The sequence below is a fragment of the Micromonospora sp. LZ37 genome (genome assembly GCF_059359015.1).
In genome coordinates this window covers 342,690-456,587 of the sequence record NZ_JCADBL010000002.1, presented here as the reverse complement: position 1 = coordinate 456,587, position 113,898 = coordinate 342,690, and the positions used below count along the sequence as shown (strand labels likewise).

Genomic DNA, 113,898 nt, shown 5'->3' with positions numbered 1-113,898 from the left:
TCCCAGTGCAGGGTGTGCAGGGCGGGGGGAGCGTCGGGGCCCATCGCGGCCATGGTGGCCAGGCCGACGGCCTCCACGTGGTCGTGCACCAGGTCGATGTCGTCGCGGGCGTGCAGCCGCCGGACCACCCCGTTGAGGTGGGCCTGGGAGATCCCGCAGACCTGGTTGTACGGGCGTTGCAGCGCGTGGAACTGCCCGTCGGGGAAGACGGAGACCTTCTCGTCCACCGCGAGGGTGCTGGAGTCGACCGAGGCGAGCACCACCCGCACGCCGAGGCGGCGCAGCTCCGGCACCAGGGTGGCGATGACGTTCTCGATGCCCCCGTAGCCGGGGGGCGGTACGGACAGCCACGGGCCGGCGTTCATCAGGACGGTGAGACTCATGGCGCTGGTTTCCTTCCCTCGGCGGGGCCCCCGTCGACCGCCCGCGCTCGGCCACCGACCGGCCCGGCAGGCCGGCCGTACCGCACCGGTCGGTCCGACCGGCGCCTCACGCCGCGACCCGCCGGCGCGGCACCCGGTGGCGCAGCTGCGCCAGCGGCGGGCGCTCCTGCACCGAGACGTCGTTGACCACGATCTCCCGGTCCAGGTTGGGCAGCGAATCGGAGCCGCCCCGGCGGAACTGGGTCAGCAGGGCGGCGGGCAGCGCGTTCGGGCTGGCCCAGCCGCGTCGCTGCAACCGTGACCAGGCGGTGTGCATGATCTGCGCCGACATCCGGCCCAGCGCGGCGGTGTCCTGGTGGCGGTGCTTGCGCTCACCCAGGTCCACCTGCGCCAGGGCGTCCAGCCCGACCAGCTCCAGCAGGTCGATCAGCATCGCCGTCTCGACCCCGTAGCCGGAGACGAACGGCACCTGCTCCAGCACCTCCCGACGCCCGGCGTACTCGCCGGCGAGGGGCTGCACGAAGCCGGCCAGCTCCGGCCAGAAGAGGTTCAGCAGCGGCCGCGCCATCAGCTCCGTCACCCGGCCACCGCCGTCGGCCTCGACGCTGGTCGCGCCGACCAGCGGCCGGTGGTAGAAGCCCTTGACGAAGTCGACCGACGGGTCGGTCAACAGCGGGCCGATCAGCCCGGTCACGAAGTGTGGCCGGAACTCCCGCAGGTCGGCGTCGATGAAGGCGACCACGTCGCCCTCGGCGGCGGCGAGCCCGGCCCAGAGCGCGTCGCCCTTCCCGGTGAGCTGGGGCAGCCCTCGGGTCATCTCGTCCTGGCTGACCACCTCCGCGCCCGCGGCCCGGGCCACTCGCGCGGTGCGGTCGCTCGACCGGGAGTCGACCACGATGAGCTCGTCGACCAGGGCGACCCGGTCCATCAGATGTTCCCGGATCGTCGACACGATGGCGCCGACGGTGGTCTCCTCGTTGCGGGCGGGCAGGACGACGCTCACCCTGCTGTCACCCTTGGCCCGCATCAGCCGACGTGCCGGCCAGTCCTCGGCGGACGTGGTCCGATACGTGGCCCATGCCTCCACGACGGGTGAGACGATCGATTCTGTATCCCGCACTGGCACACCCCCAGATCGTGGCGGAAAAAGCGAAGTTGGTTTTCCCATCTCCGCCCGCGCGCTAACCGGATCATGCCTAACAGCTTGATCACGGAGGTCACACGGAGTGGTTCCGTAGAGGTGAACGTCTGATTGCGGGCCCCACGGGTTTCGGCTTCGTCCGCTGCGGGGAGTGCTTTCCCCGCTGGTCGTGAAAGAGCGTCGAGAGGGTCTGTGGAATGCGCACGTGCCGGGTGGGACTGGTAGGGGCCGGTGGGGTGGCTCAGCGCCATGCCCGCGTGTTGAGCGGTTTCGAGGATGTGGAGCTGCTCGGGGTGACCGATGTGGCCCGGGACGCGGCGGCCGAGCTGGCCGGTGCGTACGGCGGCCGCGCCTTCGTAGACGTGGGGGAGTTGCTGGCCGCCGGGCCGGACGCGGTGTACGTCTGTGTGCCGCCGTTCGCGCACGGCCCGGTCGAGGAGGCGGTGATCGCCGCCGGGGTGCCGATGTTCGTCGAGAAGCCGGTGGCGGTCGACCTGGACACCGCCGAGCGGATCGCCGCGCTCGTCGAGGAGAAGCGGTTGCTCACCGCCGTCGGGCACCACTGGCGCTACCTGCACGTGGTGGACCAGGCCCGGCAGCTGCTCGCCGACCGTCCGGTCCGGATGGTCAACGGCGCCTGGCTGGACAAGGTCCCGCCGGTGGACTGGTGGGCGGTGCGCGAGCGCTCCGGAGGTCCGGTCGTCGAGCAGGCCGCGCACGTGCTGGACCTGGTCCGCGCGCTGGTCGGCGAGGCGGTCGAGGTGACCGCGTACGGCGACGGCAGCCCGCCGCCGGTCGACGGCGCCGACATCGACTCGGTGACCGCGGCGACGCTGCGCTTCGCCGGCGGTGCGGTCGGCACCCTCGCCGCGGCGTGCGTGCTCGGCTGGAAGCACCGGGCGGGGGTGGAGATCCTCGCCGACGGGCTGGCGCTGTCGCTGGCCGAGGACGGCCTGGTCATCCGCGACGCCGACGGGGAGCGCCGGTTGGAGTCCGACCCGGACGGTGCCCGGGTGGCCGTCGACCGGGCCTTCATCGACGCGGTGACCGGCGTCGGCGACGACGTGCGGGTGCCGTACGCCGAGGCGCTGCGCACCCAGCGGCTGGCCCTGGCGGTCGCCGAGTCGGCCCGCACCGGGCGCAGCGTGACCCTGCCGACCGGGCCGGCCGCCGCGCCGCTGCCCGAGGTGGGGGTGAGCGTCGATGCGTGACAAGGTCGTGGTGGTCAGCGCGCCCGGGCGGGTCGAGCTGGTCGAGCAGGACGCCGCCGAGCTGCGCGAGGGCACCTTCCGGGTCCAGACGCTCTTCAGCGGGGTCTCCGCCGGCACCGAGCTGAGCTTCGTCAAGGGCACCAACCCGTACCTCAACGTGACCTGGAACCCGGACCTGGGACTCTTCCAGCCCGGCGAGGCGAGCACGCCGTACCCGGTCACCCGGCTCGGCTACATGCAGGTGGGGCGGGTGGTGGAGAGCCGCACCCCGGCGATCGCCGTGGGCACGGTCGGGGCCATGACGTACGGCCACCGCAGCGGGCACGTCGCCGATCCGGTCGCCGAGCGCTTCGTCCCGCTGCCGGACGACCTCGACCCGATGCTCGGCGTCTACGTCGCGCACATGGGTCCGATCTGCGCCAACGGGCTGCTGCACGCCGCCGCGGACCTGTGCGGCACCGACGTGCGTTCGCTCGGCGACGGGGTGCGCGGCCGACGGGTCGCGGTGGTCGGCAGCGGAGTGGTCGCCCTGCTCACCGCCCTGTTCGCCAAGCGGCACGGCGCCGCCTCCGTGGTGGTGCTCGACCCGACCCCGGCGCGGCGGCAGGTCGCCGAGGCGCTCGGCCTGGAGACCCTGGACCCCGAGGCCGACGACCCGGCCGTGGTGCTGAAGACCCGCTGGAACCACGCCGCGGGCGACCGGGGCGCCGACGTGGTCTTCCAGTGCCGCGGCCAGGCCTGGGCGATGCAGCTGGCGCTGCGCCTGCTGCGCCCCCAGGGCGTCGTGATCGACCTGGCCTTCTACCAGGACGGCGCGGACGCGGTCCGGTTCGGCGAGGAGTTCCACCACAACGGGCTCAGCCTGCGCTGCGCCCAGATCGGCCGGGTGCCGCGCGGGCTCGCCCCGACCTGGGACCGGGAGCGGCTCTCCGCCGAGACCATCGAACTGCTGCGGCAGTACGGGGACCTGATCCGCAAGCACCTGGTCTCGGCGGTGGTGCCGTTCGAGGAGGCGCCGGCGCTGCTGACCGACCTGGCCCAGCGCCGCCGGCAGGAGCTCCAGGTGGTGCTGACCGGCTGAGCCGGCCGGCGCGGGTCGGCGGCCGGGCGGCCGGCGGCTGGGCGGGGGCGGCTACCGTTTCGCCCATGACCACCGCAGCCGCCCGCGGGCCGGAGCCCGGCGTCGTCGATCCGGACCCGGGCGCCGCCGCGCCGGGGACGCCCGCGCCCGGGGCGGGTCCCGCCCGCCCGGCCGGCCTCGCCGCCCTGCTGCCCTACCTGCGCGCCCACCGCGGCACCCTCGCCGTGGTGGGCGCGTTGTCGCTGGCCGGCGCCGGGGCCTCGCTGACCCAACCGCTGCTCACCCGCGCGGTCCTCGACGGCCTCACCACCGACCGGCCGGTCACCGGCCTGGTGTCGGTGCTGGTCGCCCTGGTGGTGCTCGGGGCCGCCCTCGGCGGGCTGCGGGACTACCTGCTGCAACGGACCGCCGAGGGGGTCGTCCTGGGCACCCGGCGGCGGCTCGCGGCGCACCTGCTGCGGCTGCCCGTCGCCGAGTACGACCGCCGCCGCACCGGCGACCTGCTCTCCCGGGTCGGCTCCGACACCACCCTGCTGCGGGCGGTGGTCACCTCCGGCCTCTTCGAGACCGTCACCGGGGCGGTGATGGTGGTCGGCGCCGCCACCGCGATGGCCCTGCTCGACCCGGTGCTGTTCGGGGTCACCCTGCTCGGGGTCGCCGCGGGCGTCGGCTTCGCGGTCACCGTGGCCCGCCGGGTGCGCCGGCTCTCCCGCGCCGCCCAGGAACGGGTCGGCGAGATGACCTCCGCCGTGGAGCGGTCCATCTCCGGGGCCCGGACCATCCGGGCCGCCCGCGCGGAGCGCCGCGAGGCCGCCGTCGTCTCCGCCAGCGCCGAGTCGGCGTACGCGGCCGGGCTGCGGGTGGCCCGGGTGCAGGCGGTCGTCGGCCCGGTCAGCGCGGTCACCATCCAGGGCGCGTTCCTGCTGGTCCTGGGCCTGGGCGGCGCGCGGGTGGCCGCCGGGGCGATCAGCGTCGGCGACCTGGTGGCCTTCGTGATGTTCCTGTTCTTCCTGGTCCTGCCGCTCGGGCAGGCGGTGCACGCCTACACCCAGCTCCAGACCGGGCTCGGCGCCCTGCAACGGATCGAGGAGGTGCTCGACGTACCCGTGGAGGGCGCCGACGACCGGGCGGCGGGCCCGGCGGCGGCGCTCCCGCCCGCCGGTCGTCCCGCCCGGATCGAGTTCGACCGGGTCGGGTTCGGCTACCCGGGTGGCCCGCCGGTGCTGCACGAGGTCAGCTTCACCGTGCCGGCCGGCACCCGCACCGCGCTGGTCGGCCCCTCCGGCGCCGGCAAGTCGACCCTGCTCGCGTTGGTCGAGCGCTTCTACGAGGTGACCGCGGGCGCGGTGCGCCTGGACGGCGTCGACCTGCGGGACCTGCCCCGCGAGGCGCTGCGGGCCCGGCTCGGCTACGTCGAGCAGGAGGCCCCGGTGCTGGCCGGCACGCTGCGCGAGAACCTGCTCATCGGCGCGCCGGAGGCCACCGACGCCGCCCTGCTCACCGCCCTGGACCAGGTCAACCTCGGCCACCTCGCCGAGCGGACCGCGGACGGGCTGGACGTGCAGGTGGGCGAGGGTGGGGTGCTGCTCTCCGGGGGCGAGCGGCAGCGGCTGGCCATCGCCCGGGCGCTGCTGGCCGGCCCGCCGGTGCTGCTGCTCGACGAGCCCACCAGCAACCTCGACGCGCGCAACGAGGCGGCCCTGCGCCGGGCCATCGACGCGGTGGCGGTACGGCGGACCCTGGTGATCGTCGCCCACCGGCTCGCCACGGTCGTCGACGCCGACCAGATCGTGGTGCTCGAAGGCGGCCGGGTCGTCGCCGTCGGCAGCCACCACGAATTGACCGGGACCAGTCCGCTCTACCGTGAGCTGGCCGCCCACCAGCTGCTGGTGAGCTGACCGCCGCGACCCCGCCGAGCTGCCCGTACGCGGGACCGGCCAGACATCCGGGACGCCCCGGACGAGCCGGGCAGCGATTGCCGGCCCGGTTCGCGTACCGTTGCCGCTCATGGGTGTGTCGCAACGGTTGAAGAGCAGGTTCCGGCGGTTCCTCCAGCGCCCGGGGACGACGGTCGACCTGGCCCCGCTGGAGAAGCTGCTGCCGCGGATCGCCGCGCGCGAGGAGGAGCTGTCCGCGCTCGACGACGCGGAGCTCACCGAGGCCGCCGGCGCCGCCTCGGAGTACGTCGAGATCTGCGCGATCGGTCGGGAGGCCGCCCGTCGCGGGCTGGACCAGCGACCGTACGACGTCCAGCTGCTCGGCGCGATGTCGCTGCTCTCCGGCAAGGTCGCCGAGATGGCCACCGGTGAGGGCAAGACCCTCACCGCGGCCGTCGCCGCGTACGGGCACGTCCGGTTGGGCAACGGCCCGGTGCACGTGCTCACCGTCAACGACTACCTGGCCCGCCGGGACGCCGAGTGGATGACGCCGGTCTACCGGCTGCTCGGGCTCACCGTCGGCTGGGTCAACGAGGCCTCCACCCCGCAGGAGCGGCGCGCCGCGTACGCCTGCGACGTCACCTACGTCTCGGTCAGCGAGGCCGGCTTCGACTTCCTCCGCGACCAGCTCGTCACCGACCTCGCCGACCGGGTCCAGCCGCCGCTGAAGACCGCGATCGTGGACGAGGCGGACTCCATCCTGATCGACGAGGCCCGGGTGCCGATGGTCCTCGCGGGCGCGGTCGCCGGCGAGCAGGACCCGGTGCACGCGGCCGCCGCGCTGGTGCGCGGCCTACGCCGGGGCCGGCACTACACGGTCGCCGAGGACGGTCGCAGCGTGGCGTTCACCGCCGCCGGCCTGGCCACCGTCGAGGCGAAGCTCGGCGGCATCGACCTGTACGACACCGAGCACGTCGGGCAGCTCTCGGCGGTCAACGTGGCGCTGCACGCCCACGCCCTGCTGCACCGCGACGTCGACTACATCGTCCGGGACGGCTCGGTCGAGCTGATCGACGAGATGCGCGGCCGGGTGGCCCAGCGCCGGCGCTGGCCGGACGGCCTCCAGGCGGCCGTGGAGGCGAAGGAGGGCGTGGACGCCACCGCGGAGGGCGAGGTGCTGGGCACCATCGCCGTGCAGGCGTACGTCGCGCTCTACCCGACGGTCTGCGGGATGACCGCGACCGCGGTGCTCGTCGGCGACCAGCTGCGGGAGTTCTTCGACCTCGAGGTGGCGGTGATCCCGCCGAACACCCCCTGCGTCCGGGAGGACGAGCCGGACCGGATCTACGCGACCCGGGCGGAGAAGGAGGAGGCGCTGATCGACGAGATCAGGCGCTGCCACGCCGCCGGCCGGCCGGTGCTGGTCGGCACCCTGGACGTCAAGGAGTCCGAGGGGCTGGCCGCCGGCCTGCACGCCGCCGGGGTGCCCTGCGTGGTGCTCAACGCCAAGAACGACGACGAGGAGGCGGCGATCATCGCCGAGGCCGGCGCGTACGGCGCGGTCACCGTCTCCACCCAGATGGCCGGCCGGGGCGTGGACATCCGGCTCGGCGGCAGCGACCAGGCCGACCGGGAGCGGGTCGCCGAGCTGGGCGGTCTGTACGTCATCGGCAGCGGCCGGCACGACAGCCGCCGGGTCGACGACCAGCTGCGGGGCCGGGCCGGCCGGCAGGGCGACCCGGGTGGGTCGGTCTTCCTGGTCAGCCTGGAGGACGACCTGGTGGTCCGGCACGCCGGCGACGCCATCCCGGCCTCGCCGCGGATGAACGCCGACGGCCTGGTCACCGACGAGCAGGTGGACTACGCGGTGGAGCACGCGCAGCGGGTCGCCGAGGGGGTCAACCACGAGATCCACCGCAACACCTGGCGGTACAGCGTGGTGATCGAGCAGCAGCGCAAGGCCCTCGCCGAGCGCCGGGAGCGGCTGCTCACCACCGACGTCGCCGCCCTGATGCTGCTGGACCGGGTGCCGGAGAAGGCCGGCGAGATGGACGAGGACCTGCTGGCCCGGGTGGCCCGGTCGATCGCCCTCTACCACCTGGACCGGCTCTGGGCCGAGCACCTGGCCGAGCTGTCGGAGGTCCGCGAGGGCGTGCACCTGCGGGCGCTGGGCCGCCTCGACCCGCTGGACGAGTTCCACCGGGCCGCGGTGCCGGCGTTCAACAACCTGATCCCCGAGATCGAGACGCGGACCATCGCGACGTTCGAGGAGACGGAGTTCGACGCCGACTGGGAGCCGGACGCCGCGAAGCTGGTCCGGCCGACCGCCACCTGGACGTACCTGGTGCACGACAACCCGTTCGGCTCGGAGCTGGACCGGCTGATCGCCTCGGTCGGCCGGCGGCTCTCCGCCGCGCGCTGAGTGTCCCCGGGGTCCCTTTCGGCGCGGACCGGCGCCGGAAGGGACCCCTTTGCGCGGTTTCGATCCTGGTTTGCGAGGGTAGTAGCCCGGGGCTCATGAGGCAGGGGGATCACAGACGATGACACAGGCGATGGCGCCGGCCGGAGGCACCGGTCGGCGGGCGGGGGCCGTGGCCCGGTGAACCTGGACACGCGGGAGCCCATGATCGACACCCTTGGCGTACTGGAGACCGCCGGCCTGTTGCGGGAGCTGACCGCCGGCCTGATCGCGATCGACGACTTCGACGAGGCGCTGAGCCAGCTGGTCCGGATCGCCCGGGACGCCGTCCCGGAGGTGACCTGGTGCGGGTTCACGGCCCTGCGGGCCGGGGAGCCGGCCGGCGTGGCCGCCTCCGACTCCCGGCTGGCGGAGCTGGACGACCTGCGGCACGGTCCGGACTCGCCGGCGATGAGCGCCATCCGCCGCCGCGAGATGATCATCGCGCAGGATCTGGCCGCCGACGGGCGGTGGCCCGGCTGGACGGCCCGGGCCCGTGGGCTCGGGGTGCACGGGGTGATCTCCGCCCCGCTCGACGTGGACGAGCAGGTGATCGGCGCGATCAACCTGTACGCCGACTCGCCCGGGGCGCTCTCCACCCGGCACCAGCTCACCGCGATGCTCCTCGCCGAGCACGCGGGCCTGCTGCTGGCCGCGGTGCGCGACCGGGCGAAGCAGGCCGCGCAGGCCGGGGAGCTGGACGGTTCGCTGCTCGGCGAGGGGGTGGTCGGGCAGGCGATCGGTGTGATCATGACTCAGCGCGGCTGCCCGGCGCCGGAGGCCCTGGCAGTGCTCCGCAGCGCCGCGTCCTCGCTCGACATCCCGCTGCGGGAGGTGGCCGAGCGGCTGGTCCGGACGGTCTCCCGGCCCCGGGAGGGCTGAGCGCGCCGTTTCGTCCCGCTGGCGGCCGGGTAGCACCCTGGGTTCGTGAGATGTCCGATCCTGGGGAGGACCGATGGAGAGCCGGCTGCGCGTGCAGGGCAATCCGATCCAACCGATGCTGGTGACGTTCCCGTTCGGGCTCTTCGTCAGCGCGACCGTCTTCGACCTCGCCGACGTCGTCGGCGGGCCGGCCTTCCTCGGTGAGGTCGGCTACTGGACGACGGTCGCCGCGCTGGTCGCCGCGGCGCTCGCCGCCGTCGCCGGCATGGTCGACCTGTGGGACGTCCGGCCCGGCCGGGGCCGCCGCACCATGGTCACGTTCAACCTGGTCAACGCGGCCACGGCGGCGCTGTTCCTGCTGACCTGCCTGATCCGGGCGGACGCGCCGCAGCGCGGCGCCACCGTGGTGCTGCTCGTCACCGAGCTGGTTGCCCTCGCGGTCGGCGCGGTCGGGGTCCGGCTCGGCGCCCGGCTGATGCGCCAGTTCGACGCCGCGCGCCGGGAGCCGAGCGGCTTCGAGGCCGTCGACGGGGTACCGGCCGGCGCCGCCACCGTCGAGATCGTCCGCCCGCGCGCCTGACCGCGGGACCGGCCCGCCCGGAATCCGGTTGTCCGCCGGCCGCCGGGCGGCCACCCTGGCGGGATGACCGAGCAGCGCTTCGCCGACCTGGTCGCCGAGGGGGCCGCCGCGTCCGTGGCCGGCTGGGACTTCTCCTGGCTGGACGGCCGGGCCACCGAGGAACGCCCGCCGTGGGGCTATGCCCGACTGGTGGCAGCCCGGATGGCGAAGGTCTCCGCCGCGCTGGACGTCGACACCGGCGGGGGCGAGGTGCTCGCCGAGGTGCCGCAGGCGCCGCCGTTGCTGGTCGCCACCGAGGCGTGGCCACCGAACGTCGAGGTCGCCCGGCGTACGCTGCGCTGGCTCGGCGCCACCGTGGTGCGGGCCGGCACGGAGCCGGTCCTGCCGTTCCGCGACGGCTCCTTCGAGCTGGTCACCAGCCGGCACCCGGTCGTGACCTGGTGGGACGAGATCGCCCGGGTGCTGCGGCCCGGCGGGACGTACCTGTCCCAGCAGATCGGGCCGGGCACCATGCGCGAGCTCAGCGAGGCGATCCTCGGCCCGCTGCCGGCTTCGGACACCCGCCACCCCGGTCAGGCCGTCGCCGCCGCCCGGACCGCCGGCCTGACCGTGGTACGGCTCGAGGAGGCCACCCTGCGTACCGTCTTCCACGACATCGGCGCCGTGGTCTGGTTCCTGCGCAAGGTGGTCTGGACGGTGCCCGGCTTCGACGTGGACCGGTACCGGCCGCAGCTCGAACGGCTGGACGGGCGGATCCGCGCCGAGGGCGCATTCGTCGCCCACGCCCGACGCTTCCTGATCGAGGCGGTCCGACCGGCCTGACCGGCCCGGCCGCGCCGCACGGCGGGTCGGGCGGGTGCCCCGCCGGCACCGCCCGACTGGTCTCGGAGGACCGTCACGCTCCGCCACCCGCCGCGCCGCGCTCTCGCCGCTGGGTCAGCGGTGGGCGTGGGCGTGGTGGGCGGCGAGCACGTCGGCGCCGAAGTCGCTGGCCGGGCGGCGCAGCACGGTGTGCGCGTGGTTGCCGTCGTCGGTGGTGTTGTCGTACTCGATCAGCAGGTCGTCGCCCTGGACGCGGTAGTAGTGCCGGGCGCCCGGCCGGGTCGACCCGGCCCAGGCGAAGTGCAGTTCGCCGCCGGCGAGCCGGGCCGCCTGCTGGGTGGCCAGCTCGGTGGGGAGCCGGTCCAGGTAGAGAGCCACCAACTGGTCCAGCAGCGCCCGGCCGGTGGGGCGCAGCCGACCGCCGGGCACCCCCAGCGGCGTGAGCGGCGCGTCCACCGAGGGTCGGGTGGCGCTGATGATGTCCGCCGGGGCCCGGTCCGCGATGATCGCCGCGTCCCGCCCGGCCGGCCCGATCGCGTCCAGCAGCTCACGGGCCAGGTCCTCCTCCACGCCCAGCGGCCGGGAGACCGGCCGACCGGCGTGCCGTACGGTGGCCGGGTTGGCGCCGAGGAAGACCGGGGCGGGGGAGACCTCGTCGTCGACCACGGTCATGCTCACCGACAGGTGGTGGCCCTCGACGCGCCACGCCCAGCGGTCGTCGCGCGCCGGGTCGCCGAAGACCGCCACCCAGTAGTCGCTGCTGTGCCGGCCGCGCCGCCAGCCCTCCGCCCGGTCCAGCACCTCCTCCAGCGCCATCACCGTCATGGCCTGGGCGTACGCCGCGGGGCTGAGCGCGGTGGCGAGCAGCCGGTGCGCGGCCTTGCGCCCGGTGGTGTCCAGGTCGGCCAGGCAGACGCCGGGCCGGGGGCGGGGACGGTACTCCAGCCAGCGGCGGTCCTCGTCGTCGAAGGCGCGGCCGGCGGCGGCGCGGGCCGGGGCGTCGAGCGCGGCCAGCAGCGCGCCGGCCGCGGTGCGCATCCGCTCGGGTACGGGATCGTCCACCGTCCCTGTATACCGGTTGGACGCCCGGCCCGCGGCCATTGCGGTCAGCGGAAGGTCAGCAGGGCATTCCTCCGTCGCGCCGGCGCGGGCCAGGTCGAACATCCGGTGGGCGAAGGCCGGCGTCTCGGCGTCCAGGTCGTCGGCCACCCGTCCAGGCTGGTAGGCCGCCGTCGGCGCCGGACTGGTAGCTTGCCAGCCCACGACGGGAGGATCATGGACGAGGTGTACGCCGGCAACGCCGGTGTGGACGGTGCGACCAACGCCGGCTGGCTGCTCGGGCACTTCATGCCCGCCGGCGACCCGCGGCACAGCACCGAGGTCGAGGTGAAGTGGGGCGTGCACCCGCCGGGGGAGGCCCGGTCGACGTGGGCGACGGGGGAGCGGCGGACCGCGCTGCTGGTGCTGGTGAGCGGCCGGTTCCGGGTGGAGTTCCGGGACCGGACGGTGGTCCTCGGCACGCCGGGCGACTACGTGGTGTGGGGGCGCGGGGCGGACCATTCCTGGTACGCCGAACGCGAGTCGGTGGTGCTCACCGTGCGCTGGCCCTCGGTGCCGGGCTACCGGGTGGGGCCGCCGGTGCTGCGCTGACCGGTGCTCCGGTCGGTCGCCTCGGTCCCAGCATGCGGTAATGCCTACTAAACCTATAGGCTTTAGCGCCTATAGTGGTCTCCGGACGCACACCACGGGAGACCGCCATGACCGACCTGCTCGCCGTCGCCAGCCGGTACGCCGACCCGGCCGGCTGGGCCGTGCCGCTGCGCTTCGAGGCCACCGAGCGCTGGTACGCCCGGCTCGCCGTCGCCGACGACCACGAGGTGTGGGCGTTGAGCTGGCTGCCCGGGCAGGGCACCGACCTGCACGACCACGGCGGCTCGGCCGGCGCGTTCCTGGTCCTCGCCGGTGAGCTCACCGAGGAGACGGTGGCCGGTGGCCGGCTGCGCCCGTCCCGCCTCGGCGCCGGGGCCGGCCGCCGCTTCGGCCCGCGCCACGTGCACGTGGTGACCAACCGCGCCGAGCGGCCCGCCGTCAGCGTCCACGTCTACCGCCCGGCGCTGCGCCGGATGACCCGCTACGAGCTCGTCGAGGGCCGCCTGCGGGCCATGCGGGTGGCCGAGGCCGGACTCGCCTGGTGACGTCCCGACCGCCCCTGACCCGCACCACGTCCCGGCACGCCCATGGAAGGACCGCGAGGATGTCGCAGCACACCACCCGTACCGACGGCCCGCCCACGCCGCCACCGGGCTCCCGGGGCATCGACGAGCTCCTCGCCGACGCCCGGGCGCGGCTGCGGCGGCTCGACCCGGAGCAGGCGCACCTGGCGTACCGGGGCGGCGCCCTGCTGGTCGACATCCGCCCCGCCGCCCAGCGGGGCGCGCACGGCACCGTGCCGGGCGCCCTGGTGATCGAGCGCAACGTGCTGGAATGGCGGCTCGACCCGCGCTGTCCGGCCCGGCTGCCCGAGGCGGTCGACTACCACCGGCCGGTGGTGGTGATCTGCCAGGAGGGCTACACCTCCTCGCTCGCCGCCGCTGCGCTCCAGGATCTCGGCCTGCGCCGGGCCACCGACGTCGTCGGCGGCTTCGTCGCCTGGCGGATCGCCGGCCTGCCCACGCTGGGCCCGACCCCGCCGCGCCGCTCCTCGTCCACCGCGCCCCCGGTGACCGCCGGGCCGGCGCCGCACTGACCGCCGCGCTCCCGCCGGGGCGCGGACGCCACCGCCGACCCAGGAGGCTTGCATGTCCGTCGTGGCCATCTCCGCCCGCCCGCACCCGCCGGGCCGTCCCGACCGGGTGCCGCCGGCCCGGCCCCGGTCGGCGCCGACGTTGACCATCATCCTCGACCTGAGCGCCGGGCCGCTGACCCCCCGGCTGGCCCGCCTGGTCGATCTGCTCGGTGACCTGGCCGAGGCGGGGGAGGGGGTGGTCCGCCTGACCGAACCCGCCGCCGTCCGGACCCTGCCGGGCCCGCGCCCCGCGCCGGTGGCCCCGGACGACGACGACCGGGGCAGCCTGCGCATCCTCGCCGGCTCGCGGACGGTCCGGCGGGCGGGCGGGAGATCGCGCTGACCCGCATCGAGTTCGACCTGCTGGTCTTCCTGGCCGAGCACCCGCACCGGGTGTTCACCCGGCTGCAACTGCTCGCCGCCGTCTGGGGCTACCAGCACGCCGTGGCCCGGACCGTGGACGTGCACGTGCGCCGGCTGCGCGCCAAGCTCGGCGTCGACACTCCGCTGGTGACCACCGTCCACGGCGTCGGCTACCGCCTCGCCGACGAGGCCCGGCTCTGCATCGACAGACTTCGCTGACCGTCGGCGACCTGCGGTGTGCTCGCTCCCACCGGGTGGGTGCGCCCCGGCGTGTCGGCCGCCCCGTTCGGACGGGGGTACCCCCAGTAATCGGGCATCCGTGCCACTCTGCTGTAATCATGTCGCTCGTACGCAGAGCGAGGGTTCGGCTGCGATGTGTTCGTCAATTGTCACATTCATGCAACGCGGCCGCCCCTTGACCCTCGCTCAGGTGCCGGGAAGCATCGATGAAGCGGCGTCCCGGGCCGTGGGATTACCCGGACCAGCCAAGGAGGACCATGTCGGTCAGCCCCGCCTCGTCGCGCGCCGGATGGCATACGTCCCAGCCCGCAGTCCCCGGTCGTCCCCCTGGTGGCCAGCGCCGTCCGGCCAACACCGCCGCGCCCGTGCTCACCGTGACCCTCTCCATTCCGCTGGCCTGTGAGGAGTCGCTCACCCCGCCGGCCCGCCGCCTGCTCGAGGCCGCCCGCGAGATGCTGGAACGCGGTGAGGGCGTCATCGCCACCAGCGCCGTCCCCGCCGAGCGCCGCCCCGAGTCGACGCCCGCCGGCCGGTCCCCGGGCCGGTCGCTCGCCCCGACCATCCCGGCCCTGCACATCCTCGCCTCCTCCCGTTCGGTGTTACGGGACGGTGAACCGCTGCCGCTAACCCGGCTGGAGTTCGACCTGTTGCTGCACCTGGTCGCCCACCCGCGCCGGGTCTTCACCCGGCTCCAGTTGCTCAACGCGGTCTGGGGCTACGAGCACGCCGGGGTCCGCACCGTCGACGTGCACGTGCGCCGGCTGCGCGGCAAGGTCGGCGTGGACGTCCCCCTGGTCACCACGGTCTACGGAGTGGGCTACCGGCTCGCCGACGACGCCCGGGTCACCATCGACCGCGCCGGCTGACCAGACCCCGCGCCACCGCGGCGGAGACCACCGGCGGCCCGCCGGCGGTCCGGGGCACCATGGTCGGATGCGCGTCCGACCCATCTCGCCCGAACGACTCGTCGCCGAGCTGACCGAGCGCCTCCTCACCGCCGCGTCCGACCCGGCCACGGCGGTCGTCGGCGGCCCCGCACCGACCGGCGGGAGCGCGGCGCCGGCCCGGCTCCGGGTCGCCGTCGACGGCGCGCCGGCCGCCGCTCCCGAACGACTCGCCGCCGCGCTGGTCGACCCGCTGCGCACGCTCGGCCGCCCGGTGCTGCACGTGCGCGCCGAGGACTTCCTGCGCCCGGCGTCGATCCGGTTCGAGCAGGGGCGGACGAACCCGGACGCGTACTACGAGAGCTGGACCGACGAGGCCGGACTGCGCCGGGAGGTGCTCGACCCGGCCGGCCCGGCCGGCTCCGGACAGGTGCTTCCCTCCCTCTGGGACGCGGCGACCGACCGCGCCAGCCGCGCCGGGTACGTCCCGTTGCCGCCCGGCGCCGTCCTGCTCGTCAGCGGGGCGCTGCTGCTCGGCGGGGGCCTGCCCTTCGACGTCACCGTGCACCTGGCGCTCTCGCCGGCCGCGCTGGCCCGGCGCACCGACCCGCGGCAGCGGTGGACCCTGCCCGCCTTCGCCCGGTACGCCGACGAGGTAGACCCGGCCTCCTTCGCCGACGTCGTGATCCGCGCCGACGACCCCCGCCACCCGGCGCTGGTCGAGCCGGATCCGGCGGCCGGACCGGGGCCGCGAAATTCGTCGGTTTGATCCATTCGGGAGGTGGGTAATCGCCCGGCTCACAGAGCACGGGTGATCTCGCCCGTGCGGACCGTTTCCGGGCACCCGGCCACGGACAGCCGAAGTCCCACGAAAGGCAGGCAGAGATGCTCGTCCACGACACGGTCGGTACGGGCCGATCCCAGGCGGAGATCGACCAGATCCGGCTCTCGCTGCAGGCCCGCTACGACGAGCTGACCGCGGAGTACGAGCAGGCCGTCCAGCAGAGCCAGGTGCTGCGGCTGGTGGAGGTCGGCGACACCGCCGGCGACGACCAGGCCGACAGCGGCACCAAGACGGCCGAGCGGGACACCGCCCAGTCCCTGCTGCGGACGATCCTCGACCGGCGGACCCAGTTCGAGCGCGCCCTGGCCCGGCTCGAGGAGGGCACCTACGGCTTCTGCGAGGGGTGCTCCGCGCCGATCCCGGTGGAGCGGCTGGAGATCTTCCCGTCCGCCACCGCCTGCGTCACCTGCAAGCAGACCCGCGAGCGGCGAGCCGCCTGACCGGCGCCCCGCACGGTTGCCGACCCGGTCCGGGCGCGGTGGACTCTCCCCGTGGGTGACATTCTCGTGGGCACCGCGTCCTGGACCGACCGGACCCTGCTCGACTCCGGCTGGTACCCGCAGACCGCCGACACCCCGGAGAAACGGCTGGCCCACTACGCCCGCCAGTTTCCGCTGGTCGAGGTGGACGCCACCTACTACTCCCCGCCGGCCGAGCGGACCGCCCGGCTCTGGGTGGAGCGCACCCCGCCCGGATTCACCTTCAACGTCAAGGCGTTCAGCCTGCTGACCGGGCACCCGACCCGGGTCTCGGCGCTCTACAAGGAGCTGCGGCCCGACACGGAGAAGAAGAACATCTACCCCGACGACCTGCCCGCGCAGGCGTACGAGGAGGTGTGGACCCGGTTCCTCTCCGCGCTCGACCCGCTGGTGGCGGCGGGGAAGCTCGGCGCGCTGCTGTTCCAGTTCCCGCCCTGGTTCACCATCAAGCGGGAGAACAAGCAGTACCTGCTGGAGGTGGAGCGCCGCTGCCGGCCGCTGCGGCCGGTCTTCGAATTCCGGCACGCCTCCTGGTTCGACGGCGCCAACGCCGACGAGACCCTGGCCTTCCTGCGCGAGCACCGGCTCGCGTACGTCTGCGTGGACATGCCGCAGGGACACCGCTCCTCCGTACCCCCGGTGCTGGCTGCCACGGCGGACCTGGCCGTGGTGCGCTTCCACGGTCACAGCGACAAGTGGACCAGCAAGGACATCCACGAGAAGTTCGGCTACCGCTACTCCGACCGGGAGCTGCGGGACTGGGCGCCCAGGCTGCGCGAGCTGGCCGACTCCGCCGAGCGGACCCACGTGCTGATGAACAACTGCTACCGGGACTACGCCCAGACCAACGCCGCCACCCTGACCGGCCTGCTCGACGCCTGACCGGCTTCACCCGGGTCGGGCGAGGCCGGCTCACCCCGCCGCGACGCAGCATGGACACCGCCGGTCGCCGACGCGGCCCGGCGACGTCCGAGAAGGTACGGAGGTGACCGCTATGGCGGTTCGGGTGGTGACGGGTCCACGTCGTGGCGCCGTGCTGCACGTGGTCGGTGCGGGCGAGGACGTCCGACGACCGGCGCCGGCCCCGCGGGGCAACAGTCCGCTACGGCACTGGCGGGGTCCGTCGGGGCCGCCGCGGCGTGACGACGACCGACGGTGGGAGAGCGACACACGGGGGTGGGCAGATGGCTGAGCAGTTGGTTTCCGCGTTCGAATCCTCGCTGGACAAGACGAACCTGATCCTCAAGGACATCGAGCAGGCGTACGGCTGGCCCAAGGAGCAGCGCAACCAGTCGTACGCGGCGCTGCGCACGGTGCTGCACCTGCTGCGGGACCGGATGCCGGTCCAGGAGAGCGTGGAGTTCTCCCAACAGCTGCCGGTGCTGTTGCGCGGGATCTACTTCGACGGCTGGCAGCCGCAGGACGTCCCGATCAAGCTCAACCGGGACGACTTCCTCTACGAGGTCCGCCAGGGCTTCCCGTACGACGTGGAGGGCGGCCCCGAGCGGGTCACGCAGGTGGTGCTCGACACCCTGCGCGCGCACGTCACCCAGGGCGAGTGGGCGGACGTCAAGTCCAACATGCCCGGCGACATGCAGCGGATGATCCCCTGACCGGGTGAACGACGGCCCGTCCCGCCACCGGTGGGGCGGGCCGTCGCCGCGGCGGCCGGCGCTCAGGCCGTCCGGCTGACCGTCCGGCCCGCCCGGCGGGCCAGCCCGGCGAAGGTCACCGCGTCGACCACGGCCGCCCCACCCGGGTCGTTGTTGAAGTAGACGTACACCGGCTCGGAGTCGGTGAAGGCCGCGGAGAGCCGGCGCACCCAGGAGGCCAGCGCCGTCCGGCCGTAGCGGGGCCAGGGGCGGGCCCGCCCCTCGTGCAGCCGCAGGTAGCCGAAGTCGGTGGTCCGCCACAGCGGGGTCACCGGCCGGCCGAGCCGGTCGGCCCAGACCAGCGCGGCCCGCCGCTGCTCCAGCACCCGGCGGACCTCCGGGCTCCACCAGGACTCGTGTCGGGGCTCCACCGCCACCCGCACCTCGGCGGGGAAGAGGCGCAACGTGGCGTCCAGCGCCGCCGGGTCGGCCGGCAGGTTGGGTGGGAGCTGCACCAGCACCGGGCCGAGCCGGTCGCCGAGCGCGGTGGCGCGGCCGAGGAAGCGGGCCGCCGGCTCCGCCGGCTCGCGCAGCCGTTTGATGTGGGTCAGGTAGCGGCTCATCTTCACCGCCACGCAGAAGTCCGGCGGGGTACGGGCCCGCCAGGCGGCGAAGGTGTCCCGCTCCGGCAGCCGGTAGAAGGCGTTGTTGACCTCCACGGTGGCGAACCGGGTGGCGAAGTGCTCCAGCCAGAGCCGCTGCGGCAGCTTCGGCGGGTAGAACCGGTCCCGCCAGTCGCGGTACTGCCAGCCGGAGGTGCCGATCAGGATCATCGCGACCGCCTAGTGCAGGCCGAGCGGGAAGACCTCGAACGCGGCGCCGTACCGCACGCCGAGCCGGGTGCCCACCGGGCGGCTGATGCCCTCCAGGAACTCCTCCGGGTCGAAACTCCCGTCGCCCAGCCCCCGCAGGTACGCGTCGTGCGCGCGCAACGAGGCCAGCCCGGCGGCGAAGGTGGCCGTCACGTCCACCCCGTGCTGCGCCAGCGGCGAGGCCGCGGCCCAGACCTCGCGTACCCCGTTCCACCGCTCGACCCCGCCGGTGAGCTGCTCCGGGAAGATCCACCGATTGGCGGCGTCCCGCGCCGCGTCGAGGGTGGCCCGCCCCACGGTGATGTGGTCGGCCTGGTTGAGCGCGTACGCCCCGTCCCAGGTGTCCCGGAAGTTGGTGGTGAGCACGATGTCCGGCCGGTGCCGGCGAATCACCTCGGTGATCGCCCGCCGCAGCGGCACGCCGTACTCCAGCAGCCCGTCGGGGAGACCGAGGAAGTCCACGGTGGCCACCCCGACCACGGCGGCGGAGGCGCGCTGCTCCTCCTCACGCACCACCCGGGCCCGGTCCGGGGCCATCCCGTCGATGCCCGCCTCGCCGCTGGTCACCAGGCAGTAGACGACCTCTCTGCCCTGCCCGGTCCAGCGGGCCACGGCGGCGGCGGCGCCGAACTCCAGGTCGTCGGGGTGGGCCACCACGGCGAGCGCCCGCCGCCAGTCCTCCGGCAGCGGCGTCAGCGGCTGCGGCTGCCCCATGGCGACCTCCTGACCGTCGGACCGGGTCTCCATCCTGGCACCGCCGCCCCGTTCGTGCCGGCCGCCGGGCGGGCCGGCGTCGGGTGGGTTGACGGGACCGTCCACCACTGACACGATGCCGGGAGCGCTCCCATCGACGTCCTCGCCGACCGTCGCCGTCCCCGGCGCCCGCCACGAAGGACAGGGAACGCATGCCCATCCATCCGTACCGCCCCGGCCGCGCCCGCTCGGCGCTGCTCGCCACCGTGCTCGCCGCCGCCACCGTCCTCGCCGCCGGCGTCGCCGTCGGCCGCCCCGGCCCCGCGGCCGCCGCCACCGGCCTGAAGACCCTCGCCGCCGCCCAGGGGCGCGACGTCGGCTTCGCCCTCGCCGTCGACCGGCTCGGCGAGTCGGCGTACCGGACCGTGGCCGACAACGAGTTCAACCTGGTCGTCGCCGAGAACGCCATGAAGTGGAACTCCGTCGAACCCGTCCAGGGGCAGTTCCGCTGGACCGACTCCGACCAGGTGGCCGACTACGCCGCCAGCACCGGCAAGAAGCTGTACGGCCACACCCTGCTCTGGCACCAGGCGCTGCCCGACTGGGTGGGCGCGCTCCCCGCCGACCAGCTCCGCGCCGCCATGCGCCACCACGTCACCACGGTGGTCACCCGGTACCGGGGTCGGGTCGCCGCCTGGGACGTCGTCAACGAGGCGTTCTCCGACAACGGCGACGGCTCCCGCCGCGGCGACTCCGTCTTCCAGCGCAAGCTCGGCGACAGCTACCTCGCCGACGCGCTCACCACCGCCCGCGCCGCCGACCCCGACGTCGCGCTCTGCCTCAACGACTACGGCATCGAGGGGCGGGGCGCCAAGAGCAACGCCCTGTACGACCTGGTGAAGAGCCTGAAAGCCAGCGGCGTGCCGCTCGACTGCGTCGGCTTCCAGGCCCACCTGGTGCTCGGCCAGGTCCCCGGCGACCTCCAGACCAACCTGCAACGCTTCGCCGACCTCGGGGTCGACGTGCGGATCACCGAACTGGACGTCCGGATGCCACTGCCCGCGGACGCGACCCGGCTGGCCCAGCAGGCCGCCGACTACCGCCGGGTCTGGCAGGCCTGCCTGGCGGTGACCCGCTGCCGGGGCGTCACCACCTGGGGCCTGACCGACCGCTACTCGTGGATCCCGGAGTTCTTTCCGGGCCAGGGCGCGGCGCTGATGTTCGACGAGAACTACGCGGCCAAACCGGCCTACCGCGCCGTCGCCGAGGCGCTCGGCGCGACCACCCCGCCCGGCACGCCGGGCCCCACGCCGCCAACCGGCGGCTGCACCGTCGACTACCTGCCGAACTCGTGGAACACCGGCTTCACCGCCGAGGTCCGGGTCCGCAACGACGCCGCGACCGCGGTCAGCGGCTGGGCGGTCGGCTTCGCCCTCACCGCCGGGCAACGGGTGACCAACGGTTGGAACGCCACGGTCACCCAGACCGGGACGCAGGTCACCGCCCGCAACGCCGGCTGGAACGCCGCCATCCCCGCCGGCGGCACGGTCGGCTTCGGCTTCCAGGGCACCCACGGCGGGACCAACCCGTCGCCCGGCGCCTTCACCCTCAACGGCGTCACCTGTCGCAACGGCTGACTCCGGGCGGGCCCGGCGAACCGTCCGTGCCGCCGGGCCACGCCGTCTACGGTGTGGTTAGAGAAGATCGTGTGGGGTACCACCCGCTGCACGACGGACCCCGACCTACGGCGGGGGCGGCACACCCGAGGGAGCACCCATGGCACTCAACGACGACGACATGCAGACCACCGGCGGCGGTGGCCTGGAAGGCCCGGCCGACGGTGGCGCGACCCCGGGACACCAGGACAGCGGCGCCGACCGTGGCGCGGAGGGTCCGGCCGACGGTGGCGCGACCCCGGGTCACCAGGACGGTGGCGCCGACGGTGGCGCGGAGGGTCCGGCCGACGGTGGCGCGACTCCGGGTCACCAGGACGGTGGCGCCGACGGTGGCGCGGAGGGTCCGGCCGACGGTGGCGCGACCCCCGGCCACGCCGACGGTGGCGCCGACGGCAGCGCCTGACGGACCGAGGTGACGATCATCGACCCGCCGGGCGGCCACGGCTGCCCGGCGGTGCCGTCCGCCACCGAGGCGCTGGCCCGCTGCGTCAGCGTCGAGCCCGCCAAGTTCGCCGCCGCCTACTGGGGAAAGGCGCCACTGCTCTCCCGCGCCGACGAGCTGCCCAACCCCGCCGGCTTCACCGACCTGCTCAGCCCCGCCGACGCCGACGAGCTGCTCAGCCGGCGCGGTCTGCGTACCCCCTTCCTGCGCGTCGCCAAGGACGGCCAGCTCGTGCCGGCGGCGCGCTTCACCGGCGGTGGCGGCGCCGGCGCCGAGATCGGCGACCAGGTCCTCGACGAGAAGGTGCTGGAGCTGTACGCCTCCGGCGCCACCCTGGTGCTCCAGGGCCTGCACCGCACCTGGCCCGCCCTGGTCGACCTCGCCCGAGACCTCGGTGCCGCCCTCGGGCAACCGTTGCAGGTCAACGCCTACCTGACCCCCGCCGGCAGCCAGGGCTTCGCCACCCACTACGACACCCACGACGTCTTCGTCCTGCAGGTCGACGGCCGCAAGCACTGGCGGATCCACCCGCCGGTGCTGCCCGACCCGCTGGAGCGGCAGCCCTGGGGCGGGCGGGCCGACGAGGTCTCCGCCACCGCCCAGGGCCCGGCCGCGCTCGACGTGGTGCTCGCCCCGGGTGACGCGCTCTACCTGCCGCGCGGCTGGCTGCACAGCGCCCAGGCGCAGGAGTCCAGCTCCCTGCACCTGACCGTGGGCATCCGCGCGCTGACCCGCTACGCGCTGGTCGAGGAGCTGCTCGCCCTGGCCGCCGAGGATCCCCGGCTGCGCGCCGGGCTGCCCTTCGGCACCGACGTCGCCGACCCGGAGGCCATCGAACCCGAGCTCACCGAGACCGTCGAGGCGCTGCGCGACTGGCTGCTGCGGGCCGACCCGGCGGCCGTCGCCGCCCGGCTGCGCGCCCGCGCCTGGCCGGCCGCCCGGCCCGCGCCGATCCGGCCGCTCGCCCAGGCCGCCGCGCTCGCCGCGCTCGACGCCGACGCCCGCATCGCCCCCCGCGGCGGGCTGCGCTGGCAGCTCACCGCCACCGGCGACCGGGTCGCGCTGCGCCTGACCGACCGGACGATCACCCTCCCCGCGACCTGCGAAGCGGCACTGCGCGCCCTGCTCACCGGCGCGGTGACCCGGGTCGGCGACCTGCCCGGCCTCGACGACGACGCCGACCGGCTGGTCCTCGCCCGCCGGCTGCTCCGCGAGGCCGTCGCCGTCCCCGCCTGACGGCCGCTCTCCCGGCCGCGCCGGGGCCGGCGGGCGGTCAGCGGGTCAGCACCAGCAGCGCCACCGTGGTCGCCACCCCGGCGACCAGCACGACCGCCATCGGCCGTGGGCCGAGCAGGGCGTGCCGCCGGTCCGCCAGCCGCTTCGCCGGGGCGAGGCCGGCCACCGGGCCGAGCAGCGTGACCACCAGGGCCAGCACGGGCATCCCCACCGCCAGGTCACCGCCGTACCGCTGGCCGAACACCCGGGCGCCGGCGCCGAGGGCGTACGCGACCAGCGCGCCCGCCACCCCGCAGAGCGCCAGCAGCGGGTTCACCGCCCCCGGCAGCTCACCGCGCTGCCCGGTGCGCTCCAGCAGCTCGCGCACCCCGCGCAGCAGCGGCACCGGGTCCTCGGCCGCGCTCCGGGCCGGCCCCGGCGGGTCGCCCAGACCCCGGGTGCCCATCCGGGAGCGCAGCTCCGCCCAGAGGTGCCCCACCTCTGCGTCGACCCGCTCCAGCAGTGACCGGGCCGCCGCCACCTCCTCCTCGGCGGCCCGCAACTGCGCGGCCGCCTCGGCCACCGCGCGGCGCGCGGCGGCGCACTGCTGGTCGTGCCAGTCGCGCGCCTCGGCGCGCTGGGCGGCCACCCGACCGGTCAGCTCGGCGAGGCGGCGGACGTGGGCGGCGTAGGTGTCACTGGCGACCGGTTCGTTCATCGGGACGGACCATAAGGGATGATCACCTGTCCGGTGCGGTGCACCGCGCGGTCGAAGAAGAGCCCCCGCCACGGCCGGGGATACCAGTCCGGGCCGCCGGTACCCGGGTAGAGCGACGAGCCCAGCTCCCCGCCCTGCACGTCCAGGGCCACCCAGGCGCCGATCTGGTCGGTCCGCGACGCCGGCCCGCCCAGGTCCACCCGCATCCGGGCCACCCCGCGCCACCAGGCCAGCACATGGGTACGCCGCTCCGGCCCGTCGTGCAGGATCCGGCGCAGCTGCTCCAGCCCGCTGCGCCCGCCGGCCCGCCCCGCCAGCGCGCCCGCCGCCGCGTCCACGGCGAACAGCAGGAGGTAGTGCGGGGTGGCCGGGGTACCGGGCCGGTCCAACGCCTCGGCCGTCTCCGCCATCAGCTCCGGCACCGTCTCCTCGTCGTACCAGGCGGCGTCGTCGGCCAGGTCCTCGTAGAGGGCGCGGGCCGCCGGGTCGGCGTCCGGGTCCAGGCAGGCGATGGAGAACCGGGCGGTGCCCGGCCGGTGCTGCCGGGCCAGGGAACGGGCCGCCGCGTCGAGCACCGCGCACGCCTCGTCCACCCGGGTGCCCAGCACCGCCAGGTTGCGCCCGGGCGCCCGGGGCAGCCGCAGCGCCGCGGAACGGGACTGCACGTCGATGATCTCACCGAGCAGGGCGACCGGACCACGCTGCGGGGTGTCACCGCCGGCCGGGGTGAGCGCCCGGAAGTCCGGCGCGTCGGCCAGCCGGGGGACCGCGTCGCCGTCGAAGAGCCGGGCCGGCGCGGCGTCCTGCGGGCGCATCCGCCACAGCCGGTGTTGCAGCTCGCTCCAGGTCTCCCAGTCACTGGCCGACGGGATCCGGGCCACCTGGTTGCCCTCGGTCATCCCGGACTCGGCGTTGACCACCGCGTGGTGCCGGGGCAGCGCCTGCGCGGCGTCGTTCCGCTCGGCCAGGATGCGCAGCGCCTTGGGCAGCGCGATGCGCAGGGTGAACTGGGCGACCAGCGCCGGGCGCCCCCACAGCGCCTCGATGCCGCGCACGTCCTGCGAGGCGAGCACCAGGTGGATGCCCTGCGAGCGGCCCCGCCGGGCCAGGTCCTCCAACAGGTCGGCGGCCTCCCGGGCCACCACGTCCCGGCCGGCCAGCAGCGCCTGGAACTCGTCCACCACCGCCACGATCCGGGGCCAGTGCCCGGTCGGGTCCACCGCCCGCAGCTCGGCGAGCTTGGTGACCTCGTGCTTCTTCGCGGCGTCGGCGCGCCGGCGCAGCTCCTCGGCGAGGAAGCGCAGCAGCGCCAGCCCGAACTCCCGGTCGGTGTTGACGTTGATCCCGACCAGCCGCATGTGCGGCAGCCAGCTCGGGTCGCGCCGCCCCTTGGCGAACCGGGCGAAGGACACGCCCTCCTTGAAGTCGAGCAGGTAGAACTCCAGCTCCGTGGGGGAGTAGCGGGACGCCAGCGCGCCGATCCAGGCGAAGATCAGGTTGGTCTTCCCGGTGCCCGACGGGCCGCCGATCAGGGCGTGCGGCGGGTAGTCGCCGAGGGTGAGCAGCACCGGCCGGCCGTGCGGGCCCTCGCCGATCGGCGCGGTCAGCCCGTGCGCCGAGTCCTCCTTCCACATCTGCTCCGGCGGGGGCAGCAGGTCGGTGAAGGGCGCCGGCGGCGGGCCCGCGTTGACCCGGGAGGCGATCTCCCGGCAGGTCTCGGTGACCAGCGCGGCCGGCGGCGGCGGGTCGAGGCGTACCGGCAGGCCGGGCGGGGCGCCGACCCGGGTGTCGCCCGGCGCGGCGACGATCCGGGTGACGGTCGGGTCCTCCGCCAGCGGGATGCCCCGGATCACCAGGTGCACCCCGCAGGCGGCCCCGGTGCGGACCACCCGGTCCAGTTGGCCGCGCTCGTGCCGGGACAGCTCGTCCCCGCCGAGCAGCACCGCCACCCGCCAGGGCTCGGGCCGCCGGCCGGTCGCCGCGGCCAGCTCCCGCAGCGAGCCGTACTCGCCGGCCAGCACGGTCTCGTTGATCCGGCGGATCTGCTCCACCAGGTCGTCGAGGAGCCGGCCCAGCCCGCCGGGGCCGACGAAGGTGAGCAGCCCGGCGGTGCCCAGCGGGGCGAACCCGGCCAGCCCGCCGCCGAGGTGCTCCGGGTCGTAGCCGTACAGCCGGACCGCGCCCGGGTCGGCCCGGCCGACGCCGCGCAGCAGCAGCGCCGCCACCACCGCGTCGCAGCCGGCCCGGTCGTCGCCGGTCAGCTGCACGTGCCCGGCGTCCAGCAGCGGCACCAGCGCCGGCACCGGCTCCGCGCCCGTGATGCGCAGGGTGCCGACGCGGACCGGGCCGACCGGCTCGCCGCGGCCGGCCGGCGCCGCGTGCCAGGTGTCCCAGTCGGCGGAGGCCGCGCCGGGCGCCTCGCGCAGCGCGGCGGCGGCGGCCCGGCGGGCCAGCTCGGCGATCCGGGCCGCGTGCCGGTCGTCGATCTCGGCCAGCCGGCGGTCGCGTTCCGCGCCGACCCGTTCCGGTACGCCGGCGGCGGCCCGCCGTACCCGGGCCTGCCGCTCCCGGGCGGCGGTCAGCTCCGCCTCCGCCGTCGCCAACCGGGCGCGGGTGGCGCCGAGCGCCTCGGAGAGCATTCCCCGCACCCGCGACACCAGCTGGTTGCGCAGGTCAGCCACGGTGCCCGCCCTCGGCTCGGCCGGCCGCGCCCCGGTCGGGAGCGGATCCCGGGTCGTCGCCGCCGCGGGGCAGGTCGCGGCCCAGCCGGGCCAGCAGCACCCCGGTCACCACGCCCGCGGTGACCGCCGGATCGGCGGCGTGTGGCTGCCCGCCCTCGTCCCGGCGCGGCGGAGGCATCCGGCACACCCGGGTGAGCAGGGTGTCCAGCACCGGCGGGGGCAGCCCGGGCAGCAGGTCGCGGACCCGGCCGTCCAGCTCGCGCCGGAGCCGGCCCAGGTCGTCCGCGCGGGGCGGATGCCCGAGCAGCTCACCGGCGAGGTCGCGCAGCAGCGGCGGGGCCAGCGCGGCCAGCCCCAGGCCGACGTCGGCGTGCGCCCGGCGCAGCTCCCGGTGCAGCCGGTCCCGGTCGCCGGAGCGCACCCCGGTGACCACCCGGCGCAGCAGCTCGCGGGAGTCGGCGACCCGCTCGTCCGGCTCGTCCGGCGGCCCCTCCCGCCCGCCGGTCAGCTCCGCCACCCGCACCGACCACCACCGTTTGACCGTCGGGTCGGCGTCCCGCTCGGCCGTCGGGGCGGCTTCCGGCACGGCCTGTTCACGCGGCGCGTCGTGCCGCGGCCCGGGGGTCGCCGTCCGGGGTGGCGGCGCGCCGTCGGGGGCCAGCCCGATCGCCGCGAGGTACGCCGAAAGCTGCTCCTGCGCCACCCGCAGCGCGTGCCCGGCGGCCTCGGCGTGCTCGGTGGCGGCGGCGAGCTCGGGCACCCCCATCGGGTTGGCCGACTCCTGCCGTACCCAGCGCAGCCGTTCGGTGGCCTGGCCGAACTTCTCCAGGGCCAGGGCGAGCTGAGCGAGGGGGAGTTCCTCGGCGGCGGCGCGCACCTGCGCCCCCACGTCCTCGATGATGGACACGGCGGCCGGCTACAGCGTCGCGACGTAGAGCTGCGCCTGCTCCACCGCGACCAGGGTCGCGGCGAGGCACTCCTCGAGCTCCTGGCCGGCCTGGGTCAGCGAGGCCTGCGCGGCCTCGACGGTCTCGTGCCCGCTGCCCTCCAGCGCCCCGGCGAGGGTCTGCTGCGCCTCGGAGAGCTTCTCTCCGGCGGCCTGCACCGCGCTCTGCCCGTCACCGATCTGTTGGAGGGCGACATCGATGGCTGCCTTCAGCTCGGCGACGCTCGCCACGGTGACCTCCTGGGGGCGGGGAGATCTCCATTACAACCCATACCCTCCGGGGAGAGAACACGCCCCCTGTCGGTGTCCGTGCCCGGATGTCCGGTTACCGCCCTGACGTGCGCGAAGCCGCCCCCGCCGCCGGTCGCCCGGTCCCGTCCGGGGACCGCCCGGTCCCGTCCACGGGCCCACTCCCGTGCACCGCACCCGCCCCGCCCCCGGTGATCAAGAGGTTCGGGTCCTGGGACGGCCGTTCTCCGACGCAAACCTCTTGATTACGACGTCGTCGGGGCGGGTCAGGCGGGTCCGGTGGTGTGGGCGCGCAGCCAGGTCGGGCCCTGGACCTCGGCGCCGAGGGCCGTCACCCGGGTACGCAGTTCCCGGTCGGCGGTGACCACCAGCCGGCGCCGGTCCGGGGCGTCGCGGACCAGCGCGACGATGGTGTCGTCGCCCGAGCCCGGCGCCGCCACGGTGCGCACCTCGGGCCGGCCGGGCACGTCCCGGGCCGCCCCCTCCACCACCAGCAGCACCTCGGCCGGGCCCGGCAGCTCCGGCGGCAGCCCACGGGCGGCCAGCGGGACGAGCCGGTCGCGCAGCCGGGCGGCGGCGCCGGCCCGGTCCCGCCACCAGCCGTCCGGTCGGGAACCGACCACGTTGGCGCCGTCGACGATGAGCAGCGGTCGGGATTCCATGCCCCCAGCCTGCCACCCGGCCGCGTTTGTCGCGCCAGCCGCCGGGTAGCCACCGGCGACCGTGCCGCGCCGCAGTGTCGCCACCGGCGGCCGTGCCGCGCCCCGACTGCGGAGGACAGACATGATGGGACCCGGTGACTTCGGCTCCGACCCGTGGGACGAGTTCCTGGCCCGGTACTTCGGCCGGGGTGAGGGCGGACGCCGACCGGCCCACCGGGTCGACATCACGCGGCTGATGACCGCCGACGCCCGCGAGATGCTGGCCGACGCGGCCCGCCGGGCCGCCCAGAAGCACAGCAACGACCTCGACACCGACCACCTGCTCTGGGCGGCGTTGCAGCGCGAGCCGCTGCGCGACCTGGTACGCCGGGCCGGCGCCGACCCGGACGCCCTGGTCAACGCCCTCGGCGGGCGGGGCGACGGGGCGCCCCAGGGGGAGGTGCCGCCGAACCTGTCGCTCACCCCGGCCGCGAAGCGGGCCCTGCTCGACGCCCACCAGCTGTCCCGGGCGATGGGGGCGAACTACATCGGCCCCGAGCACATCCTGATGGCGTTGCCGCTCAACCCGGAGTCCCCGGCCGGCCGGATGCTCGCCGCCGGCCGGATCCAGCCGGAGGCGTTGCAGGCGGCCAGCGCGGAGCGCGGCCCGATGCCCGGCCCGAAGCCGGACCGCGGCACCCCCACCCTCGACCAGTACGGCCAGGACCTCACCGACCTGGCCCGGGCCGACCAGATCGACCCGGTGATCGGCCGCGCCGACGAGATCGAACAGGCGGTGGAGATCCTCTCCCGCCGGACCAAGAACAACCCGGTGCTCATCGGCGAGGCCGGCGTCGGCAAGACCGCCATCGTGGAGGGGCTGGCCGAACGGATCTGCGACGGCGACGTGCCGCAGACCCTGCTCGGCAAGCGGGTGGTGCAACTCGACCTCGCCGGCCTGGTCGCCGGCACCCGCTACCGGGGCGACTTCGAGGAACGCCTGAAGAAGGTGATCGAAGAGATCCGGGCGCACCGGGACGAGCTGATCATCTTCCTGGACGAGATCCACACCCTGGTCGGCGCCGGCGGCGCGGGCAGCGAGGGCGGCATGGACGCCTCCAACATGCTCAAACCCGCCCTGGCCCGCGGCGAGCTGCGGGTGATCGGCGCGACCACGCTCGACGAGTACCGCAAGAGCATCGAGAAGGACGCCGCGCTGGCCCGCCGGTTCCAGCCGGTGCTGGTGCCCGAGCCGAGCGTCGAGGACACCGTGACCATCCTGCGCGGGCTGCGCGACCGGTACGAGGCGCACCACCAGGTCCGCTTCACCGACGAGGCGCTGGTCGCCGCCGCCGAGCTCTCCGACCGGTACGTCACCGACCGCTTCCTGCCGGACAAGGCGATCGACCTGATCGACCAGGCCGGCGCCCGGGTCCGGCTGCGCACCCGCACCCCCGCCGCCGACGTGCGGGAGCTGGAGCAGCAGCTCGACGAGGTACGCCGGGACAAGGAGCAGGCCGTCGCCGACGAGCAGTACGAGCGCGCCTCCGCGCTGCGCGACCGGCTCGCCGAGCTGGAGGAGCAGGTCCGCCGCGCGCACGGCGACGACGGCCCGAACCAGGTGCCCTCGGTCGGCCCGCAGGAGATCGCCGAGGTGGTCTCCCGGGCCACTGGCATCCCGGTCAGCCAGCTCACCGAGGAGGAGCGCGACCGGCTGCTGCGCCTGGAGGCCCAGCTGCACGCGAAGGTGGTCGGCCAGGACGACGCGGTCACCGCGATCGCCGAGGCGGTACGCCGCTCGCGTACCGGCCTGGCCGACCCGAACCGGCCGATGGGCAGCTTCCTCTTCCTCGGCCCCACCGGCGTCGGCAAGACCGAGCTGGCCCGGGCCCTGGCCGAGGCGCTCTTCGGCGAGGCCGACCGGATGATCCGGGTGGACATGAGCGAGTTCCAGGAGCGGCACACCGTGGCCCGGCTGGTCGGGGCACCCCCCGGCTACGTCGGTTACGAGGAGGCCGGCCAGCTCACCGAGGCGGTGCGCCGCCGCCCGTACGCGGTGGTGCTGCTCGACGAGATCGAGAAGGCCCACCCGGACGTGTTCAACATCCTGCTCCAGGTGCTCGACGACGGCCGGCTCACCGACAGCCAGGGCCGGACCGTCAACTTCAAGAACACCGTACTGATCATGACGAGCAACCTCGGCTCGGAGCTGATCACCGGCAGCCAGCGCAGCGTCGGTTTCGGCGTCGGCGAACCCGGCGAGCAGCGGGAGTCCGACGAGCTGCGCGAGCGGCTGATGCGCCGGCTCCAGGAGAACTTCCGCCCGGAGTTCCTCAACCGGATCGACGAGACGATCATCTTCCGCCGGCTGGAGGCCACCCAGCTGCGCCAGATCACCGAGCTGCTGCTGGAGGAGACCCGCCGCCGGCTGCACGCCCAGGACATCCAGATCGAATTCACCACGGCCGGCGTGGACTGGCTCGCCGAGCACGGCTACCAGCCGGAGTTCGGGGCGCGCCCGTTGCGCCGGACGATCCAGCGGGAGGTGGACAACCGGCTCTCCCGGATGCTGCTGGAGAACCAGATCTCACCCGGCCAGAAGGTCACCGTCGACGCGCGGGACGGACAGCTCGCCTTCGACGTGGCCGCCGGTGAACGGGGCTACACCCCGGCCACCACGTCCCATCCCCGATGAGCCGGAGGGCGGACATGACCGAACCGGAGGAGACCGAGGAGAACGCCGAACGCAGCGAACGGATCGTCGCCCCGCCGACGGCGAACCCGGCCCGGGTGAAGGTGCCGCCGGAGGGCCTGAAGCAGCAGACCGACGACGGGGACCCGGGTTGGCCCGGGTCGCCGGAAGAGGAGGCGTGATGGTACGCGAGCAGCGAATCGACCCCGAGGTCGAGGTGATCTGGGACGACTTCCACGCCGAGGTGAACGTCCCCTCCGAGCAGCTGCGGCAGTGGCTGCTGACCCGGGGCTCCGGTGAGGAGGCGTTCGGCCCGAACCCGGACATGGACCTGCCGGAGCCGGGCCGGCAGATCCTGCGGGTGCTGAGCAAGCGCAAGGTGGACCTCACCCCGGAGGACATCGAGGTGATGCGGGAGGCGATCGACCGGATTCGGTCCCTGTCGGCGGAGAAGCCACGCCGGGGCAACGCCGACGACGAGTGGCGGCACTCCCTGCTCGATCTGGGCCACGACGTCCTCGTCGAACGCTGAGCCCGCCGCCGGAGACCACGAGGGTGCCGTCACGCAGGACCGTGACGGCACCCTCGTGGTCTCTCGGTCATCGGCCCTGGTCGGACTCCAGGCTGCCGATGGTGAGGCCGGCGGCGTCCGCGGCGGCCTCCCGGTTGGCGCGGGTCCGCTCCTCGCGGGTGACCAGGTTGACGTACTCGGCGATGTCCGCGGGATCGGGGACCTGGGGCAGGCGACGCAGGAAGGTCTCCACGTCGTGGGCGGCGGCGGTGTGCGCGGAGGCCGCCTGCCGGAGGATCTCCCGGTCGTCGGCGGCGGGGTAGAGGTCGGTCATGTCCGCCAGATACCCGGCCGGCGACGGTTCGCACCGTCACCGGCCGGGCATTACCGGCCGAGGTGGGTCAGCCGGCCACGGTGAGCCGCCACCGCTGGTTGGCCGCGCCGCCGCAGCTCCACTGGATCAGCAGCGCCCCGTCGGCGGTGGAGTTGCCGTTGACGTCGAGGCAGAGCCCGCTGTGCCGGGCCTTCAGTTCGTACACCCCGGTGGTGGTCGTCGCGACGGCCTGCCACTGCTGGCTGGTGGCCGTGCCGCAGGTCTGCTGGACCACCTGGGCCCCGCCGGCGGTCGAACCGCCGGCCACCGCCAGGCACTTGCCGCTGTGCACGGCCCGCAGCGTGACCGCGCCGCCGCCGGCGTCCACCGCCTGCCACTTCTGGTTGGCGCCGCCCGTGGCCGTCCACTGGTGCACGACGGCTCCGTCAGCGGTGGACACCCCGTTGACGTCGGCGAGCTTGCCGCTGTGCTGGGCGGTCAGCGTGTACGTCTTCCCGGCGATCCCGGTCGGGGCGGTACCCACCCCCGCCCCACCGAAGGCCATCGAGTCCAGGTCGAAGGAGTTGTTCTGGCCGGACTTGAAGACCAGGTAGAGCTTGTGCGTGCCGGCCAGCGCCGCCACGTTCACCGCCGGCTGCTGCTGGTAGCTGTCCCAGCCGCCGGTGTTCGGCACCGCCTGGGTGGCGAGCAGTTGCCCGGTCGGCGAGTCGGCCCGCAGCTCGATCGTCCCGCCCCCGTACGGCGAGGAGACGCGGAAGCTGACGGTGTTGATCCCCTGCACGCTCATCGGGTCGAACATGATCCAGTCGCCGTTGCTGATGTCGCCGATGCGCTTGCCGCTCTCCGCGCCGGCCTGGTCGATCACCCGGATCCCGGACTGGCCGGTGAAGAACTCGGCCTGCTTGTGCTTGGGTTGCAGGACCGCCTTGCCGTAGCCGGTGAGCGCGGCCACGCCGTTGGCGCCCTTGTCCTGGTAGCGGGCGTTCAGTACGTAGAACAGGTTCGCCCCGTCGGGGTGGCCGCCGAGCAGTTCGGTGTTGATCGTCCCGCTGCAGCCGGCGTAGTCGGTGGTGCCGTGCTCGTGGTCGTCGTGGCCGAGCGCCGGGTTGAGCAGGACCTTGGTGCAGTCGATCGTGCCGTCCTCCGGGTCGGTCACGGTCACCGTGTAGGCGACCTGCTGGCCGAAGTCGAGCATCCCCCCGTTGGGCGGACCGGTGATGGTCACTGTCGGGGCGGTGTTGCCCACGGTGATCGGGACGTTGGCGAAGGAGCTGCGCCCGGTGTTGTCCCGGACCGTCAGCTTGGCGGTGAAGTTGCCGTTGGTGGTGTAGGTGTGCGACGGGTTCGCCGCCGTCGAGTCGGTGCTGCCGTTGCCGTCGAAGTCCCAGGCGTAGCTGATCGTGTTGCCCGGATCCGGGTCGGCGGAGCCGGCGCTGGAGAACTGCACGGTCAGCGGGGCCTTGCCGTTGGTCGGCGTGCCGCTGGCCTTGGCCACCGGCGCCCGTCCGCCCCGCACGTAGTCGATCCGGTAGAGACCGGAGTCGTTGTTGCCGCCGCCGAAGTTGGAGCCCCACTCCAGCAGGTAGAGCGAGCCGTCGGGGCCGAACCGCAGGTCCATGGGCTTGACGAAGTTGCCGGCGGGCAGGAACGGGTTGATCTTCACCAGTGCGCCGGCGTCGTCGAAGTGGATCTCCTTGAGGTAGTTGCGGGACCACTCGTAGAAGAAGTGCACCCGGTCGTAGTAGGCGGGGAACTTCGTCGGCGACGGGTTGGCCGCGTCGTACCGGTAGATCGGGCCGCCCATCGGCGCCGACCCGCCGGAGCCCAGCTCGGGGAACTGCGCCGAGGCGCCGTAGCCGTACCAGATCTGCGGCTGCACCAGGGGCGGCAGGGTGGTCAGGCCGGTGTTGTTGGGGGAGTTGTTCACCGGTCTGGCGCAGTCGAACTTCGCGCCGACCACGCCGGTGTCCGGGTTGTACGGCGCGTACGGCTGGTTGTCGCCGTGGCAGAACGGCCAGCCGAAGTTCCCGGCCTGCTTGATGACGTTCAGCTCCACCAGGCCCTCCGGGCCCCGGTTGGTGGTGGGCCCGCCCCGGTCGGGCCCGTAGTCGGCCAGGTTGACCCAGCCGTTGACCGGGTCGACGGAGAACCGGAACGGGTTGCGGAAGCCCATCGCGTAGATCTCCGACCGGGTCTTCGCCGTGCCCGGGGCGAAGAGGTTCCCACTCGGCACGGTGTACGTGCCGTTCGACTCCGGGTGGATCCGCAGCAGTTTGCCCCGCAGGTCGTTGGTGTTGCCGGCGGAGCGGGCCGCGTCCAGGAAGCTCTTGCCCGGCCGCCAGTCCAGCGGCGCGTACCCCTGCCAGGCCGGGTCGTAGTTGGGCGGGCTGTCGTCGCCGGTGGACAGGTAGAGGTTGCCGCCCGGGCCGAAGGCCAGGTAGCCGCCGGTGTGGCCGGGCTCGGGGTGGGTCCGGTCCCGGTAGGCCGGAACGTCGAGCAGCACCTTCTCGCTGGCGAGGTCGAGGCTGTCTCCGATCATCGTGAACCGGGACAGCCGGTTGATGTCGGTCGCGCTGGCCTGCGGCGAGTAGTAGAGGTAGATCCACTTGTTGGTACCGAAGCCGGGGTCCAGAGCCATGCCGACCAGGCCGTCCTCGCCGCCGGTGTAGACCGGCAGGGTGCCGGCGGTGACGGTGGCGCCGGTGGCCGGCTTGACGATCTTCACCTGGCCGCCGCGCTGGACGTAGAAGACCCGGCCGTCGGCGGCCACGTCGACGGCCATCGGGTCGACGGTGTTCTGGTCCAGCGACACCTTCTCGAAGTTGCCCCAGACGGTGCCGCCGCAGTCCCCGGCGGCGACCCCGGCCGCCCACTGCACCCCGCCGAGGACGTGCTGGCGGAAGAACGGCTCGGTGTAGGCGCCCTTGGGGTGGCCCATCGCGGTGGTCCAGACCCGTGCGGCGCCCACTTCGCGGCACCAGGAGATCGGGTGGTCCGCACCCATCGCCCGGCTGCCCGGGTCGTACGTCCGCTCGTCGGCGGTGACCAGGACGTGCACGTCACCGCGGGGGTTGGCGTCGAAGTTGTACCACTCCTCGCTGCGCTGCCAGCGTTGCGGCAGCCCGGTCGTGGAGGGGTGCGCCCCGTCGGCGACGTGGGCGGTGCCCGGCAGCACGCCGGGGGAGTGCTCGGGCATGTGCGCGCTGGCGTTGACCAGGTCGTCCCACCAGGGGAAGGAGCCCTCGATGCCCATGTCGGTGGCGTTGTGGATGGCGGCGACGCCGCCACCGCCGGCCACGTAGTCCTGCAGGGCCTGGCGCTGGGCGTCGTTGTCCCACACCATGCCGGAGGTCTGGAACATCACCACCACGTCGAAGGTCGCCAGGTTGGCCGGGGTGAAGACGGTGGAGTTCTCCGAGTGCACCACGGTGAACCCGTGCTGGGCGGCGAGCTCGTTGAACATGGCGATGCCGTCGGGAATGGAGTCGTGCCGGTAACCGGCGGTCTCGCTGAACAGCAGCGCCCGGAACGGCGCCGCGGCGGCCGTGGCCGGGCCGGCCGGCGCGACGAACAGGGACAGCAGCAGTGCGTACAGGGCGCCCAGGATGAGGTGTCGGCGGCGCATGCCGTCTCCTTTCGGGAGATCACGGTGCCGGGTCCCGCCCGGGCGAAGGCCGGACGGAGGGCTGCGACGCGCCGCCGAATGGGGTCACCCCCGCGCTCGCCGGTGCCGCCGGCCGCACCGGCCGTCGTCACCTCCTGCTCTGCGGCCACCGTGCGCCTCAAATTGACGCTCGTCAACGCGTATTTCAGCAATTGTGAAATCGCCATAAATATGGCCGGAAATGCGGATCGGCGTGGTCGCCCGACCGGCGGGGCCGCGCCCCGGCGGTTCTCGGCCGCGCTGGTCGGTCAGCCCGTGGGCGCCGCCGACCGGCTGAGCAGTGCCTGCAGGAACGCCAGCCCGGCGGTCGCCAGCTGGTCCTGGGTGGGCGCCAACGGACGCCAGATCGCCGCCGCCGTGGCGATCGTGCGGTTCTCCGCGGTGAACGACTCGATGCAGAGCGGCCCGGCGTAGCCCACGTCGTGCAGGGCCGCCACGATGCCGGTCCAGTCCAGGTGGTCGTTGCCGGGCGCGCCCCGGTCGTTGGCGCAGACCTGGACGTGGGCCAACCGGTCGCCCGCGGTGCGGATCGCGGTGGGGATGTCGCGCTCCTCGATGTTCATGTGGAAGGTGTCCAGGGCGATGCCGGCGCCCGGCAGGCCGTCGACCACCTCCAGGGTCTGTTCGGCGGTGTTGAGCAGGCTGGTCTCGAACCGGTTCAGCGGCTCCACCGCCAGCGTGACGCCCTGCCCGGCGGCCTCCTCGGCCAGCGGTCGCAGCCTGTCGCGCAGCCGTCGTACGGTCGCCGCCCGCTCGTCGGGGTCGAGCCGCCACGTCCGGCCGACCGGGGCGTAGATCGGGCCGGCGACCACGCGGGAGCCGATCCGGGCCGCCGCCCGCACGCAGTAGCGCAGGTAGTCGCCGGTGCGCCGGACCACATCCTCGTCGTCGACGACCAGGTCGCGCTCGGGCGACATGGCCGCGCACACCGTCGCGGTCAGCCCCAGGTCGTCCAGGAGAGCCGCGGTGGTGTCCGGGTCCCAGTCGCCCGGGTTCTCGATGGGCAGTTCGATGGTGTCGAAGCCCCAGCCGCGGATCCGCGGGGCCAGCTCGGCCAGCCGGGCGTCGGTCAGCGGGGAGACCCAGATCCAGGTGTTGGCGCCGAGGCGATGCACGCCGCGCTCCTCACAGCTCGTCGGTGCGTACCCCGGCGGGACCGCCGGGGCCGGGTCGCCGGTGCGGGACCGGCCCGGCCGGTCCCGCACCCGGCGGGCTACTGGTTGCCGCCCCAGTCCTGCGGGAAGCCGGGCATCTTCTCGCAGCCGCAGAGCGCGTAGTGCAGCGGCGGCAGTTGCGGCAGCACGTACTGCCCGAGGTTGTCCTGGGTGATGGTCGGCTGGGGGAGCACCCACTCCTTCGGCACCTGCTTGCCGGCGAGGATGTCCAGGGCCGCCTGGATCGGGGTACGCCACTGGTAGGTCGGGTAGGTCGGGGCGATCGCGGTCAGCTTCTTCTCCTGCCAGAGCCGCAGGAAGTCCTGCTGGTCCTCGCCGGTGACCACCGGCGCCGGCTGGCCGGCGTCCTCGAACGCCTCGACCGCCGCGACCGAGGTGGCCCCGGCGTCCATCCAGACGCCGTCGATGCTGCCGTAGCGCTCCAGGTAGTCGTTGACGATGGTCTTCACCTTGGCCGCGTCGCCGTCGGTGAACTCGACCCCGACCACGTTCACGTCCGCCTTGTCGAAGACCACCTTCGCCGCCGACCAGCGGGTCTCCAGCACGTCCACGCCGGGCAGGATGCGCAGGGCGAGGATCCGGCCGTTCTTCTTGACCTTGTCGGTCAGGAACTCGGCGGCGGTGGCCCCGAAGGCGTACCCGCCGATCGGGTGGATGAAGGTCACCGGGCAGTCGGTGTTGACGCCCCGGTCGAAGACGATCACCGGCAGGCCGGCCCGGCACGCCTTCTCGACCGCGGGGGTGAGCGCGGCGGTGGTGTTCGGCGAGACGATCAGCGCGCTGCACCTGCGGCTCGCCAGCAGGCCGTCGATGTCGCTGATCTGCTTGTCGTCCTTGCCCTCGGCGTCCACCGCGGTCAGCGCGGCGATCTCGGGGTGCTGCTTCGCCTCGGCCTGCATGGTGGTCCAGCCGACCACCCGCCACGGGTTGTTCACCCCGGCGTTCGAGAAGCAGATGGTGTGCTTGCCGGACTTCTTGAACTTCGCGGTGTCGGTGAGCTGCGGGTTGATCGCCTGCAACCAGGGCTGGTCGGCCGGCCCGGTCGGGGGGGTCGCCCGTTGGGCGATCTGCTCGTCGTAGTCGGCCTGGACGAAGAACGACGACTGCTGCCCGGTGCCGCTGCCGGCCGGGCCCTCGTCGTCCTCCGGGGCGGTCGAGGTGCAACCGGCGGCGGCGACGAGGACGGTGACGCCACCGACGGCCAGCCGGGTCCGTATTGGAGGTCTCATGGGCTTCTCCTCACGACGGTTCTCGGGCGCGGCGTCAGCCGGACCGGCGCAGCCGGTGGGCGGCGTACGCGGCCGCGCCGATGATGATCAGGCCCTGCACCGCGTCGCGCAGCGACTTGGCCAGGCCCAGGAGGTTGAGCAGGGTGAACACCGATTGCAGGGTGAGCGCGCCGGCGAGGGCGGCGCCGACGCTGCCGCGACCCCCGCCCAGCACCGCGCCGCCGAGCACGACGGCGGCGATCGCCTGGAACTCGTAACCCACGCCGGCCTCGGCGGTGACGCCGGTGAAGCCGCCGAGCAGGATCCCCGCGACCACGGCGGCGAGACCGGAGATGACGAACGCGACCGTCCGCACCCGACGGACGTCCACCCCGGACAGGGCGGCGGCGCGCGGATTGCCGCCGGCGGCGTAGACCTGGTGGCCGAAACGGCTGTGCGACAGCAGCAGCCACAGCCCGACGCCCACGGCGGCCAGGATCAACACCGCGTACGGCAGCTGGCCCAGACCGGGCAGCTCGATGCCGAAGCGGCCGAACTGCCGGAAGTTGTCGGCCAGCGACCCGCGCGGGGCGCCGCCCGACCAGAGGAAGACCGCGCCGTTGAGCACCAGCAGCATGCCCAGCGTGGCGATGAAGGACGGCACCCGCAGCCGGGTGGTGACCAGTCCGTTGACCAGGCCGACCCCGGCGCCCGCGGCGAGCAGCAGCGGGATCAGCCACCAGGTGGCCGTCGGATCGCCGTCGGAGAGCCGGGCGGCCACCACCACCACGGCGGTGACCAGCGCGCCGACCGAGAGGTCGAACTCGCCGGCGATGATGACGAAGACCTGCCCGGCGGCGAGCACCGCCAGCGGGGCGCAACGGCGCAGGAAGGCCAGGAACGGGCCCGGTTCGACGAAGGTCGGGTTGCGCCAGGCGATCAGCACGATCACCACGGCGAGCACCAGCCAGATCGGCGGGACCGCGCGCAGCAGTCGCCGGACCCGCGCGCCGGCGCGCTCCGCGGCGGGCCCGGTCGGCGGGGCCACGGTGGCGGTCATCAGAAGCTCCCCTCGCCGCGCCGGCTGCGCGCCGCGTAGAGCGCCACCGCGCCGACGATGATCACGCCCCGGATCAGGGTCTTGAGGAAGGCGTTCACCTCGAACTCGTTGAAGACCTGGTCGATGACGGCCAGGATCAGCACCCCGGCGAGGGTGCCGGCCACGCTGCCCCGCCCGCCGGCCAGCGCGGTCCCGCCGACCACGGCCGCGGCGATCGACTCCAGGTCGTAACCGCCGTCGGGGCCGACCCAGGGCGCGCCGGAGCGCAGCCGGCTGACCAGGAACAGCCCGGTCAGCACGGCGGTCAGGCTGCACAGCACGTGCGCGGTGACGACCACCCGGTCGGTACGGACCCCGGACAGCCGAGCCGCCTCGGCGCTGCCGCCCACGGCGTAGAGGTGGTAGCCGAAGCGGGTGCGGCGCAGCAGGTACCAGGCGAGGGCGACCACCGCCAGCAGCAGGAGCACCGCGACCGGCACCGGTCCGAGCGCCTGGTAGCCCAGCCCCTGGAACTGCCGGGGCACCGCGCCGGTGAAGTTGGTGAAGAGCGCGTTGAGGATGCCGCTCATCACCAGTGAGGTGCCCAGGGTGGCGATGAACGCGTTGACCCGCAGGCCGGTGACGATCAGCCCGTTGACCAGCCCCACCACGACCCCCAGCACCAGGGTGACCGCGACGCCGAGCGCCATCCGGTCGGGGTCGCCCTGCATCACGAAGGACGCGCCGACCGCGGTGACGCTGACCATGTACGCCACCGACAGGTCCAGCGAGCCGCCGATCAGCACGATCGTCTGGCCGACCGCGACCAGCCCCAGCGCCACCGACCGGACCGCCATGTTCTGCAGGTTCTCCACCGTCATGAACTGGCCGCCGTTGAGCTCCACCAGCAGCCAGGCCACCGCGAAGACCCCGCCGAAGACCAGCCAGACCGGCGCGCTGGAGGCGGCGGCGGTGTCCAGGGGCAGGCCGGCCCGGGCGGGCCGTCGGGCCGTCGTCGAGGCGGTCACGCGGCACCGCCCGCACCGGTCGCGCCCACCGCGGCGGCGCGGCGGTCGGGCTCACCGGTGGCCAGCAGCATGATCTCCGCCTCGCTGGCCCCGGCCGGCAGTTCACCGGCGACGGTGCCCTCGCGCAGCACCACGATCCGGTCGGCCATCCCGATCACCTCGGGCAGTTCGGAGGAGATCATCAGGATCGCGGTGCCGGCGTCGGCCAGTTCCCGCATCAGCTCGTGGATGCTGGCCTTCGCGCCCACGTCGACGCCCCGGGTCGGCTCGTCGAAGATCAGCACCCGCGCGCCGGTGGCCAGCCACCGGGCGAGCACCACCTTCTGCTGGTTGCCACCGGACAGGTAGCGGACCTCCCGGGCGGTGGAGCCCCGCAGCCCCACCCGGTCGAGCAGGTCGCCGAGCCCGACCCGGCGCACCGCCCGGCGTCCCAGCGCGCGGACGGCGAGCAGGCTGTTGTCGCGTACCGACAGTTGCAGCACCAGCCCCTCGGTCTTGCGGTCCTCGGTGAGCAGGCCGACGCCGCTGCGGATGGCGTGCCGGACCGAGCGCAGCCGGCGTACCCGCCCGTCCAGCTCCACCCTGCCGCTGGCCATCCGGGTCGCGCCGAAGAGCAGGCGGGCCAGTTCGGTGCGGCCCGACCCGGCCAGCCCGGCCAGCCCCACGATCTCGCCGGCGCGCAGGTCGAGGTCGATGTCGTGCAGCGGCCCGGCGCCGGCCCCGCGCAGGGCGAGCCGGACCGGCCCGATCCGACCGGGCGCGGCCCGGGGCGGGTAGTAGTGGTCCAGCTCGCGTCCGACCATCAGGTGCACCAGCGCCCGGGTGTCCACCTCGGCGGTGCGTACGGTGGCCACCCGTCTGCCGTCCTTGAGCACGGTGATCCGGTCGGTGAGGTCGAAGATCTCCTTGAGCCGGTGGGAGATGTAGAGGACGGTCAACCCGTCGGCGCGCAGCCGGCGGATCCGCTCGAACAGGGTGTCCACCTCGTGCGGGGAGAGCGCCGCGGTCGGCTCGTCGAGCACCAGCAGCCGCGGCGCGTAGGAGAGCGCCCGGGCGATCTCCACCAGTTGCTGCTGCGCCACCGGCAGCCGGCCGACCAGGGCCCGCGGCGAGATGAGGTCGTCGGCGCGCAGCGTGGCCAGCAGCCGGGTGGCGGCCCGGTCCATCGCCGTGCGGTCCACGGTGAACCGGCGGCGGGGCTCGCGGCCGAGGAAGATGTTCTCCGCCACCGTCCGGTCGGGCAGCAGGTTGAGTTCCTGGTGCACGATGCTCACGCCGGCGGCCAGGGCCTGGCGGGGGTGGTGGAACCGGACCGGCGTGCCGTCCAGTTCGATCCGCCCGGCGTCCGGCTGGTGCACCCCGACGAGGATCTTCATCAGGGTCGACTTCCCGGCGCCGTTCTCGCCCATCACGGCGTGGATCTCGCCGGGGAGGCACTCCAGTCGCACGTCATCCAGGACCGGTACGCCGAAGAAGCTCTTGCTGATGCCGTGCATGCCGAGCAGGCTCGGCCCTCGCGCTCCGTTGTCATCCGTCATCCGCGTCACCTCGGGGGGATCGACGACCGTGACATCGAACATAGGGAGGCGTGAACGCCGTGTAAAGCAAAAGTTAGGCCCGAACGCTCAATACTTTTGCAGTTCTGACCGAAAGTACCGCTCGGTCGAGAGAAAGAAATCCGGGTTCGTCCACGCTGGACCGGCTATGTGGCCGCCGGGGCCACCCGCAACACCCGCCGCGCCGCCCCGGGGCGGGCGGCCGCAGCGTCCGGGTCAGACGCCGGTCGGTTGCCGCACCCCGAACGCCGGGTTGCGCAGCAGCCAGGCCAGATAGGCCGGGTGCGCCGCCAGCGAGTCCGTGTACGCCGCCAGCGCCGTCTCCAGCACCAGCTCGGCGACCCGGGCGGCGGCGGAGTCCGGGTGCCAGCCCAGCAGCAGCCGCCAGCGCAGCGGCGTGCCGGCCAGCCGGCGGGTGACCAGGCCCGTCACCGGGCGGAAGGTGGCCTGGCACAGCGCCACCGCCTCGCCGGCGTCGACCAGGTCCACACAGCCGCGCACGTCCGTCTCGTACACCTTGCGGGGGGTGAAGCCGGCGCGCGCGCAGGCGGCGGCGAAGCAGTCGCCGAAGCAACCGTCGCCGGGCGCGGCCACCCACTGCTCGCGGCGCAGCTCGGCCAGGCCCACCTCCTCGCGGTGGGCCATCGGGTGGGCCGCCGGCAGCAGCACCAGCACCGGGTCGACCGCCACCTCCCGCCAGCAGAGCCCGAACTCCGCCGACCCGGTGGCGTCGCCGCAGACCCCGGTGAGGGCGAAGTCGAGCCGGCCGCCGGCGACCAGCGCGCCCAGCTCGTCGGCGGACCAGGAGGCGAACGTGGTGATCTGGGCCTGCGGTTGCTCGGCGGCGAGCCGGTGCACCAGCCGGCCGAGGATCGGGCTGTTCACCCCGCCGAACCGGTAGCGGCCCAGGGTGTCGTCCGCCCCGGCCAGCCGGGCCGCCTCGTCCTGCAGGCCCTTCATCGCCGGCAGCAGCACCCGGGCGCGGGCGAGCACCAGCTCACCGAGGGCCGTCGGCCGGGCGCCCCGGCGGTCCCGTTCGAACAACGGACCGCCCAGCGTCCGCTCGATGCGCTGCAGCTGAGCGGTCAGGGCCGGCTGGGCCAACCCGAGGGTCGACGCCGCCTTGGTCACGCTCCCGGTCTCGGCGATCGCGCAGACCACCCGCAGGTGCCGCAGCTCCAGGTTCATACCGTGACGGTAGGACCACCCGCGACCCGGCGGAAGGCCCCGAACGGATCGGCGTACGACGATGTCTTGCTTCCGCTCAGTCGCGCGGCTGCCGCTTCAGGTCCGCCAGGTACGTCCGCCGGCCGGTCACCGCGTCGCGCACCTTGTCCACCACACCCACCGCCGGCTCGACGATCCGGTTCCACGGCGGGGTGGCCGGGGTGGCCGGGTGCGGCCGGGTCGGCGCCGCCTCCTCGGCGATCTCCCAACGGTTGCCCAGCCGGATCAGCTCGGCGTCGCTGGCCACCGCGCGCAGCGGGGTGATCAGCGCCGACACCGCCGCGACGTGCCGGCGTACCCGATCGGCGACCTCGGCCAGCGTCTCGTCGTCCGGACCGGTCAGCGCCTTGAGCGCGGTGAGCAGGGCGGCGTCGGTCTCGATCACCCGGTCCACCCGGTCGGTCTCCGCCGGCAGCGCGGCCCGGGCCGCGGGGAGCAGGTACTGCTCCTCGGCGGAGAGGTGCCGGGACACCGCGGCGGTGAGCACCTCCACCACCGCCCGGCGTCGCTCGGCGGGCAGGTCCGCCTCGGTGGCCTGGTCGGCGAGGCGGAGCAGTTGGTGGTGCTCGGCGTCGGCGATGTCGGCCATGCTGCGGCCGCCGGGCCGGTAGGCGTCGTCGGCGGTGGGCGGCAGCGGCGGCAGCGGGACGGTCATGGTGCCCTCCTCGACGGGCGGCCGCAGCGGGGGTCGGCGGCCGGGGACCAGGGCGGTGCGGGGACGCCAGCGCGGTACCCGTACCCGAAGATCACGAAACTCCGGCGGCGGGCGACCGGCGGGCGCACCGCGCCGGGCGGGCCGTCGCCGCGGCGCCGCCGGCTGGTAGAAAGAGGCGGTGACGAGCGACCACGCCTCCGCCCGGCCCGACCCCACCGACGAGGTCGTGGAGCTCTGCCGCGACCTGCTCCGGATCGACACCACCAACACCGGCGACAACGCCACCAGCGCCGGGGAGCGCCGCGCGGCGGAGTACGTCGGGGAGAAGCTCGCCGAGGTCGGCGTCGAGTCGCGGCTGCTGGAGTCCGCGCCCGGCCGGGCCAACCTGGTCGCCCGGATCCCCGGCGCCGACCCGGGGCGGGGCGCGCTGCTGGTGCACGGCCACCTGGACGTGGTCCCGGCCGACGCGGACGAGTGGTCGGTGCACCCGTTCTCCGGCGAGCTGCGCGACGGCTACCTCTGGGGCCGGGGCGCCATCGACATGAAGGACTTCGACGCGATGGTGCTGGCCGTGGTGCGGCACTGGCAGCGCACCGGCGTCCGCCCGCCGCGCGACATCGTGCTGGCGTACACCGCCGACGAGGAGGCCGGCAGCGACTACGGCGCGCACTTCCTCGCTCAGCGGCACCGGGAGCTCTTCGACGGCTGCACCGAGGCGATCGGCGAGGTGGGCGGCTTCTCCTACTCGATCAACGAGAGCCAGCGGCTCTACCTGATCGAGACGGCCGAGAAGGGCTTGGACTGGCTGCGGTTGCACGCCAAGGGCCGCCCCGGGCACGGCTCGTTCATCCACGACGACAACGCGGTGACCGCGCTCGCCGAGGCGGTCGCCCGGATCGGCCGGCACCGCTTCCCGATCACCGTCACCCCGACCGTGCGGGCCTTCCTGGAGGAGGTCTCCGACGTGCTCGGCGTGGAGCTGGACCCGGACGACCCGGAGACGGCGATCGCCAAGCTCGGCCCGATCGCCAACATCATCGGCGCCACCATCCGCAGCACCGCCAACCCGACCCGGCTGGCCGCCGGCTACAAGGACAACGTCATCCCCGGCCGGGCCACCGCCACCATCGACTGCCGCAGCCTGCCGGGGCAGTCGGAGATGCTGGAGCGGCAGCTGCGCGAGCTGGTCGGCCCGGACATCGAGATCGAGTACATCCAGCGCCAGCCGGCCCTGGAGACCACCTTCGACGGTGACCTGGTCGACGCGATGTCGGCGGCGCTGCGCGCGGAGGACCCGGGCGCCCGGCCGGTGCCGTACATGCTCTCCGGCGGCACCGACGCCAAGGCCTTCTCCCAGCTCGGCATCCGCTGCTTCGGCTTCGCCCCGCTGCGGCTGCCGGCCGACCTCAACTTCTCCGCCCTGTTCCACGGCATCGACGAGCGGGTGCCGGTCGACGGACTACAGTTCGGCGTGCGGGTCCTCGACCGGTTCCTGCGCGACTGCTGACGGCGCCGGCGCGGACCCACCCTCCCCATCGCGAAAGGGACTACCTCATGACCGACCAGCACGGTGAGCTGGACGCCGCCCTGGAGCGGGTGATCGACGCGGCCCGGGCCCACCTGGCTGCGGTGCGCGCCGCCCAGGGCCGGATCGACGACGACGACGTCTGGCAGGCGTACGTCGCGTTGAACAACGCCTCGTACGCCTACGACGAGCAGTTGCTGGACGCGTTCGGTGAGGTCACCCCGTGGGACGTCGAGTCGATCGACCCCGACGAGGCCGACGAGCGCTTCGGCGGGGTCGAGGACGTGGAGGCCACCGACCCGCACCCGGCCGTCATCTCGGTGCGCCAGCGCCGCGACTACCGGGTGCCCAGCGTCTCGGCGCTGATCCGGGTCGCCGAGGTGGCCCGGCGCGAGGGCACCCCGGAGGAGGACGAGCCGGCCCCGGTCGAGGGCGTCGGCGAGGCGGTGCTGGAGCTGCTGCAGAGCGGCGACGGCTCGCTGAGCGCGCTGGACGTGCCGGAGCTGGAGCCGCTGGACGGCGTGGTGATGGTCAGCGAGGTGGGCACCCCCGTCGACCTGGAGTCCTTCGACGACGACGACCCGGTCGGCCCGTTCCAGCCGGCCGCCGACGACCGCCTCGTCGGTCGGCTCGACGAGCACCCGTTCCTCGACGTCGACGCCGAGCACGACCACGCCGGGCACCAGCACTAGGCCGCGTCACCCCGGGGCCCGACCGTCCGGCCGGGCCCCGGGGCCGCCGGCTCGTTCCCGGGTACGCCGCGCGGCGTACCCGGTCGCCGTCAGTAGGACAGGCCCGGCTGCGGCTGGTTCACCCGACGGCGGCGCAGCACCACCTTGCGCGTGCCGTCCCGGAACAGCTGCACCCGGGCCAGTTCCCAGCCGGAGAACTCCGCCTGGATCGCCAGCTGCGCCGCGGCGGTCAACCGGTCGACGTTCGGCGGCAGCCGCAGCGGCGCGTATTCGTAGTCCATGGACCTATGCTGCCCAGCCCGGACGCGGCGCGCCACCCTCCGGCGGGTGACCCGTGCCGCTGTCCCCGCCGCGACCGGCGGCGTCCCGGGCGGGACGTCGGGTTTCCGCCCGGTCGGCCACAATGTTCCCCGGACGACCGCCCCCGGCGGTCGACGACGGGGAGGTGGGCCGGTGCCCGGAGCGTGGGACCAGATCAGCCGGTTGACCGCGACCGCGGCGCAGCGGGCGCGCACCGTCCGCGACCGGGCCCGCGAGCTGCGCGAGGAGTTCCGCACCAGCGACGAGCCGGAGCGGCTGCTGGTGGCGCCGCTGGTCCCCGGGCAGGAGGTCCGGTACGTCGGGCTGACCGGGATCAGGACCCACGAACTCCACCGGCTGGGCGCGCAGTTCGCCGACCGGATGGGCGACGAGTTCGCCGAGGTGATGGACCCGCGGATGCTGTTCGGCCTGCTCCAGATCGCCAACCCGGTCGCCTGGGTCGACGCGGTGATCGCCCCGGTTCGGATGGTCGCGCAGGTGCTGATGCTGCCCGCCAACGCCGCCGCCGCGGCCACCCTCGCGGCGCTGCCCGGCCCGGACGAGCCCGCGGCGGCCGGTGCCGCACCGGACCGGGCGGCCCCGTCGCGCCGGCCGTTGCCGCTCACCCCGGAGCAGGAGGCGTTCCGGGCGGCGTTCCGGCTCAGCCGCTACCGCCCGCTGGCCGACCAGCTCGCCGAGATCGCCTACCGGCGGCGGTACGTCTTCAGCGGCGAGCTGGCCAGTCTCGCCGGCAGCCTGCTGCTCTGCCTGGAGCGCTACACGGGCACCCCGCTCGCGGTCACCGACACCCACCTGCATCTGCTGCGGATGGGGATGCGCCCGGACGCGGACAAGCCGGACCACCGGCGTCCCCGGCTGCTGTGGAGCGTGGACCGGCGCCGGATCGTCCGGATCGACTGCCACTACGGCGCCACTCGGATGATCCAGTTCCCGATCACCGTCGTCTTCGACGACGGCTCCTGGATCCGGGTGCTCAACCCGGCGCACCGGGAGGACCAGAACCGGTTCGTCGCCGCGGTGCGCGGCATCCCCGGGGACCGTCGGGGATGACCGGGCCGGCCGGTCGCCGACGCGGGGCGGGTCAACCCTCCCGTTCGGGATAGCCCACCGGCACCGCCGAGACGTCCTCCAGCGCGGTGGTGATCTCCTCGGGCAGGGTCATCCGCTCCACCTGGAGCGCGCCGAGCAGCTGCCCCACCGTGCGGGCGCCCAGGATCGGCGCGGTCACCCCGGGCCGGTCCCGGATCCAGGTCAGCGCCACCTCCAGCGGCGAGACGCCCAGCCCGCCGGCGGCGATGGCCACCGCCTCGACGATGCTGGAACAGCGCGGCTCCAGGTAGGTGGCGACGAACCGTTCGAAGTGCGCGGAGGCGGCCCGGGAGTCCGCGGGCCGGCCGTGCCGGTACTTCCCGGTCAGCACCCCCCGCCCCAACGGGGACCAGGGCAGCACGCCCAGCCCGAGCGCCGCGCAGGCCGGCAGCACCTCCCGCTCCACGCCCCGCTCCAGCAGCGAGTACTCCACCTGCGCGGCGACCACCGGGGCCCGCCCCGGCCAGGCCGCCTGCCAGGCCGCCGCCCGGGCGGTCTGCCAGCCGGAGAAGTTCGACACCCCGACGTAGCGGACCCGGCCGCTGGACACCGCGTGGTCCAGCGCCGCCAGGGTCTCCTCCAGCGGGGTGTCCGGGTCGTACCCGTGCACCTGCCACAGGTCGACGTGGTCGGTGCCGAGCCGGCGCAGCGAGGCGTCCAGGGTGCGCAGCAGGTGCCCGCGCGAGCCGTCCCGGCGCCGGCCGCTGCCCGGCCGCAGCCCCGCCTTGGTGGCGATCAGCACGTCGTCGCGGGGCACCAGGGTGCCCAGCAGCGAGCCGAGCACCGACTCGGCGTCGCCGTCGCCGAAGACGTCGGCGGTGTCGACCAGGTTGCCGCCCGCGTCGAGGAAGCTCTTCAACTGGGCGGCCGCGTCGTCGGCGTCGGTGTCCCGGCCCCAGGTCATGGTGCCGAGCGCGAGCCGGGAAACCGCCAGCCCGCTTCGGCCGAGCGGTCGCTGTTGCATGGGTGAACCTTATTTCGAAACCCGCCGTCACCGACATCCTCGCTCCCGTCAAGTTCCCGTCCCCCTCCCGCCTGGGGCGACGCGGGCGGGGTGAGCCGGTGATCGGCGCCACCGCCGCCATTGCGTACCCTGATGCGACCTGTGGTGCGGATGGGGAGGATCCAGTGCGACTAGGGCTCAGTCTCGGATACCAGACGGCGTGGAGCACACCCGCCGACCACCTGGCGCTTGCCCAGGAGGCGGACCGGCTCGGCTACTCGGTGGTGTGGGCGGCGGAGGCCTACGGCTCCGACTCGCCCAGCATGCTGGCCTGGATGGCCGGGCAGACCGAACGGATCGACATCGGCGCCGCGGTGATGCAGATCCCCGCCCGCACCCCGGCGATGACCGCGATGACGGCGGCCACCATCGACGCCCTCTCCGGTGGCCGGTTCCGGCTCGGCCTCGGCGTCTCCGGCCCGCAGGTCTCCGAGGGCTGGCACGGCGTCCGGTTCGCCAAGCCGCTCGCCCGCACCCGCGAGTACGTGGACATCGTCAAGCTGGCCGTGGCCCGCAAGGAGGTCGCGTACGACGGCGAGCACTACACGCTGCCGCTGCCCGACGGCCCCGGCAAGGCGCTGCGGCTGGGCTTCCACCCGCCCCGCGAGCACATCCCGATCTACCTGGCCGCCGTCGGCCCGAAGAACCTGGAGCTGGCCGGCGAGATCGCCGACGGCTGGCTGGCCGTCTTCTACGCCCCGGAGTTCGCCGAGGAGCAGCTCGCCTCGGTGCGCGCCGGTCGGGCCCGGGCCGGCAAGGAGCTGGCCGGCTTCGACGTGGTCCCCTCCGTGCCGGTGGTGGTCGGCGACGACGTCGCCACCTGCGCCGAGCTGGTCCGCTGGTACGCCGCGCTCTACGTCGGCGGCATGGGCAGCCGGCAGCAGAACTTCTACAACCAGCTCGCCACCCGGATGGGCTACGGCGACGCCGCCCGTGAGGTGCAGGACCTCTACCTGGCCAAGCGGCAGCGCGACGCCGCGGCGGCGGTGCCGATGGAGTTCATCGACCGCACCTCGCTGCTGGGCCCGAAGGAGCGCATCGCCGAGCGACTGCGGGAGTACGCCGCCGCCGGCGTGACCACCCTGTCGGTGACCCTCTTCGTCGCCGACCGGGACAGCGGCGTGCAGACCCTGCGGACGGTGGCCGAGGCGCTCGACCTCTCCGGGGTCGGCGAGTGACCTGGATCGAAGCCATCGTCCTGGGCGTCGTCCAGGGGCTCACCGAGTTCCTTCCGGTCAGTTCGTCGGGGCACCTGCGGATCACCTCGGCGATCTTCTTCGACCGGGACGCCGGCGCCTCGTTCACGGCGGTGACCCAGCTGGGCACCGAGGCGGCGGTGCTCATCTACTTCGCCAAGGACATCTGGCGGATCACCCGTACCTGGCTGCTGGGCCTGCGGGACCGCTCGGTGCGGTCCAGCCTCGACTACCGGATGGGCTGGTACGTCATCGTCGGCTCGATCCCCATCGGGCTCTTCGGCTTCCTGTTCAAGGACCAGATCCGCACCGCGGGCCGCAACCTGTGGGTGGTCTCCACCACCCTGATCGTCTTCGCCTTCGTGCTGGCCTTCGCCGAGTACTGGGGTCGGCAGACCCGCACCCTGGAGAACTTCCGGATGCGCGACGGCATCGTCATGGGCTTCGCCCAGGCGATGGCCCTGGTCCCGGGGGTGTCCCGCTCCGGCGGCACGCTCACCGCCGGCCTGCTGCTCAACCTGACCCGGGAGGCGGCGGCGCGGTACTCGTTCCTGCTGGCCATCCCGGCGGTGGTGATGTCCGGCATCTTCAGCGTCGGTGACGTGTTCGAGCCGGCGGCGCCGGGCACCTCGGTGCCCAGCGTGGCGCAGATGATCGTGGCCACGGTGATCGCCTTCGCCATCGGCTACGCGGCCATCGCCTGGCTGCTGCGCTACGTCGCGCACCACACCCTGTACGTCTTCGTGCTCTACCGGGTGGCGCTCGGCACCCTGGTGCTGGCGCTGCTGCTGACCGGCACGATCAGCGCCACCTGAGCCGTACGACCAGCCCGGCCCCCGACACCCCCGGTGCCGGGGGCCGGTGCGCGTCCGGCCTGCCCCTAGGGTGGTGTCCGTGGCGACCCTTCTGCTTCTGCGACACGGCCGGACGACGGCGAACGCCGACGGGGGGCTGGCCGGCCGCCAGCCGGTCGAGCTGGACGACACCGGCCGGGCCCAGGCGACCGCGGTCGGCGAGCGGCTGCGCGCGGTGCCGCTGGCCGCGGTGGTCAGCAGTCCGCTGATCCGCTGCCGGCAGACCCTCCAGCTGGCCCTGCCCGGCGTCGAGCCGGTCCTGGAAGAGGGGCTGATCGAGTGCGGCTACGGCAGCTGGGAGGGGCAGCCGTTGAAGAAGCTGGCCAAGGAGCCGCTCTGGCCGGTGGTGCAGCAGCACCCCAGCGCCGCGGTCTTTCCCGAGGGGGAGGCGATGGCGGCCATGGCGGCGCGGGCGGTCGCCGCGGTCCGCTCCTGGGACGCCCGGGTCACCGCCGAGCACGGCCCCGAGGCGGTCTGGCTGGCGTGCAGCCACGGCGATGTGATCAAGGCCATCGTCGCGGACGCGCTCGGCGTACACCTGGATCTCTTCCAGCGCATCGTCGCGGACCCGGCGTCGGTCACCGCGATCCGCTACACCCCGTTGCGCCCCTTCCTCATCCGCCTCAACGACACCGGGGGCGACCTGGTCGGCCTGGTGCCGCCGGTGCGCAAGCGGCGCCGCCGGGCGACCGGCGCGGCCGATTCCGACGCCGCGGTCGGCGGTGGCGCGGGCGCGACCCGGTGAGTCGGCGCCGCCACGCCGGGCGGGGACGCCGCGGGCCGCGGCGTTTCGCCCTCGGCTTATTCGGCGTCGGTGCGGTGCGCGACGCTTCCACGGGCCGGATAGGGTCGTGGGTATGACCCACCAGGTGCACGCCTTCGAGCCGCCGGAGCGGTTCGTCGCCGGGACCGTCGGGCCACCGGGGGAGCGGACGTTCTTCCTCCAGGCGCGCGGCGGCGGCCGGCTGGTCAGCGTCGCGCTGGAGAAGGTGCAGGTGTCGCTGCTCGCCGAGAAGCTGGAGGAGCTGCTCACCGAGGCGCAGCGCCGGTTCGGCGTCGACCTGCCGGAGCCCCCCGCCGCCGTCGGCGACAACGACCCGCTGGACACTCCGGTGGACGAGGAGTTCCGGGTCGGCACCCTCGGGTTGGCCTTCGACGTCGACACCGCCACGGTGGTGATCGAGGCGATCGCCGCCGGTGAGGCGGAGGTCGAGGTCGAGCTGGACGACGACGAGGACGACGAGGACGACGACGAGGAGCCGGACGAGGACCTCGACCGGCTCCGGGTGCGGCTTACCCCCGAGGCGACCCGCGAGTTCATCGAGCGGGCCAAGCGGGTGGTCAACGCCGGGCGGCCCCCGTGTCCGCTCTGCGGCCAGCCGCTCGACCCCGCCGGCCACCTCTGTCCCCGGCACAACGGCTACCACCGGTGACCTCGTCGGAGTTGCAGCGCCGGGACGGCAGCGCCGCGCTCCGGCTGTTGCGCGACGGTGAGCTCACCCTGGAGGGGCGGCTGGTCGACGCCTCCAACACCACCCTGCGCGGGATCCTGACCCTGGACGGCGCGTCGGCCCGGTGCGTCTACAAGCCGGTGCGTGGCGAACGCCCGCTCTGGGACTTCCCCGACGGCACCCTCGCCGGCCGGGAGGTGGCCGCCTATCTCGTCTCGCGGGCCACCGGGTGGGACCTGGTGCCGCCGACCGTGCTGCGCGACGGCCCGTTCGGCCCGGGCTCCTGCCAGCTCTGGATCGACGAGCCGTCCGACGCCGAGCCGCTGGTCGGGTTCGTGCCCGCCCAGGAGGTGCCGCCGCGCTGGTTCCCGGTCGCCGCGGCCCGCGACGACGACGGCGCCGCGTACGCCCTGGCGCACGCCGACGACCCGCGGCTGGCCCGGCTGGCCGTCCTCGACGCGGTGCTCAACAACGCCGACCGCAAGGGCGGCCACGTGCTGGTGGGGCCGGACGACCGCCTCTACGGCGTGGACCACGGCGTCTGCTTCCACGTGGAGGAGAAGCTGCGGACGGTCCTCTGGGGCTGGGCGGGCCGCCGGCTGCCGCCGGACGCGGTGGAGATGCTCGACGCGCTCGCCGGTCAGCTCACCGGGGAGCTGGGCGCGGAGCTGGCCGAGCACCTGACGATCGGCGAGATCGCCGAGCTGGCCGCCCGGGTGGACCGGCTGCGCGCCACCGGCAGCTACCCGCTGCCGCCGCAGGAGTGGCCGGCGATGCCCTGGCCGCCCATGTGAGCCGTTGTCACGTTGATCACCCGGGAGGCGGCTCCCCGCGGCCTGACGGCTCGTTAGGCTGGCGTTCATGGAGTCTTGGGCGGGACATGAGGTGCCACGGCTGCCGGGCGACGGGGTGCCTCTGAGGTTGTACGACTCGGCGCGGCGTGGCGCCCACCCCAGCCGGCCGGGAAGCACGGCGAGCATGTACGTCTGCGGCATCACCCCGTACGACGCCACCCACCTGGGCCACGCCGCCACCATGATCACCTTCGACCTGGTGCAGCGGATGTGGCGCGACGCCGGGGTCACGGTGCGTTACGTGCAGAACGTCACCGACATCGACGACCCGCTGCTGGAGCGGGCCGCGCGCGACGGCGAGGACTGGAAGGTCCTGGCGATGCGCGAGACCGCGCTGTTCCGGGAGGACATGGAGGCGCTGCGGATGATCCCGCCGGCGCACTACGTGGGCGCGGTGGAGTCGATCCCGGACATCGCCGAGAAGGTCCTCGTCCTGCTCAAGGACGGCGCCGCGTACCGCCTCGACGACGGCACCGGTGACGTCTACTTCGACACCGCCGCCGCGCCGCAGTTCGGCTACGAGTCCCACCTGAGCCGCGAGCAGATGCTGGAGATCTTCCCGGAGCGCGGTGGCGACCCGGACCGGGCCGGCAAGCGCGACCCGCTGGACCCGCTGCTGTGGCGGGGCGCCCGCGAGGGCGAACCCTCCTGGCCCGGCGGCGAGCTGGGCGCCGGCCGCCCCGGCTGGCACATCGAGTGCGCGGTGATCGCGCTGAACCTGCTCGGCGACCGGATCGACGTGCAGGGCGGCGGCAACGACCTGCTCTTCCCGCACCACGAGTACTCCGCCGCGCACGCCGAGCGGCTGACCGGCCAGGCCCCCTTCGCCGACCACTACGTGCACGCCGGCATGATCGGCCTGAACGGCGAGAAGATGTCGAAGTCCAAGGGCAACCTGGTCTTCGTGTCCCGGCTGCGGGCCGACCAGGTCGACCCGATGGCCGTCCGGCTCGGGCTGATGGCCGACCACTACCGCGGCGACCGCACCTGGACCGACGAACTGCTCGCCGCGGCGCAGGAGCGCCTGGCCCGCTGGCGTCGGGCCGCCGCCGCCCCCGCCGGGCCGTCCGGGGCGGAGCTGCTGGCCGGGGTACGCGACCGGCTCGCCGACGACCTGGACACCCCGGGTGCCCTCGCCGTGGTCGACGCCTGGGTCGACCGGGTCCTCGCCGACGGTGGTGACGACCCGGGCGCTCCCGCGCTCTTCGCCGACACCGTGGACGCGCTGCTCGGCATCCGCCTCTGAGCCCGCCCGGCGGCGCCCGGGCGGTGTCGCCTGGGCGGTGTCGCCGGCCAACCGGCGCGGCTCGACCCGGGTGACCTCCGGACACGCATGATCGGGTCGCGTTTCCCGACACCGGACACGGCGTGTCGTGTCAGAAGACGCGACCTGATCATGGAGTGGGGTGGCGGCTAGGGCCTGTTTCAGAAGTGGCAGGACTGAGGGGTCAGCCTGGTCGGTTGGGGTAGTGGCGCCCGGCCAGCCAGGTGGTGAGGTCCTTGGCGATGTGGCCGCGGTCGGTCTCGATGGTGAGGTCGTGGATGCGCTGGCGGGCGTCGCGGCGTTCGACTTCGTAGGTGTCGTCGTCGAGCAGCGAGATTGAGGCGTACCAGGCCGGGTCGTCGTCGGCGGGGTTGATCGTGACGAAGGTGTTGTCGTCGTGGTTCAGCTCGTCGATCAGCATGAACAGGGCGTCTTCGGAGGGGTCGTCGATGTGGTCACCGTTCTCGGCGTCGGCGTAGTAATAGTCGGCGGCCATCCGGGTTCTCCCTGCTCTGCTGCTCAGCCGGCCCAGCTTCGCATGAGGCGATGCCCGGTGGTCAGAGCCACTCGTTGATCGCGGCGACGTGCACGGCGGCTTCGAAGCGAACGGCGAGCTTGTCGTAGCGGGTGGCCACCGCCCGGTGGCGTTTGAGCCGGTTGATGCCGCACTCCACGGCGTGGCGGGCCTTGTAGTCCTCGACATCGAACGCTGGTGGTCTGCCGCCGGCTGCGCCGCGCTTCCTGCGGTTGTGGGCCTGGTCGGCGGGCTCGGCGATGGTGGCCTTGATGCCGCGGCGGCGCAGGTAGTCCCGGTTGGCCCGCGACGAATACGCCTTGTGCCCGCGCACTCGATCCGGCCGTTGGCGTGGTCGGCCTGGTCCGAGCCGGGGCACCCGGATGCCCCGCAGCACCGGCACGAACTGCGGCGAATCCCCGCGTTGGCCGGCGGTGACCAGAATCGACAGCGGCTTCTGGCCCTGTTCACACGGCAGATGAATCTTCGTGGTCAGGCCACCCCGGGACCGGCCGAGCCCGTGATCGGCCGGCTCAGCCACCACCCCACCGGCCGGCTCCCGCTGGGCGTCGCCGTCGTGTCGGGCGCCGGCGGCATGCTGATGAGCCCGGCAGATCGTCGAGTCGACGTTGACCTCCCAGCGGATCAAGCCGGCCGCGTCCGCCCTGGCCTGCAACGCGGTGAGGATCTGGGCCCACGCATCCGAGCGTTGCCATCGCCGGAACAGCCCATACACCGTCTGCCACGACCCGTACTCCGGCGGCAGATCACGCCACGGACAACCCGTCGGCACCCGCCACCTGATCCCATTGATCAACAGCCGACGCGACCACACCGCTGGCCGACCACGCCCCACCGACGCGGGTAGCAGCGGTTCCAACACCGCCCACTGCTCATCGGTCAGATCACCACGACCCACCACAAGATCATTCATGCAGTCGAGCCCATGGATCAACTTCTGAAACAGACCCTAGGTCACCGCGCTGGTCGGGGAGGCGGTGGCCGCCGGTCTCGTCGGGGCGGTGCGCGGCACGGTCTCGGCCGGGGTGGCGGCGTGGGTCAGCCGAGCACGAGGCCGGGGTCGGGGTCCGGCTCCGGGGCCGGGGCGGGGATCCGGTACTCCTCGGTGAGGGTGGTCATCGGTCCGGGCCAGGTCGCCTGGGCGACCTCGATGGGCTTGTGCGCCGCGTCGTAGGCGACGTGCAGCAGGTGCAGCACGGGGGTGTCCGGTCGGATCTGCAGGGTCTCGGCCTCCTCCCGGCTGGGCTGTCGGGCGCTGATCGTGTCGGTGGCGGAGACGTACCGGCGGCCGGTGGCCTCCTCGGCCTCCTGGTAGAGCGGGCGGCCGAACGCCTCGGCCCGCTCCAGCGAGGTGCCGGCGGTGTCGGCGGGCAGGAACCAGGAGGCGCCCACCTCGACCGGGGAGTCCTCGGTGCGGACCAGGTGGCGGCGGCAGAGCAGCTCGGTGCCGTCGGTGACGCCGAACGCGTCGGCCACCTCCGGCGGGGCGGGGGAGCGGCCGACGGAGACCAGTTGCTGCCGGTACCGGGCGGCCAGGTCGGTGTGGTAGCCGCGGAAGCCGCCGTAGCGGCCCCGGGCGAGCCGGTTGAGCCGGCGCCGGGTGCCCCGGACGTACGTACCGGAACCGGGTTTGGTGATCAGGATGCCCTCGACCCGTAGCTGGTCGACGGCGCGCTGCACGGTCTGCTTCGCCACCCCGAACATCTCGGCGATGGCCGGGATGGAGGGCAGCCGCTCGCCCGGCGCCCAGTCACCGCGGCGCACCTGCGCCTTGAGCTGCGCGGCGATCTGCCGGTGCGGGAACTCGGCGGCCCCCGGGTTGATCTGCACACCCGCCTCCTCATGCCACTAGGTTCCTAGGATGCCCTACGCGGCGTGACCCGCGCCACCCCCGACACGCGCAGATCGGCCCCGGACGCGGACGTCCGGGGCCGATGAGTCGGTGGGAAGGGCGTTACCAGGAGCCCGCCGTGGGGCCGGCGGAGCCGCCCCGGCGGCGCAGGTACTTCTCGAACTCCTGGGCGATCTCGTCGCCGGTGAGGGGGGTGATGCCGGCGTCGCCGACCCGTTCCTCCAACTCGCGGACGTACTCGCCGAGCTCGGCGTCCTGCTCGGCGGCGCCGCGCACCCGCTGCTCCCACTCGGCGGCCTCCTCGGCCAGGTCGGCCATGGGCACCGGCAGGTCGAGCACCTCCTCGACCCGGTGCAGCAGCGCCAGGGTGGCCTTGGGGCAGGGCGGGTTGTTGGCGTAGTGCGGCACGTGCACCCAGAACGAGACGGCGTCGACCTCCGCCCGGGTGCAGGCGTCCTGGAGCACCCCGACGATGCCGGTCGGCCCGTCGTAGCGGGTGGGGGTGAGCTGGTAGCGCCGGGCGGCCTCGGCGTCGGAGGCGCTGCCGCTGATCGGCAGGGGACGGGTGTACGGGACGTCGGCGAGCAGCGCGCCGAGCAGCACCACCCGCTCCACCTCGAGGCTGTGGCAGATCTCCAGCACCTGCTCGCAGAAGGTGCGCCAGCGCATGCTGGGTTCGATGCCGCGGATCAGCACCACGTCCCGCTCGGTGCCCTCGGGGCTGGCCACCATGAACTTCGTGGTGGGCCATTCGATCCGGCGGGTCTCACCGTCGGCCATGGTGATGGTGGGCCGGCTCACCTGAAAGTCGTAGAAGTCCTCCGGGTCCAGCTCGGTCACCGGGCGAGCCTGCCAGACCTGCTCCAGGTGCTCCACGGCGGCGGTGGAGGCGTCCGCGGCGTCGTTCCAGCCCTCGAAGGCGGCGATCGCCACCGGGGACCGCAGCACCGGCAGCCCGTCGAACTCGGTCACGCCGTCACCTCACCCTGCTCGTCGGGGACGGCGCCGGGTCCGCGCCCGGTGAGCCGCCCGCCGGGCACGGTGGCGTTGCTGTAGTCCTTCACGTCCGTCAGCCTACGTGGCGGGGCCGGATGCGGCCCGTCGGCCGCGCCGGTCGGGCCCGCCGGCGGGGCCTCGCACCGCGCTGAGGCGGACAGCGTGATCCGCCTGACAGAATGTGGGAAGCGGCGCGGCCGGGGATCAATCGGGACGCGGCCGCACTAACCTGAACGCGTGCGGACCTCTTTGCTCGATGCGCTGGCCGACCGGATCCTGATCGCCGACGGCGCGATGGGGACAATGCTGCACGCCGCCGACCTGACCCTCGACGACTACGAGGGCCTCGAGGGGTGCAGCGAGATCCTCAACGTCAGCCGCCCGGACGTGGTGCGCGGCGTGCACGAGGCGTACCTGGCCGCGGGGGCGGACTGCGTCGAGACGAACACCTTCGGCGCCAACCTGCCCAACCTCTCCGAGTACGACATCCCGGCACGGATCCGGGAGCTCTCCGAGGCCGGCGCGCGGCTGGCCCGGGCGGCCGCCGACGCGTACGCCACCGCGGAGCGGCCACGCTACGTGCTCGGCTCGATGGGGCCGGGCACCAAGCTGCCCACCCTGGGCCACGCCGCGTACGCGTCGCTGCGGGACGCGTACCGGGAGAACGCCGCCGGTCTGGTCGCCGGCGGGTCCGACGCGCTGATCATCGAGACCTCGCAGGACCTGCTCCAGGTCAAGGCGGCGGTGGTCGGGTCGAAGCGGGCGATGGCCGAGCTGGGGCGTAGCGTCCCGATCATCTGCCAGGTCGCCGTGGAGACCACCGGCACGATGCTGCTGGGCAGCGAGATCGGCGCGGCGCTGACCGCGATCGAGCCGCTCGGGGTGGACCTGATCGGGCTGAACTGCTCGACCGGCCCGGCGGAGATGGGCGAGCACCTGCGCTACCTGTCCCGGCACTCGCGGATCCCGGTGTCGGTGATGCCGAACGCCGGCCTGCCCGTGCTGACCAAGGACGGGGCGTACTTCCCGCTCACCCCGGTCGAGCTGGCCGACGCCCTGGAGCGGTTCGTCGCCGAGTACGGCGTCTCCCTGGTGGGCGGCTGCTGCGGCACCACCCCGGAGCACATCCGGGTGCTGGTCGAGCGGCTGGGGGGCGTCGCCCCGGTGGCCCGCGAGCCGCAGCCCGAGCCCGGGGTCTCCTCGATCTACCACCACGTGCCGTTCGCGCAGGACGCCAGCGTGCTGATGGTGGGGGAGCGCACCAACGCCAACGGCTCCAAGGCGTTCCGCGAGGCGATGCTCGCCGCGGACTGGCAGGCCTGCGTGGAGGTCGCCCGGAGCCAGGCCCGGGACGGCTCGCACCTGCTGGATCTCTGCGTCGACTACGTCGGCCGGGACGGCACGCGGGACATGCGGGAGCTGGCCGGCCGGTTCGCCACCGCCTCGACCCTGCCGATCATGCTGGACTCCACCGAGCCGGCGGTGATCGAGGCGGGGCTGGAGATGCTCGGCGGCCGGTGCGTGGTCAACTCGGTGAACTTCGAGGACGGCGAGGGCCCCGACTCCCGCTACGCCCGGGTCATGCCGATCGTCGCCGAGCACGGCGCGGCCGTGGTGGCGCTGCTCATCGACGAGGAGGGGCAGGCCCGCACGAAGGAGTGGAAGGTCCGGGTGGCCAGCCGGCTGATCGAGGACCTGACCGGCCGGTGGGGGTTGCGCCGCGCCGACATCCTCATCGACGCGCTGACCTTCCCGATCGCCACCGGTCAGGAGGAGACCCGCCGCGACGGACTGGAGACGATCGAGGCGATCCGGGAGATCGCCGCCCGCTACCCGGGGGTCAACTTCACCCTGGGCATCTCCAACGTCTCCTTCGGACTCAACCCGGCCGCGCGGCAGGTGCTCAACTCGGTCTTCCTGCACGAGTGCGTGCGGGCGGGGTTGACCTCGGCGATCGTGCACGCCAGCAAGATCCTGCCGATGGCGAAGATCCCCGACGAGCAGCGGGAGGTCGCCCTCGACCTGGTCTACGACCGCCGTCGCGAGGGCTACGACCCGGTGCAGCGCTTCATCGAGCTCTTCGAGGGTGTCGACGTCACCAGCGCCCGCGCCACCCGGGCTCAGGAGCTGGCGGGGCTGCCGCTGGACGAGCGGCTCAAGCGGCGGATCATCGACGGTGAGCGCAACGGCCTGGAGGCCGACCTGGACGCGGCGATGGCCGGCGGGCGGAACCCGCTGTCGATCATCAACGACATCCTGCTGGACGGGATGAAGGTGGTCGGGGAACTGTTCGGTTCCGGGCAGATGCAGCTGCCGTTCGTGCTCCAGTCCGCCGAGGTGATGAAGACCGCGGTGGCGTACCTGGAGCCGCACATGGAGAAGGCCGACGACGGCGGCAAGGGCCGGATCGTGCTCGCCACGGTCAAGGGCGACGTGCACGACATCGGCAAGAACCTGGTCGACATCATCCTGTCCAACAACGGCTACGAGGTCGTCAACATCGGCATCAAGCAGCCGATCAGCGCGATCCTGGACGCCGCCGAGCAGCACCGGGCCGACGCGATCGGCATGTCCGGCCTGCTGGTCAAGAGCACGGTCATCATGAAGGAGAACCTCGCCGAGATGGCCTCGCGCGGCGTGGCCGAGCGCTGGCCGGTGCTGCTCGGCGGGGCGGCGCTGACCCGCGCGTACGTGGAGGACGACCTGCGGGCGATGTTCCCCGGCCAGGTCCACTACGCCCGGGACGCCTTCGAGGGACTCTCCCTGATGGACCGGGTGATGACCGCCAAGCGGGGTGGCGCTCCCGTGGTCGACCCGGAGCGGGAGGCGGCCCTGGCGGCGCGGCGGGCCCGCCGGGAGAAGCAGCGGGCGATGGTGGGGGAGGCCCTGCCCGAGCTGCACGACGCCTCGGTGCGCTCCGACGTCGCCGCCGACGTGGAGGTGCCCGCGCCGCCGTTCTTCGGCACCCGGGTGGTCAAGGGGGTGCCGCTGGCCGACTACGCGGCGCTGCTCGACGAGCGGGCCACCTTCCTCGGGCAGTGGGGGCTGCGCGGCGCCCGCGGCGGCACGGGACCGTCGTACGAGGAGCTGGTGGAGACCGAGGGACGGCCGCGGCTGCGCTACTGGCTGGACCGGCTGATCGCCGACAAGGTCCTCGAGGCGGCCGTCGTGTACGGCTACTTCCCCGCGTACGCCGAAGGCAACGACCTGGTGGTGCTGGACGAGAACGGCCACTCCGAGCGGGCCCGGTTCTCCTTCCCGCGGCAGCGCCAGGAGCGGCGGCTCTGCCTGGCCGACTTCTTCCGGCCCAAGGGTGAGCAGCTGGACGTGGTGGCGTTGCAGCTGGTCACCGTCGGGCAGCCGATCAGCGAGTACACCGCGAAGATGTTCGCCGCCAACGAGTACCGCGACTACCTGGAGGTGCACGGACTCTCCGTGCAGCTCACCGAGGCCCTCGCGGAGTACTGGCACCGGCGGATCCGGGCGGAGCTGACCCTGCCGGGCGGCCGTACCGTCGCCGACGACGACCCGACGGACCTGGCCGGTCTGCTGCGCACCGACTACCGGGGCTGCCGGTACGCGTTCGGCTACCCGGCCTGCCCGGACCTGGAGGACCGGGCGAAGATCGTGGAGCTGCTCGGCGCGGAGCGGATCGGGGTGCAGCTGTCGGAGGAGTTCCAGCTGGTGCCGGAGCAGGCCACCGACGCGATCGTGGTACACCACCCGGAGGCGAACTACTTCAACGCCAAGTAGCCGGGGGAGGTGCCCTGAGCGCTGCCCGACTTCAGCGGCAACCTAGTCAGACAGTGCTATAAAGCGACTCATGCGCATCGTGTTCGTCGCCGCGCCGCTGCAAGGCCATCTCCTGCCGCTGATCCCGCTCGCCGCGGCATGTCGCGACGCCGGCCACGACGTGATCGTGGCCAGCGGTGGCTTCCCACCCGACGTACTCGGCCTGCGCACTGCCGACATCGGAGCCTCCTTCAGCCTGCCGCGGAGCGCGATCCGGGTGGCCCTACGCCATCCGCGCATCGCTCGCGCCGAGATGCGTGGCACCGCCGGCCTCGCCATGGTCGGCGAGCTCTTCGGCCGCGCCAACCTGGCCCTGGTCGGTCCGCTGCTGGCCCTGGCGGAGCGAGAACGTCCTGACCTGATCGTCTACGAGTCGCTGGGCGAGGCCGGCGCCATCGTGGCCGGACGCCTGTCCATCCCGTCGGTGCTCCACGAGACCACGCTGTGGCCGACCACCGACCTCTTCCGGGCAGTGACGACCAGCAGGGCCCTGGCCCGGCAGGCTATCCCAGCCCCCGAGCTGACCATCGCCGTCACGCCGCCGAGCCTGCGCGGCGGCGCCCCCGCGGTGGGAGCGATTGCGATGCGACCGGTTCCGTTCTCAGGCGGCGGCTCGGTTCCGGATTGGTTGCTCACCTCCGGCGACCGGCCCCGCGTCCTGGTCAGCCGCAGCACCCTCAAGGGCCCCAACGACGGCGACCCCGGCCCCGCGATCATCGCCGCGGCCGCACAGGTGGACGCCGAGTTCGTTCTGGTCCGCCCGGCGGCCACCCGCAGCCTGCCCTCCAACGTGCGGGCAGTCGACCGCGTACCCCTGAACGAAGTGCTTCCGCACGCCGCGGCCTTCATCCACCACTCCGGCGCGGGCAGCGTGCTGGGCGGCCTGACCGTGGGCGTACCCCAGCTGACCACTCCCGGAGCGGGCGACCGTAGGTACAACGCCGAACTGCTGGCAAAGCGCGGCGCCGGCCTGGCCGTCGAGGCGAAGGCCATCAGCGCAGCCGACCTGACCCGGCTGCTGACCGACGACGCGCTGCGAATCGCAGCTCAGGAGGTTGCGGCGGAAATCGCTGCGATGCCTTCCCCGGCCGCGGTGGTTTCCTCGCTGGAAAGGCTTGCCAGCGGCTGACAACCCGGGTAAGCCGCGGACCGAAGCCAGCCGATGGTGCACTCATCTCGGAGTACGACAGGCCGGCGGTAGTTCGAGGCGCCGGCGGGTCGCGTCGATGACTTCGATGACGCGCTGCCGCAGAGTTGGCGGGTCGTTGGCGAGGTCAGCTAGTTGCCTTGCGCGCTGGGCGAGGTCGTGTGCCCAGTGCGGGTCCAGGTTGCCGACGGTGATGCGGTGGAATGCTTGGCGCGCGGTGTCGGGGTCGCCGGCCAGCGCTGCTGCACACCCGGTGTGGTAGGCGTGCCACCAGGGCGGCTCGTCGCGCCCGGGCCTGCGGGATGCCAGTTGTCGAGCGGTGGCTGCGGGGTCGGGGTACTCGGCCCGCAGTTGCTGGACTCGTTGTGCGGCAATGGCGGCGAGTGTGTCCGCGTCGCGGGTGAATTGCTGGGCGTCGGCGAAGTCGAGGAAACTCTTCCATCCGGTTTACCCGATCGGGGCTGTGTGACGAAGGCAGCGTCGTCGCGCCAGTAGATGCGGCCGCCGTCGTCGAATGACCAGTGGTCGCGTTCGTGCCACAGCCACATCGCGCCGATGTTGGGGTAGGTGCCGTCCGAACGGGAAGGCGGGAACTCAACGACGATCAGCCACCAGCCTCGGTCATCGAACCAGAGGCGTGATCCGCCTTTCCGATGCAGTCCGAGCGGCTGCAGATGCTGCCGTGCCACCGCTGCGACCAGCCGAGTCGTTGCGGCTCTGTGCGGCATCCGAGGAGTATGGCATCGGCTCGCCGAGCCGGTAGAGGGTCGTTGTCCGCCTCGCCTGCCGATCGTCGTCTGCCGTGGTGGTTGCCAGGTTGCCCCACCGGGAGCCTCAGGACGGGTCTCCCCGACTGGCGTGGGTCAGGAGCCGATGTCCAGGCGGACGACGGCCCCGATCTCAACGAGTTGGGGGGGTAGGGCCAGTTCCACCACGCCACTGGCGGTGCTGGTCGGGCGGTGGTCCCCGAAGTAGCGTGCGTGTGCCGCCGCCGCTGCGTTGAAGTGTTCGCGCAGGCCCACGACGAGGAGGGTGGTCTCCACCACCTGGCGTCGGGAAGCGCCGAAATGCGCCAGCACCTTGTCCAGGTTTTCGAACGTCGCCTTCATCTGGGCGTCGAAGTCGCCCTCCCCCACGAAGTTTCCCTCGGCGTCGTGCGCGACCTGCCCGGAGATGTAGATCGTGTCTCCGACCTGCATTGCCTGGCTGTATCCGAACAGGCTCTCCCAGGGAACGTTGTGATTGAAAGACTTCACCGTGGCGCTCAAGGGTCCTCCGTCTGAGATTCGGTTACTTTTGTTGCAGAGGCGGGTTGGCCTCCGTGCTTGAGGCAAGCGACCATGACGCGGATACCGCTGCATTCACACACGCGTTCTTCCGGGAAGGATCCACGGTTCTTCTGCGGCTATTGGGAAGCCTGCATTCGCTCTCGAAGTCACGTGGTCCTGAGCCGCTGCGCGGCAGGCAGCGGTCTTTCTTGGCAGCCTACGTGACCCAGTGGTATGAGACGCCGGAATGGCGAATGAACCCGTCGCGCAAGATTGAGGAAGGAGCTGCATGGACTGCCCAGCCTGAGCTGCGCAACCACCTGCTCGCCCAGCAGCCTGCCTGGCGTGTCCGCCGATCCGATAACCGCCCATCTCCCCAGGTGAGCCGGGTCTCGGCTCAAGTCTTTCCTTTTCGGTGGACCTCGTGCCGTGCCCGTGCGTCCACGCCCGCCGCGTCGTCGTGAACCAGGCCCCCGGCACGCGCCGGTCGCGCACCCGCACCTGCTCCGGCGGACCCGCGCCCTCCTCGCCGTACCGCGCGTCGTGCTCCGCCACCGGATCAGCCATGCCGACCGACCCTGGTGATGAGTTGTCGCGCCCGCGCCCGTCACACCTACGACGGGACACGACCAGACGGAAGGATGACGTGATGAGTGCGGACACGCGGCTGGAGGAGCTGGGCGTGAGCGGTCTGGGCGAGGTCGACGAGCCGGCGTTCTCGGGGCTGGCGGAGCGGCACCGGCGGGAGCTGCACGTGCACTGCTACCGAATGCTCGGGTCGTTCGAGGACGCCGAGGACACCGTGCAGGAGACGTTCCTCCGTGCCTGGCGGCGGCGGGAGACCTTCGAGGGGCGGTCGACGTTCCGGGCCTGGCTGTACCGAATCGCCACCAACGCCTGCCTGGACCTGCTCGCCAAGCGCCGCCCGGAGCCCGCGACCGGCGGCGAGGTGCGGTGGCTGCAGCCCTACCCGGACCGGCTCCTCGACGAGCTGCCCGCGGGCGACGCGGACGAGCCGGAGACCGTGGCCGTCGCGCGGGAGACGATCGAGCTGGCGTACCTGGTCGCGGTCCAGCACCTCGCGCCGCGCCCGCGGGCCGTGCTGATCCTGCGGGACGTGCTCGGCTGGCCGGCGAAGGACGTCGCGGAGCTCCTCGGGGACTCCGTCAACTCGGTGAACAGCGCGCTGCAGCGGGCCCGCGCCGGCATGCGGGAGCACCTGCCCGCCGAGCGGCAGGACTGGACCGGCGGCGAGGAGGACGCCGGGACGCGCGAGCTGGTGCGCCGTTACACCGACGCGAGCGTGGCCACGGACATCGACGTGCTCGCTGGCATGCTGCGGGACGACGTCCGCTGCTCGATGCCGCCCACGCCGGGCCTGTACGTCGGCCGCGACGCGGTGGTGAACAGCTGGGTCGAGGATGGATTCGAGGGCATGAAGGGCCTGCGCGCGGTCCCCACCTCCGTGAACCGGCAGCCCGCCGTCGCCTTCTACCACTGGCGGGAGCGGGAGGGCGCGTACCTGCCGCTGACGATCGATGTCCTGCGCGTCACCGGCGGGGTGATCACCGAGATCGTCACGTTCCACGACGACCAGTTCCCGCGGCTCGGGCTGCCGGAGCGCCTACCGGCGGACGGCACGGAGTAGTCCCGGTGTGGACGCTCGCGCTGCGCGGTGGCGCGCGTGTCGCGGTGGTCGCGGCCCAGTGGTGCGACGCGTTCGGCGTCGTCACCCGCGGGCGGGTGCAGCTGGAGCTGCGCGACGGCGAGCCCGGGCCTGTCCTCGAACGCGACGCCGGGTTCTGGCTCCGGGGCACCGGCGTCCGGGCCCTGCGGAACCCCGGCCGTCGCACGGCGCGGGTGCGCATCGTCACCCTCGGGGCCAGGACCGTCACATGCCAGTCGACACACCCCTACGCCAGTTACCGATCGATGGAGGATGACATGAACAGCAGAAATGACACCGGGGTCGTCGCAGGGCCGGCATCGGGCCGGACAAGCCACACCCACCGACTCCGCGGGCTCGCCGGCACCGGCTTGGTTGCCACGCTCGCGGCGATGGTGGCCACCACCCTCGCCGCTGCGCTTGCCCAGGCCGTCGGCGTCGACTTCGAGGTCCCCGATGGTGGCGAGACGATCCCGTTGTCCGGGTTCGCCGTGGTGACCGGCTTCTTCTCGATCGTGGGCATCGTTATTGCCGTCGCTCTTCTTCGCTGGAGCGCTCGCCCCGCCGAGCGATTCGGGTGGACGGCAGTGTCGCTGACCGCGATCTCGTTGGTCCCGCCCTTCCTCTGCGGGGCGGACACCGCTACCACCACCGCCCTTCTCGGGCTGCACCTCGTCCCCGCGGCCGTGATGATCCCCACCCTGGCGCGGAGCCTGCGCAGCCGGACCGATTGACGATCCCGCGACGGGACAACGCGCGGCGCAAGGGCGTGCGAGCGCACCACCGTGGCCCCCGGTGCTGCCACCCTCCATTCCAGGTTCCCTGAACCGGCGGCGATCCCCGAGGAGGATCGCGACGACCGGCCCGACCGCACCAACGGCCGGTGCACACCGTTGAGTCCACCGGTCACCGGTGCGGGTCGGGCGCGGATCTTCCCGGGCGAGGCTGCTCGGCCAGGTGCGACCGGTCGGCCAGGATGGTCCGCAGTAGGGCCAGCAGCTCGGCCCGGTTGGCGCAGTCGAGCCGGGCGCGCATCCGCGCGACGTGGTGCTCCACGGTCTTGGCCGAGATGAAGAGCCGGTCGCCGATCTCCCGATAGGTCAGGCCGGCGAGCACCAGCTCGGCCACCTGCCGCTCCCGGTCGCTGAGCCGGGGCGGGGCAGGGCGGACGGCGGTCTCGGCGGGCCGCTGGCCGTCCCTGGCTGCCGCCGGTCGGCCGTGCAGCGTCCGGGCACAGTCCAGCAGCATCGTCATCGCGCGGCGGTCGGCGGTGCGGATCGCCGCCTGCCCGGCGAGCCGGGCGCCGTCCCAGCAGAACCCGATGTCGTGCAGTCCACGGGCGGCGGCTTCCACCCGGACCGGGTCGACGACGCCGCGGAGCACCTCGACCCAGCTGGCGGCGGCGGCGGCGACCACGGCGGCGTACCGGTTGTGGTCGGCGGCGGCGAGCACGGCGGACACGTGGTCGTCGGCGGCCGCCGGCTGCTCGGCGAGGATCGCCGCGTGCAGCCCGCTCCAGTGCAGTGGCACGCTCCACAGCGGTGGGTCACCGAGTCGGGCCAGCAGCGAGTGTGCCTCCCGCAGGTACGGCTCCAGCCGGTTGAGGTCACCCAGTCGGGCGCCCGCGATGGCCAACTCGCCCAGCGGCAGCAGCGTGAACAGGTCGACGGGGTGGCGGACGACGGCCTCCAGGGCGTGCCCCCATCCGCGTTGCAGCGCCCCGATGTCGCTGTTGCGTCGGGCGATGCCCAGCTCGAGCGCGCAGGCGAAGAGCAGGTCCCGCGACTCGAGCGGCCCGCCGCCGTTCACCGTCGCCAGTTGGCCGGCCGCGATGTCGGTGTGGCCCCGGACCATCGCGATCCAGGCCCGTAGCAACGTGTGGCGTGGGGCCATCAGGGGACCGCCCGTGCCGCTGGCCGTGGCCCGGTCGAGCACCCGTTCGGCGATGTCCAGTTCACCACAGTGCAGCCCGGTCAACGCGGCGAGCGCGGCCGGACTGTCCGGCAGGAGCACGGACCGGCCGGCCGGCTCCAGCAGCGCGGCTGCCTGCACGAGGGTGGAGAGCGCGGCGGTCGGTGGGCCGGTGAGGCTGTCGCGTACCCCGGCCGCCATCAGCCGGGCGGCGCTGGCGTGCAGGGTGGGTGGCCCATCGGCGCGCTCGTCGCCGGGCGGGTCCGCGAGGTCGGCCGGGCGTCCGGCGGCGAGCGTGCCGACGGCGGCGAAGGCCCGCGCCGAGGTGATGCCCGACCACCGGTACAGCTCGACGCTGCGATCGACCTGACCGCGGTGCGCCAGCGCCGTCGCGGCGACGGCCGCCGCCTCCGTCCGGTCGGCCGGGGCGGCGGTGGTCAGCAGCCGGTCCGCCAGCCGCAGGGCGGTGTCCAGGTCGCCGGCGAGGGCTGCGGCGACGGCCTGGCGACCGGCGGCGGGTCGACCGGCGGCGGTGGCCGCCGCGAACAGCTCCGCCGACAGCGCGGGTTCGCCGGCCAGTGCCTCCTCAGCCGCGGCCTCCAGCGCGGTCGCCGGGCAGTCGGCGGCCACTGCGGCCGCGAGCATCGAGCGGACCAGGGGGAGCACCGGGCCTCCGCCGGCGAGCTGCAGTTCGGTGAGCCGGCGCCACACGGCGGTGCGGTCGACGGCCGGGCTCAGCGTGGTGACCGCCTGCCGGACGATCGGGGCGAGCCGGCCGTCCGCGCCGAGCAGCCCGGCGGCCCGGGTGGCGGCGAGCAGCTCGTCCACCTCACCCTGCTCCCGCTCGAGCAACGCCCCGAGCAGGTCGACCGGGAGCGGTACGCCGGCGGCGAGGGCCAGCAGGAGCCGCCGGACGTCCGGCGCCAGGTTGTCCAGGTCGGGTCCGAACTGGAGGACGACCTGCCGGGGCGGCTCGGCCGGCCCGGCCGGCGTGGTCTCCTGCCCGCGCAGGCCGCGGGCCAGCCGCTCGACGTCGCGGGGAACGCCGGCGCTCTGGTGGTGCACGAAGTCGACCAGGTCGCGTCGCCGGGCGATCTCCGGGTCCGTGCTCAGGTAGGCGGCGGTCTGTTCCCGGTTGAACGGGGTGAGCAGCACCAGGTGCCCGTCGCGCCGGAGCGCCTCGGCGAGGTCGACCAGCGCCGCGGGCCTGGGCCACGGCCGGTAGCCGACGGCGAGGCGGTGCTGGCGGCCGGTCACCAGGCCGCACAGCACTCGGAGCCGGGTCTCGTCGAGCAGGTGGGCGTCGTCGATCACCAGCACGGCGTCCGGGTCGACTGCCTCCGGCCGCTCGGGGGCGCTCTCCAGCACGGTGCTGCCCGCCTGCCGGTAGATCCGGGCCAGTTCCTGGAGGTACGCGCTGCGGCCGTGACCGTCCGGTCCGGTCACCGCCAGCGCGAGCGGTGCGTCCGGGTTCCGCTCCACCGTGTGGAGCAGGGCCTGCGGCCCCGGGTCCAGCACCAGCCGGGAGGCGGTGGCACTGCGCATGCTCATCACGGTCATCCTTCGCGTCCCCGGCTGCGGACCAGCGCCAGGCGGGGCGGTTTCGGTAGTTCCAGTGGGGTGATCCGGACCGGGGGGCGCGGTGGTGGTTCGCCGCGCGCCGCGAGGTCGTGGCCGGGTCCCCGCCGCGCGGGGACGGCCGCCGCGGCGGCCCGTCCGCCGGTGCTGACCGGGGTGGGCCCGGGATCCGGCGCCGGCCGGCTCAGCCGCGGCGACACCACCTGGCAGGCGGCCAGCGCCGCGCCGGTGGCCGCGGTCAGCTGCGGGTCGGGCTCCACCTCGACCGGCACCGCGAGGGCCGCGGTGAGCAGCTCCACGACCAGAGGGATACGGGTGGAGCCACCGGTCAGCAGGACCCCGTCGAGCTGCGTCGGCGCCAGCCCGGCGGAGTGGACGGTCCGGGTCAGCAGGTCGACGGTGACCTGCAGGGCCGGCCGGATCATGTCCTCGAGGCGTACCCGGCTCACCGGCACCCGGACCGGCCCGGTCGGCAGGGTCAGCAGCACATCGGTCTCCGTGCCCACGGTCAGTTCGCGCTTGGCCCGCTCGCACTCGGGCAGCAGCCCGTGCAGCGTGGCCTGTGTCTCCCGCGGCCCCAACGCGGCGAGTTCCCGGGACAGCGCGGTGCGCACGTGCTCGGCCAGCGCCTCGTCGACGTCGGCCCCGCCCATCCAGTCCAGCCCCTGGGGGACGCCGAAGGTCTCGTACGTGCCGCGCGGGGTGCGGCGGACCAGGGCCGCCTCGAAGGTGTCGCCGCCCAGCGCGTAGACGGCCGCCGTGCTGCCGGGGAAGCCGCGCGCCGCGTGGCTCTCGGCCACCGTGACCGGGCGGGGCAGCAGCGTCACGTGTCCGAGGCCGAACTGCCGCAGCGCGCCGTGCAGCAGCTCCCGCCGGTGCCGACCCCAGCCCGCGGGGTGGCTGAGCACGACGGCCTGCGCGGGCTCGCCCTCCCGTTCGAGGGCCCGTTGCACGACCCAGGTCGCGAGCGCCGCGGTCAGCGTCTGCGGCGAGAACGGCTGCCCGTCGAGCAACAGGGGCACGTCGTCGCCGACCCGGCGCAGGAACCCGCGTGCGGTCCGGCTTCCGTTGCCGTCGGCGGGCTCACCGACCGCGAGCGTCCCGTCGGCTGCCAGGTGCAGCACCGACGGGACGGTCGCCGCCCCGCCGTCCAGCGCGACCACCTCGGGCCGCGCCCAGGCCGCCCCCCGTCGCCGCGCCACGCTGGCCGCGGTGTTGGTGCATCCGATGTCTATTCCCAGGACGTACGGCATTCGCATTCTTCCTTCACCGTGAGTGGCCGGCCGATGGCGACGGTGTCGGCACCTGGGCGGCCCACCCCCGGCGAACCCCGTGGGCTCCTACTTTCGTACCAGAGATCACTCCGATGTCAGGACCCTAAATGTGGCCGCTCCAGGTCCCCCAATCCCCCTAACGCACGACCCGGCGGGCACCCTAATCCGACGCGGCCGATTGCGGGCCGAGCCCCGATGCCCGTGCCGCACCCCGGCCGTACGGTCATTTCGACGATCACGGTCGCTGAGGCCAACGCCCGAGGAGATACCGGCACATGGACCAGACCCTGCACGACTTCGTGCTCACCCTGCTGACCGACCCCAACGCCAAGTCGGCGTTCGACCTCGACCCGGAGGGCGCCCTTCAGGCCGCCGGGCTCACCGACATCACCGCCGCCGACGTGCAGGACGTGGTCCCGCTGGTCGTCGACTACGCCCCGGTGCACGGGCTCGCGCCGGTGGGCGCGGTGAGCGGACAGCTCGGGCTCGACCCGCTGCTGACCGACGCCGCCGACGCGGTCGCCCTGCTGCAGAGCGTGCCGCAGGACATCACCGTCAGCAGTTCCTACTCGGGAGTGGACGTCAAGGCCGGCGCGCTGGGCGCCATCGCCGTCGACCCGACGAACGTCGCCGTCGGGGCGGCGGTGCTGCCCGGGATCGGCCTGGGCGTCGGGCCCAACGGTCTCGACACCGACATCTCCGGGGTGCACGACGTGGCACACACCCTCGACGCCGACGTGGTGGGCGCGGTGGACACCGTGGCTGACCCGGCGGTCGGCGACGTGGCCGGTACGGTCGGCAACCCCGACTACCTGCTCGACGCCACCGACGCCGGCCTGCTCGGCACCCCGGACGCCCTGCTCGACGGCACGCTCCCCGGCACCCAGGGCCAGATCGGCGGGCTCGTCGACTCGCTCGGCGTCAACGACACCGTGGGCTCGCTCGGCGTCGACGACACCCTGGGCTCGCTCGGCGTCCACGATGGCGGCGGGGTGGTCCCGCAGGTCGACGTGTCGTCCACGGTGGGCGGCGTGACGCACCAGGTGGACGGCGCGGTCACCGGCCTCACCGGGACGGTGGGCAACGTGACCGGCGGGTTGGACGACGGCATCGACGCCCACGCCGAAGCCTCCGCGTCGGCGGGCGGGCTGGGTCTCGGCGACGGCCTGTTCTGACCGGATCGGCAGGGAGTAGCCGGATCGCCAGTCGCGATCCGGCTACACCCTGCTCCGGCTCCATCCGGCCACTTGATAATTAATCCGGAATCAGCACACTTGGTGCCGTGATGGCGGGGATCTGGCTGGACGCGCTCGACGGGCTCGCCCGCACGTGCCGCGAACACGGGCGAGCGGACCTGCTGCAGACGGTCCGGCAGAAACGGGCCCAGCTGCTCGACCCGCAGCTGCGCGTCCTGGTCGTCGGCGAACCGAAGCAGGGCAAGAGCCAGCTCGTCAACGCCATCGTGAACGCGCCGGTGTGTCCGGTCGGTGACGCCCGCACCACCGTCCTGCCGACCGTGGTGCGGCACGCCGAGGTCGCCTCGGCCGCGATGGTGCAGGCGGCGTCCACCCCCGGGCAGCCGGCCGGCACCGCCGTCCCGGCGAGCGTCGAGCGGACCCCGGTACCGCTGGACCAGATCACGGCCGCGGTGGCCGGCACGCTCGGGCGTCGAGCCGGCGGCGCCCCGGCGTACGTCGAGGTCGGGCTGCCGCGGGCGCTGCTCGGTGGTGGGATCGTGCTGGTGGACACGCCCGGCAACGACGAGGTGGCCGCGCTCGGCGCCGGCGCCCCGGTCGCCGCGTTCCACCGTGCCGACACGGTGCTGCTCGTCACCGACTCGACCCGGGAACTCTCGGTCGCCGAGCTGAACCTGCTGCTGCACATCACCCGTTCGCATCCGAACGTGGCGGTGGTGCAGACCAAGACCGACCTGGCGCCGGACTGGCGCACGGTCGCCGAGCGTAATCGGCAGCACCTCGCCGAGGCCGGCGTACCGGCGGTGCTGATCCCGGTCTCGTCGGCGTTGCGGCTGCGCGCGGCGGCCGCCGACGACCACCGGCTCAACGCCGAGTCGGGCTTCCCGCCGCTGATCGCCCGCCTCCAGCGTGACCTGACCGGCAAAGCCGACGTGCTGGCCCGGGCCTCGGTCGCCATGATCGCCCGCACCGTGGTGGAGCAGCTCGCCGCGCCGCTGCGTGCCGAGCTCGACAGCCAGGAGGCGGCGGAACAGTCCGGCCCGATCTTCCGGCTGCACGCCGCGCAGCGCGAGGTCGACGAGCTGCGCCGCTGCTCCACGCGATGGCAGAACACGCTCGCCGACGAGATGACCGACCTGCTGTCCGACATCGAGTACGACCTGCGCGACCGCACCCGGCAGATCCTGCGGATGGTCGACGAGGCGTTCGACACGGCCGACCCGCTGGTCGCCTGGGACACCTTCCAGGAGTGGCTGCAACGCAGCCTCGTCGACGCCGCGCAGGCCAACCACGAGTGGTTGGCCCAGCGCTGCGACTTCGTCGCCCGGCGGGTCGCCGGCAACTTCGCCCGGTACGGCTACGACGTGCTGCCGCCCTGGTCGACGACGGTGCCGGAGGATCTCGTCGACCGGGTGCCGGAGATCGAACGGCCCACCATCGACCGGTTCACCGCGAGCCAGAAGGTGTTCACCGGCATGAAGGGCTCCTACGGTGGCCTGCTGATGTTCGGCCTGGCCCTGACGCTGGCCGGCATGCCGATGATCAACCCGGTGTCGATCGGCGCGGGCGCGCTCTTCGGCGGCAAGAGCATCCGGGACGAGAGCAAGCAGCTGCTGCGGCGCCGCCAGGCAACGGTCAAGACGGCGATCCAGCGGCACGTGGACGACTTCTTCGTCCGCACCACCAGGGACTGCCGGGACACTGCCCGGCAGGTGCAGCGGATGCTGCGGGACCACTTCACCGCGCTGACCGAGGAGTTGCAGGAGGCCATCGTCCAGTCCTTCCGTACGGCGAAGCAGGCCGCCGACACCGACGCGGCCGTCCGCGACCAGCGCCAGCGTGAGATCCGGCTGAAGATGAGCCGGTTGGCCGCCGTCTACGAGCAGGCCCAGCAGTTGACCGGCGCCCGGCCCGCCCCGGCGCCGCTGGAGCCCCGGGCATGACGGTCGGCCTGCGGCTGGACGAGGCGGTGTGGGGACTGCTGCACCAGGCCCTCCAGCTCTACCGGGACAACCCCGGGGCGACCCGTCGCCTCCGGCAGCAGGTGGCCCGGCTGGAGCAACCGCTGCGGGTCGCGATCGCCGGCCCGTGGCGGTCGGGCAAGTCGACCCTGCTCAACGCGATCATGGGCGAGGAGGTCGCACCGGTCGACGGCCCGGACGGCAGCGGCGTCTTCACCTGGTACGAGGACGGTCCGCAGCCGCGCGCCACCGCCTACTCGACCAGCCAACCCCCGCAGGAGTTGGCGGTGGTCAGGTCGGCCACCGGCATGCGGGTGGACCTCGTCGGCTGGCGTGCCGGCGAGCTGCGCGACATCGCGGTGCAGTGGCCGACCCGGGCGCTGCGGCAGGTGACCCTGGTCGACACGCCCGCCATCAACGGCGTTGACGAGCACGGCCGGGCACCGGTGATGGACCGGGTGTTGCGCGACGCGGACGCGGTGCTGTACCTGACCCGCGACGCTCGCGGCAGCGACCTGCGGGTGCTGGAGTCCAGCCGGGACAGTCAGGTCGGGCAGGCCGCCCCGGTGAACGTGATCCTGGTGCTGGCCCGGGCCGACGAGACCGGCGGCGGACGGATCGACGCGCTGCTCACCGCCCGCCAGCTCGCCCGACAGCAGTACCGCGACCCCCGGGTGAGCGCGCTCTGCGTGACCACGGTGGCGTGCAGCGGACTGCTCGGCCTGGCCGGTCGGGTGCTCAGCGAGTCGGACTTCGCCGTGCTCGCGCAGTTGGCCCGGGTGTCCCGGGAGGAGCTGGAGGCGCACCTGCTCTCCGCCGACCGTTTCGTCCGCGGTGAGCTGCCGGTACCGCTGGCGGCCGAGGTGCGCGCCGCGCTGCTGGACCGGCTCGGTCTCATCGGGGTCCGGCTGGCCGCCACCCTCGTGCGCACCGGCTGCGACAGCCGGGGCAAGCTCGCCGCCGAACTCATCCGCCGTAGCGGCCTGACCGAGCTGCGCGAGTCGGTGAACCGCTTCTTCGTGGACCGACGGGAGACCCTCAAGGCCCGCGCGGCACTGGCCGCGGTGGAGGCGCTGCTGAGGGCCGAACCCGTCCCGGGCGGTGGCGAGCTGCTCAGCGGCATGGAGCAGATCCTCGCCGGCGCCCACCAGTTCCGGGAGCTGCGCCTGCTGGCGGCGTTGCGGGCCGGCAGGCTGGGATTCGACGCCGAACTGGCCGCGGAGGCGCGGCGCCTGGCTGGCGGTGACGGGGTCGGCCTGGCCGACCGGCTCGGCGCTGAGCACGACGCGAGCGTGCAGCGGCTCTGGGAACTCGCGTCCGAGGCGCAGTGGCGGTGGCTGAACCGCGCGGAGGACCCGCTGCTCCGGCTGGCCCAGCGGCGCGGCGCGCAGGTCGTCGTCCGCAGTTGCGAGGGGATGCTGGCCGAGCTGGCGGCGGGCGGCCGGTGAGCTGCCCGCCCGACGCTGCGAGCCCGGGGTGCATCCCGGCGGTCAGGGGCGCGCCGGGTAGCGGAGCGCGGTGAGCAACTGACTGTGCAGGTTGGCGTTGGAGTACAGGCCACCGCCTTGGTCGCCCGCACGTCCTCCGGTTGGATCGGTGAACCGGCCGCCCGCTTCCTCGACGAGCAGAATCCATGGCGCGTGATCCCAGATGTGGTAGCGCTCGACCAGGAAGGCATCGATTTCGCCGCGAACGAGCTCGACGAGCGGGAGGGGGCTTGCCGGTGGGCGGGCCACACCCGGTGGGAGACGGGCTCTGGACGCGTCGTCCAGCGCATCGAGCCGGGCACCAGCCAACATCGAAGTGGTGCTGACTTGAAGGCCCTTCGATTCGGCCTGCTCGCGTGGCCACGACGACTCGAAGGCACCGCCGCCTCGGGTCGCCCACCAGCAGCGGCGCAGCGCAGGGGCGGTGACGACCGCGAGCTCGGTGCTCCCGGCGACCTCCAGCGCGAGGTGAACCCGCCAGTTCGGGTCACGCCGGCAGAAGAACGACGTGCCGTCGATCGGGTCGATGATCCAGACCCGGTCGGACTCACCGAGTCGACCAAACTCCTCGCCGAGCAGCGCATCTTCCGGCCTCGCCGCGGACAACGTCTCGCGAAGCAGTCGCTCGACTGCCCGGTCGGCTTCCGTGACTGGTGTGCCGTCGGCCTTCAGCGTGGCCGAAACGCCGGACTCGAAGTGAGCGAGCGCGAGGTCCGCCGCCAGATCCGACGTGTCGAACGCGAGTTGTAGGTCGTCAGCGCTGTCCACCACCGACGACGCTATCAGCCCGGGCCGCCCGCCCTCACTGTGCCGGGACGACGTTGCGGCACCAGCCCGCGGTGCTGGAGGTGCAGGCACTCGTCGCGCGGACGGCCGCCGAAGGCTTGCCGGGGTGCACGAATCACCGCGGCGGTCGCCGCCGATCGAGGATTGCGCGATCCCTCAGTTCCATGGTTCGAGGTGGGGGTTCTCGCCGAGCATTCGCGCGCTCTGCAGGCACAGATCCTCGCCGAACAGCTGGTTGCCGCGGGATTCGGTGCCCCATGCTTCGTCGGCGCACGCCGCGATGGCCCGGTACGTACAGCCTTCGGCCCCGCCATCGCCGGACCTGCCGCGCAATCTCCCTGGTCAGGCTCAGTCCCCACCCTCCAGCACCAGGTGATCCTGGGCCGGGAGTGGGGTCGTGGCACGTCGTCACGTCGCGAGGAGTTTGTCCGTCCAAGCGAACAAAAAATGGAAAGAAGAGGGCCCTCTTCTTTCCATTTTCAGAATATAGCGTACCGGGGGACTTGCCGCAAGACCGGGGTCATGCCGCAGAATCACCGGCCGAGGCCGGGGCCTGCGGAAATGGAAGGCACGAAATGCGAGTGTTGTTGTCGACGTACGGTTCACGCGGGGACGTCGAACCATTGGTGGGACTCGCGGTGCGGTTGCGGGCGCTCGGCGTCAAGGCGCGGGTCTGCGCGCCGCCGGACGTGGAGTTCGCCGAGCGGCTGGCCGCAGTCGGCGTGCCGCTGGTGCCGTTCGGCCCGTCGGCGCGCGCCCTGATGACCGCGACGACGCCGCCGTCGCCGGCGGATCTGCCCCGGCGCGCGGCCGAGTTGATCGCCGACCAGTTCGCCGCCGTCACCGCGGCGGCCGAGGGATGTGACGCACTGGTGGCGACCGGCGTGGTGCCGGCCGCGGCGGGCGCGCGGTCAGTGGCCGAGAGACTGGGCATCCGCTACCTGTACGCGACCTTCCAGCAGCTCACCCTGCCGTCGCCGGGCCGCCCGCCGCTGGCGTACCCGGGGCGGCCGTTCCCGCCGGAGGTGACCGACAACCGGGTGCTGTGGGAGCTGGACGCTCAGAGCATCGACGCGCTGTTCGGTGCGGCGCTCAACACCAACCGGGCGGCGGTCGGCCTGCCCCCGGTCGACGACGTTCGCGACTACGTCCTCGGCGACCGGCCGTGGCTGGCGACGGACCCGATCCTGGACCCGTGGCGGGAGACGCCGGACCTCGACGTCGTGCAGACCGGCGCGTGGATGCTGCCCGACGCGCGCCCACTGCCGGCCGGGTTGGTGGCGTTCCTGGAGGCCGGCACACCACCGGTGTACGTGGGCTTCGGCAGCATGCCGATGCGGGCGTCGACCGACGCCGCCCGGGTGGCCGTCGAGGCGATCCGGGCGCAGGGCCGCCGCGTCCTCGTCGGGAGCGGCTGGGCCGACCTGGCCCTGATCGACGCCGGCGACGACTGCTTCGCCGTCGGCGAGGTCAACCAGCAGGCACTCTTCGGCCGGGTGGCCGCCGTCGTGCACCACGGCGGCGCGGGTACGACGACGACGGCCGCCCGGGCCGGTACGCCTCAGGTGGTGGTACCCCAGATGGCGGACCAGCCGTACTGGGCCGGCCGGGTGGCCGACCTGGGCATCGGCGCGGCACACGATGGGCCGACTCCGACGTTCGAGTCCCTGTCGGCCGCGCTCAGGACGGCCCTGACCCCCGAGACCCGCGCACGAGCGACCGCCATGGCCGGCACGATCCGCACCGACGGAGCGACGGTGGCGGCGCTGCTGCTGATCGAGGCGGTCAGCCGGGACAGGTGTCCGCGTTGACCAGTCGACGAGCCATGCCAGCGACCTCAGATCGGAACGGATGACGTGAACTCTCTCGATCCCCGGTTCTTCGACCTTCCCGACCGCCTGTCTGCCAAGGCCGACCCGGCGCTGATCGCCGGCGACGAGCAGCACTTCGCGGCCATCGCCGAGAGCCTCGAGCAGTTGTCCGTCGACCTGTCCGACCGTCTCGACGCCGCGCGCAGGGCGCCCGGCGGCAAGGGGCGGCAGGCGGTGGACCGGGACATGGAGGTCCGCCGGCTGACCGCGCGCCTGGGCGTACTGCGTCGCTTCGGTGTGGACCTGTGCCTCGGCCGCATGGTCGGCGCGGACGACGCCGAGCCCGTGTACGTCGGACGGCGTGGCCTCACCGACAGCGCGGGTCGACGGCTGTTGCTCGACTGGCGTTCTCCGGCGGCGGAGCCGTTCTTCGCCGCGACCCACGCCAACCCGATGGGTCTGGCGAGCCGCCGCAGGTATCGCTGGACCCGCGGCCGGATCAGCGACTACTGGGACGAGGTGTTCACCTCGGACGGGTGGGAGGGGCACGCCGCGCTCGACGACCAGTCCGCCTTCATCGCCAGCCTGGGCAGCAGCCGGTCGAATCGGATGCGGGACGTGCTCGGCACCATCCAGGCCGACCAGGACGCCATCATCCGGGCGGGGTCACGCGGCGCTCTCGTCGTCGACGGCGGTCCGGGTACGGGGAAGACCGTCGTCGCGCTGCACCGCACCGCCTACCTCCTCTACGCCGACCCGCGCCTGGGTCACCGCCGGGGCGGCGTGCTGTTCGTCGGCCCGCACCAGCCCTACCTGGCCTACGTCGCCGACGTCCTCCCCAGCCTCGGCGAGGAGGACGTGCAGATCTGCACCCTGCGGGACCTCGTCGCGGAGGGCGCCGCGGCAGCGGTCGAGACCGACCCGGAGGTGGCCCGTCTGAAGTCGTCCGCGGACCTGGTGAAGGCGATCGAGGCGGCCGTCAGGTTCTACGAGGAGCCGCCGGCCAAGGGGATGACGGTCACGACCGGCGAGTCCGACATCTGGCTGAGCGCCGACGACTGGGCCGAGGCGTTCGAGGCGGCCGGACCCGGTACCCCGCACAACGAGGCGCGGGACGAGATCTGGGAGGAGCTGCTGACGATTCTGCTGGAGAAGTACGACGGCGATGAGCCGGAGGACCTGGTCCGCAGGTCGCTGCTGCGCAACAGGGAACTGCGCGCGGCCGTCAACCGCGCCTGGCCGCTGCTCGAAGCGACCGACCTCGTCGCAGACCTGTGGTCGGTGCCCGCCTACCTGCGCAAATGCGCGCCCTGGCTCAGCCCCGAGGAGGTTCGGACGTTGCAGCGCGCGGACGCCCAGGCCTGGACGGTGTCCGACCTGCCGCTGCTGGACGCGGCACGCCAGCGCCTCGGCGACCCGGAGGCCTCCGGGCGCAACCGCCGGCACGACGCCGCTGTCGCCGTCGAACGGGAGCGCATGGCCACCGTCGTCGACGAGCTGATCGAGGCCCACGCCTATGACGACGGTGAAGGCGTGCTGTCGAGCCTGCGCCAACTGGATCTCCAGGATGCCCTGGTCGACGAGTCCGCACTGCCCAGCGCCGAGCCGGACGTGCTCGCCGGCCCGTTCGCCCACATCGTCGTGGACGAGGCTCAGGAGCTGACCGACGCGGAGTGGCAGATGTTGCTGCTGCGCTGCCCGTCCCGGAGCTTCACCATCGTCGGGGACCGCGCCCAGGCCCGGCACGGGTTCACCGAGTCGTGGCAGGAACGGCTCGAACGGCTCGGGCTCGACCGGATCGAGCTGGCCCGCCTGAGCATCAACTACCGGACGCCGATGCAGGTCATGGCGGAGGCCGAGCCGGTCATCCGGGCCGTGCTCCCGGACGCCAACGTGCCGACCTCCATCCGCAGCGGCGACGTCCCCGTCGTACACGGCTCGGTCGCTGATCTGGACGCGATCCTCGACACCTGGCTCGCCGCGCACGCCGACGGGATCGCCTGCGTCATCGGCGACCCCACGTTCCGGGCGACGTCCCGGGTCCGGTCGCTGACCCCGGAGCTGGCCAAGGGGCTCGAGTTCGACCTGGTCGTCCTCGTCGATCCCGAGGCGTTCGGCACGGGCATCGAAGGAGCGGTCGACCGCTATGTCGCGATGACCCGGGCGACCCAGCAACTCGTCATCCTCACCAGCTCCTGACGACGCGATCGCGGTGAGCAAGCCGCCGCTGCGGGGGTCACGGCTCCAGCATGGACCGGGCCTGGTCGCGGACCTGCCGTACCTGGTCGGCGGTCAGCCGCCGGACGTCCCAGATCAGCTCGGCCACGTCGGCCGCGGCGGGGTCCACCGTTGCGGCGCCGTCCGGCAGCGCGACGCCCGTCAGGGCCGCCAACTCCCCGGCGGCAACGCCCAGCACGGTCGCCAGAGCCACCAGCCGCTCCGGGGACAACGGACTGCGGCCGTGGCCGACCTGGCCGATCGTCGCCGCGGACAGGTACAGGGGGGTGAGCGTGGCCAGGCTCCGCACCGAGCCCACCCAGTTCAGGTTCCGGTTCTGCAGCATGCGGACGACCATGGCGCCGGGGCCCGGCGGGTACCGCTCGCGCGGCTTCGGTGGCGGTACGGGGGTGGTGCGGTGCTGCTGCGGCAGCGAGTGGACGAGGTGGCGCAGCCGCTGTCTCCGCTCGGGCGGCAGGCGGATGGCGTACCCGACGAGCGTGGCGACCATCCCGCCGGCCGCCGCGTCCAGCGGGGCCAGGTCCTCCGGCACCGCCCGCCCGGCCACCACGAACAGGTCGGCGGTGGGCAGGTCGAGCGCGGGTGCCAGCCGGCGGAGCAGCGACGGCCCCGGCGCGGCACCGTCGAGGACCGCCCGGATCTCGTGGTGCGTAACGGCGGCCGCCCGGGACAGGGCGGCGGGGTCCGCCTTCCGGTACGCCAGCAGCCGGGCCAACGACACGTGGAAGGGCGGCTGCCCGGTCATGCCGCCGGCCCGGGGCGTACGTCGGAGCGGAGCGTCACTCCCAGGTCCTGGCGTGGGCGGCGAAGACCTCCGGTGCGCTCTCCACCGGCAGGACGCAGACCAGGTGCCCACCGGGCGCCCGCAGCACCCGCACCTCCTGCCACCGGGTGACCTGGGTGGCGCCGAGCGCGAGCAGGCGCGCGGTCTCGGCCTCGACGTCGTCGGTCTCGATGTCGATGTGCATGCGGGGTGCGCCGTCGTCGATCGCCTGCACGGCGACGTCGAGGTCGGGCAGCGCCTCGTGCAGGTTGACGAACTGCGGCTCTCCGGGCAGCGGCCGGGCCGGTGCGCCGAGCGCCGCCGACCAGAAGGCGACCGCCTGGTCGGCCGTGTCTCGGGGCGTGTCGATCAGGATCGCGTACACGCGGCTGCGGTGCATGCGCCGCAGGGTACCGGTTGTCGCGACCTACAACTCCTCGAACAGCTCCCACTGGATGTTGTCCGGGTCGCGGAGAACGATCATCGCCGGGCCGTTCGAGTCCGCCTTCACCCCGCTGTGCGGGACCTCGTTCGCGGTGAGCACCTCGGCCAGGCGTACGACGTCACCCACGGGCACGCCGATGGCGATGTGATCCAGGCCGATGCGCGCCTCGGTGAAGCGGTCGCCGTTAGGCGTGCCGGGCAAGGCCGGGTGAAGCACCAGGCTGGTTGAGGTACCTCTCATGCGGAAGCGCAGCTTCTCGCCCGGAAAGTCCTGGTCGACCCGCAGCCCGAGGATCCCCTCGTAGAAGCGGCGAGACCGCTCCAGGTCGCTGACGCGCAGCGTGATGTGATGGAACTGATAGGTCATCGAGCGACGGTAGGTTCGGGTTCGCTGCCCGTCAACCGCATTCCGGCCGGTACCTCGGACGGTCATCCCGCGGGCCATCATGGGCCACCAGCTGCTCTGGCCCGCCCTCGTCGGGCGAGCCCGTCGTTCCATGGCCTAGTACTCCAGCCGGGGATCGTGACCAGCGCCGACCGTGTACTCAGAAAAGATCTCGCCGAGGACGCGCTGCGCGCTCGCGAATTCTTCCGCGTCCTCGGGATCTTCGAAGGTGTAGGAGCAGGTAGCGAGCGTTTTCCAGAGGGCCCAGCCACGTCCGCGCGCCCACGTCGCATCATCCACCGACAGCCGCTCGCGGAACGCCTGCCGGCCGTCAGCGGTCAGCAACGTCCAGGCGATCGCCAGATCGCAGGCTGGGTCACCGACGCCGCATGTCCCGAAGTCAATGACGGCCGCCAGCTGGCCGTCAGCAAGTAGAAGGTTTCCCTGGGCGATGTCTCCATGGAACCAGCGGTCTACACCGTCCCAGCAGGCGTCGAGTGCCCTCGCCCAGATCTCGCGCATCAGTTCGGCGTCGACGCGGTCGTTCAACTCCGCGAGCGAACGCTCAACTTTCTTGTCGTAGGTGCGCAGGGTGCCGCCCCGGAACCAGTTGTGGACACCCGGCTGCGGACCCTCAGCGGCGTCGACGCTCTGCAAGTCTGCCAGGAACTCGGCGAGGTCGATCGCGAATCGCACCGGGTCGGCGATGCGGTCCACGCTCGCACGTTCGCCGTCGAGCCACCGGTAGATCGACCACGGGTAGGGGTAGCCCGCATCTGGCTTGCCTTTCGCCACCGGGGTGGGGATGGGCAGCGGCAGCCGAGCGGCGAGGGCCGGGAGCCACCGATGTTCCTTGTCGACCGCCAAGGCGTACTCGGCAGCGCTGGGCAGACGTACCAGCCTTTCGGGGCCGAGGTGGAATGTCCAGTTGTCCCAGCCGCCGTTGGCTACCGGCTCAATCGGGAGGTCGGCCAGGTGCGGGAACTGGTCGGCGATGAGCCGACGCACCTGTTCCGCGTCGACATTGATGCGTTGCGGCAGGGGACCGAGATCCGGAACATCACTCACTGAGCCATCCTCGTCTGGCCATCGAGTCAATCCGCCGACGCCGTCACCAAGCCCGCGCCATGAACAGCCACTACGCCCGACAATCCCTCATCGAGCCGTGATCACAATCCCCGGCTGGAGTACTAGGCGATCTCGCGGTCCCGCTCGCCGGTCCGCTCAACTCCGACGGAGCGATTCCACCGACTGGCCGGGACGCCAGCTACCGGCGGGCTGTGGTCGATGGTTCGTTGCTGGCCCGATCGCTGACGAGCCGCCTCCCGCCTGCCCGAGCAGGGCGACGACCGCTGCCACGATCGTCTCGATGGCCCCTACTCCGGGTTCCGAGGTGTCGATCTCGACGACGGCGTCGGCGCTCTCCGGCGGTTGGAAGATCGACCGCTTCAGCTCCCTCCGCTGAAACAGGGACAGCAGCTGCTGGTCGATGGCCCCGCCATCGGCCGCCCGAGCGGCAAGTCGCCGCCCGATGACCACATCCTGGGCGACGACGTGGACAGCCAGCACCCGGGTGCCACACGCGTGCAGGACGTCCAGCAGCCCGGGGGACAACACCGAGGACTCCACGACGAAGCTCACCCCTGAGGCCGCGAGCAGCCGGACTGCCTCGTCCATCACGGCCTCAGCCTGGAGGCTCACGGGACCACCGGCAACGTGGAAGTCCCGGTCGAGCCGCACCCGCCCGTCCTCGGCGAGGGAGGCGGAGGACAGCCCGAGACCTGTCTTGATCTCGTCGCGGGTCAGGAACGGGATACCGAGCCGGCCAGCGGTCGCAGAGGCGATGGTGGTCTTCCCCGCCCCCGGGCATCCGCATACGGCGATCACCACCGGCCGTTCGCTGACCAACATCCGCCGATCCTGGCAGACCAGCAGACCCGCTGTCACCTGCCGAGCGAGGCGTCACGGGCACCCATGGGCCGGTGGCGACTGCCGGCAGCCGCGCGTCACTGGTTCCCTGACGGTCGCCCTGCTGGCACGATCTTGGCGGTGCCCCGGACGGGCGCGAGCGGTGCCAGCCCCCGCGGTCCACGAACGTTTCCGGGCATGGCCGTGGAATTCAGGCGGGGGAGCTCACGACCCACTCCGTGACCGGCGCCTGTCGGCGTCCCGGATCGCGTGCCGCACGGCGAGACGGATCACCCAGTAGAGTACGAGCAGGCTCAGTCCGTAGAAGAGAACGGCGGCGATCGAGGCTTCCATGATCGTGGACGGTAGGCGTCGGCTGGTCGGTGGCGCCACCGCCGTTCGTACCGCCAGGACCACATCCTCACGCCGGCTGGCCGCCGTCGATGAACCTCCGCCCATCCCACTCCCGAAGAGCCGAGTGCACGCCGCTCGGCGTGGCACCGACCCACCGATTGGTCAGGGACGGCGCACTGGCGCGGCCGGCAGCGACGCCGGTAGTCCGAACGCGGCGATCTGCGCCGGGTCCAGGAAGGACGTGATCTCCGCGATCCGCTCGCCGCGCAGGGTCAGCACGTTGACCGACCACAGGTCGTGCGGCCCGACCGCCCCGGGCCGCAGGTAGGAGGCGACCGCCACCTGCCCGTTGGCGCTGGTCGGCAGGTGCCGCCAGCTGCCGCAGCGGGCCAGCGGCACCTCGCGGGCGAAGTCGGTGACCGCGGCGATGCCCCGGTACCAGTGTGGGATCGGCGGCATCGACCAGGTGACGTCCTCGGTCAGCAGCGCCACCAGGGCCTCGGCGTCGCCGTTCTCGAAGGCGGTCGTGTACCCGGTGACGATGGTCCGGAGCCGGGTGTCGTCGAGCGCCCGCAGGGTCCGCTGCTGGCTGATCGCGGGCACCCGGTCCGCGACGAGGCGACGCGCCCGGGCCAGGGCCGAGTGCACCGACGCCACCGAGGTGCGCATCACGGCCGCGACCTCGGCGGCGGTGAAGCCGAGCACCTCGACGAGCAGCAGGGCCGCCCGCTGGTTGCCGGGCAGGTGCTGCAGCGCGGCGACGAAGGCCAGCTCGACGGCTTCGCGCTGCTCGAACCGTACCTCCGGGGCGGCCGGACCGCCGGCGAGCCCGGCGTCCGGGTAGGGGCCCAGCCAGGCGACGTCGCCGGCGGGGGCGTTGTCCAGCACGGCGTGCTCGCTGGCCGGGCCGAGGTCGACGGGCAGCGCCCGGCGGCCCCGACCGGCCACCGCGTCCAGGCAGGTACGGGTGGCGATCGAGTACAGCCACGAGCGCAGCGAGCTGCGGCCCTCGAAGCGAGGCAGCCCCCGCCAGGCCCGCAGCATCGCCTCCTGCAGGGCGTCGTCGGCGTCGTGGGTGGAGCCGAGCATCCGGTAGCAGTGCACGTGCAGTTCCCGCCGCAGCGGCGCCACCAGGGCGGTGAACGCGGCGTCGTCCCCGGCGCGGGCCCGCGCGAGGTTACTGTCGACGGCGGTCCGCGCCGGGGACGGCTGGCTGCTCGCGAAAAGTGCGCTCACCGCGACGATTCTGCCCCACCACCGCGGTCTCCATGATGACCGCGCACGCCCCGAATCCGGGAGGACCCGAATGAACAGCACATCCACCGCGCCCGTCACCGTCGGAACCCTGGAGGTTCCGGACGGGCGGCTGCACTACGAGGTACGCGGGCAGGGGCCGCTCGTGGTGCTGGTCGCCGCTCCGATGGACGCGGCGTCGTTCGCGCCCCTGGCCGACCTGATGGCCACCGACCACACCGTGCTCACCACCGACCCGCGCGGCATCAACCGCAGCCGGCTGCGCGACCCGCACCGGGACTCCACCCCGCTGCTGCGCGCCGACGACGTCGCCCGGCTCATCGCCCACCTCGACGCCGGCCCGGCCGTCGTCCTGGGCTCCAGCGGCGGCGCGTGCACCGTCCTCGCCCTGGCGCAGGAACACCCCGCGCGGGTGCACACGGTGATCGCCCACGAACCGCCGCTGCTGCGGCTGCTCGAGGACCGCGAGGAACTCCTGGCCCGGGAGGAGGACATGATCGCCACCTACCTGGCCGGTGACCGGCTGGGCGCCGGGCGGAAGTTTCTCGCCACCGCGAACATCGAACTGCCCGAGGAGGTCGTCCAGGCGATGTGGGGCGGGGAACCCGAGGCGCAGGTCGCCGCCGACGAGCACTTCCAGTACGCGCACATGATCCGGGGGACCACCGGGTTCGAGCCGGACGTGGCCGCGCTGCGCGACGGCCCGACCCGGGTCGTCGTCGGCATCGGGGAGGAGTCGACCGGCCAGGTCTGCGACCGGGCGTCGAGGGCCCTCGCCGCCGCGCTCGGCGTCGCGCCGGCGATGTTCCCCGGCGGGCACGTCGGCTTCGTCGAGGACCCGCAGCGGTTCGCCACCCGGCTCCGGGAGGTCCTCGTCGAGGGCTGAGCGCGGCGGCGTCCACCGTGGCCACCCGGTCCGGCCCGCCGTGACGTGGCGCCGGCGGTGACCGCGGGACGGTCACGCCGGCGGCGGCGGGCCCGGGCCGGCCGTGCCGGGTGCCGGAAGGTCTCGGTTCGGCGCAGATCGCGCGGTGGGACGCCCTGCGGCGTTGACCGACCCGACCGCCTCCGCTTCGCTGTGCGCGGGTGATCGACGCCCGGAACGGGGGGAACGACGATGGAGTCGGCAACGCAGGGACCGGGGTCCGGACGGGCGCTGGGTCGGGGATGGCTGGGGGTGCTGCTGGCCGGCGTGCTCGTCGGTGTCGCCGCCGGCGGCGTGGGCTGGCGGGCGGCCACCGGAGAGTCCGGGGTGGATGGCGGACCGGCGGCCCCCTCCGTCGCGCCACGGGACGTGCTGACCGGTCTGCCGCCCCAGGTGCGGGTGCCGGCCACCCCGGCCGACCTGCCGGCCGACCGTGCGGTCGGTCCGGCCGCCTTTCTCTACCACGTCGAGCGCTCCGGCGGGTTCGACGAGCGGACCGGCATCTCCGCGCAGCACGACATCCACCTGGTCACCCGCTCCGGCGCGCAGTTCCGCGCCGGACGCACGCCCGCCACCCTCGGCCCGCGGCACCAGTCCCTCTCACCGGACGGGCGGTGGCTGGCCGTCCGCCGGGACGGTCAGTGGTGGCTCCGGGACCTGACCGGCAGCACCGAGCGGACCGTGCCGCCCGGGTACGAGATCTGGGGGTGGTCGACCGACGCGGGTTCGGCGCTGCTCGTCCAGCTGTCCCAGTCGGGCCGGGCCTTCGCGGTCCTGTCCATGCGGGACGGCTCGCTGCGCCGGCTGGACGTGCCGGCGACGCAGCTGACCGACGTGGTCACCCTCGTCGACGGCCGACATCTCGTGCTGGTCGACCTGGCGCCGTTCACCGAGCGCGACGCGGGGTCGGCGACGGTGACCGTGCGGGTGTGGGACATGGAGACCGGCGCCACCCGCGACGTGCCGGTGCTCCGCCCGGGGCAGCTGCGTCCCGGTGAGTCGTTCAACTCGTTCGTCCCGCTGCTGACCGGGGGTGGGAACCCGGCCCGGGTGTGGGTGCAGGTCGCCCGCCAGGAGACCTACCCCACCGGCGGGCCCGAAGGGCCGGTGGCGATCCCGGCGACCTCGCTGGTCGGCGTGGACGTCCGATCCGGTGAGTCGGTGGGGCGGGTGGAGCTGGCCGAGACGAGGAAGGGGGCGGGGGAGCGGTACCTGGGGATCGTCGGCGGGGAGCTTCTGCTGGACCGTACCGCGCGGGGTCGCAGCGAACTGGTCGCCGTCGACCCGGTCAGCGGGGACCGTCGGGTGGTGACGGCGCTGCCGTACCTCGTCCGGGTGCTGGTCCCCGGCGAGCTGTGGTGACCGGGCCTCAGTCCGGGCCGGGCAGCCGGGCGGCGCGGGCGTACAGGTAGCGCCGCTGCGGCCGGTTCACCCGCCGGCCGGGCCGGCCGCCCGGTGGCTTCTGGGTCCTACCGTGGGCGCATGACGACGATGTGGACGGTGTTGACGGCGTTCGCGCTGCTCGCGGTGGCGGCGCTCGGTTGGGTGCTCTGGCGGGACCGCGCCCGTCGGGCCGCCGGCGAGGCGCGCGCGGCCGACCGGGCCGCCCGCGCCGACCAGCAGCGGTACGAAGCCGGCCGGCACGCCAGCCAGGGTGAGATCTGGCAGCGCGACGACCGGACCTCGTCCGGTTGACGATCGCTGCCCCGCCGTGGGCAGGACCGCGCCACCACATCGGCCGATCGGTCGTGCCGGTCCTGCCCCGGGAGAGCTGACCGTGACGCGTCCGGTCATGGTCACGGGCGCCTCCGCCCGGCATGATCGAACCAGGGCCGGGGTACTGCGACCGGCATCGGCGCCGACGCCTGGGGAGGGCAACCGTGACGCAACGCTCTGGTGGGCAGCCGCGCGGGCGGCTGGCCGCCGCGCTGGTGGCGCTCGTGGTGGCCGCCGGCTGCGCGGTCGGCGTGGGGGAGCGCGAGCCGCGGGACTCCGCGCAGCCCGCCCCCGGCCAGTCCCGGTCGGCGGCCTCGCCCGACCCGCGAACCACCCGGGCCGACGGCACCACCAGCATCGAGGAGTTCAAGAGCGACATCGACGCGGCGGTCCGCATCGCCGAGGGCTACTGGGCGGCCCAGTTCAAGGCCTCGGGGCAGTCGTTCCGCCCGATCCGCCGGATCGTGCCCTACCAGCGGGACGGGGAGGTCTCCTGCGCCGGACAGGCGCTGCCGCGCAACAACGCCGTCTACTGCTCGCGGGGCGACTTCATCGCGTACGACGTCAGGTGGTCCGTCGCCGCGTTCCGGCAGGTGGGCGACGCGTTCGTGTTCTACCTGCTCGGTCACGAGTACGCCCACGGCATCCAGGCGCGGCTGAACATCCGCAGCGAGTTCACCATCCAGCAGGAGCTCCAGGCCGACTGCATGGCCGGGGCGTACCTCGGCGACTCGGTGCGCGCCAAGGACCTCACGCTGGACGAGGGTGACCTCGACGAGTTCCGCGAGGGGCTGCTCGCCGTCGGCGACGACCCGGACCAGCCGTGGTTCGCGGAGGGGTCGCACGGCACCGCCGAGCAGCGCAGCGACTCGTTCTTCCGCGGCTACGAGAACTCCCTGGACGCCTGCGGCCTCGGCTGACCCCCGACCTTTGTTGACCTGCGTCACCGCCGGCCGGCCCGGAGCGGCCCGACGCCCGGCCGGTTGGCAGGATCTACAGCCGTCGTCCGACGGATGGAGGATCCGCTGAGCAGCCCACACCCCGCCGCCGTGCTCTTCGACATGGACGGCACCCTGGTCGACAGCGAGAAGCTGTGGGACGTCGCGCTGCGCGAACTCGCGGCCGAGTACGGGGGCGCCCTCTCCGACCCGGCCCGTCGCGCGATGATCGGCACCAGCATGGCCGCCTCGATGCGGATCCTGCACGACGACCTCGGCCAGCCCGAGCGGGACCCGGCGGTCAGCGCCGCCTGGATCAACGCGCGGATCCTGGAGCTGTTCCGCACCGGCCTGCGCTGGCGGCCCGGTGCGCTCGCCCTGCTCGGCGCGGTACGCGCCGCGGGCATCCCCACCGCCCTGGTCACCTCCAGCGGCCGGCCGCTGGTCGAGGTTGCCCTGGACACCCTCGGGCGGGACAGCTTCGACGCGGTGGTCTGCGGTGACGAGGTCGACGCCGCCAAGCCGCACCCCGAGCCGTACCTGACCGCGGCCCGACTGCTGGGCGTGCCGATCGGGCGGTGCGTGGCGATCGAGGACTCGCCGACCGGGGTGGCCAGCGCGCTCGCCGCGGGCGCGGCGGTGCTGGCGGTGCCGGCGGAGGTGCCGATCGCGCCGACGGACGGCGTACACCAGGTGGAGAGCCTGACCGGGGCGGACCTGGAGCTGCTGGCCGCGCTGCTGGGTCAGCCGCCCGCCTGACTCGGACCTGACGAGGGGGCCCCGCCGGACACGGCGGGGCCCCCTCGTCGTCGGGATCAGTCGTGGGCGATGGCGCCGAGCACGTTGATCCGCGCCGCCCGGATCGCGGGCAGCACCGCGGCGATCACGCCGATCAGCGCCGCCAGCCCGAGGAAGAGCGCCATCTGGCCCCAGGGCAGGACCAGGTCGGTGATGCCCTCGTCCTTCAGGGCCCGGACCACGGCGGCGCCGAGGCCGGTGCCGACCACCACGCCGAGCAGCGCACCGAAGATCGAGATCACCACCGCCTCGACGGTGATCATCCGCATGGTCTGCGCCCGACGCAGGCCGATCGCCCGCAGCAGGCCCAGCTCCCGGGTCCGCTCCAGCACCGACAGCGCCAGGGTGTTGATGATGCCGAGGACCGCGATCACGATGGCCAGCGCCAGCAGGATCTGGATCATCCGCAGCGGGGTGTCCAGCTGGCTGGTCTGCTGCTTGATGAACGCGGCCCGGTCGGCCACCGACACCTCGGGGCTGTCCGCGAGCAGCGTCTCCACCTTCGGCTGCACGTCGGCCACCCGGGCGCCCGGGGCCAGCTGCACGAAGCCCTGGATCGGCTGCGGGATGGCGAAGTCCCGCACCGCCTGCGCCGGCAGCACCACCGGGTTGGTCAACTGCGAACTCTCGTAGATCCCGCTGACCGTGTACGTCCGGGCCGCACCCCGGGACAGCTGCACCGTCACCGGGGAGCCGACCGTGAGGTTGCGGGACTTCGCGGTGTCCGAGCTGAGCAGCATCTGCTCCGGCCCGAGCCGGCTGATGTCACCGGCGGTGGCCTTCGCCCCGAAGATCCGCTCCAGCGCGGCCACGTTGCTCGACGCGGCCACCCAGGTCCGGTCGCCGTTGACCACCGCCATGTCGCCGTACTCGCCGTCGACCAGCTGGACGCCCGGAATGGCGGCGGTCCGCTCCAGCACCTCCGGGTCGAAGCTCGGCGGCCGCGGCCCGGTCTGCGACCCGGCGATCACCAGCTCCGCCTTGATCCGGTCCTCGGCGAGGGCGCTGATGCTGCCCTTGGCCGAGTCGAGGATCACCGTCACGCCGGTGACCAGGGCGATGCCGACCATCAGCGCCGCCGCGGTGATCGCGGTACGCCGCGGGTTGCGCCCGGAGTTGAGCCGGCCCAGCTTGCCCGGCACCGACCAGGCGAAGATCGACCCGAGCAGGGCGACCACCGGCCGGCTGATCAGCGGGGTCAGCAGCGCCACCCCGATGAAGGTGAAGAGCACCCCACCGAGGATGGTCGCCAGGGTGCTGTCCCCGGCGTTGCCGCTGAGCCCGAGGAAGAGCAGCGTCCCGCCGATCGCGGTGACGATCCCACCGGCCACCGTCACCTTGGTCAGCGGCCGGTCGGGCGTGGCCACGTCCTGCATCGCCGCGATCGGCGGGATCCGCGACGCCCGCAGCGCCGGCAGCAGCGCCGCCACCACCGTGATGAGCAGACCCACCGCGAAGGCGCCGATCACCGCCGCCGGCGGCACGCCGATCCCGGACAGGCTGAGCCCACCCGCCAGCTTCCCGAACAGGTACGCCAGCAGCGCGCCCACCCCGATCCCGGCGGCGAGCCCCAGCACGGAGGCGATCAGGCCCACCATCACGGCCTCCAGCACCACCGAGCCGATGATCTGCCGGCCGCTGGCCCCGATGGCCCGCATCAGGGCCAGCTCCCGGGTGCGCTGGGCGACGATGATCGAGAAGGTGTTGAGGATCAGGAAGGTCCCCACCAGCAGCGCCACCGCGGCGAAGCCCAGCAGGACCTTGTTGAAGAAGGAGAGCCCCTCCTTCAGGCCCGCCGAGGCGTCCGCGGAGAGCTGCTCGCCGGTCTTGACCTCGTATTCCGCGCCGAGCGCCCGGGCGACGTCGTCGCGGAGCCGCTCGTCGGTCACCCCGTCGGCGGTCTTGACGGTGATGCTGTTGAAGACGTCCCGCTGCCCGAGCATCAGCTGCTGCGCCACACCGGTGGTGAAGGCGACCTCGTTGACCCCGCCGATGGAATCCCGGTCACCGCTGTAACCGAAGATCCCCACCAGGGTGAACTCCTTCTTCGGCTCCAGGGTCAGCACCCCGACCCGGTCGCCCACCTTCACCTTCGCCGCCTGCGCCAACGACGCGTTGACCACGATCTCGTCGTCGGCCTGCGGCCCCCGGCCCTCGCGGAGCCGGACCAAGTCGCTCTCGCCGAGCCAGTTCTCACCCAGCTGCGGCGGGCCGAACGAGGTGACCACCTTGCCGTTGCTGCCGATCAGCCGCGCGCCGTCGGTGGCGACGACCCCGGTGACCTCGGTGGCCCCGGGCACGGCGCGGACCTTCTCCAGCGTCGCGGCCGGGATCGGCACCGCCACCTGCTCGCCCTCGGCCTCGCTCAGCGCGACCTTCGGCTTGCCGGCCACGTTGACGTCGATGCCCTCGTACGCGTCGGCGAAGACCGCGTCGAACGACCGCCCCAGGGTGTCGGTGAGCACGAAGGCGCCGGAGACGAACATGACCCCCAGCACCACGGCCAGGCCGGAGAGGATCAGGCGCACCTTGCGCGCCAGCAGACTCTTCAGAGTTGCCCGGAACATCAGTTGCCCACCTCGGCGGCGGGAGTGTCCAGCTTCTTCATGGTGTCCAGCACCGTGTCGGCGGTCGGCTCGATCAGCTCCGAGACGATCTGCCCGTCGGCGAGGAAGATGACCCGGTCGGCGTACGCGGCGGCGGTCGGGTCGTGGGTGACCATGACGATGGTCTGGCCGTGCTCGCGCACCGAGTTGCGCAGGAAGTTCAGCACCTCGGCGCCGGAGCGGGAGTCCAGGTTGCCGGTCGGCTCGTCGGCGAAGATCACCTCGGGGCGGGCGACCAGGGCCCGCGCGCAGGCGACCCGCTGCTGCTGGCCGCCGGAGAGCTGGGCCGGGCGGTGGCCCAGCCGGTCCCGCAGCCCCACCGTGTCGATCACCGTGTCGTACCAGGCCGGGTCGGGCTTGCGACCGGCGATCGACAGCGGCAGCAGGATGTTCTCCTGCGCGGTCAGCGTGGGCAGCAGGTTGAACTGCTGGAAGATGAAGCCCACCTTGTCCCGGCGCAGCTTCGTCAGGCCCGAGTCGCCGAGCCCGGTCACCGTGGTGTCGCCGATCGCGACCGTGCCCCGGGTGACCGTGTCCAACCCCGCCAGGCAGTGCATCAGCGTCGACTTGCCCGAGCCCGACGGGCCCATGATCGCGGTGAACCGGCCCCGTTCGAACTCCGCGCTGACCCCCCGCAGCGCCGAGACCTGGGCCTCGCCGCTGCCGTACACCTTCCACACGTCGTTCGCCCGGGCCGCGGCCTGCGCCTGCCGGCCTACCGTCGCGGTCAATTCATCTACCTCTTCCGTCTGACTACGTATCCCCATCGCCCCCGCTGGTCGGTGGGGCTGCTCCCAATCCTCGGTGCCGTCCGGGCGGGATCCGTCCGACTCCGGGCGGAGCCGGGGCGGATTTCCCGCTGCGGGTCGGCCCGGAGCCGGGCTCAGGGTTGTCCCTGAGCCGGCGACCCGTCGACCGTGTTTCCAGGCCCCGGGACGGCGCCGGAGCCGACGCTAGGACCTCACGCCACGTGATGGTCAACCGCGCCGCGCCGTCTCCGGTCACGGTAGGTCACCACGGCAACGGCGCCGCCATCGCGCCGGCGACCCCTCGGGTGCGGCCCGGGACGCCCCACCTCACACCTTCGGACGAACCAGGCCGGACTCGTAGGCCAGCACCACCGCCTGCACCCGGTCGCGCAGCCTCAGCTTGGTCAGCACGTGCCCGACGTGCGTCTTGATGGTGGTCTCGCTGACCGACAACGCGGCCGCGATCTCCGCGTTCGACAGGCCCCGGGCGACCTGCACGAGCACCTCCCGCTCCCGCTCGGTCAGCGCGCTCAACACCTTCGGCGGGGTGGCCGCGGGATCGGGAAGCATCTCGGCGAAGCGGTCCAGCAGCCGCCGGAGGATCCGCGGCGCGACCACCGCCTCACCGGCGGCGACCGCGCGGATCGCGGTGACCAGGTCCTCCGCCGGCACGTCCTTGGCCAGGAAGCCGCTGGCCCCGGCGCGCAGCGCCCCCACCACGTACTCGTCGAGGTCGAAGGTGGTCAGGATGAGCACCCGGACGGGCAGCCGGGCGGCCACGATCGCCCGGGTGGCCGCCACCCCGTCCATCCGGGGCATCCGGATGTCCATCAGCACCACGTCCGGCAGCAGCCGGCGGGCCAGCTCCACCGCCTCCTGGCCGTCCCCGGCCTCCGCCACGATGTCCAGGTCCTCCGCGGTGCCCAGCACCATCCGGAAGCCGGTACGCAGCAGCGGCTGGTCGTCGGCGAGCAGGATCCGCACCGGCCGCACCGCCGCCGCGCCGTCGCTCATCTGGTCTCCTGTCCTGCTGGCCGGCACGGATCGACCGGGTCCGCCGCCCGGTCACCCGGACACCGCCCCGACCGGCTCCACCGGGATCCTCGCGTACCCCCGGAAGCCGCCGCCGGGGCGCGGCCCGATCCGTAGGGTCCCACCGTAGAGGCCCATCCGTTCCCGCATGCCGACCAGCCCGTGCCCGATCCGGTCGGGCCCCGGCGCCGGACCGCGCCCGGTGTCCGTGACCTCCACCGTCAGGACGCCGGACTCCGTGCCGATCCGGTGCACGTTGGCGGCCAGGCTGCACGTCCCCTCGGCCCAGATCCTGGGTCCCGGAGCGGTACGAGCCTGCGTCGGGCGGCGGATTCACGTGTCAAGAAGCACATCGTGGGCGGCTTGAGCGAGCGCGGCGATCAGGGCGGTGTGTGCGGCTGTGCGCCACACCAGAGCCCAGGAACAGGTCGGGGCATCACGTACCGGTAGGTAGGTGATACCCGGCCAGGAGTAGTACCGGGAGGCCTCCACCTGCACCGGTTGCACCACGGCGCCGGCCGCCACGACGGTGAGGACCTCCTGCCAGGTGGTGACTGCGGGTCCACGCCGCACCTCCCGGCCGGCCGGCGTGTGGAACGGCACGATCGCCTCCTCCCAGTAACGCGGAACGGGGGTGGCGGGGTGGGCGACGACGTAGTCGCCCAGGTCCTCCATGGTGGCCTCGCCACGACGGGTGAGCGGATGGTTGTCGGCGACCATGAACATGATCGGGTCCTCGCGCAGGACCGGTCCGACGGTCAGGTCCGGTTCGTCGACCGGTGTCCACAGCAGCGCCACGTCGACCTGGCCGGTGCGTAACGGAGTGAACGGGTCAGCGACGTGCACTTCGCGAAACCGCAGTTCGCAACGCGGGTGCCGAGCGCGGAACAGGCTGGTCACATCGGTGATGGCCTGGGCCAGAGCACCCATGGTGCCCAACGTGAGCGTCCCTTCCATGCCCCGCGCCGTGTCAGCGGCGGTCTCGATGGCGGTGAGGATGCCCTGGTAGCTGACAGCGAGATCGTCACGTAGGCGGGCGCCGATCGGGGTCAGCGTCACCCGGCGGCTGGTGCGCTCGAACAGGGCGGCACCCACCCGGCGCTCCTGCTTCGCTATCGACTGACTGACCCGGGCCTGGGACAGGTGCATCCGCGCCGCGGTGCGCCCGAAGTGCAGCTCCTCGGCCAGCGTCAGGAAGATCTCGATGTCACGCAGTTCCACAGCGGCTCTCCTGTGTCCGACGGCCAGACCAATGCCCACCGATAACCCAGCGATTATCGAGCCTTTCTGGATCTTGGGTTGTTGCGGACCTGCGCCCGGGTGATGGTGATCAGCGAACCGTAAGACCGGTCCCGTGACCCGATCAAGGACCTCCAGAGGCGGACGTCACATCCCGCCGGCCCGCGTGCCCCGTCTCCACCGCGCGGCCCACCGCAGGCTCCCTGATCCGTGTCTCGTCCACCCAAGAAAGGAGCGCGATGCGCCAGCGCAAACTCGTCTACTACGTCGCGTCGACCCTCGACGGCTACATCGCCGGCCCTGACGGGCAGTACGACAGCTTCCTCCACGACGGCGATCACCTGTCGGCGCTCGTGGCGGAGTTCCCGGAGACGATTCCGGTGCACCTCCGGGAACACTTCGGGCTGGTCGACAGCCCGAACCGGCGGTTCGACACGGTCGTGATGGGCCGGGGCACCTACGAGCCGACGCTGAGCGTCGGCACCACCAGCTCGTACCCGCACCTGCGCCAATACGTCGTGTCCCGGTCGCTGACCATCGACGACCCGACGGTGCGGGTCGTCGCGGAAAACCCGGCCGGCCTGGTCAGCCGGCTGAAACAGGAAGACGGCACGGACATCTGGCTGTGCGGCGGCGGTCACCTCGCGGGCCAACTGCTCGGCGAGATCGACGAGCTGATCATCAAACGACACCCGATCGTCGCCGGCGCGGGGATCCCGCTGTTCACCGGCGGGTACCAGCCGACCCGGTTCACCCCCGCCGCGAGCCGGGAGTTCGACAGCGGGGTCACCGTCCTGACCTACACCGCTCAGGCATGACAAGGAGCACGCGCGTGCAGATCAACGCAACCACCCTCTCCCTCACCGTCGACAAGGTGGCGGAATCGAGCGCCTTCCTCACCACCCACCTCGGGTTCACCGAACGCATGGCCGCCGACGGGTTCGCCTCCCTCGGCCGCGACGACGCGGCCATCGACATCGTGCTCCTGAGGCGCGGCACGGACGTGCTGCCGGAAGGATTCCGCGACCAGCACGCCGCCGGAGTCATCGTCGCCTTCACCGTCACCGACCTTGCCGCCGAGGAGAGTCGCCTCCGCGCCGCGGGAGTCCCCATCACCATGCCACTACGGGAAGAGCCGTGGGGAGAACGCCTGTTCCAGGTCACCGACCCGAGCGGTGTCACCGTCCAGTTCGTCGAGTGGTTGGCCCCCAGCCCGAACCAGCAGGAGTCCTGACATGAGCGGCAACACCATGACCCTGGTCCTGGGTGGGACCGGCAAGACCGGCCGTCGGATCGTCGATCGGCTGACCGCGCGGGGGCTGCCGGTGCGGGTCGGCTCCCGCAGCGGCACACCCCCGTTCGACTGGGCGAACCGGTCCACGTGGGCCGCCGTGCTGTCGGACGTCGACGCGGTGTACGTGTCCTACTCTCCGGATCTCGCGGTCGCCGGCGCGACCGACGACATCCGGGCCTTCACCGAGCTCGCGGTGTCGACCGGGGTCCGGCGCCTCGTCCTGCTCTCCGGTCGGGGTGAGGAGGAGGCGCAAGCCTCCGAGAAGGTGGTTCAGGACGCCGGAGCCGAATGGACCATCCTCCGGGCGAGTTGGTTCAACCAGAACTTCAGCGAGAACTACCTGCTGGAGCCGGTGCTGGCCGGCGAGGTCGTCCTGCCTACCACGGGGGTGGCCGAACCCTTCGTCGACGCCGACGACATCGCCGACGTCGCGGTCGTGGCGCTCACCGAGACGGGGCACGCCGGTCAGGTGTACGAGCTGACCGGGCCGCGCCTGCTGACCTTCGCGGACGCGGTCGGGGAGATTGCCGCCGCAAGCGGGCGCCCGATTCGGTTCGTGCCGGTCAGCGCGGCGGACTACGCTGCCGCGCTGGCGTCGGCTGGTGTGCCCGGCGACGTCGTCTCGCTCCTGACGTACCTGTTCACCACGGTGCTCGACGGACGCAACGCCCAGCTGGCTGACGGAGTGCAGCGGGCTCTGGGCAGACCACCTCGCGACTTCGCCGACTACTGCCGGGACGTCGCGGCCAGCGGGCTCTGGGCCGGCTGAGTCCATCCTCTCCACCGCCGGTGCGGCATCGGCGGCGGGCTGGCGCCGGCTGCCCCAGCGTGCAGGGGCAGCCGGCCGTCACCGTCGGGGGCAGCCGCCGGAAGCAGCGCGGCCGGTCCACCCGTGGCACGCGCGCCGGCGGTGGTGGGTCACCCGTGGCGCGGGTGGGGACGGCGGGGGTTCACTCGTCGGCGCCGGGCGCGGCGGGGCCGGAGCGGGCGTCGCGCAGCGGGTCGGCCGACGCCGAGCGGTCCGGGAACGGCGGCGGGGTCCCGCCGAAGCTGGGGCAGTGCGCCTGGTGGTTGCACCAGTCGCAGAGCCGGCTCGGCCGGGGGCGGAAATCCTGCCGCTGGGTGGCCTGCTCGATCGCCTGCCAGAGCGCCACCACGGTGCGCTCGAAGCGCAGCAGCTCCTCGGCGTCCGGGGAGTAGTCCAGGACCTCGGCGTCCTTGAGGTAGAGCAGCCGCAGCACCCGCGGCACCACGCCCCTGGTCCGCCAGAGCACCAGCGCGTAGAACTTCAGCTGGAACAGCGCCCGGGCCTCGAACGCCTCCCGCGGCGCGCCGCCGGTCTTGTAGTCGACCACCCGCAGCGCGCCGTCCGGCGCGACGTCGAGCCGGTCGAGGTAGCCCCGGATGAGCAGCTGGTCGTCGACGACCGCGGAGATCAGGCTCTCCCGCTCGGCCGGCTCCAGCCGCCGCGGGTCCTCCACCGCGAAGTAGCCCTCCAGCAACGCCGCGGCGGTCCGCAGGAATTCGGCGGTGCCGGTCTCATCGGCCGGGTCGAACAGGGCCGCCAGCTCCGGCTGCTCGGTGACCAGCCGGTCCCACTGCGGGGCGACCAGCGCGCCGGCCGCGTCCGGGGTGCGGCCGGTCGCCGGCAGGTCGAACAGCCGCTCCAGCACGGCGTGCACCAGGGTGCCCCGGGCCTGCTCCACGCTGGGGCGCTCGGGCAGCCGGTCGATGCTGCGGAAGCGGTAGAGCAGCGGGCAGGTCTTGAAGTCCGCCGCCCGGGACGGCGACAGCGACGCCCGGACGGTGGCGGGCAGCGCCGCCGCCGCGGGAGGGGCCTGCTGGTCGATCACCGGTTCCGCCGTCATGCCCCGAAGGTTAGGCCACCGGTGTGACAGGGTCGTGATCGGCGCTCCAGGGCATGATCGGCAGCGCGTAGCATCGGCCCGGTGAACTCCCGCACCCGTACGCGGCGCCGGCCCGGGCGACGTCCCGGCCTCACCGTGGGCCGGGTGTTCGGGGTGCCGGTGCACCTCAACGTGTCGATGCTGCTGCTGACCCTCCTGGTCACCGTGTCGTACGCGGAGTTCGCCCGCCGGCAGCTCGACCTGCCCCAGCTCGGCGGCTACCTGATCGGTCTCGGCTTCGTCGTGTCGCTGCTCGGTTCGGTGCTGCTGCACGAGCTGGGCCACGCGCTGACCGCGCGCCGCCACGGCATCGGTGTGCGCGGGATCACCCTGGAACTGCTCGGCGGCTACACCGAGATGGAGTCCGACGCGCCCACCCCCCGGGTCGAGTTGCAGGTCTCGCTGGCCGGGCCGGCGGTCTCGGCCGTGCTCGGCGTGCTCGCCGTCGGCGCCACCCTGGCCCTGCCCGACCGCACCCTGGCCCACCAGCTGGCCCTCCAGCTGGCGCTGAGCAACGTCATCGTGGCGCTGTTCAACCTGCTGCCCGGGCTGCCGCTGGACGGCGGCCGGGCGCTGCGTGCCCTGGTCTGGGGGATCAGCCGGGACCGGCACCGGGGCACCGAGGTCGCCGGCTGGGCGGGACGCGTCGTCGCCGTCGGCACCGCCGCGCTGACCGTGGCGCTCACCGTCGAACGGGTCCTCATCCCGCTGGCCCTGCCGCTGCTGCTGCTGGTCGCCGTGACCATGTGGCGCGGTGCCGGCCAGTCCATCCGCTACGCCCGGATCAGCCGCCGCTTCCCGCTGGTGGACCTGCGCCAGCTGGCCCGCCCGATCGTCGCGGTGCCCGCCGGCACCCCGCTGGCCGAGGCGCAGCGCCGCGGCGCCGGGCAGGGGCCGCCGGACGGGGCCGTCGCCGTGGTCGACGGCGCCGGCCGGCCGGTCGCCCTCGTCGACCCGGTCCGGGCGGAGCGGGTGCCCGCCGAACGCCGGCCCTGGGTGGCGGTGGACACCGTCGCCCGGCCCCTGGGCGAGCTGCCCACCCTCGCCGTCGAGCTCGACGGCGAGCGGGTGGTGGAGGCCGTGCAGACCCACCCGGGCGCACAGTACGTCGTGACCGCAGGCGAAGATGTCGTCGGCGTTCTGCACATCGGGGATCTCGCGCAGGTCCTCGAACCCACACGGAAGTTGAACAAGTGACCGCAGCACATCCCTCCGCCGTTCCGGCCGAGACCGGCACACCGGTGCCCGCCGCCATCCCGGAGCTGCCCCCGGTGCACCGGGGGCCGTTCCGCCCCGGCGACCGGGTGCAGCTGACCGACCCCAAGGGGCGGATGCACACGGTCGTCCTGGAGCCCGGCAAGGAGTTCCACACCCACCGCGGCATCCTGCAGCACGACGCGCTGATTGGGCAGCCCGACGGCAGCGTGGTCACCACCTCCGGCGGCGGCACGGCGTTCCTCGCGCTGCGGCCGCTGCTGTCGGACTACGTGCTCTCCATGCCCCGCGGCGCGCAGGTGATCTACCCGAAGGACTCGGCGCAGATCGTCGCGATGGGCGACATCTTCCCCGGCGCGAAGGTGCTGGAGGCCGGCGCCGGCTCGGGCGCGCTCAGCTGTTCCCTGCTGCGCGCCGTCGGCACCGGCGGCGAGCTGCACTCCTACGAGGTGCGCGACGACTTCGCGCAGATTGCCAAGCGGAACGTGGAGGCGTTCTTCGGCGCCCCGCACCCGGCCTGGAAGCTGCACGTCGGCGACGTCGCCGACTGCCCGGAGACCGGCTTCGACCGGATCATCCTGGACATGCTCACCCCCTGGGAGACCCTCGACATGGTCGAGCGGGCGTTGCTGCCGGGCGGGGTCTTCATCGGGTACGTGGCCACCACCCCGCAGCTGTCCGAGCTGGTGGAGGCGCTGCGCGAGCGGGGCGGCTGGACCGAGCCGCGGGCCTGGGAGTCGCTGGTGCGCGACTGGCACGCCGAGGGTCTCGCGGTCCGCCCGGACCACCGGATGATCGCGCACACCGCGTTCCTGGTCTCCGCGCGTAAGCTCGCCCCGGGCGTCACCGCGCCGCCGCGGCGCCGCAAGCCCAGCAAGGGCGCCGAGGCGTACGCGGAGCGCAAGCAGGCGCTGCGCGAGGCGGCGGCGGCCCGCGAGGCCGCGGCAGCCCGGGCCGCCGAGGTGGAACCGACCGCGGTGGGCGGAACGGACGCGTCGTGACGGGGGAGCGGGGCGGCTGGGAGTGAACGGGCGGATTCCGTCGGCCGGTGCGGGTCGACGGCGCGACCTGGGGGAGAGGGCATGAGTCGGCCGGGTTTCGGCGGCGGCGGCGGTGGCGGCGACCTGCCGGCCGTGTTCCCGGACTGGTCGCCCTACCAGGACCTCGAATCGGCCGCGCGGGCGTACCTGCGCGACCCGGACGTGGCCCTGGAGGCGCTCGGCGGGGTGCTGCGCGGCGCCTCGGTGCTCGGGTTCACCCTGGAACGCTTCGTCAACGAGGTGAACGGGGTCTGGCAGGAGGTCGTCGTCTGCGACGGCAGCCGGCTGGTGCTCTGGCACGGTGAGGACGTGCCGCCGGGGGAGGGGCCGCCCGGGGCGATGACCTCGTCGCTGCGGGTGGTGCCGGTCTCCACGGTCACCGAGGTCGGCTGCCGGCGGCGGCTGACCCGCGGCGACAACGGCGAGATCCGAATCGACAGCATCGACGTGTACCTGCTGCTCACCTCGCTGGACGAGGCGCCACCCGGCGACGAGGTCGTCGGCGCGCCCCGGCACGACGCGCTGCGCTTCGGCAAGACCCTCGACGACGGCGGGGCGGGGCAGATCGCCCGGCTGGAGGAGTTCGCCCGGCTGGTCGCGTCGGTGGTCGGCCGCCCGATGCTCTGACCGGCCGCGACACGTGGCGCGGGCCGTGGACGACGTCGTCGTCCGCGGCCCTGTCGTCGGTCGCCCCCTGGGTCGTCGTCGCGGCCGGCGGCTCGGTCCCCGGCCGGGACGGCTCAGTCCTCCTCGGCCTCCGGGCCGGCCACCTCGACGCCGTCGCTGCCGCGCACCACGTGGATGCACTCGCCCGGGCACTCCTTCGCGGAGTCGATCACCTCGAGGCGCAGGTGCTCGGGCACGTCGACCCGGCTGCCCGGGGCGAGCAGCAGCTCGCCGTCGGCGCCCTTGACGTACGCCAGGCCGTCGACGTCGAACTCGAAGACCTCCGGCGCGTACTGCACGCAGAGCCCGTCGCCGGTGCAGAGCTCCTGGTCCACCCAGACCTGCAGCTGGTCGGTCGCGACCTCGGCCACCGGTGCACCCCCCATGTTCTCCCGTCCCACGCCCCGACGGTACCCGAACGCCGGTACCCGCCCCGGAGGCGGCCCTTTGCGATCAAGGTTCGGTGACGAGGGCGTTGCGTGGGACCGAATCGGCCTCATAGCGGCTAGTGTTAGGGCAGAACGTTCAAGCCCCCCGGGGAGGTGGGACGTGGCACGCAGCGACGACGCGGACTCGCGCGCCGCACGGTGGGAGAAGGAGGCCCACGATCTCTCCACGCAGGTCGCGTTCCTTCAAGAGGAACTCGCTCTGGTGCGGCGCAAGTTGACCGAAAGCCCCCGACACGTCCGGCAGCTCGAAGAGCGGCTGGCGGCCACCCAGGCACAGTTGGCGCGGCTCACCGAGAACAACGACCGGCTCGTGAGCACCCTCAAGGAGGCTCGCGCGCAGATCGTGACGCTCAAGGAGGAGATCGACCGCCTCGCGCAGCCGCCCAGCGGCTACGGTGTCTTCCTCGCGCGACACGACGACGGCACGGTGGACATCTTCACCGGCGGACGAAAGCTCCGGGTCGCCGTCTCACCCTCGTTGGACGCCACGGAGTTGCGGCGGGGCCAGGAGGTCCTGCTCAACGACGCGCTCAACATCGTCGACGCGTTCGGCTACGAGCGGGTCGGCGAGGTGGTGATGCTCAAGGAGATCCTGGTCGGCCCCGACGACGGTCCGGGTGACCGGGCGCTGGTGGTCAGCCACTCCGACGAGGAGCGGATCGTGCACCTGGCCGAGACCCTGATCGGCTCGCCGATCCGGGCCGGCGACTCGCTCATGATCGAGCCCCGCTCGGCGTACGCGTACGAGCGGATCCCGAAGAGCGAGGTTGAGGAGCTGGTGCTGGAGGAGGTGCCCGACGTCGACTACACCGACATCGGTGGCCTCCAGTCGCAGATCGAGCAGATCCGCGACGCGGTGGAGCTGCCCTTCCTGCACGCCGACCTGTTCCGCGAGCACCAGCTCCGCCCGCCGAAGGGCATCCTGCTCTACGGGCCGCCCGGTTGCGGCAAGACGCTGATCGCCAAGGCGGTGGCGAACTCGCTGGCCAAGAAGATCGCCGAGCGGGAGGGCAAGGAGAAGCACACCAGCTTCTTCCTCAACATCAAGGGCCCGGAGCTGCTCAACAAGTACGTCGGCGAGACCGAGCGGCACATCCGGCTGATCTTCCAGCGGGCCCGGGAGAAGGCGGGCGAGGGCACTCCCGTCATCGTCTTCTTCGACGAGATGGACTCGATCTTCCGTACCCGTGGCTCCGGTGTCTCCTCCGACGTGGAGAACACCATCGTCCCCCAGCTGCTCAGCGAGATCGACGGCGTCGAGGGGCTGGAGAACGTCATCGTGATCGGCGCCTCCAACCGGGAGGACATGATCGACCCGGCCATCCTGCGACCCGGCCGGCTCGACGTGAAGATCAAGATCGAGCGGCCGGACGCCGAGGCGGCCAAGGACATCTTCTCCAAGTACATCCTCTCCGGGCTGCCCCTGCACCCGGACGACCTGGCCGAGCACGGCGGCGACCCTCAGGCCACCGTGGCGGCGATGATCGACGCGGTCGTGCTGCGGATGTACTCCGAGACCGAGGAGAACCGCTTCCTCGAGGTGACCTACGCCAACGGCGACAAGGAAGTCCTCTACTTCAAGGACTTCAACTCCGGCGCGATGATCCAGAACATCGTCGACCGCGGCAAGAAGATGGCCATCAAGGAGTTCCTCACCTCCGGACGCAAGGGACTGCGGTTGCAGCACCTGCTCGACGCCTGCGTCGACGAGTTCCGGGAGAACGAGGACCTGCCCAACACCACCAACCCCGACGACTGGGCCCGGATCTCCGGCAAGAAGGGCGAGCGGATCGTCTACATCCGCACGCTCGTCTCCGGCGGCAAGGGCGCGGAGGCCGGGCGGTCCATCGAGACCGCCAGCAACACCGGTCAGTACCTCTGACCCGACAGCGTTCGGGGGCGTCCGCCACGGCGGGCGCCCCCGTTCCGTACGCGTCGGCCGGCCCGCCCGGGCCTCCACTTCGGGCAGCGGCCCCACCGGCGCCGACCCGGCCGGTACCGGCCCGCCGCGCACCCCGGCGGGCGACGACACGATCACCGATCGCGCCCGCCCGCCGCGCCTGCGTCCTGCACGGGCCGAGGGCGGACTACGCTCGACGTGACGGGGGACCGGTCGGGCGAGTGGAGCGGGTGGGTCGATGAGCGTTAGACGGATCATGGGCACCGAGGTCGAGTACGGCATCTCCGTGCCCGGCCAGGCCGGGGCCAACCCGATGGTCACCTCGTCGCAGGTGGTCAACGCGTACGGGGCGCGCCCGGAGCTCAACCGTGGCGGCCGGGCCCGCTGGGACTACGAGGAGGAGTCTCCGCTGCGCGACGCGCGCGGCTTCACCTACTCGGGCGCCGCGTACGACCCGGCGGAGGCGCTGGCCGACGAGGACCTCGGCCTGGCCAACGTGATACTCACCAACGGGGCACGGCTCTACGTGGACCACGCGCACCCGGAATACTCCACTCCCGAGGTGACCAACCCGCTGGACGTGGTCCGGTGGGACAAGGCGGGGGAGCGGGTGATGGCCGAGGCGTCCCGCCGGGCCGCCACCATCCCCGGCACCCAACCGATCCACCTCTACAAGAACAACACCGACAACAAGGGCGCCAGCTACGGCGCGCACGAGAACTACCTGATGCGGCGGCAGACCCCGTTCGCCGACATCGTCACGTACCTGACGCCGTTCTTCGTCACCCGCCAGATCTTCGCCGGCGCCGGCCGGGTCGGCATCGGTCAGGACGGCGGCCAGAACGGCTTCCAGATCTCCCAGCGCGCCGACTTCTTCGAGGTCGAGGTCGGGCTGGAGACCACCCTCAAGCGGCCGATCATCAACACCCGCGACGAGCCGCACGCCGACGCCGACAAGTACCGCCGGCTGCACGTCATCATCGGCGACGCGAACCTCTCGGAGATCTCCACCTACCTCAAGGTCGGCACCACCGCGCTGATCCTCACCATGATCGAGGAGAAGGCGCTCGGCGCCGACCTCGGCATCGCCGACCCGGTCGGTGAGCTGCGCGCGGTCAGCCACGACCCGTCGCTGAAGCACCTGATGCGGCTGCGTGACGGGCGGCGGCTGACCGCCCTGGACGTCCAGTGGGCGTACCTGGAGCGGGTGCGGTCCTTCGTGGACGACCGCTACGGCGACGACGTGGACGCGCAGACCGTGGACGTGCTGGACCGCTGGGAGAGCGTGCTGGACCGGCTCGGCCGGGACGCCTTCCTCTGCGCCGACGAACTGGACTGGGTGGCCAAGCTGCGGCTGCTGGAGGGCTACCGGGAGCGGGAGAAGCTCGGCTGGGGTTCGCACAAGCTCCAACTGGTCGACCTCCAGTACTCCGACGTCCGGCCGGAGAAGGGCCTCTACCACCGGCTGGTCTCCCGCGGGGCGATGAAGACCCTGCTGACCGACGAGCAGACCCGCACCGCGATGACCGAGCCGCCGGAGGACACCCGGGCCTACTTCCGAGGTCGCTGCCTCGGCCAGTACGCCTCCGAGGTCGTCGCGGCCAGCTGGGACTCGGTCATCTTCGACGTCGGCCGGGAGTCGCTGGTCCGGGTGCCGATGATGGAGCCGGAACGGGGCACCCGCAAGCACGTCGGCGCGCTCTTCGACCGCTGCGCGAGCGCCAAGGACCTGTTGGAGATGCTGACCGGGCCGTGAGTGCCGGTACGGCCACGGCACGGTCGCGCCACGCCGGCCGGGGGCGCTCCACTGACGCCACCGGACCGGTGTGACCGCTCCCGTCCGCCGGTGGCGAACACGGCTGACGCGGGCGCTTCCTGTCGCCCTGACGGGGTAGATTTCATGCCAGGCGATCGTGGAGGAGGCAGTCATGGCCACTCGTGACAGCGGTGGGCAGTCGCAGTCGGGCAGGTCCCGGCAGGGCGAGGAGACCGAGGACGTCACCACCGAGGCGAACCCGGAGGTCGCCGAGCGGCACGCCGAGATCACCGAGGACGTCGACGACCTGCTCGACGAGATCGACTCCGTCCTCGAGGAGAACGCCGAGGAGTTCGTGCGAGGTTACGTACAAAAGGGAGGTCAGTGATCATTTCGGGGCGAAACGGACATGCCGCTTCCCTTGGATGATCAGAACGGCCGACGCCGGTGCCGCGACTGCGGGGAATGGAAGCCGCTCGACGAGTTCTGTGCGAGCAGCAAGCGTCCCAGCGGTCGCGGCAGCTATTGCAAGCCCTGCTTCAACGAGCGCTCGAAGGCCAGTTACGCCAAGCGGGTGAAGGAGAGGCATGGCCGAGAGGTGAAGCCCGCCCGGGAAGTCCCGGAAGGCCACCGCTTCTGCGCCGACTGTGGAACCGTCAAGCCCGTGGCCGACTTCCCCCGTAACCGTGCCGACAGCACGGGCTATGCCACGTACTGCAAGCCGTGCCACAACAGCCGCACGAAGGAAGTGAGGCAGCGGCTCTACGGCGGCAGTCGGGAGTACCACCTGCGGCGCCGCTACGGCGTCGGGGAGAAGGAGTTCCAGGAGCTCCTGGCCGAGCAGGGCGGGGTCTGCGCGATCTGCGGCGGCGCGGACCCGCAACATCTGGACCACGATCATCGCACCGGATGGGTGCGCGGGATACTCTGCTTCAACTGCAACGGTGGTCTTGGCCAGTTCCGTGACAGTCCCACGAGGCTGGCCAGGGCGATCACGTACCTGAGAGGAACCACGTGGCAGCGGGTTTTGATCCATCCGGGCGTCTACCAGATGTGTTCACCAACGCGGGGACGTCCTCCTTCACGGCCTTCCTGAGCCGGGTGGCCCCCGAGATGCTGCCCGGCCGTCGGCCGCTGCCGCCGGGCATGGCCGCCGACCTGGCGCCGCACGCCACCACCATCGTGGCCATCTCGGCCGCCGGCGGTGTGGTGATGGCCGGGGACCGGCGGGCCACCATGGGCAACCTGATCGCCCAGCGGGACATCGAGAAGGTGCATCCGGCCGACGCGTACTCGCTGGTCGGCATCGCCGGCACCGCCGGCATCGGCATCGAGCTGATGCGACTGTTCCAGGTGGAGCTGGAGCACTACGAGAAGATCGAGGGCGCGATGCTCTCGCTCGACGGCAAGGCCAACCGGCTCGCCTCGATGATCCGCGGCAATCTCGGCGCGGCGATGCAGGGCCTCGCGGTGATCCCGCTCTTCGCCGGCTTCGACCTGGCGGCCAGCGATCCGGCGAAGGCCGGCCGGATCTTCAGCTTCGACGTGACCGGTGGACCGTACGAGGAGACCGGCTACGACGCGATCGGCTCCGGTTCGATCTTCGCCCGGTCCGCGCTGAAGAAGCGGTTCCGTGCCGGGCTCTCCATCGACGACGCGGTCCGCCTCGCCGTCGAGGCGCTCTACGACGCCGCCGACGACGACACCGCCACCGGCGGCCCGGACCTCACCCGTCGGATCTACCCGGTGGTGATGACGGCGACGGCCGAGGGCACGCACCGACTCACCGACGCCGAGACGGCGGCCGTCGCCGAGGGGGTCGTCGCCGGTCGGATGGAGAACCCGGGCGGCTGATCCCGCTCCCCGCTCCCGCCCACCAGTCAGCAGTACTCAGCACAGCGCCGAAGGAGAACCGCCGCCGTGGCCATGCAGTTCTACGCCTCGCCCGAGCAGATCATGCGCGACCGCTCCGAGCTGGCCCGCAAGGGCGTCGCCCGGGGCCGCAGCGCGGTGGTCCTGAGCTACGCCGGCGGGGTGCTCTTCGTCGCGGAGAACCTCTCCAGCGCCCTGCACAAGGTCAGCGAGATCTACGACCGGATCGGTTTCGCCGCGGTCGGCCGGTACAACGAGTTCGAGAACCTGCGCCGGGCCGGGGTGCGGATGGCCGACCTGAACGGGCTGAGCTACGACCGGCGGGACGTCACCGGGCGGGCCCTGGCCAACGCGTTCGCGCAGACCCTGGGCTCGATCTTCACCGAGCAGTCCAAGCCGTTCGAGGTCGAGATCTGCGTCTCCCAGGTCGGCGCCACCGCCGAGGACGACGAGCTGTACCGGATCACCTACGACGGCTCGGTGAACGACGAGCCGGGTCGGATGGCGATGGGCGGGCAGGCCGAGGCGATCACCGGGGTGCTGAAGTCCGACCACCGCCCGGACATGTCGCTCAGCGAGGCCGTCAAGGTCGCCGTACGGGCGCTCAGCAGCGTCGGCGGCGAGGGTGGCGCGGCCCGGACCATCGCGGCCAACCAGCTCGAGGTGGCGGTGCTGGACCGGCATCGGGTCGGGCGCACCTTCCGCCGGGTCACCGGGGCGGCGTTGACCGGGCTGCTCGAGGGGGACGCCTCGGCCGACGTCGCGCCGGAGGACGGGCGGGCGAACACGCCGACGGTGCCGACGGAGGAGTCGCACAAGCCGACCAGCTCCGCCGGCTCGGCAGACCTGGAGTGACCGGCGGGCCCGCGGCCCGCAGGAATGATGTCCGCGTCGCGGGGTCGGGGGTTCTCCCGGCCCCGCGGTCCGTTCCGGCCCGGCGAGGCGCCGGCCGAGCGGGGCGGACGAGGTGGTACGGCGGCCTCGCGTGACCGTCGTGGGACACCGCTGCGTCCCGGCCGCCTTGCCGGGAGGGGCCCGAGGCCGACGCCGGAGGTGAGCAGGTCAGGGCCGCTTCAGGCGGCCTTCCACCGGGTGGGCGGAACGGTGGAGTCGAAGGCGTCGGTCAGGCTGTCGTGCCAGTCCGGCAGCGGGTGCAGACCGGCGACGGCCCAGCGGTCGTGCCCCAGCACGCTGCAGGCCGGTCGGGTGGCCGGGCGCGGGAACCGGTCACTGGTGGTGGGTCGGATCCGTTCCGGGTCGAGCCCGGCCAGGGCGAAGGCCGCGCGGGCCAGGCCGTACCAGGTGGTCCCGCCGGAGCAGGTGCCGTGGTAGACGCCGGCGGGGGCCCGGGCGGCCAGGGCCGCGTCGGCGAGCGCGACCAGCTGGGTGGCGAGGGCATAGGACCAGGTGGGCTGGCCCTGCTGGTCGTCCACCACGTCGAGGTGCTCGCGCCGGCCAGCCAGGCGGAGCATGGTGGTGACGAAGTTCGGGCCGTGCGCGCCGTAGAGCCAGGCGGTGCGGACCACGTACCCGGTCTCGGGCAGCAGCCGGGCGACGGCGCGTTCGCCGGCGAGCTTGCTGCGCCCGTACGCGTTCACCGGGTCGGTCGGCGCGTCCTCGGGGTACGGGGTGGTCGTGTCGCCGCGGAAGACGTAGTCGGTGGAGACGTGCAGCAGCCGCGCGCCGGTCTCGGCGCCGGCCGCGGCGAGGTTCGCCACCCCGTCGCCGTTGACCCGGGTGGCGGCCGCCTCGGCCGCCTCGGCGCCGTCGACGTCGGTCCACGCCGCGGCGTTGACCACCACGTCGTGCCCGGCGACGGCGGCGCGCGCCGCGTCGGCGTCGGTGATGTCCAGCTCCTCGCGGGTGAGCGCGGTCACCTCCAGGTCGCGTCGACTGCCGAGGACGGCGAGCAGGTCCGCGCCGAGCATGCCGCCCGCGCCGGTCACGAGTACCCGGGTCACGCGCCCGGCTTCGCCTTCAGCGGTTCCCACCAGGCCCGGTTCTCCCGGTACCAGCGCACCGTCTCGGCCAGGCCCCGGTCCAGGGCGATGCTCGGGGCGTACCCCAGCTCGGCGCTGATCTTGCCGATGTCGAGCGAGTAGCGGCGGTCGTGGCCCTTGCGGTCGGCGACCGGGACGACCCGGTCCCAGCCGGCGCCGCACGCCTCGAGCAGCCGGCCGGTCAGCTCCGTGTTGCTCAGCTCGCTGCCGCCGCCGATGTGGTAGACCTCGCCGGCGCGTCCCTTCTGCTGGACCAGCGCGATGCCCCGGCAGTGGTCGTGCACGTGCAGCCAGTCCCGGACGTTGCCGCCGTCGCCGTAGAGCGGCACGGTGCCGCCGTCGAGCAGGTTGGTCACGAACAGCGGGATGATCTTCTCTGGGAACTGGTACGGCCCGTAGTTGTTGGAGCAGCGGGTGACGACCACGTCCATGCCGTGGGTGCGGTGGTAGGCCAGCGCGAGCAGGTCCGAGCCGGCCTTGGAGGCCGAGTACGGGGAGTTCGGTGCCAGCGGTGAGGTCTCCGTCCAGGAACCCTCGTCGATCGAGCCGTAGACCTCGTCGGTGGAGACGTGGACGAACCGGCCGGTGCCGTGCCGCAGGGCGGCGTCGAGCAGGGTCTGGGTGCCGAGCACGTTGGTGGTGACGAAGGGCGCGGCGCCGGCGATCGAGCGGTCGACGTGCGACTCGGCGGCGAAGTGCACGACCACGTCGTGCCCGGCGACGACCTCGTCGACGAGCGCCGGGTCGCAGATGTCGCCCTGCACGAGGCGCAGCCGGGGGTCCTGCCGTACCGGGGCGAGGTTGGCCAGGTTGCCGGAGTAGGTGAGCTTGTCCAGCACGGTGACCGCGGTGGGCTCGCCGCCGGGCACACCGGAGGCGTCGCCGCCGGGCACACCCAGCAGCATCCGCACGTACTCCGACCCGATGAATCCGGCTCCGCCGGTGACGAGGACCCTCACGGGTCCCGAAGTGTACGCGAAGTGCGGGCCCCCGGACGGTGTCCGGTTTGGACGGCTACCGGTACGCTCCCCCGGTGCGCGGAATCCTTCTCGCAGGTGGCACCGGGTCCCGGCTGTGGCCGATCACCCGCGCCGTGTCCAAGCAGCTGATGCCGGTCTTCGACAAGCCGATGATCTACTACCCGCTGTCGACCCTGGTGCTGTCCGGCGTGCGGGAGATCCTGGTGATCACGACGCCGGAGGACCAGGACCAGTTCGTCCGGTTGCTCGGCGACGGCAGCCAGTTCGGGCTGCGCCTGGAGTACGCCAGCCAGGCCCGCCCGGAGGGCATCGCGCAGGCCTTCGTGCTGGGCGCGGACTTCATCGGCGACCAGTCGGTGGCGCTGATCCTGGGGGACAACATCTTCCACGGCGTCGGTCTGGGCCGGCAGTTGGCCGGCAACGCCGACCTGACCGGCGGTCGGGTCTTCGCGTACCCGGTGGCCAACCCGGAGGCGTACGGGGTCGTCGACTTCGACGCCGACGGTCGGGTGCTCTCGATCGAGGAGAAGCCGGCGAGGCCGAAGTCGCGCTACGCGGTCCCTGGCCTGTACTTCTACGACAACCGGGTGGTGGAGATCGCCGGCAAGCTCACCCCGAGCGCCCGCGGCGAGCTGGAGATCACCGCGGTGAACGAGGCGTACCGGGAGATCGGCGAGCTGTCGGTGACCCTGCTGGACCGGGGCACCGCGTGGCTGGACACCGGCACCTTCACCTCGATGATGCAGGCCGCCGAGTTCGTCCGGGTGATCGAGGAGCGGCAGGGCATGAAGATCGGCTGCGTCGAGGAGGTGGTCTGGCGGGCCGGCCTGATCGACGACGCGCAGCTGGCCGCCCTCGCCGAGCCGCTGGCCCGGAGCGGCTACGGCGAATACCTGTTCAACCTGCTGGCCGCCAGGCGTGGCGGGGTCCGGTGAAGATCCGTCAGCTCGCCGTCGAGGGCGCCTGGGAGATCACCCCGCAGCAGCACGGCGACCCGCGCGGGCTGTTCGTGGAGTGGTACCGCTTCGACGCGCTCGCCGAGGCGGTCGGCCACCCGCTGCGCCTGGCCCAGGGCAACCTCTCCGTCTCCGCGCGCGGCGTGGTGCGTGGCATCCACTTCGCCGACGTCCCGCCCGGCCAGGCCAAGTACGTCACCTGCGTGCGGGGCGCGGTGCTCGACGTGACCGTCGACCTGCGGGTCGGCTCGCCGACCTTCGGCCGGTGGGAGGGCGTCCGACTCGACGACGTCGACCGGCGGGCGGTCTACCTCAGCGAGGGCCTGGGGCACGGCTTCTGCGCGCTGACCGACGACGCGACCCTGAGCTACCTCTGCTCCACCACCTACAACCCGCCCGCCGAGCACGCGGTGCACCCGCTCGACGCGGAGCTGGCCATCGACTGGCCGGCCGACGGGCCCCGGCTCTCCGCCCGGGACGCCGCCGCGCCCACCCTGGCGCAGGTCCGCGAGTCGGGGCTGCTGCCCGACTACCGGGCCTGCCGGTCGTTCGTGGCGGGGCTGCGGCGGGACGGAATGTCGTACTCGGACGGGATTTGATCGACCGGAGAGCACGACCTGTGGTGTGACAGTGACGAACCGGGCCCCCGGGCGGCTAATGTCACATCATGGAGCGGCGAATCTTCGGCCTCGAGACCGAGTACGGCGTCACCTGTACGTACCGCGGGCAGCGGCGGCTGTCCCCTGACGAGGTCGCCCGGTACCTCTTCCGCCGGGTCGTGTCGTGGGGCCGGTCGAGCAACGTGTTCCTTCGCAACGGGGCCCGGCTCTACCTGGACGTGGGCTCCCACCCGGAGTACGCCACCCCGGAGTGCGACTCGGTCACCGACCTGGTGGCCCACGACCGCGCCGGTGAGCGGATCCTGGAGGGCCTGCTCATCGACGCCGAGAAGCGGCTGCACGACGAGGGCATCGCGGGCGAGATCTACCTGTTCAAGAACAACACCGACTCGGCCGGCAACTCGTACGGCTGCCACGAGAACTACCTGGTCTCCCGGCACGGCGAGTTCGGCCGGCTCGCCGACGTGCTCATCCCGTTCCTGGTGACCCGGCAGTTGATCTGCGGGGCGGGGAAGGTGCTGCAGACCCCGCGCGGGGCGGTCTACTGCCTCTCCCAGCGCGCCGAGCACATCTGGGAGGGCGTCTCCTCGGCGACCACCCGCAGCCGGCCGATCATCAACACCCGCGACGAGCCGCACGCCGACGCCGAGCGCTACCGCCGGCTGCACGTGATCGTCGGCGACTCCAACATGAACGAGGTCACCACGCTGCTCAAGGTCGGCAGCGCCGACATCGTGCTGCGGATGATCGAGGCCGGGGTGGTGATGCGGGACCTGTCGCTGGAGAACCCGATCCGGGCCATCCGCGAGGTGTCGCACGACATCACCGGCCGGCGCAAGGTGCGGCTGGCCTCCGGCAAGGAGGTCAGCGCGCTCGACATCCAGCAGGAATACCTGGCCAAGGCGACCGAGTTCGTGGAGCGCCGGGGCGGCGACCAGACCGCCAAGCGGGTGGTGGAGCTCTGGGGCCGGGTGCTGGCCGCGGTGGAGAGCGGTGATCTCGACCCGGTGGCGCGGGAGGTCGACTGGGTGACGAAGCTGCGGTTGATCGAGCGCTACCAGCGCAAGCACGACCTGCCGCTGTCCCACCCGCGGGTCGCCCAGATGGACCTGGCGTACCACGACCTGCGCCGGGGCCGCGGCCTGTACGGGCTGCTGGAGCGGCGCGGGCAGGTGGACCGGGTGGCCACCGATCCGGAGATCTTCGAGGCGAAGGAGACGCCGCCGCAGACCACCCGGGCCCGGCTGCGCGGCGAGTTCATCCGGCACGCCCAGGAGAAGCGCCGTGACTTCACCGTCGACTGGGTGCACCTGAAGCTCAACGACCAGGCGCAGCGCACCGTGCTCTGCAAGGACCCGTTCCGCGCCTACGACGAGCGGGTGGAACGGCTGATCGCCAGCATGTGAGCGGAGCGGCGGCCGGTGCCCGGCACCGGCCGCCGACCCACCGGTACGCTGGCGTCGCGATGAACACCTCACCCCCTGACCGCGAGCGCGGCACCGAGAAGCTGAACTGGGTCGAGCGCCGCCGGGAGAAGATCCGCACCGAGATCGAGCGCAACCGGCGCGGCGAGTACACCGTGCCGACCTGGGTGCTCGTGGTCGCGTTGGTGGCCATCGTCGCCGGCTGGCTGGCGCTGATCTTCCTGGTCGGCTGAGCCCGCGCCGCTGACGGCACGCCCTCGGGCGCTCAGTCGGCCAGGCGGGCCGCGTGTCGGCCGGCGGCGGCCGCCGCCAGGAAGTAGGCGTGGTCGGCGTCCAGGCCCCGACCCATGGTGGAGAGCGTCACCGGCAGGGCCCGCAGCGCCGCGTCCAGTCCGTCGGTGGCGACCCGGACGATGGTGTGCCGCCGGGCCAGCGGGGACAGGGCGGCGTCCACCGCGGCGGCCAGCGCCGCGTCGAGGCCGTCGGGCACCACCAGCTCCGCCGGGGCGAGGGCGACCCTGCCGTACGAGGTGAGGCTGTGGTGGGACACGCCGCGGTGCCGGGGGCGGGGGTCGGCGTCGGAGATCCGCAGCGAGCCCACCGGCCGCCCACCGAGGACGGCGACCGCGTTGACCGCCTCGCCGACGGCGACCCCGGAGAAGCCCCAGCGGGTGCCGGTGCCCAGGTTGCCGGGGCCCTGGGCGACGATCGCGACGTCGGCGCGCAGCACGTGTCGGGCGGCGAGCAGGCCGGTGTGCAGGGTGGTGGCCTCCAGGTCACCGCCGAACGCCTGCCCGACGCTGACGGTCCCCACGAGGCGGTCGCGCAGCCCGTCGAGGGTGCGGGAGAACCAGGCCGGCAGGGCGCCGCCGTCGGTGAGCAGGTACGCCACCCGGGCGTCCGGCGCGTCGGCGTGGATGCCGGCGAGGATCGCGGGCAGCGCGGAGTGCAGGTCGGCGGTGACCACGGGCAGCCCGTCCAGGCTCTCCGCCCGGGCGAGCAGGTCGTGGTGCGGGGACGCCTCCTCGTCCACCCCGAGCATGATCGGTTGCAGCGGGGTGTACCGGGCCTTGACCAGGTGCCCGGCGTCGCGGGTGTCACCGGCCTGCGGCGGGTCAGCCGGCAGCCGGTCGGGCAGCGCCACCACCAGGGCGTAGCCGCCGGTGCCGAGGCCCATCAGCAGCGCGCCGGCGTTGAGCAGCACCCGGTCCCCGGGCACCGGGTCGCCGACCAGGTCCGGGTACGCCAGCGCGCGCATCGTGCCGCCGTCGGAGAGTTCGACGTCCAGCTCCACCGCGCCGGCCCACCGCCGCCGTACCGCCGTGACCGTTCCCGACCGCCATCGCACCATGCCGGGCACGCTAGCGGCGGGCGGGCCGACCGCCGCGCGCGGGTCGGGCGGCCGGCGCGCGGGTCGCCGCCGGTGGTGGAGGACCGGCGCTCAGCGGGCCGGTCGGCGGTGCGCCGGCCGGCGGAGGATCGCGGCGGAGGGGCCCGGTCGCCGCCCGGTGACGAAGCCGGCCCGCCGCGCCGCGCGGGTGCACGGGCGCGCCGGGTGGGCTGCTAGCGTTCACCTGTGTCGCGGAGCCGTACCGAACGCCTGGTCAACCTGGTGATCTGCCTGCTGTCCACGCGACGGTTCCTGACCGCCGCGCAGATCGCCGCGACCGTGCCCGGTTACGAGCACGATCCGGACGACGCCAAGGAGCACGAGGCGTTCCAGCGCAAGTTCGAGCGGGACAAGGCCGAGCTGCGTGAGCTGGGCGTGCCCCTGGAGACCGGTACGGCCAGCGTCTTCGACGCCGAGCCCGGCTACCGGATCGCCCACCGTGAGTACGCGTTGCCGGACATCCCTCTCGAACCGGACGAGGCCGCCGCGGTGGGCATCGCCGCGCGGCTCTGGCGGCACGCCGGCCTGGCCGCGGCCGCCTCCTCCGGGCTGGCCAAGCTGCGCGCCGCGGGTGTCGACGTGGACCCCCAGGCCACCCTCGGGTTGGAGCCGATGGTCACCGTCGACCCGGCGTTCGCGCCGCTGACCGCCGCCGCGCGGGACCGCCGCGAGGTCGGTTTCGACTACCGGGTGCCCGACCGGGACGCGCCGAGCCGCCGCCGCCTCC

At 73.3% G+C, this 113,898-nt stretch carries 106 protein-coding genes and 1 pseudogene (2 of these 107 running past the window's edge); 62 read left to right on the top strand and 45 right to left on the bottom strand.

What is annotated here, in order from left to right:
- Together AC5L3Z_RS06205 and AC5L3Z_RS06200 are read right to left on the bottom strand one after the other, a co-directional pair.
- A protein-coding gene (locus AC5L3Z_RS06205) for a glycosyltransferase (protein WP_494840210.1) crosses the window boundary here: on the bottom strand, positions 1-383 show its 5' end (the start). It extends 775 nt beyond the left edge of the window; 383 of the gene's 1,158 nt are visible here — the first part of the coding sequence; the start codon lies at positions 381-383; its stop codon lies off the left edge, out of view.
- 106 nt (positions 384-489) lie between these two features.
- Positions 490-1,503, bottom strand: a complete 1,014-nt coding sequence (locus tag AC5L3Z_RS06200) for a glucosyl-3-phosphoglycerate synthase (RefSeq protein ID WP_494840209.1) — start codon at positions 1,501-1,503, stop codon at positions 490-492.
- Between the two features lie 218 nt (positions 1,504-1,721).
- On the opposite strand from AC5L3Z_RS06200, the gene AC5L3Z_RS06195 reads away from it, so the two are divergent.
- The 7 genes from AC5L3Z_RS06195 (at position 1,722) to AC5L3Z_RS06165 (ending at position 10,435) form a co-directional block, all read left to right on the top strand.
- Positions 1,722-2,735, top strand: a complete 1,014-nt coding sequence (locus AC5L3Z_RS06195; protein WP_494840208.1) for a Gfo/Idh/MocA family protein — start codon at positions 1,722-1,724, stop codon at positions 2,733-2,735.
- Positions 2,728-3,816, top strand: a complete 1,089-nt coding sequence (locus tag AC5L3Z_RS06190; protein ID WP_494840206.1) for a zinc-dependent alcohol dehydrogenase — start codon at positions 2,728-2,730, stop codon at positions 3,814-3,816. The genes AC5L3Z_RS06195 and AC5L3Z_RS06190 overlap by 8 nt, the downstream gene beginning before the upstream one ends.
- Before the next feature lie 65 nt (positions 3,817-3,881).
- The gene (locus AC5L3Z_RS06185; protein WP_494840205.1) at positions 3,882-5,714 is read left to right on the top strand and encodes an ABC transporter ATP-binding protein; all 1,833 of its coding nucleotides are present in this window, start codon (positions 3,882-3,884) and stop codon (positions 5,712-5,714) included.
- 109 nt (positions 5,715-5,823) lie between these two features.
- Positions 5,824-8,115 (top strand): accessory Sec system translocase SecA2, encoded by a 2,292-nt coding sequence (gene secA2 / locus AC5L3Z_RS06180; protein WP_494840203.1) that lies wholly within the window; start codon positions 5,824-5,826, stop codon positions 8,113-8,115.
- A 177-nt stretch (positions 8,116-8,292) separates the two neighbouring features.
- Positions 8,293-9,033, top strand: a complete 741-nt coding sequence (locus AC5L3Z_RS06175) for a GAF and ANTAR domain-containing protein (protein WP_494840202.1) — start codon at positions 8,293-8,295, stop codon at positions 9,031-9,033.
- 73 nt (positions 9,034-9,106) lie between these two features.
- On the top strand, positions 9,107-9,613 hold the full coding sequence (locus AC5L3Z_RS06170; RefSeq protein WP_494840201.1) for a DUF2231 domain-containing protein: 507 nt from the start codon (positions 9,107-9,109) through the stop codon (positions 9,611-9,613).
- Between the two features lie 63 nt (positions 9,614-9,676).
- Positions 9,677-10,435, top strand: coding sequence for a class I SAM-dependent methyltransferase (locus AC5L3Z_RS06165; RefSeq protein WP_494840199.1), 759 nt, complete (start codon positions 9,677-9,679; stop codon positions 10,433-10,435).
- A 114-nt stretch (positions 10,436-10,549) separates the two neighbouring features.
- Here the strand turns inward: AC5L3Z_RS06165 and AC5L3Z_RS06160 are convergent, their stop codons facing one another.
- The gene (locus AC5L3Z_RS06160; RefSeq protein ID WP_494840630.1) at positions 10,550-11,473 is read right to left on the bottom strand and encodes a DUF3500 domain-containing protein; all 924 of its coding nucleotides are present in this window, start codon (positions 11,471-11,473) and stop codon (positions 10,550-10,552) included.
- Between the two features lie 234 nt (positions 11,474-11,707).
- Between AC5L3Z_RS06160 and AC5L3Z_RS06155 the strand changes: the two genes are divergently transcribed.
- From AC5L3Z_RS06155 to AC5L3Z_RS06115, 9 genes and pseudogenes are all read left to right on the top strand, one after another.
- Complete coding sequence (locus AC5L3Z_RS06155; RefSeq protein WP_494840629.1) at positions 11,708-12,085, top strand: cupin domain-containing protein; 378 nt, start codon at positions 11,708-11,710, stop codon at positions 12,083-12,085.
- A 107-nt stretch (positions 12,086-12,192) separates the two neighbouring features.
- A complete protein-coding gene (locus tag AC5L3Z_RS06150) occupies positions 12,193-12,630 on the top strand; it encodes a cysteine dioxygenase (protein WP_494840198.1) in 438 nt (145 codons plus the stop codon).
- A 59-nt stretch (positions 12,631-12,689) separates the two neighbouring features.
- Entirely contained in the window at positions 12,690-13,181 is a 492-nt protein-coding gene (locus tag AC5L3Z_RS06145) for a rhodanese-like domain-containing protein (RefSeq protein WP_494840197.1), read from the top strand.
- Positions 13,182-13,233: 52 nt separating this feature from the next.
- Positions 13,234-13,802: pseudogene (locus tag AC5L3Z_RS06140) on the top strand (winged helix-turn-helix domain-containing protein).
- 278 nt (positions 13,803-14,080) lie between these two features.
- Entirely contained in the window at positions 14,081-14,689 is a 609-nt protein-coding gene (locus tag AC5L3Z_RS06135) for a winged helix-turn-helix domain-containing protein (RefSeq protein WP_334613604.1), read from the top strand.
- Between the two features lie 67 nt (positions 14,690-14,756).
- Positions 14,757-15,476 (top strand): nucleoside/nucleotide kinase family protein, encoded by a 720-nt coding sequence (locus AC5L3Z_RS06130; protein WP_494840194.1) that lies wholly within the window; start codon positions 14,757-14,759, stop codon positions 15,474-15,476.
- Positions 15,477-15,592: 116 nt separating this feature from the next.
- Entirely contained in the window at positions 15,593-15,991 is a 399-nt protein-coding gene (locus tag AC5L3Z_RS06125) for a TraR/DksA family transcriptional regulator (RefSeq protein ID WP_494840193.1), read from the top strand.
- 51 nt (positions 15,992-16,042) lie between these two features.
- Positions 16,043-16,912, top strand: a complete 870-nt coding sequence (locus tag AC5L3Z_RS06120; RefSeq protein ID WP_494840192.1) for a DUF72 domain-containing protein — start codon at positions 16,043-16,045, stop codon at positions 16,910-16,912.
- A gap of 302 nt (positions 16,913-17,214) precedes the next feature.
- Positions 17,215-17,643 carry a DUF2267 domain-containing protein gene (locus AC5L3Z_RS06115; RefSeq protein WP_494840190.1) on the top strand — a complete coding sequence of 143 codons (429 nt, stop codon included), beginning with the start codon at positions 17,215-17,217 and terminating at the stop codon, positions 17,641-17,643.
- A 62-nt stretch (positions 17,644-17,705) separates the two neighbouring features.
- Here AC5L3Z_RS06115 and AC5L3Z_RS06110 read toward each other — a convergent pair whose 3' ends face one another.
- Both AC5L3Z_RS06110 and AC5L3Z_RS06105 read right to left on the bottom strand, forming a co-directional pair.
- Complete coding sequence (locus AC5L3Z_RS06110) at positions 17,706-18,455, bottom strand: DUF72 domain-containing protein (protein WP_494840188.1); 750 nt, start codon at positions 18,453-18,455, stop codon at positions 17,706-17,708.
- Positions 18,456-18,464: 9 nt separating this feature from the next.
- A complete protein-coding gene (locus tag AC5L3Z_RS06105) occupies positions 18,465-19,208 on the bottom strand; it encodes a PIG-L deacetylase family protein (RefSeq protein ID WP_494840628.1) in 744 nt (247 codons plus the stop codon).
- A gap of 191 nt (positions 19,209-19,399) precedes the next feature.
- On the opposite strand from AC5L3Z_RS06105, the gene AC5L3Z_RS06100 reads away from it, so the two are divergent.
- From AC5L3Z_RS06100 to AC5L3Z_RS06090, 3 genes are all read left to right on the top strand, one after another.
- Entirely contained in the window at positions 19,400-20,824 is a 1,425-nt protein-coding gene (locus AC5L3Z_RS06100) for a glycoside hydrolase family 10 protein (protein ID WP_494840186.1), read from the top strand.
- A 139-nt stretch (positions 20,825-20,963) separates the two neighbouring features.
- Entirely contained in the window at positions 20,964-21,266 is a 303-nt protein-coding gene (locus tag AC5L3Z_RS06095) for a hypothetical protein (RefSeq protein WP_494840184.1), read from the top strand.
- A 9-nt stretch (positions 21,267-21,275) separates the two neighbouring features.
- Positions 21,276-22,541, top strand: coding sequence for a cupin domain-containing protein (locus AC5L3Z_RS06090; RefSeq protein ID WP_494840183.1), 1,266 nt, complete (start codon positions 21,276-21,278; stop codon positions 22,539-22,541).
- 37 nt (positions 22,542-22,578) lie between these two features.
- Here AC5L3Z_RS06090 and AC5L3Z_RS06085 read toward each other — a convergent pair whose 3' ends face one another.
- From AC5L3Z_RS06085 to AC5L3Z_RS06065, 5 genes are all read right to left on the bottom strand, one after another.
- Positions 22,579-23,238 (bottom strand): hypothetical protein, encoded by a 660-nt coding sequence (locus AC5L3Z_RS06085; RefSeq protein ID WP_494840181.1) that lies wholly within the window; start codon positions 23,236-23,238, stop codon positions 22,579-22,581.
- Positions 23,235-25,919: an FtsK/SpoIIIE domain-containing protein gene (locus AC5L3Z_RS06080; RefSeq protein ID WP_494840179.1), complete on the bottom strand. Its 2,685-nt coding sequence runs from the start codon at positions 25,917-25,919 to the stop codon at positions 23,235-23,237. The genes AC5L3Z_RS06085 and AC5L3Z_RS06080 overlap by 4 nt, the downstream gene beginning before the upstream one ends.
- Positions 25,912-26,826, bottom strand: coding sequence for a hypothetical protein (locus AC5L3Z_RS06075; RefSeq protein ID WP_494840177.1), 915 nt, complete (start codon positions 26,824-26,826; stop codon positions 25,912-25,914). The genes AC5L3Z_RS06080 and AC5L3Z_RS06075 overlap by 8 nt, the downstream gene beginning before the upstream one ends.
- Before the next feature lie 9 nt (positions 26,827-26,835).
- Complete coding sequence (locus AC5L3Z_RS06070) at positions 26,836-27,096, bottom strand: hypothetical protein (protein WP_334530286.1); 261 nt, start codon at positions 27,094-27,096, stop codon at positions 26,836-26,838.
- A gap of 284 nt (positions 27,097-27,380) precedes the next feature.
- Complete coding sequence (locus tag AC5L3Z_RS06065) at positions 27,381-27,776, bottom strand: PIN domain-containing protein (RefSeq protein WP_494840175.1); 396 nt, start codon at positions 27,774-27,776, stop codon at positions 27,381-27,383.
- A gap of 121 nt (positions 27,777-27,897) precedes the next feature.
- Between AC5L3Z_RS06065 and AC5L3Z_RS06060 the strand changes: the two genes are divergently transcribed.
- Genes AC5L3Z_RS06060 through AC5L3Z_RS06050 form a run of 3 tightly spaced genes read left to right on the top strand, consistent with a single transcriptional unit; the run spans position 27,898 to position 30,979 of the window.
- Positions 27,898-30,450: an ATP-dependent Clp protease ATP-binding subunit gene (locus AC5L3Z_RS06060; RefSeq protein WP_494840173.1), complete on the top strand. Its 2,553-nt coding sequence runs from the start codon at positions 27,898-27,900 to the stop codon at positions 30,448-30,450.
- Positions 30,451-30,464: 14 nt separating this feature from the next.
- Positions 30,465-30,629 carry a hypothetical protein gene (locus tag AC5L3Z_RS06055; protein ID WP_494840171.1) on the top strand — a complete coding sequence of 55 codons (165 nt, stop codon included), beginning with the start codon at positions 30,465-30,467 and terminating at the stop codon, positions 30,627-30,629.
- On the top strand, positions 30,629-30,979 hold the full coding sequence (locus AC5L3Z_RS06050; RefSeq protein ID WP_494840169.1) for a DUF3140 domain-containing protein: 351 nt from the start codon (positions 30,629-30,631) through the stop codon (positions 30,977-30,979). Before AC5L3Z_RS06055 ends, AC5L3Z_RS06050 begins: the two co-directional genes overlap by 1 nt.
- A gap of 67 nt (positions 30,980-31,046) precedes the next feature.
- On the opposite strand, the gene AC5L3Z_RS06045 is transcribed toward AC5L3Z_RS06050, so the two are convergent.
- From AC5L3Z_RS06045 to AC5L3Z_RS06005, 9 genes are all read right to left on the bottom strand, one after another.
- Complete coding sequence (locus AC5L3Z_RS06045) at positions 31,047-31,292, bottom strand: hypothetical protein (RefSeq protein ID WP_334530299.1); 246 nt, start codon at positions 31,290-31,292, stop codon at positions 31,047-31,049.
- A 67-nt stretch (positions 31,293-31,359) separates the two neighbouring features.
- The gene (locus tag AC5L3Z_RS06040; RefSeq protein ID WP_494840167.1) at positions 31,360-34,917 is read right to left on the bottom strand and encodes a ThuA domain-containing protein; all 3,558 of its coding nucleotides are present in this window, start codon (positions 34,915-34,917) and stop codon (positions 31,360-31,362) included.
- A 287-nt stretch (positions 34,918-35,204) separates the two neighbouring features.
- Entirely contained in the window at positions 35,205-36,071 is an 867-nt protein-coding gene (locus AC5L3Z_RS06035; RefSeq protein WP_494840165.1) for a sugar phosphate isomerase/epimerase family protein, read from the bottom strand.
- A gap of 98 nt (positions 36,072-36,169) precedes the next feature.
- Complete coding sequence (locus tag AC5L3Z_RS06030) at positions 36,170-37,360, bottom strand: ABC transporter substrate-binding protein (RefSeq protein ID WP_494840164.1); 1,191 nt, start codon at positions 37,358-37,360, stop codon at positions 36,170-36,172.
- 34 nt (positions 37,361-37,394) lie between these two features.
- The gene (locus tag AC5L3Z_RS06025) at positions 37,395-38,399 is read right to left on the bottom strand and encodes an ABC transporter permease (RefSeq protein ID WP_494840163.1); all 1,005 of its coding nucleotides are present in this window, start codon (positions 38,397-38,399) and stop codon (positions 37,395-37,397) included.
- A complete protein-coding gene (locus tag AC5L3Z_RS06020) occupies positions 38,399-39,406 on the bottom strand; it encodes an ABC transporter permease (RefSeq protein WP_494840162.1) in 1,008 nt (335 codons plus the stop codon). Before AC5L3Z_RS06020 ends, AC5L3Z_RS06025 begins: the two co-directional genes overlap by 1 nt.
- Positions 39,403-40,944, bottom strand: a complete 1,542-nt coding sequence (locus AC5L3Z_RS06015) for a sugar ABC transporter ATP-binding protein (protein WP_494840161.1) — start codon at positions 40,942-40,944, stop codon at positions 39,403-39,405. Before AC5L3Z_RS06015 ends, AC5L3Z_RS06020 begins: the two co-directional genes overlap by 4 nt.
- Positions 40,945-41,178: 234 nt before the next feature.
- Positions 41,179-42,150 carry a LysR family transcriptional regulator gene (locus tag AC5L3Z_RS06010; protein WP_494840160.1) on the bottom strand — a complete coding sequence of 324 codons (972 nt, stop codon included), beginning with the start codon at positions 42,148-42,150 and terminating at the stop codon, positions 41,179-41,181.
- A gap of 76 nt (positions 42,151-42,226) precedes the next feature.
- A complete protein-coding gene (locus AC5L3Z_RS06005) occupies positions 42,227-42,844 on the bottom strand; it encodes a hemerythrin domain-containing protein (RefSeq protein WP_494840159.1) in 618 nt (205 codons plus the stop codon).
- Positions 42,845-43,022: 178 nt separating this feature from the next.
- Between AC5L3Z_RS06005 and AC5L3Z_RS06000 the strand changes: the two genes are divergently transcribed.
- Together AC5L3Z_RS06000 and AC5L3Z_RS05995 are read left to right on the top strand one after the other, a co-directional pair.
- Positions 43,023-44,351, top strand: a complete 1,329-nt coding sequence (locus AC5L3Z_RS06000; RefSeq protein ID WP_494840157.1) for a M20/M25/M40 family metallo-hydrolase — start codon at positions 43,023-43,025, stop codon at positions 44,349-44,351.
- Positions 44,352-44,398: 47 nt separating this feature from the next.
- A complete protein-coding gene (locus AC5L3Z_RS05995) occupies positions 44,399-45,061 on the top strand; it encodes a hypothetical protein (RefSeq protein ID WP_494840155.1) in 663 nt (220 codons plus the stop codon).
- An 89-nt stretch (positions 45,062-45,150) separates the two neighbouring features.
- Here the strand turns inward: AC5L3Z_RS05995 and AC5L3Z_RS05990 are convergent, their stop codons facing one another.
- Positions 45,151-45,342 carry a DUF5703 family protein gene (locus AC5L3Z_RS05990; RefSeq protein ID WP_088646215.1) on the bottom strand — a complete coding sequence of 64 codons (192 nt, stop codon included), beginning with the start codon at positions 45,340-45,342 and terminating at the stop codon, positions 45,151-45,153.
- A gap of 172 nt (positions 45,343-45,514) precedes the next feature.
- Between AC5L3Z_RS05990 and AC5L3Z_RS05985 the strand changes: the two genes are divergently transcribed.
- The gene (locus AC5L3Z_RS05985) at positions 45,515-46,432 is read left to right on the top strand and encodes a hypothetical protein (protein WP_494840154.1); all 918 of its coding nucleotides are present in this window, start codon (positions 45,515-45,517) and stop codon (positions 46,430-46,432) included.
- Positions 46,433-46,463: 31 nt separating this feature from the next.
- Here AC5L3Z_RS05985 and AC5L3Z_RS05980 read toward each other — a convergent pair whose 3' ends face one another.
- Positions 46,464-47,435 (bottom strand): aldo/keto reductase, encoded by a 972-nt coding sequence (locus AC5L3Z_RS05980; RefSeq protein ID WP_334530336.1) that lies wholly within the window; start codon positions 47,433-47,435, stop codon positions 46,464-46,466.
- Between the two features lie 164 nt (positions 47,436-47,599).
- Between AC5L3Z_RS05980 and AC5L3Z_RS05975 the strand changes: the two genes are divergently transcribed.
- The 6 genes from AC5L3Z_RS05975 to mshC all read left to right on the top strand — a co-directional run bounded on the left by AC5L3Z_RS05975 (position 47,600) and on the right by mshC (position 53,075).
- The gene (locus AC5L3Z_RS05975; RefSeq protein WP_334530339.1) at positions 47,600-48,652 is read left to right on the top strand and encodes an LLM class F420-dependent oxidoreductase; all 1,053 of its coding nucleotides are present in this window, start codon (positions 47,600-47,602) and stop codon (positions 48,650-48,652) included.
- Positions 48,649-49,485 (top strand): undecaprenyl-diphosphate phosphatase, encoded by an 837-nt coding sequence (locus tag AC5L3Z_RS05970; RefSeq protein WP_334530341.1) that lies wholly within the window; start codon positions 48,649-48,651, stop codon positions 49,483-49,485. Before AC5L3Z_RS05975 ends, AC5L3Z_RS05970 begins: the two co-directional genes overlap by 4 nt.
- Positions 49,486-49,555: 70 nt before the next feature.
- Entirely contained in the window at positions 49,556-50,269 is a 714-nt protein-coding gene (locus AC5L3Z_RS05965) for a histidine phosphatase family protein (RefSeq protein ID WP_494840153.1), read from the top strand.
- A 112-nt stretch (positions 50,270-50,381) separates the two neighbouring features.
- A complete protein-coding gene (locus tag AC5L3Z_RS05960) occupies positions 50,382-50,957 on the top strand; it encodes a DUF3090 domain-containing protein (protein WP_334530347.1) in 576 nt (191 codons plus the stop codon).
- Positions 50,954-51,769: an SCO1664 family protein gene (locus tag AC5L3Z_RS05955; RefSeq protein ID WP_494840152.1), complete on the top strand. Its 816-nt coding sequence runs from the start codon at positions 50,954-50,956 to the stop codon at positions 51,767-51,769. The genes AC5L3Z_RS05960 and AC5L3Z_RS05955 overlap by 4 nt, the downstream gene beginning before the upstream one ends.
- A gap of 67 nt (positions 51,770-51,836) precedes the next feature.
- Positions 51,837-53,075 carry a cysteine--1-D-myo-inosityl 2-amino-2-deoxy-alpha-D-glucopyranoside ligase gene (gene mshC, locus AC5L3Z_RS05950; protein ID WP_494840150.1) on the top strand — a complete coding sequence of 413 codons (1,239 nt, stop codon included), beginning with the start codon at positions 51,837-51,839 and terminating at the stop codon, positions 53,073-53,075.
- Between the two features lie 202 nt (positions 53,076-53,277).
- Here the strand turns inward: mshC and AC5L3Z_RS05945 are convergent, their stop codons facing one another.
- From AC5L3Z_RS05945 to AC5L3Z_RS05930, 4 genes are all read right to left on the bottom strand, one after another.
- Positions 53,278-53,589: a hypothetical protein gene (locus AC5L3Z_RS05945; protein ID WP_494840149.1), complete on the bottom strand. Its 312-nt coding sequence runs from the start codon at positions 53,587-53,589 to the stop codon at positions 53,278-53,280.
- Positions 53,590-53,650: 61 nt separating this feature from the next.
- Complete coding sequence (locus tag AC5L3Z_RS05940; protein ID WP_494840626.1) at positions 53,651-54,526, bottom strand: IS5 family transposase; 876 nt, start codon at positions 54,524-54,526, stop codon at positions 53,651-53,653.
- A gap of 140 nt (positions 54,527-54,666) precedes the next feature.
- Positions 54,667-55,458, bottom strand: coding sequence for a GntR family transcriptional regulator (locus AC5L3Z_RS05935; protein WP_494840147.1), 792 nt, complete (start codon positions 55,456-55,458; stop codon positions 54,667-54,669).
- 124 nt (positions 55,459-55,582) lie between these two features.
- Positions 55,583-56,452: a PAC2 family protein gene (locus AC5L3Z_RS05930; RefSeq protein WP_334530359.1), complete on the bottom strand. Its 870-nt coding sequence runs from the start codon at positions 56,450-56,452 to the stop codon at positions 55,583-55,585.
- Between the two features lie 261 nt (positions 56,453-56,713).
- Here AC5L3Z_RS05930 and metH point away from each other — a divergent pair, with 261 nt between their 5' ends.
- Positions 56,714-60,229, top strand: coding sequence for a methionine synthase (metH, locus tag AC5L3Z_RS05925; RefSeq protein WP_494840145.1), 3,516 nt, complete (start codon positions 56,714-56,716; stop codon positions 60,227-60,229).
- A 70-nt stretch (positions 60,230-60,299) separates the two neighbouring features.
- Positions 60,300-61,397 carry a glycosyltransferase gene (locus AC5L3Z_RS05920; RefSeq protein ID WP_494840144.1) on the top strand — a complete coding sequence of 366 codons (1,098 nt, stop codon included), beginning with the start codon at positions 60,300-60,302 and terminating at the stop codon, positions 61,395-61,397.
- Between the two features lie 881 nt (positions 61,398-62,278).
- Here AC5L3Z_RS05920 and AC5L3Z_RS05915 read toward each other — a convergent pair.
- Entirely contained in the window at positions 62,279-62,683 is a 405-nt protein-coding gene (locus tag AC5L3Z_RS05915; protein ID WP_494840143.1) for a RidA family protein, read from the bottom strand.
- A gap of 646 nt (positions 62,684-63,329) precedes the next feature.
- Here AC5L3Z_RS05915 and AC5L3Z_RS05910 point away from each other — a divergent pair.
- Both AC5L3Z_RS05910 and AC5L3Z_RS05905 read left to right on the top strand, forming a co-directional pair.
- Positions 63,330-64,331, top strand: coding sequence for an RNA polymerase subunit sigma-70 (locus AC5L3Z_RS05910; protein ID WP_494840141.1), 1,002 nt, complete (start codon positions 63,330-63,332; stop codon positions 64,329-64,331).
- Between the two features lie 5 nt (positions 64,332-64,336).
- A complete protein-coding gene (locus AC5L3Z_RS05905; RefSeq protein ID WP_494840140.1) occupies positions 64,337-65,083 on the top strand; it encodes a DUF6069 family protein in 747 nt (248 codons plus the stop codon).
- A 172-nt stretch (positions 65,084-65,255) separates the two neighbouring features.
- On the opposite strand, the gene AC5L3Z_RS05900 is transcribed toward AC5L3Z_RS05905, so the two are convergent.
- Entirely contained in the window at positions 65,256-67,811 is a 2,556-nt protein-coding gene (locus AC5L3Z_RS05900; protein ID WP_494840138.1) for a helix-turn-helix transcriptional regulator, read from the bottom strand.
- A gap of 5 nt (positions 67,812-67,816) precedes the next feature.
- Complete coding sequence (locus AC5L3Z_RS05895) at positions 67,817-69,091, bottom strand: Hsp70 family protein (protein ID WP_494840137.1); 1,275 nt, start codon at positions 69,089-69,091, stop codon at positions 67,817-67,819.
- Between the two features lie 296 nt (positions 69,092-69,387).
- Here AC5L3Z_RS05895 and AC5L3Z_RS05890 point away from each other — a divergent pair, with 296 nt between their 5' ends.
- The 3 genes from AC5L3Z_RS05890 to AC5L3Z_RS05880 all read left to right on the top strand — a co-directional run bounded on the left by AC5L3Z_RS05890 (position 69,388) and on the right by AC5L3Z_RS05880 (position 73,717).
- Positions 69,388-70,287: an IniB N-terminal domain-containing protein gene (locus AC5L3Z_RS05890; RefSeq protein WP_494840135.1), complete on the top strand. Its 900-nt coding sequence runs from the start codon at positions 69,388-69,390 to the stop codon at positions 70,285-70,287.
- A gap of 110 nt (positions 70,288-70,397) precedes the next feature.
- Positions 70,398-72,251: a dynamin family protein gene (locus AC5L3Z_RS05885; RefSeq protein WP_494840133.1), complete on the top strand. Its 1,854-nt coding sequence runs from the start codon at positions 70,398-70,400 to the stop codon at positions 72,249-72,251.
- Positions 72,248-73,717, top strand: coding sequence for a dynamin family protein (locus AC5L3Z_RS05880; protein ID WP_494840131.1), 1,470 nt, complete (start codon positions 72,248-72,250; stop codon positions 73,715-73,717). Before AC5L3Z_RS05885 ends, AC5L3Z_RS05880 begins: the two co-directional genes overlap by 4 nt.
- A 42-nt stretch (positions 73,718-73,759) precedes the next feature.
- Here the strand turns inward: AC5L3Z_RS05880 and AC5L3Z_RS05875 are convergent, their stop codons facing one another.
- On the bottom strand, positions 73,760-74,524 hold the full coding sequence (locus AC5L3Z_RS05875; RefSeq protein ID WP_494840129.1) for an inositol monophosphatase family protein: 765 nt from the start codon (positions 74,522-74,524) through the stop codon (positions 73,760-73,762).
- Positions 74,525-75,117: 593 nt separating this feature from the next.
- Here AC5L3Z_RS05875 and AC5L3Z_RS05870 point away from each other — a divergent pair.
- Positions 75,118-76,353: a glycosyltransferase gene (locus AC5L3Z_RS05870; protein WP_494840127.1), complete on the top strand. Its 1,236-nt coding sequence runs from the start codon at positions 75,118-75,120 to the stop codon at positions 76,351-76,353.
- 45 nt (positions 76,354-76,398) lie between these two features.
- Entirely contained in the window at positions 76,399-78,552 is a 2,154-nt protein-coding gene (gene helR, locus AC5L3Z_RS05865; protein WP_494840125.1) for an RNA polymerase recycling motor ATPase HelR, read from the top strand.
- Positions 78,553-78,589: 37 nt separating this feature from the next.
- Here the strand turns inward: helR and AC5L3Z_RS05860 are convergent, their stop codons facing one another.
- The 6 genes from AC5L3Z_RS05860 to AC5L3Z_RS05835 all read right to left on the bottom strand — a co-directional run bounded on the left by AC5L3Z_RS05860 (position 78,590) and on the right by AC5L3Z_RS05835 (position 83,681).
- Positions 78,590-79,336 (bottom strand): XRE family transcriptional regulator, encoded by a 747-nt coding sequence (locus AC5L3Z_RS05860; RefSeq protein WP_494840123.1) that lies wholly within the window; start codon positions 79,334-79,336, stop codon positions 78,590-78,592.
- Positions 79,337-79,370: 34 nt separating this feature from the next.
- On the bottom strand, positions 79,371-79,754 hold the full coding sequence (locus AC5L3Z_RS05855; protein ID WP_494840121.1) for a VOC family protein: 384 nt from the start codon (positions 79,752-79,754) through the stop codon (positions 79,371-79,373).
- Between the two features lie 27 nt (positions 79,755-79,781).
- The gene (locus tag AC5L3Z_RS05850) at positions 79,782-80,165 is read right to left on the bottom strand and encodes a VOC family protein (protein WP_494840120.1); all 384 of its coding nucleotides are present in this window, start codon (positions 80,163-80,165) and stop codon (positions 79,782-79,784) included.
- Positions 80,166-80,300: 135 nt separating this feature from the next.
- Positions 80,301-81,251: an aminoglycoside phosphotransferase family protein gene (locus AC5L3Z_RS05845; RefSeq protein WP_494840118.1), complete on the bottom strand. Its 951-nt coding sequence runs from the start codon at positions 81,249-81,251 to the stop codon at positions 80,301-80,303.
- Between the two features lie 156 nt (positions 81,252-81,407).
- Positions 81,408-82,094, bottom strand: a complete 687-nt coding sequence (locus AC5L3Z_RS05840; protein ID WP_494840116.1) for a P-loop nucleotide/nucleoside kinase family protein — start codon at positions 82,092-82,094, stop codon at positions 81,408-81,410.
- 513 nt (positions 82,095-82,607) lie between these two features.
- Positions 82,608-83,681, bottom strand: a complete 1,074-nt coding sequence (locus AC5L3Z_RS05835) for a sigma-70 family RNA polymerase sigma factor (RefSeq protein WP_494840114.1) — start codon at positions 83,679-83,681, stop codon at positions 82,608-82,610.
- 70 nt (positions 83,682-83,751) lie between these two features.
- On the opposite strand from AC5L3Z_RS05835, the gene AC5L3Z_RS05830 reads away from it, so the two are divergent.
- The 5 genes from AC5L3Z_RS05830 (at position 83,752) to AC5L3Z_RS05810 (ending at position 88,037) form a co-directional block, all read left to right on the top strand.
- On the top strand, positions 83,752-84,585 hold the full coding sequence (locus AC5L3Z_RS05830; protein ID WP_494840112.1) for an alpha/beta fold hydrolase: 834 nt from the start codon (positions 83,752-83,754) through the stop codon (positions 84,583-84,585).
- A 231-nt stretch (positions 84,586-84,816) separates the two neighbouring features.
- Entirely contained in the window at positions 84,817-85,986 is a 1,170-nt protein-coding gene (locus tag AC5L3Z_RS05825) for a WD40 repeat domain-containing protein (protein WP_494840110.1), read from the top strand.
- 120 nt (positions 85,987-86,106) lie between these two features.
- Complete coding sequence (locus tag AC5L3Z_RS05820; RefSeq protein ID WP_494840109.1) at positions 86,107-86,319, top strand: hypothetical protein; 213 nt, start codon at positions 86,107-86,109, stop codon at positions 86,317-86,319.
- Positions 86,320-86,504: 185 nt separating this feature from the next.
- Entirely contained in the window at positions 86,505-87,260 is a 756-nt protein-coding gene (locus AC5L3Z_RS05815) for a neutral zinc metallopeptidase (RefSeq protein WP_494840107.1), read from the top strand.
- Positions 87,261-87,389: 129 nt separating this feature from the next.
- Positions 87,390-88,037 (top strand): HAD family hydrolase, encoded by a 648-nt coding sequence (locus tag AC5L3Z_RS05810; protein WP_494840624.1) that lies wholly within the window; start codon positions 87,390-87,392, stop codon positions 88,035-88,037.
- Between the two features lie 56 nt (positions 88,038-88,093).
- Here the strand turns inward: AC5L3Z_RS05810 and AC5L3Z_RS05805 are convergent, their stop codons facing one another.
- The 5 genes from AC5L3Z_RS05805 to AC5L3Z_RS05785 all read right to left on the bottom strand — a co-directional run bounded on the left by AC5L3Z_RS05805 (position 88,094) and on the right by AC5L3Z_RS05785 (position 93,723).
- Positions 88,094-90,643: an ABC transporter permease gene (locus AC5L3Z_RS05805; RefSeq protein WP_494840106.1), complete on the bottom strand. Its 2,550-nt coding sequence runs from the start codon at positions 90,641-90,643 to the stop codon at positions 88,094-88,096.
- Positions 90,643-91,413 carry an ABC transporter ATP-binding protein gene (locus AC5L3Z_RS05800; protein ID WP_494840104.1) on the bottom strand — a complete coding sequence of 257 codons (771 nt, stop codon included), beginning with the start codon at positions 91,411-91,413 and terminating at the stop codon, positions 90,643-90,645. The genes AC5L3Z_RS05805 and AC5L3Z_RS05800 overlap by 1 nt, the downstream gene beginning before the upstream one ends.
- A 345-nt stretch (positions 91,414-91,758) precedes the next feature.
- The gene (locus tag AC5L3Z_RS05795) at positions 91,759-92,445 is read right to left on the bottom strand and encodes a response regulator (protein WP_494840102.1); all 687 of its coding nucleotides are present in this window, start codon (positions 92,443-92,445) and stop codon (positions 91,759-91,761) included.
- 51 nt (positions 92,446-92,496) lie between these two features.
- Positions 92,497-92,682: a hypothetical protein gene (locus tag AC5L3Z_RS05790; protein ID WP_494840100.1), complete on the bottom strand. Its 186-nt coding sequence runs from the start codon at positions 92,680-92,682 to the stop codon at positions 92,497-92,499.
- A gap of 114 nt (positions 92,683-92,796) precedes the next feature.
- Positions 92,797-93,723, bottom strand: coding sequence for a LysR family transcriptional regulator (locus tag AC5L3Z_RS05785; protein WP_494840098.1), 927 nt, complete (start codon positions 93,721-93,723; stop codon positions 92,797-92,799).
- 218 nt (positions 93,724-93,941) lie between these two features.
- Between AC5L3Z_RS05785 and AC5L3Z_RS05780 the strand changes: the two genes are divergently transcribed.
- Genes AC5L3Z_RS05780 through AC5L3Z_RS05770 form a run of 3 tightly spaced genes read left to right on the top strand, consistent with a single transcriptional unit; the run spans position 93,942 to position 95,765 of the window.
- Positions 93,942-94,520 carry a dihydrofolate reductase family protein gene (locus AC5L3Z_RS05780; protein WP_494840097.1) on the top strand — a complete coding sequence of 193 codons (579 nt, stop codon included), beginning with the start codon at positions 93,942-93,944 and terminating at the stop codon, positions 94,518-94,520.
- A 14-nt stretch (positions 94,521-94,534) separates the two neighbouring features.
- Positions 94,535-94,936: a VOC family protein gene (locus AC5L3Z_RS05775; RefSeq protein ID WP_494840095.1), complete on the top strand. Its 402-nt coding sequence runs from the start codon at positions 94,535-94,537 to the stop codon at positions 94,934-94,936.
- 1 nt (position 94,937) lies between these two features.
- Entirely contained in the window at positions 94,938-95,765 is an 828-nt protein-coding gene (locus AC5L3Z_RS05770) for a Rossmann-fold NAD(P)-binding domain-containing protein (RefSeq protein ID WP_494840093.1), read from the top strand.
- A gap of 181 nt (positions 95,766-95,946) precedes the next feature.
- Here the strand turns inward: AC5L3Z_RS05770 and AC5L3Z_RS05765 are convergent, their stop codons facing one another.
- Positions 95,947-96,864: a RecB family exonuclease gene (locus AC5L3Z_RS05765; RefSeq protein WP_494840092.1), complete on the bottom strand. Its 918-nt coding sequence runs from the start codon at positions 96,862-96,864 to the stop codon at positions 95,947-95,949.
- Positions 96,865-97,008: 144 nt separating this feature from the next.
- Here AC5L3Z_RS05765 and AC5L3Z_RS05760 point away from each other — a divergent pair, with 144 nt between their 5' ends.
- From AC5L3Z_RS05760 to AC5L3Z_RS05750, 3 genes are all read left to right on the top strand, one after another.
- Positions 97,009-98,100, top strand: coding sequence for a site-2 protease family protein (locus AC5L3Z_RS05760; protein ID WP_494840622.1), 1,092 nt, complete (start codon positions 97,009-97,011; stop codon positions 98,098-98,100).
- Positions 98,097-99,119: a tRNA (adenine-N1)-methyltransferase gene (locus AC5L3Z_RS05755; RefSeq protein WP_494840091.1), complete on the top strand. Its 1,023-nt coding sequence runs from the start codon at positions 98,097-98,099 to the stop codon at positions 99,117-99,119. The genes AC5L3Z_RS05760 and AC5L3Z_RS05755 overlap by 4 nt, the downstream gene beginning before the upstream one ends.
- Positions 99,120-99,200: 81 nt before the next feature.
- Positions 99,201-99,785, top strand: coding sequence for a hypothetical protein (locus AC5L3Z_RS05750; RefSeq protein WP_494840090.1), 585 nt, complete (start codon positions 99,201-99,203; stop codon positions 99,783-99,785).
- 113 nt (positions 99,786-99,898) lie between these two features.
- On the opposite strand, the gene AC5L3Z_RS05745 is transcribed toward AC5L3Z_RS05750, so the two are convergent.
- The gene (locus AC5L3Z_RS05745; RefSeq protein WP_334532430.1) at positions 99,899-100,195 is read right to left on the bottom strand and encodes a ferredoxin; all 297 of its coding nucleotides are present in this window, start codon (positions 100,193-100,195) and stop codon (positions 99,899-99,901) included.
- A 178-nt stretch (positions 100,196-100,373) separates the two neighbouring features.
- Between AC5L3Z_RS05745 and arc the strand changes: the two genes are divergently transcribed.
- The 6 genes from arc (at position 100,374) to prcA (ending at position 106,656) form a co-directional block, all read left to right on the top strand.
- A complete protein-coding gene (gene arc / locus AC5L3Z_RS05740) occupies positions 100,374-102,155 on the top strand; it encodes a proteasome ATPase (RefSeq protein ID WP_494840088.1) in 1,782 nt (593 codons plus the stop codon).
- A 256-nt stretch (positions 102,156-102,411) separates the two neighbouring features.
- On the top strand, positions 102,412-103,929 hold the full coding sequence (gene dop, locus AC5L3Z_RS05735; protein ID WP_494840086.1) for a depupylase/deamidase Dop: 1,518 nt from the start codon (positions 102,412-102,414) through the stop codon (positions 103,927-103,929).
- A gap of 172 nt (positions 103,930-104,101) precedes the next feature.
- Positions 104,102-104,317, top strand: coding sequence for a ubiquitin-like protein Pup (locus AC5L3Z_RS05730; RefSeq protein ID WP_494840085.1), 216 nt, complete (start codon positions 104,102-104,104; stop codon positions 104,315-104,317).
- A gap of 33 nt (positions 104,318-104,350) precedes the next feature.
- Positions 104,351-105,025, top strand: coding sequence for an endonuclease VII domain-containing protein (locus AC5L3Z_RS05725; RefSeq protein ID WP_494840084.1), 675 nt, complete (start codon positions 104,351-104,353; stop codon positions 105,023-105,025).
- Positions 104,944-105,783: a proteasome subunit beta gene (gene prcB, locus AC5L3Z_RS05720; protein WP_334532388.1), complete on the top strand. Its 840-nt coding sequence runs from the start codon at positions 104,944-104,946 to the stop codon at positions 105,781-105,783. The genes AC5L3Z_RS05725 and prcB overlap by 82 nt, the downstream gene beginning before the upstream one ends.
- 66 nt (positions 105,784-105,849) lie before the next feature.
- Positions 105,850-106,656 carry a proteasome subunit alpha gene (gene prcA / locus AC5L3Z_RS05715; RefSeq protein ID WP_494840082.1) on the top strand — a complete coding sequence of 269 codons (807 nt, stop codon included), beginning with the start codon at positions 105,850-105,852 and terminating at the stop codon, positions 106,654-106,656.
- Positions 106,657-106,874: 218 nt separating this feature from the next.
- Here the strand turns inward: prcA and rfbD are convergent, their stop codons facing one another.
- Positions 106,875-107,762 (bottom strand): dTDP-4-dehydrorhamnose reductase, encoded by an 888-nt coding sequence (gene rfbD / locus AC5L3Z_RS05710; RefSeq protein ID WP_494840081.1) that lies wholly within the window; start codon positions 107,760-107,762, stop codon positions 106,875-106,877.
- Complete coding sequence (rfbB, locus tag AC5L3Z_RS05705; protein WP_494840079.1) at positions 107,759-108,760, bottom strand: dTDP-glucose 4,6-dehydratase; 1,002 nt, start codon at positions 108,758-108,760, stop codon at positions 107,759-107,761. The genes rfbD and rfbB overlap by 4 nt, the downstream gene beginning before the upstream one ends.
- Positions 108,761-108,834: 74 nt before the next feature.
- Between rfbB and rfbA the strand changes: the two genes are divergently transcribed.
- From rfbA to AC5L3Z_RS05685, 4 genes are all read left to right on the top strand, one after another.
- A complete protein-coding gene (gene rfbA / locus AC5L3Z_RS05700; RefSeq protein WP_494840077.1) occupies positions 108,835-109,716 on the top strand; it encodes a glucose-1-phosphate thymidylyltransferase RfbA in 882 nt (293 codons plus the stop codon).
- Positions 109,713-110,336 (top strand): dTDP-4-dehydrorhamnose 3,5-epimerase family protein, encoded by a 624-nt coding sequence (locus AC5L3Z_RS05695; RefSeq protein ID WP_494840075.1) that lies wholly within the window; start codon positions 109,713-109,715, stop codon positions 110,334-110,336. Before rfbA ends, AC5L3Z_RS05695 begins: the two co-directional genes overlap by 4 nt.
- Positions 110,337-110,404: 68 nt before the next feature.
- Complete coding sequence (gene pafA, locus AC5L3Z_RS05690; RefSeq protein ID WP_494840073.1) at positions 110,405-111,763, top strand: Pup--protein ligase; 1,359 nt, start codon at positions 110,405-110,407, stop codon at positions 111,761-111,763.
- Positions 111,764-111,822: 59 nt separating this feature from the next.
- Positions 111,823-112,014 carry a hypothetical protein gene (locus AC5L3Z_RS05685; RefSeq protein WP_494840071.1) on the top strand — a complete coding sequence of 64 codons (192 nt, stop codon included), beginning with the start codon at positions 111,823-111,825 and terminating at the stop codon, positions 112,012-112,014.
- 32 nt (positions 112,015-112,046) lie between these two features.
- Here AC5L3Z_RS05685 and AC5L3Z_RS05680 read toward each other — a convergent pair whose 3' ends face one another.
- Positions 112,047-113,132, bottom strand: a complete 1,086-nt coding sequence (locus AC5L3Z_RS05680) for a DUF3866 family protein (RefSeq protein WP_494840069.1) — start codon at positions 113,130-113,132, stop codon at positions 112,047-112,049.
- A 225-nt stretch (positions 113,133-113,357) separates the two neighbouring features.
- Here AC5L3Z_RS05680 and AC5L3Z_RS05675 point away from each other — a divergent pair, with 225 nt between their 5' ends.
- Positions 113,358-113,898 carry the 5' portion of a helix-turn-helix transcriptional regulator gene (locus AC5L3Z_RS05675; protein WP_494840067.1) on the top strand. 458 nt of this gene lie beyond the right edge of the window, so only the first 541 of its 999 coding nucleotides appear in the window; its start codon is at positions 113,358-113,360; its stop codon lies beyond the right edge, outside the window.

Coding starts and splice junctions, on each gene's coding strand:
- AC5L3Z_RS06195 (WP_494840208.1), top strand. CDS start 1,722: ATGCGCACGTGCCGGGTGGGACTGGTAGGGGCCGGTGGGGTGGCTCAG.
- AC5L3Z_RS06190 (WP_494840206.1), top strand. CDS start 2,728: ATGCGTGACAAGGTCGTGGTGGTCAGCGCGCCCGGGCGGGTCGAGCTG.
- AC5L3Z_RS06185 (WP_494840205.1), top strand. CDS start 3,882: ATGACCACCGCAGCCGCCCGCGGGCCGGAGCCCGGCGTCGTCGATCCG.
- secA2 (WP_494840203.1), top strand. CDS start 5,824: ATGGGTGTGTCGCAACGGTTGAAGAGCAGGTTCCGGCGGTTCCTCCAG.
- AC5L3Z_RS06170 (WP_494840201.1), top strand. CDS start 9,107: ATGGAGAGCCGGCTGCGCGTGCAGGGCAATCCGATCCAACCGATGCTG.
- AC5L3Z_RS06165 (WP_494840199.1), top strand. CDS start 9,677: ATGACCGAGCAGCGCTTCGCCGACCTGGTCGCCGAGGGGGCCGCCGCG.
- AC5L3Z_RS06160 (WP_494840630.1), bottom strand. CDS start 11,473: ATGCGCACCGCGGCCGGCGCGCTGCTGGCCGCGCTCGACGCCCCGGCC.
- AC5L3Z_RS06150 (WP_494840198.1), top strand. CDS start 12,193: ATGACCGACCTGCTCGCCGTCGCCAGCCGGTACGCCGACCCGGCCGGC.
- AC5L3Z_RS06145 (WP_494840197.1), top strand. CDS start 12,690: ATGTCGCAGCACACCACCCGTACCGACGGCCCGCCCACGCCGCCACCG.
- AC5L3Z_RS06135 (WP_334613604.1), top strand. CDS start 14,081: ATGTCGGTCAGCCCCGCCTCGTCGCGCGCCGGATGGCATACGTCCCAG.
- AC5L3Z_RS06130 (WP_494840194.1), top strand. CDS start 14,757: ATGCGCGTCCGACCCATCTCGCCCGAACGACTCGTCGCCGAGCTGACC.
- AC5L3Z_RS06125 (WP_494840193.1), top strand. CDS start 15,593: ATGCTCGTCCACGACACGGTCGGTACGGGCCGATCCCAGGCGGAGATC.
- AC5L3Z_RS06115 (WP_494840190.1), top strand. CDS start 17,215: ATGGCTGAGCAGTTGGTTTCCGCGTTCGAATCCTCGCTGGACAAGACG.
- AC5L3Z_RS06110 (WP_494840188.1), bottom strand. CDS start 18,455: ATGATCCTGATCGGCACCTCCGGCTGGCAGTACCGCGACTGGCGGGAC.
- AC5L3Z_RS06105 (WP_494840628.1), bottom strand. CDS start 19,208: ATGGGGCAGCCGCAGCCGCTGACGCCGCTGCCGGAGGACTGGCGGCGG.
- AC5L3Z_RS06100 (WP_494840186.1), top strand. CDS start 19,400: ATGCCCATCCATCCGTACCGCCCCGGCCGCGCCCGCTCGGCGCTGCTC.
- AC5L3Z_RS06095 (WP_494840184.1), top strand. CDS start 20,964: ATGGCACTCAACGACGACGACATGCAGACCACCGGCGGCGGTGGCCTG.
- AC5L3Z_RS06085 (WP_494840181.1), bottom strand. CDS start 23,238: ATGAACGAACCGGTCGCCAGTGACACCTACGCCGCCCACGTCCGCCGC.
- AC5L3Z_RS06065 (WP_494840175.1), bottom strand. CDS start 27,776: ATGGAATCCCGACCGCTGCTCATCGTCGACGGCGCCAACGTGGTCGGT.
- AC5L3Z_RS06060 (WP_494840173.1), top strand. CDS start 27,898: ATGATGGGACCCGGTGACTTCGGCTCCGACCCGTGGGACGAGTTCCTG.
- AC5L3Z_RS06055 (WP_494840171.1), top strand. CDS start 30,465: ATGACCGAACCGGAGGAGACCGAGGAGAACGCCGAACGCAGCGAACGG.
- AC5L3Z_RS06050 (WP_494840169.1), top strand. CDS start 30,629: ATGGTACGCGAGCAGCGAATCGACCCCGAGGTCGAGGTGATCTGGGAC.
- AC5L3Z_RS06045 (WP_334530299.1), bottom strand. CDS start 31,292: ATGACCGACCTCTACCCCGCCGCCGACGACCGGGAGATCCTCCGGCAG.
- AC5L3Z_RS06040 (WP_494840167.1), bottom strand. CDS start 34,917: ATGCGCCGCCGACACCTCATCCTGGGCGCCCTGTACGCACTGCTGCTG.
- AC5L3Z_RS06030 (WP_494840164.1), bottom strand. CDS start 37,360: ATGAGACCTCCAATACGGACCCGGCTGGCCGTCGGTGGCGTCACCGTC.
- AC5L3Z_RS06025 (WP_494840163.1), bottom strand. CDS start 38,399: ATGACCGCCACCGTGGCCCCGCCGACCGGGCCCGCCGCGGAGCGCGCC.
- AC5L3Z_RS06015 (WP_494840161.1), bottom strand. CDS start 40,944: ATGACGGATGACAACGGAGCGCGAGGGCCGAGCCTGCTCGGCATGCAC.
- AC5L3Z_RS06010 (WP_494840160.1), bottom strand. CDS start 42,150: ATGAACCTGGAGCTGCGGCACCTGCGGGTGGTCTGCGCGATCGCCGAG.
- AC5L3Z_RS06005 (WP_494840159.1), bottom strand. CDS start 42,844: ATGACCGTCCCGCTGCCGCCGCTGCCGCCCACCGCCGACGACGCCTAC.
- AC5L3Z_RS05995 (WP_494840155.1), top strand. CDS start 44,399: ATGACCGACCAGCACGGTGAGCTGGACGCCGCCCTGGAGCGGGTGATC.
- AC5L3Z_RS05990 (WP_088646215.1), bottom strand. CDS start 45,342: ATGGACTACGAATACGCGCCGCTGCGGCTGCCGCCGAACGTCGACCGG.
- AC5L3Z_RS05980 (WP_334530336.1), bottom strand. CDS start 47,435: ATGCAACAGCGACCGCTCGGCCGAAGCGGGCTGGCGGTTTCCCGGCTC.
- AC5L3Z_RS05960 (WP_334530347.1), top strand. CDS start 50,382: ATGACCCACCAGGTGCACGCCTTCGAGCCGCCGGAGCGGTTCGTCGCC.
- mshC (WP_494840150.1), top strand. CDS start 51,837: ATGGAGTCTTGGGCGGGACATGAGGTGCCACGGCTGCCGGGCGACGGG.
- AC5L3Z_RS05945 (WP_494840149.1), bottom strand. CDS start 53,589: ATGGCCGCCGACTATTACTACGCCGACGCCGAGAACGGTGACCACATC.
- AC5L3Z_RS05920 (WP_494840144.1), top strand. CDS start 60,300: ATGCGCATCGTGTTCGTCGCCGCGCCGCTGCAAGGCCATCTCCTGCCG.
- AC5L3Z_RS05900 (WP_494840138.1), bottom strand. CDS start 67,811: ATGAGCATGCGCAGTGCCACCGCCTCCCGGCTGGTGCTGGACCCGGGG.
- AC5L3Z_RS05895 (WP_494840137.1), bottom strand. CDS start 69,091: ATGCCGTACGTCCTGGGAATAGACATCGGATGCACCAACACCGCGGCC.
- AC5L3Z_RS05890 (WP_494840135.1), top strand. CDS start 69,388: ATGGACCAGACCCTGCACGACTTCGTGCTCACCCTGCTGACCGACCCC.
- AC5L3Z_RS05885 (WP_494840133.1), top strand. CDS start 70,398: ATGGCGGGGATCTGGCTGGACGCGCTCGACGGGCTCGCCCGCACGTGC.
- AC5L3Z_RS05880 (WP_494840131.1), top strand. CDS start 72,248: ATGACGGTCGGCCTGCGGCTGGACGAGGCGGTGTGGGGACTGCTGCAC.
- AC5L3Z_RS05870 (WP_494840127.1), top strand. CDS start 75,118: ATGCGAGTGTTGTTGTCGACGTACGGTTCACGCGGGGACGTCGAACCA.
- AC5L3Z_RS05860 (WP_494840123.1), bottom strand. CDS start 79,336: ATGACCGGGCAGCCGCCCTTCCACGTGTCGTTGGCCCGGCTGCTGGCG.
- AC5L3Z_RS05855 (WP_494840121.1), bottom strand. CDS start 79,754: ATGCACCGCAGCCGCGTGTACGCGATCCTGATCGACACGCCCCGAGAC.
- AC5L3Z_RS05850 (WP_494840120.1), bottom strand. CDS start 80,165: ATGACCTATCAGTTCCATCACATCACGCTGCGCGTCAGCGACCTGGAG.
- AC5L3Z_RS05840 (WP_494840116.1), bottom strand. CDS start 82,094: ATGTTGGTCAGCGAACGGCCGGTGGTGATCGCCGTATGCGGATGCCCG.
- AC5L3Z_RS05830 (WP_494840112.1), top strand. CDS start 83,752: ATGAACAGCACATCCACCGCGCCCGTCACCGTCGGAACCCTGGAGGTT.
- AC5L3Z_RS05825 (WP_494840110.1), top strand. CDS start 84,817: ATGGAGTCGGCAACGCAGGGACCGGGGTCCGGACGGGCGCTGGGTCGG.
- AC5L3Z_RS05820 (WP_494840109.1), top strand. CDS start 86,107: ATGACGACGATGTGGACGGTGTTGACGGCGTTCGCGCTGCTCGCGGTG.
- AC5L3Z_RS05805 (WP_494840106.1), bottom strand. CDS start 90,643: ATGTTCCGGGCAACTCTGAAGAGTCTGCTGGCGCGCAAGGTGCGCCTG.
- AC5L3Z_RS05795 (WP_494840102.1), bottom strand. CDS start 92,445: ATGAGCGACGGCGCGGCGGCGGTGCGGCCGGTGCGGATCCTGCTCGCC.
- AC5L3Z_RS05780 (WP_494840097.1), top strand. CDS start 93,942: ATGCGCCAGCGCAAACTCGTCTACTACGTCGCGTCGACCCTCGACGGC.
- AC5L3Z_RS05770 (WP_494840093.1), top strand. CDS start 94,938: ATGAGCGGCAACACCATGACCCTGGTCCTGGGTGGGACCGGCAAGACC.
- AC5L3Z_RS05765 (WP_494840092.1), bottom strand. CDS start 96,864: ATGACGGCGGAACCGGTGATCGACCAGCAGGCCCCTCCCGCGGCGGCG.
- AC5L3Z_RS05750 (WP_494840090.1), top strand. CDS start 99,201: ATGAGTCGGCCGGGTTTCGGCGGCGGCGGCGGTGGCGGCGACCTGCCG.
- dop (WP_494840086.1), top strand. CDS start 102,412: ATGAGCGTTAGACGGATCATGGGCACCGAGGTCGAGTACGGCATCTCC.
- AC5L3Z_RS05730 (WP_494840085.1), top strand. CDS start 104,102: ATGGCCACTCGTGACAGCGGTGGGCAGTCGCAGTCGGGCAGGTCCCGG.
- pafA (WP_494840073.1), top strand. CDS start 110,405: ATGGAGCGGCGAATCTTCGGCCTCGAGACCGAGTACGGCGTCACCTGT.
- AC5L3Z_RS05685 (WP_494840071.1), top strand. CDS start 111,823: ATGAACACCTCACCCCCTGACCGCGAGCGCGGCACCGAGAAGCTGAAC.
- AC5L3Z_RS05680 (WP_494840069.1), bottom strand. CDS start 113,132: ATGGTGCGATGGCGGTCGGGAACGGTCACGGCGGTACGGCGGCGGTGG.